Source organism: Salegentibacter haimaensis (assembly GCF_054121495.1).
This window is the reverse complement of record NZ_JBSYGH010000003.1, coordinates 1-114,632: the sequence shown is the minus strand read 5'-3', so window position 1 is coordinate 114,632 and position 114,632 is coordinate 1. Positions and strand designations below refer to the sequence as shown.

At 39.6% G+C, this 114,632-nt stretch carries 114 protein-coding genes and 1 tRNA gene (1 of these 115 running past the window's edge); 57 read left to right on the top strand and 58 right to left on the bottom strand.

What is annotated here, in order from left to right; translation table 11 throughout:
- Nucleotides 1–562 carry the end of a glycosyltransferase family 4 protein gene (locus ACW6QP_RS05045; RefSeq protein WP_457909762.1) on the top strand. 722 nt of this gene lie to the left of the window's left edge, so only the last 562 of its 1,284 coding nucleotides appear in the window; its start codon lies beyond the left edge, outside the window; it ends in the stop codon at nt 560–562.
- Nucleotides 563–2,026 (top strand): lipopolysaccharide biosynthesis protein, encoded by a 1,464-nt coding sequence (locus ACW6QP_RS05040; RefSeq protein ID WP_457909761.1) that lies wholly within the window; start codon nt 563–565, stop codon nt 2,024–2,026.
- Nucleotides 2,027–2,158: 132 nt separating this feature from the next.
- On the opposite strand, the gene ACW6QP_RS05035 is transcribed toward ACW6QP_RS05040, so the two are convergent.
- Complete coding sequence (locus tag ACW6QP_RS05035) at nt 2,159–3,379, bottom strand: hypothetical protein (RefSeq protein WP_457909760.1); 1,221 nt, start codon at nt 3,377–3,379, stop codon at nt 2,159–2,161.
- A 139-nt stretch (nt 3,380–3,518) separates the two neighbouring features.
- Entirely contained in the window at nt 3,519–6,305 is a 2,787-nt protein-coding gene (gene uvrA, locus ACW6QP_RS05030; RefSeq protein WP_457909839.1) for an excinuclease ABC subunit UvrA, read from the bottom strand.
- A 230-nt stretch (nt 6,306–6,535) separates the two neighbouring features.
- On the opposite strand from uvrA, the gene ACW6QP_RS05025 reads away from it, so the two are divergent.
- Nucleotides 6,536–7,120, top strand: a complete 585-nt coding sequence (locus ACW6QP_RS05025) for an RNA polymerase sigma factor (RefSeq protein ID WP_457909759.1) — start codon at nt 6,536–6,538, stop codon at nt 7,118–7,120.
- Between the two features lie 55 nt (nt 7,121–7,175).
- Nucleotides 7,176–7,328 (top strand): hypothetical protein, encoded by a 153-nt coding sequence (locus ACW6QP_RS05020; protein WP_457909758.1) that lies wholly within the window; start codon nt 7,176–7,178, stop codon nt 7,326–7,328.
- Nucleotides 7,329–7,367: 39 nt separating this feature from the next.
- On the opposite strand, the gene ACW6QP_RS05015 is transcribed toward ACW6QP_RS05020, so the two are convergent.
- Complete coding sequence (locus ACW6QP_RS05015) at nt 7,368–8,024, bottom strand: endonuclease III domain-containing protein (RefSeq protein WP_457909757.1); 657 nt, start codon at nt 8,022–8,024, stop codon at nt 7,368–7,370.
- Between the two features lie 31 nt (nt 8,025–8,055).
- On the opposite strand from ACW6QP_RS05015, the gene bcp reads away from it, so the two are divergent.
- The gene (gene bcp / locus ACW6QP_RS05010; RefSeq protein ID WP_457909756.1) at nt 8,056–8,505 is read left to right on the top strand and encodes a thioredoxin-dependent thiol peroxidase; all 450 of its coding nucleotides are present in this window, start codon (nt 8,056–8,058) and stop codon (nt 8,503–8,505) included.
- A gap of 133 nt (nt 8,506–8,638) precedes the next feature.
- Here bcp and ACW6QP_RS05005 read toward each other — a convergent pair whose 3' ends face one another.
- From ACW6QP_RS05005 to porX, 6 genes are all read right to left on the bottom strand, one after another.
- A complete protein-coding gene (locus ACW6QP_RS05005) occupies nt 8,639–9,013 on the bottom strand; it encodes a hypothetical protein (protein ID WP_457909755.1) in 375 nt (124 codons plus the stop codon).
- A gap of 18 nt (nt 9,014–9,031) precedes the next feature.
- Nucleotides 9,032–10,231: an alanine dehydrogenase gene (locus tag ACW6QP_RS05000; protein ID WP_457909754.1), complete on the bottom strand. Its 1,200-nt coding sequence runs from the start codon at nt 10,229–10,231 to the stop codon at nt 9,032–9,034.
- Between the two features lie 59 nt (nt 10,232–10,290).
- Nucleotides 10,291–10,827: a hypothetical protein gene (locus ACW6QP_RS04995; RefSeq protein ID WP_457909753.1), complete on the bottom strand. Its 537-nt coding sequence runs from the start codon at nt 10,825–10,827 to the stop codon at nt 10,291–10,293.
- Complete coding sequence (locus ACW6QP_RS04990; RefSeq protein ID WP_457909752.1) at nt 10,820–10,963, bottom strand: hypothetical protein; 144 nt, start codon at nt 10,961–10,963, stop codon at nt 10,820–10,822. Before ACW6QP_RS04990 ends, ACW6QP_RS04995 begins: the two co-directional genes overlap by 8 nt.
- A gap of 270 nt (nt 10,964–11,233) precedes the next feature.
- A complete protein-coding gene (gene tsaE, locus ACW6QP_RS04985) occupies nt 11,234–11,638 on the bottom strand; it encodes a tRNA (adenosine(37)-N6)-threonylcarbamoyltransferase complex ATPase subunit type 1 TsaE (RefSeq protein WP_457909751.1) in 405 nt (134 codons plus the stop codon).
- A gap of 82 nt (nt 11,639–11,720) precedes the next feature.
- The gene (gene porX, locus ACW6QP_RS04980) at nt 11,721–13,277 is read right to left on the bottom strand and encodes a T9SS response regulator signal transducer PorX (protein WP_457909750.1); all 1,557 of its coding nucleotides are present in this window, start codon (nt 13,275–13,277) and stop codon (nt 11,721–11,723) included.
- Between the two features lie 36 nt (nt 13,278–13,313).
- Here porX and ACW6QP_RS04975 point away from each other — a divergent pair, with 36 nt between their 5' ends.
- The 9 genes from ACW6QP_RS04975 (at nt 13,314) to fabG (ending at nt 21,745) form a co-directional block, all read left to right on the top strand.
- Complete coding sequence (locus ACW6QP_RS04975; RefSeq protein ID WP_457909749.1) at nt 13,314–14,543, top strand: HD domain-containing protein; 1,230 nt, start codon at nt 13,314–13,316, stop codon at nt 14,541–14,543.
- A 24-nt stretch (nt 14,544–14,567) separates the two neighbouring features.
- Complete coding sequence (gene lpxD, locus ACW6QP_RS04970) at nt 14,568–15,596, top strand: UDP-3-O-(3-hydroxymyristoyl)glucosamine N-acyltransferase (protein ID WP_457909748.1); 1,029 nt, start codon at nt 14,568–14,570, stop codon at nt 15,594–15,596.
- On the top strand, nt 15,589–16,989 hold the full coding sequence (locus ACW6QP_RS04965; RefSeq protein WP_457909747.1) for a bifunctional UDP-3-O-[3-hydroxymyristoyl] N-acetylglucosamine deacetylase/3-hydroxyacyl-ACP dehydratase: 1,401 nt from the start codon (nt 15,589–15,591) through the stop codon (nt 16,987–16,989). The genes lpxD and ACW6QP_RS04965 overlap by 8 nt, the downstream gene beginning before the upstream one ends.
- A 5-nt stretch (nt 16,990–16,994) precedes the next feature.
- Nucleotides 16,995–17,780: an acyl-ACP--UDP-N-acetylglucosamine O-acyltransferase gene (lpxA, locus tag ACW6QP_RS04960; RefSeq protein WP_457909746.1), complete on the top strand. Its 786-nt coding sequence runs from the start codon at nt 16,995–16,997 to the stop codon at nt 17,778–17,780.
- 12 nt (nt 17,781–17,792) lie between these two features.
- Nucleotides 17,793–18,359 (top strand): elongation factor P, encoded by a 567-nt coding sequence (gene efp / locus ACW6QP_RS04955; RefSeq protein WP_457909745.1) that lies wholly within the window; start codon nt 17,793–17,795, stop codon nt 18,357–18,359.
- Nucleotides 18,360–18,418: 59 nt separating this feature from the next.
- On the top strand, nt 18,419–19,348 hold the full coding sequence (locus ACW6QP_RS04950) for a UDP-3-O-(3-hydroxymyristoyl)glucosamine N-acyltransferase (RefSeq protein WP_457909744.1): 930 nt from the start codon (nt 18,419–18,421) through the stop codon (nt 19,346–19,348).
- A 6-nt stretch (nt 19,349–19,354) separates the two neighbouring features.
- Entirely contained in the window at nt 19,355–19,750 is a 396-nt protein-coding gene (locus ACW6QP_RS04945; protein WP_457909743.1) for a nuclear transport factor 2 family protein, read from the top strand.
- A 255-nt stretch (nt 19,751–20,005) separates the two neighbouring features.
- Nucleotides 20,006–20,887, top strand: coding sequence for a succinate--CoA ligase subunit alpha (sucD, locus tag ACW6QP_RS04940; protein ID WP_457909742.1), 882 nt, complete (start codon nt 20,006–20,008; stop codon nt 20,885–20,887).
- 111 nt (nt 20,888–20,998) lie between these two features.
- Nucleotides 20,999–21,745: a 3-oxoacyl-[acyl-carrier-protein] reductase gene (gene fabG / locus ACW6QP_RS04935; protein WP_457909741.1), complete on the top strand. Its 747-nt coding sequence runs from the start codon at nt 20,999–21,001 to the stop codon at nt 21,743–21,745.
- Nucleotides 21,746–21,857: 112 nt separating this feature from the next.
- Here fabG and ACW6QP_RS04930 read toward each other — a convergent pair.
- A tRNA-Met gene (locus ACW6QP_RS04930) sits at nt 21,858–21,931 on the bottom strand.
- A gap of 178 nt (nt 21,932–22,109) precedes the next feature.
- On the opposite strand from ACW6QP_RS04930, the gene ACW6QP_RS04925 reads away from it, so the two are divergent.
- Together ACW6QP_RS04925 and ACW6QP_RS04920 are read left to right on the top strand one after the other, a co-directional pair.
- Complete coding sequence (locus tag ACW6QP_RS04925; protein WP_457909740.1) at nt 22,110–22,496, top strand: START-like domain-containing protein; 387 nt, start codon at nt 22,110–22,112, stop codon at nt 22,494–22,496.
- A 78-nt stretch (nt 22,497–22,574) separates the two neighbouring features.
- Entirely contained in the window at nt 22,575–23,426 is an 852-nt protein-coding gene (locus ACW6QP_RS04920) for an aminotransferase class IV (RefSeq protein WP_457909739.1), read from the top strand.
- Here ACW6QP_RS04920 and ACW6QP_RS04915 read toward each other — a convergent pair.
- The 5 genes from ACW6QP_RS04915 to ACW6QP_RS04895 form a co-directional block, all read right to left on the bottom strand.
- Nucleotides 23,417–23,977 carry a YqgE/AlgH family protein gene (locus ACW6QP_RS04915; RefSeq protein WP_457909738.1) on the bottom strand — a complete coding sequence of 187 codons (561 nt, stop codon included), beginning with the start codon at nt 23,975–23,977 and terminating at the stop codon, nt 23,417–23,419. The two genes, ACW6QP_RS04920 and ACW6QP_RS04915, sit on opposite strands and share 10 nt — an antisense overlap.
- Nucleotides 23,978–24,098: 121 nt before the next feature.
- On the bottom strand, nt 24,099–24,371 hold the full coding sequence (locus ACW6QP_RS04910; RefSeq protein WP_029033717.1) for an HU family DNA-binding protein: 273 nt from the start codon (nt 24,369–24,371) through the stop codon (nt 24,099–24,101).
- Between the two features lie 185 nt (nt 24,372–24,556).
- Entirely contained in the window at nt 24,557–25,504 is a 948-nt protein-coding gene (gene fmt, locus ACW6QP_RS04905; protein ID WP_457909737.1) for a methionyl-tRNA formyltransferase, read from the bottom strand.
- 3 nt (nt 25,505–25,507) lie between these two features.
- On the bottom strand, nt 25,508–27,403 hold the full coding sequence (locus tag ACW6QP_RS04900) for a RecQ family ATP-dependent DNA helicase (protein ID WP_457909736.1): 1,896 nt from the start codon (nt 27,401–27,403) through the stop codon (nt 25,508–25,510).
- Between the two features lie 9 nt (nt 27,404–27,412).
- Nucleotides 27,413–27,946: an AAA family ATPase gene (locus ACW6QP_RS04895; protein WP_457909735.1), complete on the bottom strand. Its 534-nt coding sequence runs from the start codon at nt 27,944–27,946 to the stop codon at nt 27,413–27,415.
- A gap of 83 nt (nt 27,947–28,029) precedes the next feature.
- On the opposite strand from ACW6QP_RS04895, the gene ACW6QP_RS04890 reads away from it, so the two are divergent.
- The 3 genes from ACW6QP_RS04890 to murA all read left to right on the top strand — a co-directional run bounded on the left by ACW6QP_RS04890 (nt 28,030) and on the right by murA (nt 30,356).
- Entirely contained in the window at nt 28,030–28,323 is a 294-nt protein-coding gene (locus ACW6QP_RS04890) for a DUF493 family protein (protein WP_457909734.1), read from the top strand.
- An 80-nt stretch (nt 28,324–28,403) separates the two neighbouring features.
- Nucleotides 28,404–29,027 carry a DUF4290 domain-containing protein gene (locus tag ACW6QP_RS04885; RefSeq protein WP_457909733.1) on the top strand — a complete coding sequence of 208 codons (624 nt, stop codon included), beginning with the start codon at nt 28,404–28,406 and terminating at the stop codon, nt 29,025–29,027.
- Nucleotides 29,028–29,042: 15 nt separating this feature from the next.
- Nucleotides 29,043–30,356, top strand: coding sequence for a UDP-N-acetylglucosamine 1-carboxyvinyltransferase (gene murA / locus ACW6QP_RS04880; protein WP_457909732.1), 1,314 nt, complete (start codon nt 29,043–29,045; stop codon nt 30,354–30,356).
- A gap of 80 nt (nt 30,357–30,436) precedes the next feature.
- On the opposite strand, the gene ACW6QP_RS04875 is transcribed toward murA, so the two are convergent.
- Entirely contained in the window at nt 30,437–31,897 is a 1,461-nt protein-coding gene (locus tag ACW6QP_RS04875) for a TonB-dependent receptor (protein ID WP_457909731.1), read from the bottom strand.
- 104 nt (nt 31,898–32,001) lie between these two features.
- Here ACW6QP_RS04875 and ACW6QP_RS04870 point away from each other — a divergent pair, with 104 nt between their 5' ends.
- A complete protein-coding gene (locus ACW6QP_RS04870; protein WP_457909730.1) occupies nt 32,002–32,763 on the top strand; it encodes an MBL fold metallo-hydrolase in 762 nt (253 codons plus the stop codon).
- A gap of 3 nt (nt 32,764–32,766) precedes the next feature.
- The gene (locus ACW6QP_RS04865) at nt 32,767–33,264 is read left to right on the top strand and encodes a hypothetical protein (RefSeq protein WP_457909729.1); all 498 of its coding nucleotides are present in this window, start codon (nt 32,767–32,769) and stop codon (nt 33,262–33,264) included.
- On the opposite strand, the gene ACW6QP_RS04860 is transcribed toward ACW6QP_RS04865, so the two are convergent.
- From ACW6QP_RS04860 to ACW6QP_RS04820, 9 genes are all read right to left on the bottom strand, one after another.
- Nucleotides 33,261–33,920: an alpha/beta hydrolase gene (locus tag ACW6QP_RS04860; protein ID WP_457909728.1), complete on the bottom strand. Its 660-nt coding sequence runs from the start codon at nt 33,918–33,920 to the stop codon at nt 33,261–33,263. The two genes, ACW6QP_RS04865 and ACW6QP_RS04860, sit on opposite strands and share 4 nt — an antisense overlap.
- Nucleotides 33,920–34,246, bottom strand: a complete 327-nt coding sequence (locus tag ACW6QP_RS04855; protein ID WP_457909727.1) for a DUF4870 domain-containing protein — start codon at nt 34,244–34,246, stop codon at nt 33,920–33,922. Before ACW6QP_RS04855 ends, ACW6QP_RS04860 begins: the two co-directional genes overlap by 1 nt.
- 43 nt (nt 34,247–34,289) lie before the next feature.
- Complete coding sequence (locus tag ACW6QP_RS04850; protein WP_457909726.1) at nt 34,290–35,537, bottom strand: dihydroorotase; 1,248 nt, start codon at nt 35,535–35,537, stop codon at nt 34,290–34,292.
- Nucleotides 35,534–37,444 (bottom strand): BatA domain-containing protein, encoded by a 1,911-nt coding sequence (locus ACW6QP_RS04845; RefSeq protein WP_457909725.1) that lies wholly within the window; start codon nt 37,442–37,444, stop codon nt 35,534–35,536. The genes ACW6QP_RS04850 and ACW6QP_RS04845 overlap by 4 nt, the downstream gene beginning before the upstream one ends.
- Nucleotides 37,445–37,490: 46 nt before the next feature.
- A complete protein-coding gene (locus ACW6QP_RS04840) occupies nt 37,491–38,690 on the bottom strand; it encodes a GAF domain-containing sensor histidine kinase (protein ID WP_457909724.1) in 1,200 nt (399 codons plus the stop codon).
- A 51-nt stretch (nt 38,691–38,741) separates the two neighbouring features.
- Complete coding sequence (locus tag ACW6QP_RS04835; RefSeq protein WP_457909723.1) at nt 38,742–39,965, bottom strand: sensor histidine kinase; 1,224 nt, start codon at nt 39,963–39,965, stop codon at nt 38,742–38,744.
- 122 nt (nt 39,966–40,087) lie between these two features.
- The gene (locus tag ACW6QP_RS04830) at nt 40,088–40,852 is read right to left on the bottom strand and encodes a TIGR02757 family protein (protein WP_457909722.1); all 765 of its coding nucleotides are present in this window, start codon (nt 40,850–40,852) and stop codon (nt 40,088–40,090) included.
- Between the two features lie 12 nt (nt 40,853–40,864).
- Nucleotides 40,865–41,524: an ABC transporter ATP-binding protein gene (locus tag ACW6QP_RS04825; RefSeq protein WP_457909721.1), complete on the bottom strand. Its 660-nt coding sequence runs from the start codon at nt 41,522–41,524 to the stop codon at nt 40,865–40,867.
- A gap of 53 nt (nt 41,525–41,577) precedes the next feature.
- A complete protein-coding gene (locus ACW6QP_RS04820; protein WP_457909720.1) occupies nt 41,578–44,019 on the bottom strand; it encodes a DUF5916 domain-containing protein in 2,442 nt (813 codons plus the stop codon).
- A 146-nt stretch (nt 44,020–44,165) separates the two neighbouring features.
- Between ACW6QP_RS04820 and msrA the strand changes: the two genes are divergently transcribed.
- The 3 genes from msrA to ACW6QP_RS04805 are packed head-to-tail and all read left to right on the top strand — an operon-like array spanning nt 44,166 to nt 45,657.
- Nucleotides 44,166–44,711 (top strand): peptide-methionine (S)-S-oxide reductase MsrA, encoded by a 546-nt coding sequence (gene msrA / locus ACW6QP_RS04815; RefSeq protein ID WP_457909719.1) that lies wholly within the window; start codon nt 44,166–44,168, stop codon nt 44,709–44,711.
- Between the two features lie 3 nt (nt 44,712–44,714).
- A complete protein-coding gene (gene folE / locus ACW6QP_RS04810; RefSeq protein WP_457909718.1) occupies nt 44,715–45,311 on the top strand; it encodes a GTP cyclohydrolase I FolE in 597 nt (198 codons plus the stop codon).
- A 43-nt stretch (nt 45,312–45,354) separates the two neighbouring features.
- Nucleotides 45,355–45,657, top strand: coding sequence for a hypothetical protein (locus ACW6QP_RS04805; protein WP_457909717.1), 303 nt, complete (start codon nt 45,355–45,357; stop codon nt 45,655–45,657).
- 76 nt (nt 45,658–45,733) lie between these two features.
- On the opposite strand, the gene ACW6QP_RS04800 is transcribed toward ACW6QP_RS04805, so the two are convergent.
- The 6 genes from ACW6QP_RS04800 to ACW6QP_RS04775 all read right to left on the bottom strand — a co-directional run bounded on the left by ACW6QP_RS04800 (nt 45,734) and on the right by ACW6QP_RS04775 (nt 50,425).
- Nucleotides 45,734–46,039, bottom strand: a complete 306-nt coding sequence (locus ACW6QP_RS04800; RefSeq protein WP_457909716.1) for a DUF6787 family protein — start codon at nt 46,037–46,039, stop codon at nt 45,734–45,736.
- Between the two features lie 44 nt (nt 46,040–46,083).
- On the bottom strand, nt 46,084–46,512 hold the full coding sequence (locus ACW6QP_RS04795) for a DUF6146 family protein (RefSeq protein WP_457909715.1): 429 nt from the start codon (nt 46,510–46,512) through the stop codon (nt 46,084–46,086).
- A 20-nt stretch (nt 46,513–46,532) separates the two neighbouring features.
- Nucleotides 46,533–47,156: a DUF937 domain-containing protein gene (locus tag ACW6QP_RS04790; RefSeq protein ID WP_457909714.1), complete on the bottom strand. Its 624-nt coding sequence runs from the start codon at nt 47,154–47,156 to the stop codon at nt 46,533–46,535.
- Between the two features lie 67 nt (nt 47,157–47,223).
- Nucleotides 47,224–48,177: a D-2-hydroxyacid dehydrogenase gene (locus ACW6QP_RS04785; RefSeq protein ID WP_457909713.1), complete on the bottom strand. Its 954-nt coding sequence runs from the start codon at nt 48,175–48,177 to the stop codon at nt 47,224–47,226.
- A gap of 37 nt (nt 48,178–48,214) precedes the next feature.
- On the bottom strand, nt 48,215–49,279 hold the full coding sequence (serC, locus tag ACW6QP_RS04780; protein ID WP_457909712.1) for a 3-phosphoserine/phosphohydroxythreonine transaminase: 1,065 nt from the start codon (nt 49,277–49,279) through the stop codon (nt 48,215–48,217).
- Nucleotides 49,280–49,372: 93 nt separating this feature from the next.
- Complete coding sequence (locus ACW6QP_RS04775; protein ID WP_457909711.1) at nt 49,373–50,425, bottom strand: acyl-CoA reductase; 1,053 nt, start codon at nt 50,423–50,425, stop codon at nt 49,373–49,375.
- Nucleotides 50,426–50,545: 120 nt separating this feature from the next.
- Between ACW6QP_RS04775 and ACW6QP_RS04770 the strand changes: the two genes are divergently transcribed.
- The 3 genes from ACW6QP_RS04770 to ACW6QP_RS04760 all read left to right on the top strand — a co-directional run bounded on the left by ACW6QP_RS04770 (nt 50,546) and on the right by ACW6QP_RS04760 (nt 55,482).
- The gene (locus ACW6QP_RS04770; RefSeq protein ID WP_457909710.1) at nt 50,546–50,899 is read left to right on the top strand and encodes a 4Fe-4S dicluster domain-containing protein; all 354 of its coding nucleotides are present in this window, start codon (nt 50,546–50,548) and stop codon (nt 50,897–50,899) included.
- Between the two features lie 152 nt (nt 50,900–51,051).
- A complete protein-coding gene (locus ACW6QP_RS04765) occupies nt 51,052–55,017 on the top strand; it encodes a PAS domain-containing protein (protein ID WP_457909709.1) in 3,966 nt (1,321 codons plus the stop codon).
- Nucleotides 55,018–55,047: 30 nt separating this feature from the next.
- A complete protein-coding gene (locus ACW6QP_RS04760) occupies nt 55,048–55,482 on the top strand; it encodes a response regulator (RefSeq protein WP_457909708.1) in 435 nt (144 codons plus the stop codon).
- On the opposite strand, the gene ACW6QP_RS04755 is transcribed toward ACW6QP_RS04760, so the two are convergent.
- The 7 genes from ACW6QP_RS04755 to ACW6QP_RS04725 all read right to left on the bottom strand — a co-directional run bounded on the left by ACW6QP_RS04755 (nt 55,483) and on the right by ACW6QP_RS04725 (nt 60,921).
- A complete protein-coding gene (locus tag ACW6QP_RS04755; RefSeq protein ID WP_457909707.1) occupies nt 55,483–55,941 on the bottom strand; it encodes an SRPBCC family protein in 459 nt (152 codons plus the stop codon).
- A gap of 102 nt (nt 55,942–56,043) precedes the next feature.
- Nucleotides 56,044–56,970 carry an alpha/beta fold hydrolase gene (locus ACW6QP_RS04750; protein WP_457909706.1) on the bottom strand — a complete coding sequence of 309 codons (927 nt, stop codon included), beginning with the start codon at nt 56,968–56,970 and terminating at the stop codon, nt 56,044–56,046.
- A gap of 60 nt (nt 56,971–57,030) precedes the next feature.
- Nucleotides 57,031–57,549 (bottom strand): DUF4269 domain-containing protein, encoded by a 519-nt coding sequence (locus ACW6QP_RS04745; protein ID WP_457909705.1) that lies wholly within the window; start codon nt 57,547–57,549, stop codon nt 57,031–57,033.
- Nucleotides 57,550–57,759: 210 nt separating this feature from the next.
- Nucleotides 57,760–57,990 (bottom strand): hypothetical protein, encoded by a 231-nt coding sequence (locus ACW6QP_RS04740; protein ID WP_457909704.1) that lies wholly within the window; start codon nt 57,988–57,990, stop codon nt 57,760–57,762.
- A gap of 312 nt (nt 57,991–58,302) precedes the next feature.
- The gene (locus tag ACW6QP_RS04735; protein ID WP_457909703.1) at nt 58,303–60,054 is read right to left on the bottom strand and encodes a PspC domain-containing protein; all 1,752 of its coding nucleotides are present in this window, start codon (nt 60,052–60,054) and stop codon (nt 58,303–58,305) included.
- Entirely contained in the window at nt 60,047–60,391 is a 345-nt protein-coding gene (locus ACW6QP_RS04730; protein ID WP_457909702.1) for a PadR family transcriptional regulator, read from the bottom strand. Before ACW6QP_RS04730 ends, ACW6QP_RS04735 begins: the two co-directional genes overlap by 8 nt.
- Nucleotides 60,388–60,921, bottom strand: a complete 534-nt coding sequence (locus tag ACW6QP_RS04725) for a DUF4870 domain-containing protein (RefSeq protein WP_457909701.1) — start codon at nt 60,919–60,921, stop codon at nt 60,388–60,390. Before ACW6QP_RS04725 ends, ACW6QP_RS04730 begins: the two co-directional genes overlap by 4 nt.
- Before the next feature lie 141 nt (nt 60,922–61,062).
- Between ACW6QP_RS04725 and ACW6QP_RS04720 the strand changes: the two genes are divergently transcribed.
- From ACW6QP_RS04720 to ACW6QP_RS04710, 3 genes are all read left to right on the top strand, one after another.
- A complete protein-coding gene (locus tag ACW6QP_RS04720; protein WP_457909700.1) occupies nt 61,063–61,530 on the top strand; it encodes a DUF4442 domain-containing protein in 468 nt (155 codons plus the stop codon).
- Between the two features lie 10 nt (nt 61,531–61,540).
- Nucleotides 61,541–62,341, top strand: a complete 801-nt coding sequence (locus tag ACW6QP_RS04715; RefSeq protein WP_457909699.1) for a TIGR00266 family protein — start codon at nt 61,541–61,543, stop codon at nt 62,339–62,341.
- A 132-nt stretch (nt 62,342–62,473) separates the two neighbouring features.
- Entirely contained in the window at nt 62,474–62,671 is a 198-nt protein-coding gene (locus ACW6QP_RS04710; protein WP_457909698.1) for a hypothetical protein, read from the top strand.
- Between the two features lie 61 nt (nt 62,672–62,732).
- Here ACW6QP_RS04710 and ACW6QP_RS04705 read toward each other — a convergent pair whose 3' ends face one another.
- A complete protein-coding gene (locus ACW6QP_RS04705) occupies nt 62,733–63,689 on the bottom strand; it encodes a hydrogen peroxide-inducible genes activator (protein ID WP_457909697.1) in 957 nt (318 codons plus the stop codon).
- A gap of 86 nt (nt 63,690–63,775) precedes the next feature.
- A complete protein-coding gene (locus tag ACW6QP_RS04700; RefSeq protein ID WP_457909696.1) occupies nt 63,776–64,531 on the bottom strand; it encodes a peptidylprolyl isomerase in 756 nt (251 codons plus the stop codon).
- On the opposite strand from ACW6QP_RS04700, the gene ACW6QP_RS04695 reads away from it, so the two are divergent.
- From ACW6QP_RS04695 to truA, 3 genes are all read left to right on the top strand, one after another.
- Nucleotides 64,530–65,171: an NUDIX hydrolase gene (locus ACW6QP_RS04695; protein WP_457909695.1), complete on the top strand. Its 642-nt coding sequence runs from the start codon at nt 64,530–64,532 to the stop codon at nt 65,169–65,171. The genes ACW6QP_RS04700 and ACW6QP_RS04695 overlap by 2 nt on opposite strands.
- 68 nt (nt 65,172–65,239) lie before the next feature.
- Entirely contained in the window at nt 65,240–66,043 is an 804-nt protein-coding gene (locus ACW6QP_RS04690) for a lysophospholipid acyltransferase family protein (protein ID WP_457909694.1), read from the top strand.
- A gap of 23 nt (nt 66,044–66,066) precedes the next feature.
- Nucleotides 66,067–66,864, top strand: a complete 798-nt coding sequence (gene truA / locus ACW6QP_RS04685) for a tRNA pseudouridine(38-40) synthase TruA (RefSeq protein WP_457909693.1) — start codon at nt 66,067–66,069, stop codon at nt 66,862–66,864.
- Here the strand turns inward: truA and recQ are convergent.
- Nucleotides 66,861–68,972: a DNA helicase RecQ gene (recQ, locus tag ACW6QP_RS04680; RefSeq protein WP_457909692.1), complete on the bottom strand. Its 2,112-nt coding sequence runs from the start codon at nt 68,970–68,972 to the stop codon at nt 66,861–66,863. The genes truA and recQ overlap by 4 nt on opposite strands.
- A gap of 164 nt (nt 68,973–69,136) precedes the next feature.
- Between recQ and ychF the strand changes: the two genes are divergently transcribed.
- The 5 genes from ychF (at nt 69,137) to mscL (ending at nt 75,827) form a co-directional block, all read left to right on the top strand.
- Nucleotides 69,137–70,231 (top strand): redox-regulated ATPase YchF, encoded by a 1,095-nt coding sequence (gene ychF / locus ACW6QP_RS04675; RefSeq protein ID WP_457909691.1) that lies wholly within the window; start codon nt 69,137–69,139, stop codon nt 70,229–70,231.
- A 148-nt stretch (nt 70,232–70,379) separates the two neighbouring features.
- Complete coding sequence (locus ACW6QP_RS04670) at nt 70,380–72,242, top strand: DNA topoisomerase IV subunit B (RefSeq protein WP_457909690.1); 1,863 nt, start codon at nt 70,380–70,382, stop codon at nt 72,240–72,242.
- Nucleotides 72,239–72,721 (top strand): hypothetical protein, encoded by a 483-nt coding sequence (locus ACW6QP_RS04665; RefSeq protein WP_457909689.1) that lies wholly within the window; start codon nt 72,239–72,241, stop codon nt 72,719–72,721. Before ACW6QP_RS04670 ends, ACW6QP_RS04665 begins: the two co-directional genes overlap by 4 nt.
- On the top strand, nt 72,721–75,375 hold the full coding sequence (locus ACW6QP_RS04660) for a DNA gyrase/topoisomerase IV subunit A (protein ID WP_457909688.1): 2,655 nt from the start codon (nt 72,721–72,723) through the stop codon (nt 75,373–75,375). Before ACW6QP_RS04665 ends, ACW6QP_RS04660 begins: the two co-directional genes overlap by 1 nt.
- The gene (mscL, locus tag ACW6QP_RS04655; RefSeq protein ID WP_457909687.1) at nt 75,375–75,827 is read left to right on the top strand and encodes a large-conductance mechanosensitive channel protein MscL; all 453 of its coding nucleotides are present in this window, start codon (nt 75,375–75,377) and stop codon (nt 75,825–75,827) included. Before ACW6QP_RS04660 ends, mscL begins: the two co-directional genes overlap by 1 nt.
- On the opposite strand, the gene ACW6QP_RS04650 is transcribed toward mscL, so the two are convergent.
- Both ACW6QP_RS04650 and ACW6QP_RS04645 read right to left on the bottom strand, forming a co-directional pair.
- The gene (locus ACW6QP_RS04650; RefSeq protein ID WP_457909686.1) at nt 75,824–76,198 is read right to left on the bottom strand and encodes a DNA topoisomerase IV; all 375 of its coding nucleotides are present in this window, start codon (nt 76,196–76,198) and stop codon (nt 75,824–75,826) included. The genes mscL and ACW6QP_RS04650 overlap by 4 nt on opposite strands.
- 31 nt (nt 76,199–76,229) lie before the next feature.
- Entirely contained in the window at nt 76,230–76,634 is a 405-nt protein-coding gene (locus ACW6QP_RS04645) for a helix-turn-helix domain-containing protein (protein WP_457909685.1), read from the bottom strand.
- Between the two features lie 280 nt (nt 76,635–76,914).
- Between ACW6QP_RS04645 and ACW6QP_RS04640 the strand changes: the two genes are divergently transcribed.
- The 6 genes from ACW6QP_RS04640 to ACW6QP_RS04615 all read left to right on the top strand — a co-directional run bounded on the left by ACW6QP_RS04640 (nt 76,915) and on the right by ACW6QP_RS04615 (nt 83,505).
- Nucleotides 76,915–78,078: a M14 family metallopeptidase gene (locus tag ACW6QP_RS04640; RefSeq protein WP_457909684.1), complete on the top strand. Its 1,164-nt coding sequence runs from the start codon at nt 76,915–76,917 to the stop codon at nt 78,076–78,078.
- 74 nt (nt 78,079–78,152) lie between these two features.
- Nucleotides 78,153–78,632: an Lrp/AsnC family transcriptional regulator gene (locus ACW6QP_RS04635; RefSeq protein WP_457909683.1), complete on the top strand. Its 480-nt coding sequence runs from the start codon at nt 78,153–78,155 to the stop codon at nt 78,630–78,632.
- Between the two features lie 110 nt (nt 78,633–78,742).
- Entirely contained in the window at nt 78,743–81,316 is a 2,574-nt protein-coding gene (locus tag ACW6QP_RS04630; protein WP_457909682.1) for a phosphoenolpyruvate carboxylase, read from the top strand.
- Nucleotides 81,316–81,837, top strand: a complete 522-nt coding sequence (locus ACW6QP_RS04625) for a DinB family protein (protein WP_457909681.1) — start codon at nt 81,316–81,318, stop codon at nt 81,835–81,837. The genes ACW6QP_RS04630 and ACW6QP_RS04625 overlap by 1 nt, the downstream gene beginning before the upstream one ends.
- A complete protein-coding gene (locus ACW6QP_RS04620) occupies nt 81,834–82,859 on the top strand; it encodes a YihY/virulence factor BrkB family protein (RefSeq protein ID WP_457909680.1) in 1,026 nt (341 codons plus the stop codon). The genes ACW6QP_RS04625 and ACW6QP_RS04620 overlap by 4 nt, the downstream gene beginning before the upstream one ends.
- A gap of 97 nt (nt 82,860–82,956) precedes the next feature.
- On the top strand, nt 82,957–83,505 hold the full coding sequence (locus tag ACW6QP_RS04615) for a type 1 glutamine amidotransferase domain-containing protein (RefSeq protein ID WP_457909679.1): 549 nt from the start codon (nt 82,957–82,959) through the stop codon (nt 83,503–83,505).
- A 102-nt stretch (nt 83,506–83,607) separates the two neighbouring features.
- On the opposite strand, the gene ACW6QP_RS04610 is transcribed toward ACW6QP_RS04615, so the two are convergent.
- The gene (locus tag ACW6QP_RS04610) at nt 83,608–83,907 is read right to left on the bottom strand and encodes a hypothetical protein (RefSeq protein WP_457909678.1); all 300 of its coding nucleotides are present in this window, start codon (nt 83,905–83,907) and stop codon (nt 83,608–83,610) included.
- Between the two features lie 78 nt (nt 83,908–83,985).
- The gene (aroB, locus tag ACW6QP_RS04605) at nt 83,986–85,053 is read right to left on the bottom strand and encodes a 3-dehydroquinate synthase (RefSeq protein WP_457909677.1); all 1,068 of its coding nucleotides are present in this window, start codon (nt 85,051–85,053) and stop codon (nt 83,986–83,988) included.
- 101 nt (nt 85,054–85,154) lie between these two features.
- Here aroB and ACW6QP_RS04600 point away from each other — a divergent pair, with 101 nt between their 5' ends.
- Complete coding sequence (locus ACW6QP_RS04600) at nt 85,155–86,357, top strand: proline dehydrogenase family protein (RefSeq protein WP_457909676.1); 1,203 nt, start codon at nt 85,155–85,157, stop codon at nt 86,355–86,357.
- 66 nt (nt 86,358–86,423) lie between these two features.
- On the opposite strand, the gene ACW6QP_RS04595 is transcribed toward ACW6QP_RS04600, so the two are convergent.
- The 4 genes from ACW6QP_RS04595 to gcvT form a co-directional block, all read right to left on the bottom strand.
- On the bottom strand, nt 86,424–87,143 hold the full coding sequence (locus ACW6QP_RS04595) for a YebC/PmpR family DNA-binding transcriptional regulator (protein ID WP_457909675.1): 720 nt from the start codon (nt 87,141–87,143) through the stop codon (nt 86,424–86,426).
- Nucleotides 87,144–87,211: 68 nt separating this feature from the next.
- Complete coding sequence (locus ACW6QP_RS04590) at nt 87,212–87,502, bottom strand: 4a-hydroxytetrahydrobiopterin dehydratase (RefSeq protein WP_457909674.1); 291 nt, start codon at nt 87,500–87,502, stop codon at nt 87,212–87,214.
- A gap of 72 nt (nt 87,503–87,574) precedes the next feature.
- Nucleotides 87,575–88,390: a sugar nucleotide-binding protein gene (locus ACW6QP_RS04585; RefSeq protein ID WP_457909673.1), complete on the bottom strand. Its 816-nt coding sequence runs from the start codon at nt 88,388–88,390 to the stop codon at nt 87,575–87,577.
- Nucleotides 88,391–88,395: 5 nt separating this feature from the next.
- The gene (gcvT, locus tag ACW6QP_RS04580) at nt 88,396–89,478 is read right to left on the bottom strand and encodes a glycine cleavage system aminomethyltransferase GcvT (protein WP_457909672.1); all 1,083 of its coding nucleotides are present in this window, start codon (nt 89,476–89,478) and stop codon (nt 88,396–88,398) included.
- A gap of 118 nt (nt 89,479–89,596) precedes the next feature.
- On the opposite strand from gcvT, the gene ACW6QP_RS04575 reads away from it, so the two are divergent.
- Complete coding sequence (locus ACW6QP_RS04575) at nt 89,597–91,114, top strand: NAD(P)H-hydrate dehydratase (RefSeq protein ID WP_457909671.1); 1,518 nt, start codon at nt 89,597–89,599, stop codon at nt 91,112–91,114.
- A gap of 121 nt (nt 91,115–91,235) precedes the next feature.
- Nucleotides 91,236–92,747 (top strand): histidine ammonia-lyase, encoded by a 1,512-nt coding sequence (gene hutH / locus ACW6QP_RS04570; protein WP_457909670.1) that lies wholly within the window; start codon nt 91,236–91,238, stop codon nt 92,745–92,747.
- On the opposite strand, the gene ACW6QP_RS04565 is transcribed toward hutH, so the two are convergent.
- Both ACW6QP_RS04565 and ACW6QP_RS04560 read right to left on the bottom strand, forming a co-directional pair.
- Nucleotides 92,731–93,117, bottom strand: coding sequence for a hypothetical protein (locus tag ACW6QP_RS04565; RefSeq protein WP_457909669.1), 387 nt, complete (start codon nt 93,115–93,117; stop codon nt 92,731–92,733). The two genes, hutH and ACW6QP_RS04565, sit on opposite strands and share 17 nt — an antisense overlap.
- Nucleotides 93,118–93,214: 97 nt before the next feature.
- The gene (locus tag ACW6QP_RS04560) at nt 93,215–95,776 is read right to left on the bottom strand and encodes an ATP-dependent Clp protease ATP-binding subunit (protein WP_457909668.1); all 2,562 of its coding nucleotides are present in this window, start codon (nt 95,774–95,776) and stop codon (nt 93,215–93,217) included.
- A 247-nt stretch (nt 95,777–96,023) separates the two neighbouring features.
- Between ACW6QP_RS04560 and gyrA the strand changes: the two genes are divergently transcribed.
- The 3 genes from gyrA (at nt 96,024) to ACW6QP_RS04545 (ending at nt 101,452) form a co-directional block, all read left to right on the top strand.
- Nucleotides 96,024–98,555 carry a DNA gyrase subunit A gene (gyrA, locus tag ACW6QP_RS04555; protein ID WP_457909667.1) on the top strand — a complete coding sequence of 844 codons (2,532 nt, stop codon included), beginning with the start codon at nt 96,024–96,026 and terminating at the stop codon, nt 98,553–98,555.
- A 23-nt stretch (nt 98,556–98,578) separates the two neighbouring features.
- Nucleotides 98,579–99,823 (top strand): tetratricopeptide repeat protein, encoded by a 1,245-nt coding sequence (locus tag ACW6QP_RS04550; protein ID WP_457909666.1) that lies wholly within the window; start codon nt 98,579–98,581, stop codon nt 99,821–99,823.
- A gap of 93 nt (nt 99,824–99,916) precedes the next feature.
- Nucleotides 99,917–101,452, top strand: a complete 1,536-nt coding sequence (locus ACW6QP_RS04545; protein ID WP_457909665.1) for an IS1182 family transposase — start codon at nt 99,917–99,919, stop codon at nt 101,450–101,452.
- A 147-nt stretch (nt 101,453–101,599) separates the two neighbouring features.
- Here the strand turns inward: ACW6QP_RS04545 and ACW6QP_RS04540 are convergent, their stop codons facing one another.
- The gene (locus tag ACW6QP_RS04540) at nt 101,600–102,349 is read right to left on the bottom strand and encodes a C40 family peptidase (RefSeq protein WP_457909664.1); all 750 of its coding nucleotides are present in this window, start codon (nt 102,347–102,349) and stop codon (nt 101,600–101,602) included.
- A gap of 24 nt (nt 102,350–102,373) precedes the next feature.
- Nucleotides 102,374–103,555, bottom strand: coding sequence for an acetyl-CoA C-acyltransferase (locus ACW6QP_RS04535; protein WP_457909838.1), 1,182 nt, complete (start codon nt 103,553–103,555; stop codon nt 102,374–102,376).
- 105 nt (nt 103,556–103,660) lie between these two features.
- On the opposite strand from ACW6QP_RS04535, the gene ACW6QP_RS04530 reads away from it, so the two are divergent.
- Nucleotides 103,661–105,706, top strand: a complete 2,046-nt coding sequence (locus ACW6QP_RS04530; protein WP_457909663.1) for an HD family phosphohydrolase — start codon at nt 103,661–103,663, stop codon at nt 105,704–105,706.
- On the opposite strand, the gene ACW6QP_RS04525 is transcribed toward ACW6QP_RS04530, so the two are convergent.
- Nucleotides 105,707–106,156, bottom strand: coding sequence for a transcription elongation factor (locus tag ACW6QP_RS04525; RefSeq protein WP_457909662.1), 450 nt, complete (start codon nt 106,154–106,156; stop codon nt 105,707–105,709). It lies immediately after the preceding gene.
- Between the two features lie 193 nt (nt 106,157–106,349).
- Here ACW6QP_RS04525 and ACW6QP_RS04520 point away from each other — a divergent pair, with 193 nt between their 5' ends.
- Nucleotides 106,350–106,976 (top strand): hypothetical protein, encoded by a 627-nt coding sequence (locus ACW6QP_RS04520; RefSeq protein ID WP_457909661.1) that lies wholly within the window; start codon nt 106,350–106,352, stop codon nt 106,974–106,976.
- Entirely contained in the window at nt 106,969–107,703 is a 735-nt protein-coding gene (locus ACW6QP_RS04515; protein WP_457909660.1) for a DUF3307 domain-containing protein, read from the top strand. Before ACW6QP_RS04520 ends, ACW6QP_RS04515 begins: the two co-directional genes overlap by 8 nt.
- Here the strand turns inward: ACW6QP_RS04515 and ACW6QP_RS04510 are convergent.
- Nucleotides 107,665–108,084, bottom strand: coding sequence for a glyoxalase (locus ACW6QP_RS04510; RefSeq protein ID WP_457909659.1), 420 nt, complete (start codon nt 108,082–108,084; stop codon nt 107,665–107,667). The two genes, ACW6QP_RS04515 and ACW6QP_RS04510, sit on opposite strands and share 39 nt — an antisense overlap.
- Nucleotides 108,085–108,247: 163 nt before the next feature.
- On the opposite strand from ACW6QP_RS04510, the gene ACW6QP_RS04505 reads away from it, so the two are divergent.
- The 3 genes from ACW6QP_RS04505 (at nt 108,248) to ACW6QP_RS04495 (ending at nt 110,544) form a co-directional block, all read left to right on the top strand.
- Complete coding sequence (locus ACW6QP_RS04505) at nt 108,248–109,606, top strand: NAD-dependent succinate-semialdehyde dehydrogenase (RefSeq protein WP_457909658.1); 1,359 nt, start codon at nt 108,248–108,250, stop codon at nt 109,604–109,606.
- Nucleotides 109,607–109,616: 10 nt separating this feature from the next.
- Nucleotides 109,617–110,030, top strand: a complete 414-nt coding sequence (locus tag ACW6QP_RS04500) for an NUDIX domain-containing protein (RefSeq protein ID WP_457909657.1) — start codon at nt 109,617–109,619, stop codon at nt 110,028–110,030.
- Nucleotides 110,031–110,148: 118 nt separating this feature from the next.
- Nucleotides 110,149–110,544, top strand: coding sequence for an acyl-CoA thioesterase (locus ACW6QP_RS04495; protein ID WP_457909656.1), 396 nt, complete (start codon nt 110,149–110,151; stop codon nt 110,542–110,544).
- Here the strand turns inward: ACW6QP_RS04495 and ACW6QP_RS04490 are convergent.
- Genes ACW6QP_RS04490 through ACW6QP_RS04480 form a run of 3 tightly spaced genes read right to left on the bottom strand, consistent with a single transcriptional unit; the run spans nt 110,541 to nt 113,245 of the window.
- Complete coding sequence (locus ACW6QP_RS04490; protein WP_457909655.1) at nt 110,541–111,626, bottom strand: endonuclease/exonuclease/phosphatase family protein; 1,086 nt, start codon at nt 111,624–111,626, stop codon at nt 110,541–110,543. The two genes, ACW6QP_RS04495 and ACW6QP_RS04490, sit on opposite strands and share 4 nt — an antisense overlap.
- Nucleotides 111,627–111,664: 38 nt before the next feature.
- Nucleotides 111,665–112,954 (bottom strand): mechanosensitive ion channel family protein, encoded by a 1,290-nt coding sequence (locus tag ACW6QP_RS04485; protein ID WP_457909654.1) that lies wholly within the window; start codon nt 112,952–112,954, stop codon nt 111,665–111,667.
- A gap of 6 nt (nt 112,955–112,960) precedes the next feature.
- Nucleotides 112,961–113,245 (bottom strand): DUF3817 domain-containing protein, encoded by a 285-nt coding sequence (locus ACW6QP_RS04480; RefSeq protein ID WP_457909653.1) that lies wholly within the window; start codon nt 113,243–113,245, stop codon nt 112,961–112,963.
- 158 nt (nt 113,246–113,403) lie between these two features.
- On the opposite strand from ACW6QP_RS04480, the gene galE reads away from it, so the two are divergent.
- Nucleotides 113,404–114,450 (top strand): UDP-glucose 4-epimerase GalE, encoded by a 1,047-nt coding sequence (galE, locus tag ACW6QP_RS04475; protein ID WP_457909652.1) that lies wholly within the window; start codon nt 113,404–113,406, stop codon nt 114,448–114,450.
- Nucleotides 114,451–114,632: the final 182 nt, after the last annotated feature.

Genomic DNA, 114,632 nt, shown 5'->3' with positions numbered 1-114,632 from the left:
CTCTGAAGATTTTTTAATAAGTCACGTAGGCTCCTTGCTTTCAGGAAGAAACCCTGAAAATCTCTGGCGAAGTTTGGGAGATTTGGTGAAAGAAAATAAAGATTTTCGGGATCATTTAAAGTTGGAAATCACCGGGGCTATCAGTTCGCAGGTGAAACATAGCATCCTGGCTGCTGGTTTGGAGCCTTTTGTGAGCTTTAATGATTATGTAAGCCATAATGAAGCTTTAAAAATTCAAAGAAGAAGCAGGGTTTTACTTCTTTTGGAAATAGATAGTGAAGAGACCAGGGGAATTATTCCGGGAAAACTTTTCGAATACCTGGTAGCTAAAAGACCAATTTTGGCAGTAGGCCCTAAAGATTGGGATGCCGCAAGGATAATTTCAGAAACTTCAGCCGGGAAAAGTTTTAAGTATTATCAACAACCTGAAATTAAAAGCTATATCCTCGAGTTGTTTAATCTATTTAAGAACAATGCTGGCACTTTAGCTTCAGAAGATATAAATGAATATCATCGGCGCAGTTTAACCGAAAAGCTGGCTAAAATCATTCAGAAATACTAAATGGGATTAATCTTTAAACAATCGGCTAAAAATCTTGTGACCACCTATCTGGGGTTTGGGATTGGGGCGATTAATACCCTGTTTTTATTTACTTATTTCCTGGAACAGCAATATTACGGCTTGGTGAGTTTTTTATTATCGGCTGCAAATTTAATCTGGCCGCTTATGGCTTTTGGAGTGCATAGCACGCTGATTAAATTTTTTAGTTCGTATAAGTCCAGGCAGGAGCAGGATAAATTATTAAACCTGGTGCTGTTTTTACCTCTTTTGGTATCTGTTTTTTTAGGGATTGCAGGTTGGATTGGATATGACTTTTTACTCGATTATTTTAGCGAGGGCAATAGCCTTGTGCAAGCCTATATTTGGCTAATTTTTGTGATTGCTGTAGCTACAGCCTATTTCGAGATCTTTTTTGCCTGGTCTAAACTTTATTACAAGAGTGTTTTTGGCAATTTTATGAAAGAGATCTTTCACAGGTTTTGTATTTCAATTTTATTATTTGCCGTGTATTTTAAATGGCTTAGTGTAGAGAGTTTTATTTATGCCGTAGCCCTGGTTTTCATTTTGAGAATGCTTGCGATGAAAATCTATGCCTTTAGGCTTCACCGGCCCAATTTAAGTATTGAGTTTCCGGCGAATCTTTCGAGCGTTCTAAAATACAGCGCCCTTATTTTGATAGCAGCTTCGGTAGCAATGGTTTTGCTAGACCTGGATAAAGTAATGATTGAGCATTACCTGCCTATAGAAAATGTGGCGATTTATGGAATAGCAGTATACATAGCTACGGTAATTTCGGTGCCTCAAAAGGCGATGCACCAAATCACACACCCGCTAACTGCTAAAATGCTCAATGAGCGAGATAAAAAAGCTTTGGGCCAATTATATACCCGTAGTTCCCTAAATCTTTTAATTATAAGCGGACTCATATTTGTGCTGATTCTCTGCAACGTGAGGCAGCTTTATGAGATGATTCCCGATGAATACGAACTAAGCCTTTTGGTGATTTTTCTGCTTTCGCTGGTGAAACTCTATGATAATTTTTTGGGAAATAACAACAGCATCCTGTTTAATTCAGATTATTATCGGCTGGTGCTGGGAGTGGGGGTTATTTTGGCCTTGCTTGCTTTTGTTTTCAACCTTATTTTTATTCCTGAATTTGGAATAGAAGGTGCAGCAATTGCCAGCTTTCTGGCTTTTGTAGGTTATAATACTACTAAAATTTACCTGGTCTACGCAAAATTTAAGTTGGTGCCCTTTAGCTTTGAAACATTAAAAGTGTTGATTCTAATTGCCGCCAGCTGTTTGGTTTTCTTTTGGTGGGATTTTAATTTCCATCCCATTCTCAATATTGCGCTGAAGTCTGGAATAATTGTTTTGGGATATTTAATCGTTGTTTTTTGGTTTAAATTTTCTGAAGATACCACTCGTTTACTTCGAACACTCCTGAAATGGCCCAAGCTGTAAAAGGAGAAACCCCCGCGGCATCCTAAGACGCTTTGGGGGTTTCCAACTAACCAACCAAAAAATTAAATTATGAACTTACTTTTCTATTATTATACATATTCCGTGCCGAACTTTAAACCGGCCAAAAATTTATTAATTTCCACGACCTCTGCTACTGCGCTGAGTTCTGGTGTTTGCAGAACTTCTGCTTGAAGAAGAACTACTTCTTACAGCGGCAGGTTGGCGGGTAGGAGTACTGGTCCTGGCTTGTTGCCTTGTACTACTGCTTCTCTGGGTCCTCACTGAAGTATTGCTTCTGGTTTGCGACCTGGTTTGCACAGCAGTTTGTTTAGCCGGCGCACTGGTTCGCGCTGTAGAAGTTCGGGTGCTTCGGGGCGGGGTTGCCTGAGCTCTTTCAGGGCTACTTTGACGCTGGCTTTGAACGTTTCGACCCGAGGCAGCTTGAGATCTACGCGTATTGGTAGCCTGAACTCTATTTGTGCTATAACTACCTCTGGAAGTAGTAGCTTCCTGCCTGGTAGTAGTTCTACCGCGGGCATCGCTGCTTCTTTCCCTCGTAGCACTAATTCTCTTCTCATTAGAATTAGAGGTTCTCGCGTTATTCACTGCAGAATTTCTTCTGGTAGAACTTTGACTGGTCACCCTGCTATCACGAGTATTCACCTTCGTGATTTCACGTTGTTGCGAAGTGCGCCTTCCCTGATTGTATGATACTACCCGCTGATCTGGACGGTAAAAGTTGTTTCGTACCTTATTGATATAAGTGGTGTTGTAGACATTCACATATTGCACATACGACATACGGTGTGGTTGATAATATGCTCTATAAGGCTGGTGAAACACTATACTTACAGCTGCACGAGGTCTCATATAAAAGTCGTGCCAGGGGCGATAAACATAATGACGGTTAAACCTATTGATATAGCCGTTATAATGTGCAATTTGATTAAACCGATTGTAATGAACTCTTAAGTTACCTACACGATGCACGAAGCCTGCAGGGTTATACTGAATAAATACATCACCAGCCTGGATAATCCTTCCGTAGTAATCGTAATAGATAGGTACATTTTCTACCTGTATTACAGCCCCATAATCATCATACTGCACATAGGCACCATAATCATAACCTGAGTTGAAGCTAATATTCATTCTCGGGGTTGAAATGTTAACCACATTGGCTCTTCGAAAGTCGGGATTATAGTAGAAATCGAATTCACCATTAGGATAAACAGCAAATTCTACCCCATTCTCAATGAAGATAAATGATTCATTATATGCATTACGTGGCGCATCGGCTGATACACTGAATGCAGAAAAAATAAAACTGAGTATTAGTATGAGGTTTTTCATGATATATAGGTTAAGCTTGTGAGTAAATGTTTTTAAGGATAAACCTTAGACAGTCTATTAAAAACAAAGGTTATGCCAAAAACCTGCAATCCGGCCTAAGAGCCGGATTGCAGGTGGATATCTTCTTAAAATCAAAAGATTATAGTTTTTCTTTTAAGTATTTAGCGGTAAGAGAGTCTTTAGATCGTGAAACCTCTTCTGGTGTTCCCTGAGCCACAAGGTACCCGCCATTTTCACCACCATTAGGCCCCAGGTCGATTACATAATCGGCGCATTTTACAAGGTCCATATTGTGTTCAATTACAATTAGGCTATGTCCTTTCTTTAGAAGAGCGTTAAAGGATTTCAATAGTTTTTTAATATCGTGAAAATGCAGGCCTGTGGTGGGTTCATCGAAAATGAACAAGGCTTTTTCCCGCGTATTTCCTTTTACCAGGAAAGATGCCAGTTTAATACGTTGGGCTTCCCCGCCCGAAAGAGTAGAGGAGCTTTGACCTAATTGTACATAACCCAAACCAACATCTTTAAGAGGCTTTAATTTTTTTACAATTTTATCCTGTTTCTTTTCGCTGAAAAAATCGATTGCATCATCTATGGTAAGGCAGAGCACGTCATCGATATTCTTTCCTTCAAACTCCACCTCGAGCACCTCTCTTTTAAAGCGCTTTCCGTTACAGGTTTCGCATTCCAGATGCACATCGGCCATAAACTGCATTTCGATGGTAACTTCACCCTCTCCTTTACAAACATCACAGCGACCGCCATCTACATTAAAAGAGAAATGCTTTGGCTTAAAATCTCTTATTTTTGAAAGTTTTTGATCTGCAAAGAGGTTTCTTATATCATCGTAAGCCTTGATGTAAGTTACCGGGTTAGATCGGGAAGATCTTCCAATAGGATTCTGGTCTACATATTCAATGCTCCCAAGGTTGCTGAAACTACCTTCAATCCCGCTGTATTGGCCGGCTTTTTCACCATAGCCTCCCAATTCTTTTTGCATAGCGGGATATAGAATTCTTTTGACCAAAGTACTTTTCCCACTACCAGATACCCCGGTAATAGCGGTAAAAATACCTAAGGGAACTTTTACATCGATATTCTTCAGGTTATTCTCCCGGGCTCCAAGAATCTGAATGAAATTCTTGAATTTTCGTCTTTCGGCCGGGACTTCAATTTGATCGCTTCCGTTTAAATATTTGGCGGTAAGGGAAGAGGCCTTGAGAAAATCGGAATAATTCCCTGTGGCTACTACTTCTCCTCCGTGGGTGCCTGCTTCGGGGCCTATATCGATAATTTCATCGGCCGCCTTCATAATATCTTCATCGTGTTCCACTACGATCACCGTATTGCCTAAATCCCGAAGATGCTCCAGCACCCCGATTAGATTTTCGGTATCCCGCGGGTGCAAGCCAATTGAAGGTTCATCTAGAATATACATCGAACCTACCAGGCTACTACCAAGAGAAGTCGCGAGATTAATTCGCTGGGATTCCCCGCCAGAAAGCGTATTGGATTTCCGGTTTAGGGTGAGATAGTCCAGGCCAACCTGCGAGAGAAATTCTAATCGGTTGCGAATTTCGGTAAGCAGACGTTTAGCGATTTGGGAGTCGTACTCGTTTAATTCCAAATCAGTGAAAAAGTCGCGTACTTTATTGATTGGCAAATCTACCAGTTGGGTGATGCTTTTCCCCGCAATTTTCACGTATTCGGCTTCCGGCCTTAGTCGTTTTCCTTTACAAGCTGAACATCGGGTTTTCCCTCGATAGCGGGATAACATTACCCTGTTCTGAATTTTATAGGCTTTGCTCTCGAGGAATTCGAAGAATTCATTAATTCCTTCAAAGTATTGATTTCCGCTCCAAACCAAATCTTTTTGCTCATCAGAAAGCTCAAACCAGGGTTTATGAATTGGGAAATCGAATTTATGAGAATTATTAACCAGTTGGTCCCGGTACCAACTCATACTATCCCCGCGCCAGGGAAAGATCGCATTTTCATAAACTGAAAGTGCGGTATTTGGAATCACCAGGTCTTCATCTATACCAATTACATCGCCATAGCCTTCACATTTCGGGCAGGCTCCATAAGGATTATTGAAACTGAAAAGATGCACATTAGGTTCCAGGAAGTTCATTCCGTCCAACTCAAACTTATTGCTAAAATGCCTACGGTCTTCATCTTTCATCTTTTCGACGAATAATTCGCCTTTACCTTCAAAGAAAGCGGCTTCAGTAGCATCGGCAAGGCGGTTATAGAAATCTTCCTCATCGCGGGTAATGATCCTGTCTACCACCAAGAAAGTTTCAGAAAGCTTTGCTTCTTCAAAATTGGCTTCATCAATCCTTGTAACCTTATCTCCAAGCTTAATTCGGCTATAGCCCTGTTGAGCCAGTACTTTGATCTTTTCCTCCAGGCTTCTTCCGTTTTCCAAATGAATGGGGGAGAGCAGGAGTAATTTTTCGCCTTCAGCAAAAGACCTGATATAATTTATTACATCGCTAACCGTATCTTTTCTTACTTCATTGCCCGATACGGGAGAGTAGGTTTTACCTATCCTGGCAAAGAGCAATTTTAAATAGTCGTAGATTTCAGTAGAGGTACCTACCGTAGACCGCGGATTTGTTGAGTTAACTTTCTGCTCTATAGCGATGGCGGGTGCAATACCCTTTATATAATCAACTTTTGGCTTGTTAAGTCTTCCCAGGAATTGCCGGGCATATGATGAAAGACTTTCAACGTATCGCCGCTGTCCTTCGGCATAAAGAGTATCAAAGGCCAGACTGGATTTTCCTGAACCCGAGAGCCCGGTAATAACCACCAGCTTATTGCGGGGAATCACCAGATTTATGTCTTTTAAATTGTGCAGTTTTGCACCTTTTATTATTATGTTTTCTTTGGGATCAACTCCGGAAACGTCAATATTCATGCTCATTTATCAGAAATAGGAATTGCAAATGTACTCAAACTAAGGCGGCATAAAAAGCGGGTTATTTCTTATAGTAATGTTAAAAATTTAAGCTTTTATTTGTTATTGTCAAATTTACTTTGCTATATTTGATGCCAAACTAATTAGATCGCCTATTGCACAAAGTTACTTTTTTAAAGACTAAATAACCTAACCTCAGGTTTTCCTACCAGCCTGAAAAAGTAACTACTATGAAAAACCTTATAATTAGCGATGCTATACTCGTTAGGCAGTATATCGATGGCGATGAAAACGCCCTTTCCCATTTAATTAACAGGCATCAACAACGCATTTACAGCTTTATTTTTTCGAAGGTATTTGATAAGGATATCGCCGAAGATATTTTTCAGGATACCTTTATAAAGGTCATTAATACCTTAAAGCGGGGAAAATACAATGAAGAAGGCAAATTTTTACCTTGGGTGATGCGAATTGCGCATAACCTGGTGATCGATCATTTTAGAAAGAATAAGCGAATGCCACGCTTCGAAAACAAAGACGATTTCAATATCTTCTCGGTTTTAAGTGACTCTGAACTCAACGCCGAAACCCAAATCATCAAAGATCAAATAGAAACTGATGTACAGGAATTGATCAAGGAACTGCCCGAAGATCAATTAGAGGTTCTTATGATGCGTATTTATAAGGACATGAGTTTTAAAGAGATTTCTGAACGAACCGGGGTAAGTATTAATACTGCATTAGGCCGAATGCGATATGCTCTTATCAATCTTCGGAAAATCATTGAAAAGCACAACCTAATTTTAACAAATTAAGCTATAATATTCTTCTTTTGCGTGCGTTATCTTTTAAAACCAAAACAAAACGCAAATGGGGAAACTCTACACTAAAAAATCTTCTGAACAAAAAAGATTGAAAGAATTAAAACCTAAAGCGGGAACGGTAAAGTTTCTGCTCAATTACTCTAAAGCTTTAAGGGTTAGCGAATACGGCAATATGCAGTTTGAAACCTTTATTAACTAAATTCCACCAAAAAGACCTGTTGTTAGCCTACAGGTCTTTTTATTTTTTAGTTTTTAAATATTCCTTAATCACCGATTTTCGGCCAATTGTTTTGGTGATAATATCCTTTTCCAGATCCCAACCCCGGGCTGGTGAATATTGTCTGCCATACCAAATTATTTGAAGATGTAACTTGTTCCACAAATCTTTTGGAAATAGACGTTTCGCATCTTTTTCAGTTTGATTTACGTTTTTCCCGTTGCTTAAATTCCAGCGATACATTAGGCGGTGAATATGGGTGTCTACCGGAAATGCGGGAATATTAAATGCCTGGGCCATCACTACGCTGGCGGTTTTATGCCCCACAGCAGGTAGTGCTTCTAATGCTTCAAAATTAGCCGGAACCTGGCCGTCATACTTTTCAATAAGGATTTTAGACAGGCCATAAATTCCTTTCGATTTCATTGGCGAAAGGCCTACGGGTTTTATGATTTCTCTTATTTCTTCCACGCTAAGTTTTACCATATCGTAAGGATTATCGGCCACCTCGAATAGCAATGGGGTGATTTGATTCACTTTCACATCGGTACTTTGAGCAGAAAGCAAAACGGCGATTAAAAGCGTGTAAGGATCTTTATGATCTAAAGGAATGGGTACCTGCGGATAAATCTCGTTTAACGTATCAATAACGAACTGTACCTTTTCCTGTTTGGTCATAATGCTTATTTTTATAGCAAAAGTAAGAATTATGACAACATTGAAAGCGGGAGATAAAGCTCCCAATTTTAAAGCTGAAGATCAGGATGGAAATATTGTACAACTCTCAGATTTTAAAGGTAAAAAACTGGTAGTTTTCTTTTACCCCAAAGCCAGTACCCCGGGCTGCACCGCTGAAGCCTGTAACCTAAGAGACAACTGGGAAAAATTCAAAGAACAGGGCTATGCAATTTTAGGAGTTAGTGCCGATTCTAAAAAACGCCAGTCTAATTTTAAGGAAAAATATGACTTGCCTTATCCCTTGCTTGCCGATGAAGATAAGGAGGTGATCAATGCCTTTGGAGTATGGGGTCCTAAAAAGTTTATGGGGAAAAAGTATGACGGCATTCACCGAACCACTTTTGTAATCGATGAGAACGGAATTATAGAAGAGGTAATAAGTAAAGTAAAGACCAAAGCCCACGCTGAGCAAATTTTGTGATAAGATGCTGATTGCAAAATAGGCTGTTTGAAAATATATACTTTTAGCGCAATTGGCCACTGTTACCTTGAGTGCAGTCGAAAGGAGTCACCTTGAGCGCAGTGGAAAGGTCGATATTTTCAAGCAGCTCTTTTTATTGGCTCAAATTCACCTTTTGAATTGTAGCCAGGCTATCGCAATTTTCGATTTGTAGTTCAAGGGTTTTGCTGTCTAATTTATTCGTTATAAAATAGGTTTTGCAGGGTTTGGATTTGGTATTGCTTTTTCCAAAATCTACTCTACCGTTTTCCAGAAGGCTTGACACTTCAGCTGTATCAAGGTTATTTTGAGAGAAATAAGCCAGCGCTTCAGGAGAATAGTTTTTATCCTTCAGTCTTATATCCTTTAAAACCCTGGCATTGGGAGAATAATCGCAGGAGGTTTTTTTTCCGCCAAGAAAGAAAAACAGAAGAACTATCCCAAAGAAAAGACCAACCGAAAAATAGCCGATGCGGTGTATAAGCTTCATGAAAAATGAATTGAGGTTCTAGAAAATAAGCAAATTAATATCCCGATAGGAGAGATCAAACCAATCGGCAATAGATTTACTGGTTAAAATTCCGTGGTAAAAGTACAAACCATTTCGTAAACCCTTGTCAAATCTCAAGGTATTTTCCAGGCCACCTTCTTCAGCTATATGCAGTAAATAAGGGGTGAAAATATTGCTTAGCGACAGCGAAGAAGTACGGGCATAGCGTGAGGGAATATTGGGTACGCAATAATGAATAATATTATGTTTGGTGAAAATTGGCTTGTCGTGCGTGGTAATCTCACTGGTTTCCACGCAACCCCCCATATCTATACTAACATCTATAATTACCGCTCCGCGTTTCATCGAAGCAACCATAGTATCTGAGATCAAAACCGGTGACCTGTTTTTTCCTCTAACCGCCCCGATAAGCACATCACAGCGCTTTATGGCTTTAGATAAATTTTTTGGCTGAATGGTAGAAGTATAAAAGGTTCTTCCCAGGCTGGATTGAATGCTGCGCAATTTTGTAAGTGAACTGTCGAAAACCTTAATTCTTGCTCCCAGGCCCAGGGCCGATCGGGCTGCGAATTCACCCACGGTACCTGCCCCTAGAATTACCACTTCGATAGGAGGGACCCCGCTAATGTTTCCGAACATAAGGCCATTTCCCTCCATATTATTGCTCATAATTTCTGAAGCAATTAAAACCGAAGCCGTCCCGGCAATTTCGCTTAAGGCCCGAACTATTGGGTATGAGCCATCCTCATCGCGAATAAATTCAAAGCCTAAGGCGGTGATACGTTTGGCGGCAAGTTTCTGAAAATATTCCTTGCACTGGGTTTTTAATTGTAAAGCTGAAATAAGGGTAGTTTGCGGGTTGATCATATCCAACTCGGCAAACGATGGTGGTTCGATTTTTAAAATGGTTGGGCAGGAGAAAACCTTTCTGGTATCGCTGGTGATCTCGGCGCCTGCATTAGAGTAATCTTTATCGCTAAACCTGGCCCATTGCCCTGCACCCGATTCGATTAAAATTCGGTGGCCGTGAGCTGTGATAGCAGCAACAGCATCGGGGGAGAGGCAAACCCTTTTTTCCTGGTAGGAGGTCTCTTTTGGAATTCCAATAAATAACTGACCCTTATTTTTGTAAATTTCTAGGGTCTCCTCCTGCGGAATTAGTTGTTCTTTGGTGAAAGGCGATACCTGTTTGGCCATATTTGTCGGCAATTATCATTAACCGGTTAAATTACGACTATTTTCAGAAATATGGGAAATTACAATTTAGAGAAATATTCTTCGTCGGAAGCTTTTTGAAAATCCTGTTGCTGAAAATCTTTAATATCCTTACGATCTTTTTCACTTACCGAGGAGAAGATCGAGACATCGGTTTCTTCCAATTCGCTTAGATCGATCCCATAAATACGGTCAAAGATTTTAATTCGAATCAGGTAAACTATAGCCAGAATTCCGATAAAAAAAGGGGCCAGGAAAATAAGTTGGTTGGTATCCATAGGATTCACTTGCAAGAAAACATCTTCGTAAAATATTATAACAAGTTGATAGGAATACATGGCAATTGGAATAAGGATTGCATGATACCACCAATGCTTACAGGTGAAAAACCAAACTAATAGTAAAAGTAGAGGAACTAATTTTCCTAAATAAGTCCAGGCAGCTACCATAACGCTTTCATAGTAGAAGCTTTCGTATGTAAAAAAATAATTTTCCCAAACGGGACCGTCTGGGAAAATTTCATAGAGATAAAATAAATATGGTGAAAACGCTATAAATAGCGCTATGATACTACCCACCAGCAGGAATTTTGATGGCTGAGCGATCGATAGCTTGTTTCTTGAAGTCATCGTTATGGTTGTTATCAGAATTTGAAGTTACAAAAAATGATGCTCCAAAGATTGCGGCTCCGAATAATAATGCTTTTAGTTTCATAGTTATAGTGTTTAGGTTGTTATTTCGTTTTGTTTTCTAAAGCAAACCTATAACATTTTAAAACACTAAAAATTAATACATTAATCGTACTTTTGCGCGCTTTTTTGGAGATTTTTTGAGTAGTTTATATTGATTTAGTGATTTATATTTAATAGATGATAATAAGTCCTCTATCGGTAAATGAAAAAAAATGCCTGGTTCGGGCTTACACTTGATTAGTTTTAGTAGTAATTTACTTACAATAACTCTTCTATCGCGAACTTACACTCGTTAACAAAACTTTAACTTTCTGGTGTGTTCATCAACTATTTCAATTTTAATTTTACTCACCTCATCATCAAGTAAATTTTCAATTCTTTCCGGCCATTCTATCAATTTCCAGGCTTCGGTAGCCAGATAATCTTCAAGGCCCATATCCAAAGCTTCGATTTCATCTTCAATTCGGTAAAAATCAAAATGGAAAACGCGACCCCTGGCAGCCTCGTATTCATTTACCAAAGCAAAAGTGGGACTTTGAGCCACATCTTTAGCGCCTAATTTTCTAACTAATTCCCGAATTAAGGTAGTTTTCCCGGCTCCCATTTCTCCATAAAACAACAGCGTTTTGTGCGGGGCATTCTCCAGCAGAAAATCTACCGCACGGTCTATTTGGGATAAATTATAGGTAATGGCCATTCAGTTAAATTAATGCTACAAAGATAGGCAATAATTTAACAGTGCTTACTCATCCCTTTTCAGGCCCGGGTTTATAAAAAGTTTAGCCGGCTTTAGGACTCATAATTACAAATGGAATAATCATTTCTTCCAGGGAAACTCCCCCGTGTTGATAGGTATTGCGATAATAACTCACGTAATGATTATAGTTATTGGGGTAGGCAAAAAATAAATCTCCTTTGGCAAAGATGAACGAACTGCTCATATTTATACTGGGCAGGTGAATTGTTTTCGGGTCGGTTGCGGCGAGCACGTCTTTATCTTCATAGGTAAGACTTTTGCCTGTTTTATATCTTAAATTAAGACTGGTGTTTTTATCACCTATTACCTTAGAAGGGTGCTTTACATTAATTGTACCGTGGTCTGTAGTGAGAATTAGTTTGAAACCGAGACGCTGGGCCTGTTGAATGATTTCCAGAAGGGGTGAATTTCTAAACCAACTCTGGGTTAATGAGCGGTAAGATTTATCGTTAGAGGCAAGCTCTTTAATCACTTCCATTTCGGTTTTGGAGTGGGATAACATATCTACAAAATTGTACACGATGACAGTGAGGTCATTGTCCTTTTGAGATTTAAAATTATCTGCCAGTTTTTTTCCGGTTTTGAGGCTGGTGATTTTATGGTATTCATATTTAAGATCTAATCCCAGGCGTTTAAGTTGCTCTTCCAGGAATTCGGCTTCAAAATTGTTTTTTCCGCCTTCATCGGTGTCATTCTTCCAGTACTTCGGAAATAATTTTTCCATATCACTGGGCATAAGCCCCGAGAAAATTGCATTCCGCGCGTATTGAGTAGCAGTGGGCAGGATGCTGTAATAAGGTTCCTCTGAAGCCTTTTTGTAATAATTAGAGATTATAGGTTCAAAAGCCTTCCACTGGTCATAGCGTAAATTGTCTATCACCACAAAAAGGGTAGGTTGATCTTTACTGATTTCGGGAACCACCTTATTTTTAAAGAGGGTGTGGGACATTACGGGAGCATCAGCTTGTTTGCCAAACCAATCGGGATAATTCTTATCAATAAACTTACAGAATTGAGTATTGGCTTCCAGTTTCTGGGATTCCAGGATTTCGAACATTCCGGAGTCTTCAATATTTTCCAGTTGAAGCTCCCAATAGATCAGTTTTTGGTATAATTCTGCCCATTCTTCAAATGAATTCACCTGCGCCATATCCATCGCTATCTTGCGAAATTCCTGCTGATAGTTGGAAGTGGTTTTTTCAGAAATTAATCGGGAATGATCAAGATTTTTCTTCAGACTTAATAGAATCTGGTTGGGATTCACCGGTTTAATAAGGTAATCGGCTATTTTAGAGCCAATGGCCTCTTCCATGATGAATTCTTCCTCACTTTTAGTGATCATTACCACGGGAAGATTTTCCCTTTTTTCCTTAATTTCAGATAGGGTTTCAAGACCGGTTAATCCTGGCATATTTTCATCGAGAAAAACAATATCAAAATTTTCTTCTTCAACCTTGTCCAGGGCTTCGGTGCCGCTCTGGCAGGTAGTTACTTCATAATTCCTCGACTCCAGAAATAAAATATGGGGTTTAAGTAAATCTATCTCGTCATCTACCCATAATATTTTGATATTATTCATATATGTATCTTTGCTTTAAACTTTTAATTCTACGGCTTGGCTTCGCAACACAAACTCAAAATCCTAAACGACCCAATTTACGGATTTATTACCATCCCCAACCAGCAGATCTTTAATATAATTGAGCACCCTTACTTTCAACGCCTACGCCGGAATAGCCAGATGGGATTATCATATTTGGTGTATCCCGGGGCGCACCATACCAGATTTCATCACGCCATTGGCGGACTGCATTTAATGCAAAAATCAGTAAGAGTGCTTCAGCATAAAGGGATTAAGATTTCCAAAGCCGAAGAGGAGGCCCTTCTCATCGCCATACTTTTGCACGATATTGGTCACGGCCCTTTTTCTCACGCTATGGAACATAGCATTGTAGAAGGGGTTGATCACGAAAGTATATCATTGCTTTTTATGGAGGAAATGAACCGTGAATTTAACCAAAGTTTAACGCTGGCCATACAAATTTTCAAGGGGGCGCATCCGAGACGATTTTTAAACCAACTTATCTCGAGTCAGTTGGATATGGACAGGTTGGATTATTTGAAAAGAGATAGTTTTTACACCGGGGCGGTAGAAGGTAATATAAACAGCGAGCGGCTTATCACGATGCTTAATGTGGTGAAAGATGAGTTGGTAATCGAGGAAAAAGGAATTTATTCTGTAGAGAAATTCCTGGTAGCCCGAAGGCTTATGTATTGGCAGGTTTATTTGCATAAAACCAGCCTGGTGGCAGAGCAATTATTAATCAGGGTTTTGAAAAGAGCGAAAGAACTCATAGAACAGGGGAAAAAATTACCCGCCAGTACAGCCCTGTCTTATTTTTTAGAAAACCGAATTAGCCGTCAAAGTTTTGATGGTGAAACTTTAAAGTATTTTGCACGCCTTGATGATTACGATATTATTTCAGCGATGAAAGAATGGATGTATTGTGATGATTTTGTATTGTCTAATCTTTGCAAAATGATTATAAATAGAGATCTCTTAAAGGTTAAGATTAAAAATAAAAAGCCATCAAAAGCAAAGCTGGAGAAGCATAGAATCAAACTTCAGGAGAAATATAATATTACTGAGGCTGAAGCCGGTTATTTTGTTTTTGAAGGCGAAATAGCCAACCTGGCATATAAAAGCGAGAACGATAATATTAATATTCTGCATAAAAACGGAAAGATTAGCGATGTAGCCAGTATTTCAGATCAATTAAACTTAAAAGCCCTGTCACAAACCGTAACCAAACATTATATCTGCTTTCCCAAGTCTAAACATTAAGTCAAATTTTTTACTTTTGCCAGAATGAAGTTTACTGCAGCACAAATAGCCGAGATTTTAGAAGGTGAAGTTGAGGGGAATCCCGAGGTGGAGGTTTCTGAGTTATCTAAAATTGAAGAAGGCAGAGAAGGTTCGCTTACCTTTTTAAGCAACCCCAGGTATCAATCTTACATTTATTCTACTCAGGCCTCGGTTTGCATAGTTAATAAAAGTTTTGAGGCTGAACAACCTGTTTCCACAACATTAATAAAGGTAAAGGACGCTTATAAAGCCTTTTCTACATTGCTGGAATATTACAACCAGATAAAACTCAATAAAGCCGGCATCGAACACCCCAGTTTTATTGCAGATTCTGCCCGATATGGTGAAAATCTTTATTTAGGAGCTTTCGCCTATCTGGGAGAAAATGTAGAACTGGGAGAAAATGTAAAAGTGTATCCCAATGTATATATAGGAGAAAACGTAAAAATTGGCGATAATGTAATTTTATTCCCTGGCGTTAAAGTCTATTCTGAATGTATTATTGGTAATGATTGCGTGCTACACAGCGGCGCCATAATAGGTGCCGATGGCTTTGGTTATAGTCCTTCGGAAGATGGAGTCTACAGCCGTGTACCTCAAATTGGAAATGTGATTATTGAAGATAATGTAGATATTGGTGCCGGTACCACTATAGACCGTGCTACTCTTGGTTCTACAATTATTAGAAAGGGAGTGAAGCTGGATAATCAAATTCAGATCGCTCATAATGTTGAAATTGGCGAACATACAGCCATTGCCGCTCAAACCGGAATTGCAGGCTCGACCAAGATCGGGAAACACTGCTTAATTGGAGGCCAGGTGGGAATATCGGGGCACTTAACTATTGGCGACAGGGTGAAGATCCAGGCGCAATCGGGGATTGGCCGTGACCTTAAGAATGATGAAAAATTGCAGGGAAGTCCGGCCTTTGGATATAATGATTTTGCCAAATCTTTCGTTCACTTTAAAAACTTACCCAAATCTATAGACCTATTACATCAATTGGAAAAAAAAATAAAAGATAATGGCTGAAAATTCACCTAAACAAACCACCATTGAAAAGGAGGTTTCCTTAACCGGGGTAGGGCTGCACACAGGGAACAATGTGACCTTAAGCTTTAAACCTGCACCTGAAAATACCGGTTTTGTATTTAAGAGAACCGATCTTGAAGGCCAACCAGAAATCCCTGCCGATGTTTCTTTTGTGGTAGAAACCCAGCGCAGTACAAACTTGGAAAATAATGGAGTTAAGGTTCATACCTGCGAACATGTGCTAGCAGCCTGTGTGGGGATGGACCTAGACAACCTCATTATTGAAATTGATGCTCCCGAACCTCCCATTAGAGATGGGTCTTCCAAAGATTTTGTGGAAGCCCTTGAAAAGGCCGGAAGGGTAGAGCAGGAAGCCTGCAGAGATGAATTTGTGGTAGAAGAGGTGATAAGTTATCACGACGATGCAACCGGAAGTGAAATTATACTAATGCCTGCCGATGAGTACCAGGTAACCACTATGGTAGATTTCGGCACCAAGGTTTTAGGAACTCAAAACGCAAGCCTGAAGCATATTTCAGATTTTAAATCTGAGATCGCCAATGCCCGTACCTTTAGTTTTCTTCATGAGCTGGAAGCCTTACTGGATAATGGCCTTATAAAAGGTGGAGATCTAAATAATGCTATTGTTTATGTAGATAAGGAAATTAGCGAAGAAACCCTTCAGAAGCTAAGAAAGGCATTTAAAAAAGATGATATTTCGGTAAAGTCTAATGGAATTTTAGATAACCTAAGCTTGCATTATCCTAATGAAGCAGCCAGGCATAAATTACTTGATGTCATTGGAGATCTTGCCCTTGTTGGTACTCGAATAAGAGGTAAAGTAATTGCCAATAAACCCGGTCATTATGTAAACACCCAGTTTGCCAAAAAACTGTCTCAAATCATCAAAGCCGAAAAACGCAATAATGTTCCCAAAGTCGATCTGGATTCCAAACCTTTGATGGACGTGGTGGATATTATGAATACCTTACCGCACCGATCTCCATTCTTGTTGGTAGACAAAATATATGAACTTACCGACACCACGGTAATTGGGGTTAAAAACGTAACGATGAATGAACCTTTCTTTGTAGGTCATTTTCCTGGCAAACCTGTTATGCCTGGAGTCTTACAGGTAGAGGCAATGGCCCAAACCGGTGGAATTCTTGCGTTAAAATCGGTACCAGATCCTGAAAATTATCTTACTTATTTTATGAAAATCGATAATGTAAGATTTAAGCAACAGGTAGTGCCGGGCGACACTCTAATTTTTAAACTTGAATTATTAGCGCCAATTCGCAGGGGCATTTGCCAAATGCAGGCTTATGCTTATGTAAATGGAAAGCTTGCTACAGAAGCCTTTTTAATGGCTCAAATTGTAAAATCTAAATAAAACTTATGAATCAGCCGTTAGCCTATGTGCATCCCGGAGCCAAAATCGCCAAAAATGTGGTGATAGAACCCTTTACAACCATACATAATAATGTGGTAATTGGGGAGGGAACCTGGATAGGCTCGAATGTAACGATAATGGAAGGTGCCCGCATTGGTAAGAATTGCAGCATCTTTCCAGGTGCGGTAATTTCAGCGGTACCACAGGATAAAAAATTTAACGATGAAGATACTATTACCATAATAGGTGATAATACCACGATTCGGGAATGTGTGACCATTAACCGCGGAACTTCCGATAGGATGAAAACCGTGATTGGCAGCAATTGCTGGATTATGGCTTACTGTCATATCGCTCACGACTGCATAGTGGGTGATAATTGTATTTTCTCAAATAATTCTACCCTTGCGGGGCATATCAATGTAGGGAACTATGTAGTTCTTGCGGGGATGGCAGCCATACAACAATTTTGCAGTATAGGTAGCCACGCCTTTGTAACCGGGGGGTCTTTGGTGCGTAAAGATGTACCTCCATTTGTAAAGGCAGGAAGAGAGCCTTTGTCTTATGTAGGAATTAACTCAATAGGTCTTCGCAGGAGAGGTTTTAGCACAGAAAAAATTCGCGAAATACAGGATATTTACAGAATTCTATATCAGAAAAATTATAACAACTCCCAGGCCGTAACCATTATCGAAGCCGAAATGGAAGCCACCGCCGAGCGGGATGAGATACTTGAATTTATTAAAAACTCACAACGAGGTATTATGAAAGGATACTTCAGTTCAAACTAAAAAGCTAAAAAAATGGCAACTACAAGTGATATTAGAAATGGGTTGTGTATTCGTTACAACCACGATATTTTTAAAATTGTTGAATTTCTGCATGTTAAACCTGGAAAGGGACCTGCGTTTGTAAGAACAAAACTTAAAAGTGTGACCACCGGAAAGGTGATTGAAAATACCTTTTCCGCAGGGCATAAAATCGAAGATGTTCGGGTAGAAACTCACAAATTTCAGTTTTTGTATAATGACGGGGAGTTTTACCATTTTATGAATGTGGAAGATTATACCCAAATCAGGTTAACAGAATCGGCTTTAGACCAGCCTAAGCTTCTTAAAGAAGGTGAAGTGGTTACCGTAATTATCAATACTGAAGATAATATGCCACTTTCGGTTGAAATGCCGGCCAGTGTTATTCTTGAAGTAACACATACAGAGCCTGGGGTTAAAGGAAATACGGCAACCAATGCAACCAAACCGGCCACTGTAGAAACCGGGGCCGAAGTTAATGTGCCGCTTTTTATCAACGAAGGTGATAAAATTAAGATCGAAACCGAAAAAGGTACGTACAAAGAAAGAATAAAGGAGTAATTAAAACATTTTTGGGAGTATAAATTAGTAGTTTGTATTCCTTTTTTAATTTCTGAAAAATGAGATTTCCGCAAGAACATAGCCTGGAGCAAATTGCCGGTATTTTAGACTGTGAATACGTAGGTGCAGCCGATTTCCCTATACTGGGAATAAATGAAATTCATGTGGTAACGCCCGGGGATATTGTTTTTGTAGATCATCCCAAATATTACGACAAGGCTCTGAATTCAGCTGCCAGTGTGATCTTAATCAATAAAAAAGTTGAGGTTCCCGCCGGAAAAGCATTGTTGGTAAGCGATGATCCTTTTAGAGATTTTAATAAGCTTACCAAATACTTCAATGGTTTTAAAAAAGCCGATAAAAGCATTGCAGATTCTGCAGAAATCGGCGAAGGCACGCTAATTCAACCCAATAGTTTTATCGGAAATAATGTTAAAATAGGAAAGAATTGTTTGATCCATTCCAATGTTAGTATTTATGATAATTGTGTGATTGGAGACAACGTGACTATTCACGCCGGAAGTGTTTTGGGAGGCGATGCTTTTTATTACAAAAAACGTCCCGAAGGTTTTGATAAGTTAATTTCAGGGGGGCGGGTAGTGATAGAGAATAATGTTGATATTGGCGCGAACTGTACTATAGACCGCGGCGTTAGTGGAGATACAATTATTAAGGAAGGCACAAAGCTCGATAATCTTATCCAGATAGGACACGACACTGTAATTGGAAAAAATTGCCTAATTGCCTCGCAGGTTGGGATTGCTGGTGCGGTTGTTATCGAAGACGAAGTAACCGTATGGGGCCAGGTTGGATTTAGAAGCGGCATTACCGTAAAAAAAGGCGGCGTGATGATGGGACAGGCCGGGATCACTAAATCTACCAAAGAAAATACCATCTATACAGGAAATCCGGCTATGGAATCCAGGGCCAAATTAAAGGAGTTGGCACTTTTACGACAATTGCCTAAATTGATCCAAAATTTAAAATAACTATCTATGAGTTCTAAGGGGAAAGAAATAGTTGAAAAGTTTTATAATTCAGATTTTTACAGGGATAAAGATGTTTTAGCCGATTTTCTTCATCCTGAAGTAGAACTTTCCTGGTACGGCACTACTGGCCTGAGGATTTTAAACTTCGCTGAAATCTCTGAAATTAGTTTACAGCTTGCCCAGTCTTTCGAATCGCTTAGAGCCGATATTGAAGAAATAATCGAGGAGGCCTCAAAGGTAGCCTTACATTTTACCTACCACGTGAAAACCATTGAAAATCCTGATGAAGAGATGCCCCTGGCACATTTTGCAGCAATCTGGGAATTAAAAGATGGTAAGCTTTACAGAGGTATCCAAATTAGCCAGTTAGGCGAAGAAGTAGAGCAGACGCCCTGGTCTTAGTAGTTGATTTTTTAAATTTTAATGATCAAGGGTTCTAATTTTGATTTATCCTAAAAAAGGACTTTGTATTTAAGCACAATTTCAATTAAAATACTATTAGCTAATTATTAGTCGTTTGAGAAAGAATAATTAGACTATATCACATAATATTATTAAAATGCCCTAAGTTAGGCCCAATTCCCCCAATATTATTCTAAAAAACTTTAGGTTTTATTTTTAAAAACCTACTTTTGTGATCGCAAAAAATTAAAATTTATGAGCGTTTTAGTTAATAAGAATTCAAAGATAATCGTGCAGGGATTTACCGGAAGTGAAGGTACTTTCCACGCCGAACAAATGATAGAATACGGAACCAACGTGGTTGGAGGGGTTACTCCCGGAAAAGGGGGGCAAAAACACCTGGATAAGCCTGTTTTTAATACCGTATCTGATGCGGTTAAAGAAACCGGAGCCGATGTTTCTATAATTTTCGTACCGCCGGCATTCGCCGCCGATGCAATTATGGAAGCTGCCGATGCCGGGATAAAAGTGATTATCACCATCACCGAAGGAATTCCTGTTGCCGATATGGTAAAGGCCTATGATTATATTCAGGGGAAAGATTGCCGTCTGGTTGGTCCTAACTGCCCGGGTGTTATCACTCCGGGAGAAGCCAAAGTTGGAATTATGCCCGGCTTTGTTTTCAAAAAAGGGAATATTGGGATTGTTTCAAAATCGGGAACCCTTACCTATGAAGCTGCCGACCAGGTAGTAAAACAAGGTCTTGGGATTACTACAGCGATTGGTATTGGGGGAGACCCAATTATTGGGACTACCACCAAGGAAGCGGTTGAGCTTTTGATGAACGATGATGAAACCGAAGCTATCGTAATGATTGGTGAAATTGGAGGTCAATTAGAAGCCGACGCTGCTAAATGGATCAAGGAAAACGGTAACCGCAAACCTGTGATTGGCTTTATCGCCGGAGAAACTGCCCCTGCAGGTCGTACTATGGGTCACGCAGGAGCTATAGTGGGCGGAAGTGAAGATACTGCTCAGGCTAAGAAAGCTATTCTTAAAGAGAATGGAATTCACGTGGTAGATTCTCCAGCCGAAATTGGAAAAAAAGTTGCTGAAGTTCTTAAGGTAAAAGCTTAAGGATTTCCTGAAATAATAAAAATCCTCCTGGATTTCCTGAAACGGAATATTCAGGAGGATTTTTTGATTTTGTTATATTTGAACTCAATAGACAATCCAATCTAATAAAATATGAAATTACTGGAAGGAAAAAATGCGATCATCACCGGTGGAAGCCGGGGTATTGGAAAAGGCATCGCCACGGTTTTTGCCAATCACGGCGCCAATGTCGCTTTTACTTATAATTCATCGGCTCAATCGGCTAACGAACTGGCCGATGAACTTAGTAAATTGGGAGTTAAGGCTAAAGCCTATCAATCTAATGCCGCCAGTTTTCAGGAGGCTGAGCAATTAATAAAGGATGTTGCTGAAGATTTTGGAAGTATCGATATTCTTGTCAATAATGCCGGAATCACCAAGGATAACCTTCTTATGAGAATGAGCGAGGAAGACTTTGATAAGGTAATAGAAGTGAACCTGAAGTCTATCTTCAATATGACCAAAGCCGTACAGCGCACTATGCTAAAGCAGAGAAACGGAAGTATTATTAATATGAGTTCTGTAGTTGGGGTGAAAGGAAATGCGGGACAGGCGAATTACGCGGCTTCCAAAGCAGGAATTATAGGCTTCTCTAAATCTATGGCTTTGGAGTTAGGATCCCGAAACATACGCACCAATGTAATCGCTCCCGGCTTTATCGAAACCGAAATGACCGGGAAACTTGACGAAAAAGTAGTGGAGGGCTGGAGAGAGTCCATTCCGCTTAAAAGAGGAGGTAGTCCTGAAGATATAGCCAATGCCTGTGTATTTTTAGGAAGTGACCTAAGCAGTTACATCACCGGCCAGGTTTTACACGTAGATGGGGGTATGTATACTTAAAATTATAAATTTGAGAAATACTTTAAGGGAGGCAGTTTGCTTCCCTTTTTTTATCTGAAATTTTAAAATTGAGCATAAAAAAATCCCTTCAGCAATTGAAGGGATTACTTTGTAGCGAGAACGAGATTTGAACTCGTGACCTCCGGGTTATGAATCCGACGCTCTAACCAACTGAGCTACCTCGCCTTATAAATGAAATCGGCCGCAGGGCCTGCTATTACAAGCCTTCGGCTTTTCTGTAATGCGGGTGCAAATATAGAAACTATTTGCTTTGGCACAAACATTATTTTCCAAAATATTTAATTTGTTTTCTTTTAATCTTTATAAAGAATATCTATATTGCCCGTAACTAATAAATCTAAATATGGAAGAAAAGATTAAGTACGAAATGGAGTTTCCTATTCATGCTTCTCCTTCATTGTTATATCAATATATTTCAACTCCCTCTGGTTTAAGCGAATGGTATGCCGATAATGTGAATTCACGCGGGGAGATTTTCACTTTTATTTGGGAAGGGAGCGAAGAAAAAGCCAAGCTCATTAGTAAGAAAAATGAAGAGCGGGTGAAGTTTAAATGGCTTGCCGACGAAGATTCTCCCTACTATTTCGAAATTCGTATTCAGGTAGATGATATTACCAAAGATGTTTCGATAATGATTACCGATTTTGCCGAAGAAGATGAGGTAGATGAGGGTAAGATGTTATGGGAAAATATGATTTCAGACCTGAAACAGGTTCTTGGTTCGGTTTAAAAATCAAAGCATAAATACTACCTTTGCCCCTGCTAAAAACAGGGGCTTTTTTATGCCTTCATTTAAATTCAGTAACTAGTGATCAATCAAAACGGAACTTTAATCGAAAATGACGAATCAAAACTATCCATCTTCAATAGGGGGTTCGCCTATGGAGATATGGTTTTTGAAACTATTAGGGTGATTAATGGGAAAATAATGTTCTGGGAAGATCATTACTTCAGGCTAATGGCTTCTATGCGTATTATGCGAATGGAAATCCCCGCTTCTTTTTCTCCTGAATTTCTTGAGGAACAAATTCTTGATCTGATTACGGCCAATGGCCTGGAAAAATCCCCGGTAAGACTGAAGTTTTCTGTTTTTAGAAAGGAAGGCGGATTATACATCCCGGCAACGCGCGAAATAGATTACCTGATGAGTTGTTCTGAACTGGAAGATGCTTTTTATCTCTTTAATGAGGAGACTTACGAAGTTGAACTTTTCAAAGATCACTATATCACCAGTGGTCTGTTATCGAGCATTAAATCGAATAACCGCGCTGTAAATGTGTTAGGAAGCATTTTTGCGCAAGAAAATGACTATGACAACTGTTTTCTAATCAACGAAAAGAAAAGCGTGGTAGAAGCTTTAAATGCTAATATTTTTCTGGTAAGCGGAAAAACTATTAAAACCCCACCAATTTCTGAAGGTGCTTTAAACGGCATTACCCGAAAGCAAATTATAGAAATTTTAAAGAAATCTGATGAGTATAAGCTCGAAGAAACAGGCATTTCTCCATTTGAGCTTCAAAAAGCCGATGAAATCTTTTTAACCAATGTAATTGTGGGAATTCAACCGGTAAGTAAATACCGCAAAAAGCAATTCGAAAATAAGGTAGCTAAAGACCTTCTGGGAAAACTAAATACCCGGGCAAGGCTTGGTCAATTATGAGTAGGATTTTCGGGCGCATTGCACCATAGCAGGTAATCCCCGCCCAATTCTTTCATCTTGTCTTTCCAGAAAGAATTATAAGGCCGTTCGATGAGGTTATTTTGATCTTCATTTGAAGTAATCACCCAGGAGTGGGAGTGTAGCTCCTCTTCCAACTGGTGAGCATCCCAACCCGAATAACCCAAAAAGAAACGAATTTGTTTTTCGGTGATTAAACTCTGAGAGATGAGTTCCATCACTACCTCGAAATTACCGCCCCAGTAAATACCGTCGGCAATTTCTATGCTATCTGGAATAAGGTCTGGCACCCGATGAATAAAATACAGGTTGTCCTGTTCTACAGGGCCACCATTGTATACCTTAAACTTCACATCGAGCTCGGGAATAAGATCTCTTAGCGTGAAATCCAGTAATTTGTTCATAATAAAGCCAACCGAACCTTTATCGGAGTGATCGGCTAACAAAACTACCGATCGGTTAAAGGTAACGTCTCCAATTATAGATGGCTCTGCTACGAGAAGATGGCCTTTGGTTGGTTTTAAAGCGATCATAACAGGTTAGTTTTTATCTAATCTAAGCTTAATTTGAAAAGAATTCAAAAATTTAAAAAAAATTTCACAAAAAAAGGCTTCTCACAGGAGAAGCCTTTAGATTTTTTACTAATACAAATTATTAGTTCACAGCTTTCTGTAGGTCAGCTCCGGCTTTAAACTTTACAACGTTTTTAGCACCAATTTTAATGGTCTTACCGGTTTGTGGGTTTCTTCCTTCACGGGCAGCTCTTTTAGAAACTGACCATGATCCAAATCCTACTAGAGATACACGGTCACCTTTTTTAAGAGACTTCTCTACGTTTTCAAGGAAAGACTCTAAAGCTTTTTTAGCAGCTGCTTTTGAGATACCGGCGTTTTCTGCCATTGCATCGATTAAATCTGTTTTGTTCATAATTTGAATTTTAAATCAATTGTTGGTTAAACATTCTGTTAAATTGCTTTACAAATTTATATGGAAATCTTTGCCACGCAAGTAATACCAAGGGAAATGGCCTGGATTGTTAATAACTTTAACGTTTTGTTAATAAACAAGGCTGGTTTTTGTCATTTTTTTCTAATTTCAGCACTGGTAAGGCTTTAGAAGAACCTGGCTGCATTTTCAAACTCATATCCGTTTAAAAGTGCTTTTACCGGCATTTTTCTTTTCCCGGGAATTTGAATTTCATCGATAATCACAAACCCGTCTTTGGCAGCTACCTTAATCTGCTTTTCCTCGATTTTTATCGAGCCGGGTAATTCCTGGTGCGTATCTTCTTTGGCCTTGGCAGAAAATAATTTTACCTGTACCACTTTTTCTTTATTCTCAAGTTGTGTCCAGGCTGCCGGGTAGGGGTCCAGCCCCCTAATATGGTTCACAATTTCATCTACCGACCTGCTCCAGTCTATTTTTGTATTATCCCGGTTTAATTTTGGAGCTTCTTTAAGCTCTTCTGAATGTGATTGAATTTTTGCCTTTACCTCTCCCCGTTCTATTTGCTCAATTGTCTCGAGAATTAACCGGGCTCCAAGCTGCATAAGTTTATCGTGTAGAATTCCGGCGGAATCCTCCTTTTCGATTGCAATTTGTTTCTGAAGAATGATAGCCCCTGTGTCTATCTTTTCATCTAAAAAGAAGGTGGTTACTCCGGTGAATTCTTCGCCCTTAATCAAAGCCCAATTTATAGGAGCCGCTCCTCTGTATTGGGGCAGGAGAGAAGCATGTAGATTAAAAGTGCCGTATTTTGGCATATCCCACACCTGTTTTGGTAACATTCTAAAGGCTACCACCACCTGCAAATTGGCATTTAAGTCCTGTAATTCCTTTAAAAAGCCTTCATCTTTAAGATTGGTAGGCTGTAAAACTTTTAATCCTTTTTCCAGGGCGAATTGTTTTACTGCACTTTGCTGAAGTTTCCTTCCTCGTCCTGCAGGTCTGTCGGGGGCGGTTATTACCCCTGCCACTTCATACCCGGCCGCTAAAATTTCTTTTAACCCGGCCACAGCAAAATCGGGCGTGCCCATATATACTATTCGTAATTTTTCCATAGCTTATTTTAATTTATAGTGGTTGTCGTCGCCTCGTATCACAATATCCTTATCGAGCAATAACTGAAGCACTCTTATAATATGCGCTTCGGGATAAGCCAAGCTTCCGGTTAAATCCCTTAATTCAACCGATTCCTTTAAGTAAGGCCGCATTTTCAGATAAATCGCATTCATTTGCTCCCGGGTTAAGCTGGGGGTCGCCTGCTGGCAAACTGAACATATTCTGCAGTTTTCCTTTAGATTTTCACCAAAATAGGCCAGGAGTTGTTTGCTTCGGCAAAGCTTATCGTTTTCCAGGTAATTTAGTACGGCTTCAATTTTTTCAGATTTTAAGGCATTTTGCCGCTTGATATATTTAGCAAACGGATTTATGCTTTGGTCATCTTCCCGGGGTTGTAAAAAAACTATAGTGGTGTCGTGGCTCGCATATTCAAATTCGATAATTTCTTTTTTAGCCAGGTCTTCCAGCAAGGCCAATGCATTTTCTTCGCTCACCCCCGATTTTTTACAAACAACAGGAAGATTTATTCGCACCAAATCTTCAAAAACACCCCCATAAGTTCTTAGAATACCCTGAAGCAGGGGAGCGTATTTTGGATTCTCACCCAGATAATAATTAAAATTCTGCCCCGGAATTAAAATTTTTATAGCGGTTCTTTTTTTGAATTCTTCTGAAAGTTTAATTATCCCGCAACGGTCTAAGGTTAATAAGGCATTATACACCTTTTGAGACCTTAATTTATAGACCTCGCAAAATTCAGCAAAATTAAAATTATGCTCACTGAGTTCTCCCTCGCCCCAGGCAATTTGAAAATAGGAATTCAACTTTTTGTAAATAAATTTCACCTCGCCAACATCGGGCAGATTGACCAAAAACTGATTTTTTAAAACGGGGATATCGCTTTTATTGGTAATGATCGTGGCAGAAGCCCTTAGCCCGTCTCTTCCGGCCCGGCCGGCCTCCTGGAAATAGCTTTCCAGGCTTTCGGGTAAATTGATGTGAATTACCTGCCTTACATCGGGTTTGTCTATTCCCATTCCAAAGGCTGTGGTAGCCACCATTATCTTATGCTTATTTTGAAGCCAGGCCTGCAGTAATTTCGATTTTTTTCCTGTAGGAAGCCCACCGTGAAAAGCTTCAGCTGAGAGATTTTTTGATTTTAAAAAATTAGTAATTTCAATCGCCGCTTTTCTGCTTCTTACATAAACGATAGCGGTTTCAGTTTTTTCCTTCAGCAGTGAGGTTAATTGGTGAAATTTGTCTTCGGTGGTAATTACATTATAAGCGAGATTAGCTCTAAAGTAACTTTGCTGCACCAGCTCAAAATGTTCTCTGCCCAGCTCCTTTAGAATATCTTCAACCACTTTTGGCGTCGCCGTAGCGGTTAACGCCATAACAGGGACTGAAGCTTGTGAATCGGTAAAGGCCTTAATGTTTCGGTAAGCCGGTCTAAAATCGTGACCCCATTGTGAGATACAATGCGCCTCATCTACAGCGATAAGGTTTACCTGCATTTGCATTAAACGTTCCTGTACCAATTCCTGCTGTAATCTTTCGGGAGAGAGGTATAAGAATTTATAATTTCCGAAGATGCAATTATCCAGGGCCCGGCTTATATCTTCAAAGCTCATTCCGCCTAAAAGGGCCATAGCTTTGATGTTTTTTTGCTTTAGGCTGTTTACCTGGTCTTCCATCAATGCAATTAACGGAGAAATCACCACGCAAATCCCATCCTGCATAAGTGCCGGTACCTGATAGCAAATAGATTTGCCACCACCGGTGGGGAGTAAGGCCAATACATTATTTTGATCTAATGCTTGCTGAATCACAGAAAGCTGGCTGGGCCTGAAATCATCAAAACCCCAGTATTTTTTTAATATGTGTTGTGCCTCCTGCAAAGTTCGCAATTACAAGTAGTCTAAAATAAACTCAACGCGCTGCTCAATGCTGCCAAATGGTACAAGCCTTGGTTTATAACCAAAATCTGTATAGATCTTTTCAAGGTGTTTAGAGATCTTTTTAGCCTGGTCGAAACTTTCGTATCGTTCGTTGTCGCTTTCATAAATCTCTTCCCAGGGCGGAAGCAAAAAAACCTCATGATAGGTGTGAGTTTTACAAACCTCGGTGAATTCTTCAGGAATCTGGGTGTCAAAATAATTCATATAGGCCAAAACATCGGGCAGGCCTCTGTCTAAGAATACGGTTTGGGCCGCCAGCATATCGGCTTCCTTAAATTGAACAATTCTACCTTCAAGTAATTTTTCGCTGAATAATAATGGCTTTTCAAGAAAGAGCTGGTCTATTCCCTGTTTTTGGGCTTCAAGGGTGATTTGTCTTGAAATCTCGTGCAGGCACTCGTGCCCCTGGGCTTCTAATCGCCTAATTATTGAAGATTTTCCGGTACCGGGTCCGCCGGTTAAAACTATTTTTCTGGTTTTCACCCGGCAAATTTCGACATTTGCATCCGATTATAAAAATGCGGTCAAACTTGTATCTTTGTTTTCTAATTGAAGAAGAAAATACAATGTCTAAGGAAAACAATTCAGAAGAATTTTACGATAAATTAAAAGCTCAACTCCAGGATACATCCTTGTGGCCCAGTGAATATCTTTATAAATTCATTGTTCCCAGCAACAAGGAAAAAATTAGGGAGATAGAGGATATTTTCGATAATATGGGCGCGGTAATCAACACCCGTAAATCGAAGAACGGAAAATATACCAGCGTAAGCATAAATGTGAGAATGAAATCACCAGATGCTGTAATCGAAAAATATAAAGAAGTTGCCCAAAAGGTAGATGGGGTTATCTCTCTGTAAAATATTATGATTGTAGAGAATATTTAGTATTTTGCAGTCGTTAAGCTTCTACAATAAGTATTACCCTTTAAATTTCAATTTTGACAAACGCATTAGAATATAACTCTGAAAGGAGTCAACTTATAATTCCCGAATACGGCAGGCACATTCAAAAAATGGTAGAACACGCCGTGGAAATTGAAGATGAGAAAGAACGAAACCAGGTAGCGAAATCTATCATTGCCGTGATGGGAAATATGAATCCGCATCTACGTGATGTGGCCGATTTTCAGCATAAGCTTTGGGACCAATTATTCATCATTAGCGACTTTAAACTCGATGTTGAATCTCCTTTCCCCAGGCCTACCCGTGAAATGCTGGAAGAGCGTCCCGACCCTTTAAGGTATCCGCAAAACTTTCCAAAATATCGTTTCTACGGAAATAATATTAAACGTATGATCGATGTTGCGAAAAGTTGGGAAGAAGGCCCAATGAAAGAGGCGCTTATTTACACCATCGCGAATCACATGAAAAAGTCTTATCTGTCCTGGAACCGGGATTCGGTAGATGATGAAGTGATTTTTGGTCATTTAAGAGAGCTTAGTAATGGAGAGCTTAACCTTAAAAGTCTGGATGAAGACCTTACCCAGGCTTCAGATCTCTTAAGAAGCAAGAAAAAGCCGGCAAAAAAGTCAAATCGAAAAGGTGGCCGTAAGCGCTATTAAATCACTTTAATTTCTATGGGAACATTTAAGATTGAAGGAGGTCACGCGCTTAAAGGAAGTGTTCAGCCTCAGGGAGCAAAGAATGAAGCCCTGCAGATTCTTTGTGCGGTTTTATTGACTTCAGAAGAAGTGAAAATTCACAATATCCCCGATATACTCGATGTAAACAAACTTATTGGCTTGCTCGAAAACCTTGGGGTACGTATTAAAAAACTGGGGAAGGGAAGTTACAGTTTTAAAAGTGATGACCTTGATCTTGATTATCTAAGCAGCGAACAATTTAAAAAAGACGGAAGCGGTTTAAGAGGCTCGATTATGATCGTGGGCCCATTATTAGCCCGCTTCGGAAAAGGATATATTCCACGCCCAGGTGGTGATAAAATTGGGCGTAGACGCCTTGATACCCACTTTGAAGGTTTTATAAAACTGGGTGCAAAGTTCAGGTATAATAAAGAAGAACGTTTTTATGGCGTGGAGGCTCCCAACGGACTAAAAGGGGAGTTTATGTTGCTGGAAGAAGCCTCGGTTACAGGTACAGCAAACATCGTTATGGCTGCGGTAATGGCTAAAGGCAAAACCACTATCTACAATGCGGCCTGCGAACCCTATTTGCAGCAGCTTTGCAATATGCTGAATTCTATGGGCGCCAGGATTAAAGGTGTGGGTTCTAACCTGTTGGAAATTGAAGGAGTAGAAAAATTGGGAGGTTGTGAGCATACCATCCTGCCCGATATGATTGAGATAGGATCCTGGATTGGATTGGCAGCGATGACCAAAAGCGAGATTACGATTAAGAACGTGCGCTGGGATATGCTGGGATTAATTCCTGTTACCTTTCGAAAATTAGGAATTCAACTGGAGCAAAGAGGGGATGATATTTACATTCCTCCACATACCAATGGCTACGAGGTACAAAGTTTTATAGATGGCTCTATAATGAATATTAGCGATGCCCCCTGGCCGGGATTCACCCCCGATCTTTTGAGCATCGTACTGGTTGTGGCAACACAGGCCAGAGGCAGCGTGCTCATTCATCAAAAGATGTTTGAAAGCAGGTTGTTTTTCGTAGATAAACTTATCGATATGGGAGCCAAGATTATTCTTTGTGACCCGCACCGGGCAACGGTTATTGGCCACGATTTCCAATCTACCTTAAAAGCAACCACCATGTCTTCACCCGATATAAGGGCAGGGATATCTCTTCTTATTGCTGCGCTTTCGGCTAAGGGAACTTCGGTGATTCACAATATCGAGCAAATTGACCGCGGATATGAAAATATAGACGGTAGATTAAGAGACTTAGGAGCTAAGATTGAACGTATAGCTTAAGCAGAAATTACTAAATAAAAAGGCCAGGCCCCGGAATTTTCAAAATTCCGGGGCCTTTTTTGCATTTATGAAGCTAAGTTTTAAGCTTCGGTTTCAGCTTTTTTCTTGTTTTCTTTATAATGGAAAAGATTGTGTTCCTTAATCATTTGAGTGGTTTTTTCAGGTAGCATATCTTCCCAACCTTCTTTCCCATCACTTATCATTTGCAGTACTTCTCTTGAGAAAATATCCAGGATTTCAGGATTGTAGTTTTTAATGTCTTCAACCCTTCCGTTGTATTTAAAGAACTTATACAATTCTTTCATACGCGGGTGTACTTTTAAGGTGTCGCTGTTGATAATCTCACCGGTTTCAGGATCTTTAAGTGGGTATAAGTAAACTTTGAGATCTTTAAAGAATAATTTTCCGAAGGCTTCCAAAATTCCACCACTTAGATGACGGTAATACTTTTCGTCGAATACATCGATTAAATTATTCACTCCCATAGCCAGCCCCATACGTTGTTTCGAATAGCGGGAGAAATATTCAACTACCTTATAATATTCCTGGAAATTTGAGATCATTACAGTTTGGCCAAGGGAGCATAAAAGCTTTGCCCGGTCCATAAAATCCCGTTCGTCAATTTCGCCTTCAGCTCTAAGGTTTGAGAGGGTTATTTCAAAGATTACTTCGGTATTATCCTTATCTACCTTATTTTCTTTTAAAAAGAGTTCCAGAGACTTTTCATACATATCCATATTCACCCGGGTAACTGGGCGAAAGCTTCCTCTAAGTGCCAGGATATTCTTTTTATAAAGGATTTTTGCCGGCAGAACATTATTCCCATCTGGGGCAAACATAACGGCTTCTGTCATTCCGTTTTTCACGAGTTGAAGGCTCATTAGCCTGTTATCTACATTTTCAAAACGGGGACCGCTAAAGTTTATCGTATCGATTTCTATCTGATCTTTGTCGATATGATCATATAAATATCGAAGCAGTTTTTTGGGGTTATCATATTTATAATAGGCGCCATAAATAAGATTCACTCCCAAGATTCCCAGAGTGTTTTGTTGATGTCTTGCATCGTTCTCGTGAAATCTAACGTGAAGAATTATTTCATTATAATCTTCATCGGGCTGCACCTGGTATTTTATTCCAATCCAGCCGTGGCCTTTATATTTTTTTGCAAAATCTATGGTAGCTACGGTATTGGCATAGCTGAAAAATAATTTATTCGGATGTTTTTCTCTGGAAATTCGCTCTTCGATCAAATTGATTTCGTGCGACAACATTTTCTTTAAACGGGCTTCGGTTACATAGCGGCGATCTTCTTCGATACCATAAATTGCGTCACTAAAATCCTTATCGTAGGCACTCATCGCCTTTGCAATGGTTCCTGAAGCACCTCCTGCCCGAAAGAAATTACGAACAGTTTCCTGTCCGGCACCGATTTCAGAAAAAGTTCCGTATATATTTTGATTTAAATTTATGCGCAGGGCTTTGCTTTTTATGGAAGGAACATTTTCAAATTCCTTGTCGCCCATTATAGTAATTGGCATATTTTTTCTTTTAGATAGATTCCTTTTTTGTGTTAACCAAAGGTACTAAAACGGCAGGCTATTCAAAAAAATAATAATTACTTTTGTGACCAAAATCAGGTTTTTTGGAAGTAATATTCTTAGGTACTGGCACCTCACAGGGTATTCCCGTTATTGGGAGTGACCATCCGGTTTGTTTTAGTGAAGACCCGCGTGATAAACGCCTGCGGGTTTCAATTATGGTGCAGTGGGATGGACTAAATATTCTGGTAGATTGCGGCCCCGATTTTAGAATCCAGATGCTGGAGAATAAAATCGAAAAACTTGATGCGATTTTATATACTCACGAGCATAACGATCATACCGCCGGGCTTGACGATATAAGGCCATTCTTTTTCAGGCAGGGCGATATTCCTGTTTTTGCTCATAAAAGAGTGATGGATTCCCTAAGACGCCGGTTTGATTACATTTTATCAAACGAAAACAAATATCCTGGTGCTCCGGGAGTGATCGAAAATCAAATTGAAAACAAACCTTTCAAAGTTTTCGGAAAAGAAGTAATTCCCATCGATTTTCGACATAACAGACTGCAGGTTTTTGGCTTTAGATTTAAGGATTTTGCTTATTTGACCGATCTTAAAAGCATTGAAGACGAAGAAGTAGAAAAACTGAAAGATCTTAAAGTTCTGGTGGTAAATGCCCTTAGAATTAAACCACATCACTCACACCTTAACCTGGAGGAAGCCCTTGAGTTTGTTTCCCGGGTTAATCCTGAAAGAGCCTACCTTACTCATATTAGCCATATGTTGGGATTTCACGAAGAAGTGCAGGCCAAACTGCCTGAAAATGTTTTCCTGGCTTATGATAAATTAAAAATTGAAATCTAAATAATGCGCAATAAACTCCTTGTTTACCTTTTTATTTTCGCTACCATAATAGGTATTTTTATCTATGTAAACGATAAACGTATTCTTGATGCCAAAGAGCAAAAGATCGAATCTTTAAGAGCTCAGCTAGAAGCTTCTGAAGCCAGAAATGACTCTCTGGGTAATACTCAATCTTCAGAAGTATATTTTCAACTTAAAGGTAATGAGGATGCGATAACTTATTTTGAAGAGCAGGGGATTGAGGTTAGTGATCTTACTGAAAAAATTGAGAACGAGTTACTGAGTCGTAATTCGGCCGATGCCGATAACGAATTTGTGCCTTTGGCGGGAATGAATGGACCTATGCGCATCAATAAAATAGCGGTGCTCAACCACAAATGGTTAATCGCCGATTTCACCGACGGCACCTATTGGGGAGAAGTCTTTATGACCTATGAAGTGGCAGAAGATGGAAGTATAAGCTTCCAAAGAGTTAGGTCCTTTTTATATCCGCAGTATTAAATTCGCTCTTTAAGCCAGGTTCTGAATTCATAAAAATTCTGAGGTGCCACCCCGTGTCCCACAGGAAATTCTGAATAGGTGTTTTCAATCTTTAATTTGTCAAGAAAAGGTTTGTTTAACCTCGCCCATTGTACTGGAATCACCTGATCCTGTGAGCCGTGAGAACAATAAAAGGCCAGTTTTGAGAAATCGTTTTTCTCAAATCCTTCCTTCAAAATCCCCTGATTTACATATCCGCTTAATGCGATCACATTTTTAACTTTCTCAGGATAAGATAAGGCCACGGCATAACTCAAAATACTACCCTGGCTAAATCCGAGTAAAGTAACATTATCAGCATCTACGGAGTAAGCCGAAATTACTTCATCGATGAAATTTGCGATTTTATCACGGCTTTCGATAGCCTGTTTATCATCGCTAAATTTTCCGTCGTTATTATCCCAGTGTATAGCATACCAGGCATTGCCATAAGGTTGCATAGGGTAGGGGGCTTTGGCCGAAACTATAAAAAGCTCCTCAGGCAATTCCTGTGCAAACGAAAAAAGGTCGTTTTCGTCACTGCCATAGCCGTGCAGCATTATTAATAGCGGGGCCTTATCTGATTTTACGAGTGGTTCTCTTACTATATATTCTAAATTCAAATTTTCTTTCATCATTATTTTACTGTACTAAACCATTTTTGAAAATAGGCTCCCAGAAGCGGTACTTCCTTTTCCTCACCCTGAATTGCCGTTACAAGCCCGTAAATACCGAGAACTGCGATAAATATGTAGAATGCAGAGGAAACCAGCCAGCTGTCAAAAAGCCCTACCAGAACCCCTAAAACATAAAACGTGATATGAATTCCAAAGGCCTGCCGAATATGAAATGCAGCAAAGGTATTTCGGGAATCCATATTCATAAAATAAGCAATTATGTTTCCAATAATGGTGAGGTAGGCCACGATAGCAGCTGTACGCCCCTCTTCAACTCGTGTATTCATCGCTTGTTATTTTCTATCGGCAAAGGTATTAATCTACCCAGATTCAGGAAAGGATAAAACCGTTTTTGGTGATAATTCCCAGGGCTTTTCCACTTAGTCTTTCACCAAGAAATATACTATTTTGTGAACTGGAGGAAATATGCTTCTTTTCAAATTGATACTCCTCTTCAATAAATAAGCTAAGGTTTACCTCACTTCCTTCAGCAATACTTACTTTCTTAAGACCAAATCGTTCTCTACCTCGTGCGAGAATACCGGCTGCTTCTTCTGCTGAAAATATCCTGCAAAGCGCCCCGAAAATGGACTCTAAACCAATACTTCCAAAAGCAGCATTGTCGAATTCTACTTTTTTATGCTCTTCATCCATTGGGTTGTGGTCGCTGGTTACCATATCTATAGTGCCATCCTTAAGAGCTTTTCTAAGCGCTTTGATATCTTCTGAAGTTCTCAAAGGAGGCAGCACCTTGGCATTGCTGTCGAATTCCAGTAGTTTTTCGTCGGTGTAAAAAAGATTATGAATAGCCACACTACAACTCACATCCAGACCCTGTTTTTTAGCCTTTTTAATGAGCTCAACAGATTTTGATGTGGAAATGGTTGGAATATGCAATTTTCCGCCCGTGTATTCCAACAGAAACAAATCGCGGGACACCTGAAGTTCTTCAGCTAAATTCGGCATTCCTTTTAAACCCAGCAGCGTGCTATTATGATGTTCGTTCACTTCAGCCTTTCCGGAAATCTTTTTTTCCAGAGGGAAAGATTGTATCAACGCATCAAAATTTTGAGTGTATTGCAACGCAATTTTAAGCAGATTGGGATTCGCAATCGGATTTTTATAATCATAGAAAGAGATGGCTCCCCCTTCTTTCATATCGAGCATTTCAGAGAGATCTACTCCTTTGTTGCCCAGGCTCACATTTCCAACAGGGTAGAGGCTCACCGGGTGGCCACTAGCCTTTGCTTTTACCGAATTTACCGCAGCATTATTATCTAAAACAGGAAAAGTATTGGGATTTAGGGCTACGGCTGTAAATCCGCTTTTTGCGGCAGTTTCGAGGCCATTGGCAATGGTTTCTCTTTCTTCAAATCCCGGCTCACCAAAACAAACACTGCTGTCAAACCACCCCGGGCTAACCGATAAATCGGGATGTTCTATCACCTCATCTGCTTTCTCATTTAATTTTTCACCGATTTTTTTTATTATCCCATTTTCTATAAAAATGTCGGCTACCTTCCCGTGAAAAGCAGAATTTGAATCGAAGATTTTGGCAGATTTTAGCAGTATTTTCATTTAAGATATTTTAAAAGGAGCATTTCAAGGATTACAAAAAACAAGGCAAAAATAACAAACCAAAGCCAAAACGACTTAATTTGAGTAGAGGCTTTTAGCTCATTAAAATATTCTTTGATGCCTTCGTTTGATTTTAGTATATCAGAATTTTCCGGGGAATTATAACTTAACCGGCTTTCAGCCCGATGGTAATTGAACGACAAATACATAAGACTTTCGTCTTTTCGGGAGACCTTGAAATTCCCGGCAGTTTCGGGTAAGTCATCTGTGGTAATCAAAACACGATCAGAAAATTTGCGTTGCAGAGGAATAAAAGTGCCTGATTTTTCATTTTCTAAATTCAGCACCTCGTCTCCAAATAGTTCAACGGGAATTTCAATTTCATTGTAGGCTTTAACCTCGTAATACAATCGGGATTGGCCCAGCGCGCTCATTCCCATATTATAAAAAACGGGTACGATTAAAGGTGAGTCTTTAAAATTGGAATTTTCCCGGTTTATTGCTGTGCTAAAGCTAAAAATGCGATTTCCCGAAGCCAGGAATGCACTATTATCCTGAAAATTTAATATTGGTCTCCCGCCATTAAGTCTGAAACTTCCCTTTACCCTGGGATAATCAAAATTCTCAATACGGGTTTCAAATACGTCCTTTAAGATGGAATGTTCAAAATTTATTTGAGTAAGCAGCAATTCGGACTCCTGCCAGTTTCCAAAATTTAAATTCTCTGAGGCACCCAGAATGCCTCGGTAATCGCCTACATTTCCATTCTGAGCCGGAATCAGAATAATCGTAGCTCCATTTTCCCTGGCATTTCTTAAGTTGTTTTGAAGTGCAGAACTAAGCGAGGATAGTTCGTTTAGAATTATCAAATTCGCTGCAGAAAGACGGTTGAAATCTATTGCCTCTGGTGAAAAAGTTTCCAGGCTAAATTCAGGTGCTGTATAAATTCGTTCCAGGAATGAATTATTTTCTCCTATCGCAATGGCTTTCACAGGATTTTTTGAATTAAGGCTGAAGTAGAGGCTATTGTCATATTGCAAATGTTCATCTTCAATTTCTATCCTTCCTTCTGTTATTTCTGAAGTTCCTAAATTGAAAAGCAGTTCTGCATTCTTTTCTGCCTCAAAGCGCGCCGTGGAACGGGCTAACAATTCATTTGCATTATACACCGCAACAGGGAGATTTACAGCCTGTTCATTATTGGTAGATAGCCAGACTTTCAGTTCAATTTCTCCTGAAGTATTTCTGCCAGAACTTGCAGAATCTATACTAAAATTAGTAGTGTTGACCGGGTTTAAGGCAATGCTTTGTAACTCTAAATTGGTTATGCTATCGGATTCAGAAAAAGCAAAACTTTCCTGAAAGTCGCTAATCAGTAGGAGTTGTTTTTTTTCGCTACCGGCATCATGAATTTTTAACAGCAGAGATTCGAAATTCAGATTATCGGGGCTGTATTCGACGGACTGCAGTTTTTCTCTTAGCTCATCGCCGGGCAAATCTTTAAATTCATCAGAGTTGGTGAGAAGGCTAAAACTTTCTTCAGCAGGTAAATTTTCGAGTAATTCCTGGATGGCCCCTTTGAGCAATTCTCCTCGTTCTCCGGGAGCCTGCATACTAAAAGAATTATCCAGATAAATTATTTTTTCTGAAGTTTCCTGCGCCTGCCGGGCCGGAAGGTAAGGCTGGCTAAAAGCCAGAATTAAACAGGCCAATGCGAGCATTCGCGTGAATAGAACAAGAAATTTTTTGAGCCGGGAGCTTTTGCGGGTTTCCCGGGTGATTTTTTTAAGAAATTTTACGTTGGTGAAATCTTCCCTTTGAAACTTCCGTAATCTGAATAAATGCACCAACAAAGGAATAAGCAGAAGAAATAAAGCAAAAAGCAATTCGGGATTTCTGAATGCCATACTGGTGCGTAGTGTTTATCAAATATAGCAAATAGGATGCGTTTGATTAGCTGCGTTTAATTTTAAATTTAAAAGTACTGCCCTGCCCGGGTTGGGAAATTACCTCAATATCTCCCTTCATATTTTCTACGTGTTTTTTCACGGTGGCCAGGCCAATTCCGCTTCCCGGGACGCCATCCCGGTCGTGGCTTTCCAGAGTGGTAAATAGATTAAAGATTTTGTCGGCCTTTTCCGGTTTTATCCCGTTGCCGTTATCTTTTACCTGGAAATGATAGTACTCATCACTCTCCCTGAAAAGAATTTCTACTCTACGCCTGTCTTTTTTATTATACTTTAAAGCATTGCTAACCAGGTTCATAAATACCTGTGTGAGCGCGGCCTTGTTTACATGTTCCAATTTACCGTGGGAGGGATATTCGATTTCTACATCTTCAGCCACATTATACAGATCTGAAATTTTCTTTAAAAGATCGGGAAGGTGAACATCTTCAAAATCTTTCTCCAGCACGTGATCGCTTCGGTAGAAGCTTAAAATTCCGTCTACATAATTCCGAAGAGAGTAAGAAGATTCAACCAAAAATTCGAGATACTGCAAACTTTCATCTGAGAGTTTACCCTCATTTTCTTCCTTTAGAAGTTCGGTAAGGGAAATGATATTGGCCAGCGGGGATTTAATATCGTGAGATACAAGGCTGGAAAAGCGTTCCAGGTCTTTGTATTTTTGTTTTAGCTTACGTTGAACGTGTTGCAGCTTGTTTTTTTGTTTTCGTGACTCGAGCAGGTTCATACATTGATTGGCCAAAACCTCAAGCCATTTCAATTCGTCTTTTGAAAAACTCCGCGCATTTTCATCAAAAATGGCAAAGACTCCAATTTTATGATTTTGGGGTGTACAGAGACTCACGCCGGCGAAAAATTCATAATGCCCTTCATAGTCGCGGGCTTTTTCGAAAATTTCAGGCTGGTCGGCTTTATGTAACACCAGGCTGTCGCAACCCGATCGAATACAAATTTCTGAAAAGGAATGCTGCCTGGGAATCCTGGTCTTTTCGGCGCCAAATACCGATTTATTCCAGACTACATTTTTGTCTACCAGACAAATCTTGGCCACAGGTACATTGAAAATACTGGCAGCCAAAAAAGTAAGTTGATCATAATCTTTATCGGGACCGCTATCGAAAATAGCATATTCGGCCAGGGCTGCCCTGCGTAGTTTTTCGTTGTGTGTAATCCCTTTTTGCTGCATAAAGTCAAAATATTATTCAACTTAATTTAAGAACGGCAGGGTAGTAGGGCATTAAGAAATAGCCTGGCGTTTTACTGAAAATAAAAATGAAGTACCTTTTCCAACTTCTGAATTCACCTGGATAGTACCTCCAAGATTCTCCACAAGTCTTTTTACCGTAGAAAGGCCAATCCCGTTTCCTCGATTGCCGTGCCTATCGGTTACTGCTAAGGTAGTGAAAAGTTTAAAGATTTTTTGCTGTTTATCGGCCGGAATCCCGATGCCGTTATCGCTTAAGGTAAAATAATAGGCGCCGGCATCTTCTCTGAAACTAATGCTGATTTTTATCTTTTTTGAATCGTTGTATTTTAAACTGTTGCTCAGCAAATTCAGAAAAATTTGTTCCAGAGCCGACCGGTTCGAAAAAATTATATGATTGCTCTCGGGAAAATCGATCTCACAATCTTCTGAAATGCTAAGCATATCAATAATGTCTTCCAGCATATCGTGCAGGTCAAACTCCTCGAATGCCGAAGTGGCCAGGCTGTCACTTTCATAGTGCTCTAAAATGCCACTTATATAATGACTCAGGTTTAAACCAGCGTTTTTAAGGTTGGCGATATATTTTTTACCTTCTTCGCCCAGTTTATCTCCATATTTTGCCTTTAAAATATCGGCAGTGATAATCATATTGGCCAGAGGCATTTTCATATCATGGGAAACCACACCAGCGAAATCCTTAAGTTTTGCATTATGTGAATCCAGTTCTTTCTTGATTTTTTCCAGGATTAAATTTTTTCTTCTAAGGTCAAGAAGGTTCTCTACCTGCCGGGCTAAAATTCCAAGGGCTTCTTCCTGCTCCTGGCTTAATTCATTGGGTTTATGATCTATGACACAAAGGGTACCCAGGGCCATTCCATCGGGATCTAAAAGAGGAATGCCCGCATAATATATTATACTGTCTTTAGGTGCGGTGACAAAAGGATTTTCTTTAAATCGATCATCCAGCCTTGCATCTTTGACCTCCATTAATTTATTGGGTTCTAAAATAGCATGACTACAAAAGGAAATTTCACGATCAGATTCGCACATTTCACTTCCAAACCGGGATTTCATGAATTGTTTATCCTTTCCCACCAGCGAGACAAAAGCGATAGGAGTTTTACAGATAAAAGAAGCTAAGCGGGTTATATTATCAAATTCGGCCTCTGGTGGAGTATTTAAAATATTCAATTCTTCCAGCGATTGTAATCGCTGCAATTCATTCATAGGAATAGCCGGTTTGAGCATAATCATAGGAACAGATATTTGAAGAATTAGTAGCCTTTTGAATTCCCTAATTTAACAAATTTTCTGAAACTTTGTTAAACTTCACTTAAATTTAATTTGAGGTAGTCTAATTAAAGATGACTCGATTTTTAGTATTTCTCAAATACACCAAGGCCAAATAGAGCAAAATCATATTTTACAGGATCGCCGGGATCGAGTCGGCGTAAGGAAGTATCGAGTTCCATAAGGGCTTTGGCGTCGTTTTGCTTTCGTTTTAAAAGTTTTAATTTTCGGGCTACGTTGCCCGAATGCACATCGAGCGGGCAGGAGAGTTGAGATGGGGAGAGTTCTTTCCATATTCCGAAATCGACGCCCTTCGCGTCATTTCTAACCATCCATCTTAAAAACATATTGATTCTTTTGGCAGCCGAATTTTTCAGCGGATCGCTAACGTGCTTCTGGGTTCTTGGGGGATGAGGCAACTCAAAAAAAATTCTCTTGAATTGGTGAATCGCAGGTTGCAGTGATTTTTCTTCAGCATAACGCGAAAAAATTCTCTCCAAACCACCGTGTTCCCGATAAATATTCTGAAGGGATTTGATAAAGTATCTTAAATCTGTCCCGTTGAAAGTTCTATGAACAAAAGGCTCCAATTTTTCCAGATCTTCTTCAGAATGATTCAGAATAAAATCATACGGGCTGCGATCCAGCAATTGCATTAGATTATCGGCATTTTTCAAGATGCTTTTGCGATTTCCCCAGGCAATAGTTGCCGTTAGAAATCCTGAAATTTCAATATCTTCTTTTTTGCTGAATTCGTGTGGAATCTGGATAGGATCGGTTTCAATAAAACGCGGCTGGTTATATTGTTCGGTCTTGAAATCCAGAAAAGATTTTAATTCGCTTATTTTCAAAGAAAGATAGTTTTAGACAATTTCGCCATCTATCATCGTGAGCTTGCGGTCGGCCATATTTGCGAGTTCCTCATTGTGCGTAACGATGACAAAGGTTTGCTGAAATTCTTCTCTTAAACTGAAGAACAGTTTGTGCAAATTTTCGGCCGATTCGCTATCGAGATTCCCTGAGGGTTCATCGGCAAAAATTACATCGGGATTATTTACCAGCGCACGGGCTACGGCTATTCGTTGCTGCTCTCCACCACTTAGTTCGGCGGGTTTATGATGTGCACGGTGTTCCAGCCCCAAAAATCCCAATAATTCCATTGCACGGGCCTCAGCCTTTGATTTGGAAACATTTTGAATATAGGCAGGAATACAAATATTTTCAAGTGCGCTGAATTCGGGTAAAAGCTGATGAAATTGAAATATAAAGCCAATATGCTTATTTCTGAACCTGGCCAGCTCTTTTCCAGAAAGGCCATAAATATCTATATCGTTTATAAGCAATTCGCTTCCCTGTTTTTTATCGGGGGTATCCAGGGTTCCTAAAATTTGTAAGAGGGTGGTTTTTCCGGCGCCCGAGGCTCCTACAATCGAGACTATTTCACTTTTTTTAATATGCAGATGCACTCCCTTTAAAACGTGTAGATCGCCGTAGAACTTATGAATATTGGTGGCTTTTATCATTCCTGAAATTATGTAAGTTGAAAATTAGCCAAATTCGGGCTATTCTAAAAGTATTAACTGCTTAATCTATTCTTAAGATCGTTGTAGTCCATAAAGTAAACTATTCGAAGGCTTATAACCTGGTCTATGGGTTGACTGAACAAATTGCCCAAACTTCGCCGGTAATCCAGTAAACTCTGGTCATCCTGATTAAAAATTGAATTTCGGTAAAGCAAAATTGCTTCACTTCCAGGCGCGAATTGCCAGTTGTAGCTTAAATCGAGATTCCAGATATTAAAGTTGGTATTTGGGGTATTGTTTCCATTTATAAGATAATCGCGGGAGACCAAACGCCCATCAGGCTGTAGGTCGCTGTATCCTTCATCGTAAAAATGTGCGGTAGACCAAAAATTTCTGAAACTTAAATTAATAGCCTGTTTTGTATTAAAGTTATAACTCGCCTGCAAGCCGTTTTCAAGACTTTTCATATCCCGGTCTCCAAATACAACCTTAGCCGGCTGTAAGGCCACAAAGCTATTGCGATTATGTTCCATCGCGTAAGCGAAGGAATAAATAAGCGTAAACCTGTCACTAAATCTTACTCTCGGGCTTATGGAAAGCCTGTAATTGTTTTGAGGAGAATCAAAAAAACTGCCATAGGTAAACCTTATATCATAGGCGAAGGTTTTTCGGTAATCTGATGAAACCCAGGCCTGGCTTGTGATGCTGGGATTGTAGAGCACATAACTGCCTTCACGCCGGGGTTCAAAGAAATCTTTAAATTCTGAATTTACCTCTAAAAATCCACCAAAGGCAAACCGATCTACCGTCATCGCAAAGAAGCTGCCGCCAACCCCGGTGCCAACTGAAACATCGGGTTTATAACGTCTTTGATGATTTCCATAAACCTGTATATTATATCGGTTAAAATTTCCGCGGGGTTCAAAGATCTGGTAAGAGGTGCGCCAGTAAAAATTATTGTAATTATTGAAAAAATTAATCCCTAAATCATTAATGTCGTAGGTTTCGTTAGCCAACTCGTGAGAAAAACCATAACGAAAATTGCCCTTGGTACGATCGGCAGAAAAGAAGGAAGCAAAGCCCAGTTCACTTTTGGGTTCTTTATTTACATAACTCATCTTGGCCTCACCCTTAAAATTATAGGAGTTTTCTTTATTGAAAACATCGAAAAGAAAACCGGTTACATTGCCATCTCTAAAATTCCCGTTTCGGGTTACATTCGTATTAATAAGGCTGATAGAGGAATTCTTATTGAACTGCTGGTCGAAGACCAGAATATTGTAATTAGAAAGCGGTTCGGTGAGCATATTTCTTTCTTCGCCAGAAACAGTATCTCTAAAAACCGCATTAGCTTCATTGGTAATTGCATTAAAAAAGCCTATCCCCAGATTCCCATCGGTACGACCAGAGATTTTAAAAGCATTTAATAAATCGGCCCGTTCCGGATTTTCAACAATTACTTCGTTAGGAGCTCTTTCAGTAGACACCAAATTTCTCCTAGTTGGACTATCGCCTACACGACGCGAATAAAAAAGATCTCCTTTGGTAAAAAGCTCAACACCTTCAGTAAAAAAAGCACGGTTTTCTCCAAATTGTTGCTCAAAGGGGGTGAGGTTTAGTTCGACATCATCGAAGGCTACCTGGCCAAAATCGGGCACCAGCGTGGCATCAAGGGTAAAAGCATCGTTGATCCCATATTTGATATCCATCCCTGCGCTAAAAGCCGATTCAGTAAAATTTTCAGAATGTTTTACTTCAGCCGAAGCATAAGGATACAGCATCAACCTCACCGGAGGGGCAATTCCCTGTATTCCATTTAGCAGACCGGTGTGCTGGCTCGCTTTTCCTACCGCCCTATTTACATAATTCCAGGTATATTGTTCATTTCTGTGGGTGATATTTCGGGCGAACTGGATGGCCCATTGCTGTACCTCACTTTTTGGAAATCTTAGAGCAGAGTAGGGGATTTTAAGTTCGGCATACCATCCCTGTTCATCGTGTGAAATCGCCGATTCCCATACAGCATTGAAGGTGTAATCTTCATTTTCCCCAATTACTTTACCGTCTATCTGGGTGCCTGCAGCCGTAACTATAAACCGGGTTTGATTTTCCCCGTCATCGTAGGGATTGATATCGATTAAAAAATATTCAGCAATTCCAATATTATCCCTTTGAGTAAAAAGTTTCACCGTTTTCCCGGGATCTGAAGTTTTCATTCTGGCCCCAATAAAAATGGCCTCATCGTTATAAATTATTTTAACCTGGGTATCATATTCTGAAGGAATGGGGTTTCCATCGCCTGGTTCTAACATAACAAAATTACCGGCAATAGGTACGTCCTTCCAAACCTCTTCATCAAGATCTCCATCGATATCTGGGCTATTTTCTATACGTTGGGCGGTGTAGGATTTTCTTTGAGAGAGAGCTGGATTCTGAGCAAAAACAAGATTAGCGAATAAGAGGAAAAAAGCGCTAAAAAAAATGCGGTTAATCATTGATCGATGTGGGTTAATAGTGGCAGGAATAATTTTGAAAATCGATGAATCCCGACGCCTTGCAATATTAGCTAATTTCTAGTTAAACCAGGGGTTATTGTTGAGTATTTATATACATTTGATAAACAAAATTGAAAACTTTTTATATGAAACCAGCTCAAAGAGAAATTGCGGTTTTTGCAGGAGGATGTTTTTGGTGTACCGAAGCGGTTTTTCAAAGGCTACAGGGAGTAGAGGAGGTTATCCCGGGCTTTACCGGAGGTTTTATAAAAAATCCGCCGTATCGCGAGGTAATTACCGGGAGAACCGGCCACGCTGAAGCAGTTCAAATCTGGTTTGACCCTGAAATTATCAGCTATAAAGAATTGATGCTTGTTTTTTTTGCTACTCACGATCCCACTACTCTAAACCGGCAGCAAAATGACGTAGGCACCCAGTATAGAAGCGCGGTTTTTTACAAAAATGAAGCCCAGAAGGAAGCCGCCCTGGAAATTGTACAGGAATTGGAAAAACAAAAGGTCTTTGAAGATAAAATCGTAACCGAAATTACTGAAGCTTCCGATTTTTACGGGGCCGAAGAGGAGCATAAAGATTATTATAATCTACACAGGCAGCAGCCTTATTGCCAGTATATCATTGACCCGAAAATTCAGAAGCTTCAGAAACATTTTTCCGAAAAATTAAAGATTTAAGCTATGAGTTATAAATTTTATGAGGAATATGAAGATTCAACCACAGGGAATTTAAAGCAAAATTATTCTGAAATCCTCTCCCGAATTGGTGAAGATGTAAGCAGAGAAGGTATTGAAAAAACTCCCGAGCGTGCGGCAAAGGCAATGCAGTTTCTCACCCAGGGCTATACCTTAGATCCAGAAAAGATTTTGAAAGAGGCAATGTTCCAGGAGGCCTATGATGAAATGGTGGTGGTAAAGGATATCGAATTATATTCACTTTGTGAGCATCATATTTTGCCATTCTTTGGGAAAGCACATATCGCCTATATACCCGATGGATATATAGTAGGCTTAAGTAAACTACCCAGGTTGGTAGATGTTTTTGCCCGCAGGTTGCAGGTGCAGGAAAGGCTAACCCACGACATCCTGGAATGTATTAATAAAACCCTTCGGCCTAAAGGTGTGGCGGTGGTTATAGAAGCAGTACATATGTGTATGATGATGCGGGGAGTTCAAAAGCAAAATAGTGCAACCACCACCTCGGGGTTTAGGGGTCAATTTGAGAAAATTGAAACCCGTAATGAATTTCTGAAATTAATTAGCTCTGAATTACGTTAATAATACTGGCACCTTATTTGTGTTAATTAGTAAAAAAAAACCAATGACTATATCAAAAAATAAACTCTTAGTAAAAGGTCTTGTTTATGATGCATTGGGTATGGCTACAATGGCGGTACCGGTGGTTGGACCTTTTCTCGATTTGTTGTGGGCCCCTTACGCCGCAAAAAGAATGCAGGAAATGTACCCCGGAAAAAAAGGTAAACTGGCTTCGGTACTTGTGTTTCTGGAAGAGATTTTGCCGGGTACCGATATTATTCCAACCTTTACGCTAATGTGGCTTTATACCTTCGTTTGGAAGAAACAGGACGAACCACAGTTGCGTACAATTAAAGTGAAGAGCTAAACCTCAATAGTACACTCCAACAATTTTTAAAAGCTGCTTTAAAAAGGCAGCTTTTTTATTTGTAATAAGGTAAGTTTTAGTTGTTGAAAATTCTGGCCAAACCCATTCGGCTCAGCATTTTCTTTTCGAAAGCCCAAAAGAATTCAAATTGACCAAACAGCCAGCCAAAGGAAACAAGAAGTACCTGGTAAATAGGGAAAATAAGTAGAAGCCTGGCCGTCCAATATACAAACCAGGGAGTGGTACTTTCATAAATTCCTAAAAAATCACAAAGAGGCCCGGCCAATTTGGCCGAAGAAGAGCCTGTTATTGCAAAAACCAGGAGAATAACAAGAATTTGCCAGTTTGATTCAATGCCCCAACGTTGTTTCAATCTATTCATACTGCAAATATATTAAAAGCAGTCTAGAAAAAAAGTGAGGAGTATTAAATACGAGTAGGCACCGGGAAACTTTGTCCGTATTGGCGACTAAAATAAACAAAGTAGTTGTACAGCAAATAGTTCACCTCGTACCCATAATCAATATTAAACTCATAATTGATTTCCTGCAGATACAAATTGGGATCATACCTAAGAGGTTGTCTCACCCGGTTATTGTATTCATTTACCAAAATTCGGTTTTTGTTTTCCAGGTAAGTTTGATTGTAATATCCCCGGGGTCTGGCAATAGAATTGATAAATAAATTAAAGCCGGGTTCTATGATGATGATTTCATATTCCAAACTATCGTTGGCTATTCTAACCGTATCATTCTCGGCATTGGCTATGCGATCTGATCGCATTTTTCTATCGCCTGCAGAACCACAGGAGTAGAGGCAAAGGAGCAATCCTAATATTATAAGAAGATTTTTCATTTTTTAAATTTAGAAAAAAATCATTTTCCTCCCAGCATTCCCCCAAGCAATCCGCCACCTTTTTTCTTTCCAGATCGGGAACCGAATACCATTCCGGCAACATCATCTATTATACTGCCATCGCCATCGGCATCCAACAAGCTGGTTATTAAGGAAGAATCGTGCTTAGACTGTTTTCCCAGCACAGAACCCAGTAATGATTCCAGGCCACCAGCGCCTACATTATCTTTTCTTTTTTGATTTCCCAGTAAGCTCATAATTACAGGAGCTGCCATTTTTAAAATTTTGTCTACCGAGGCGCCATCCATATTTAAAGCGGTTCCCAAGCTGTTACTTATACCGTCTTTTTTTCCGCCTAAAATATGGCTTAAAATTTTATCACCTTCATTTATCATTTCAGAAGCAGGAACCTCCCTTAGATTATTCAATAGCTCTCCGTTATGTTTTTCACTTCGTAGTGCTTTATTCAAATTCTCTGCACCTTCTTTAGCCTGCACATTTCTTTTCATCGAGGCTAAAATTAGCGGCATTGCCATAGCCAGGACCGAAGAAATTTTCTCGGGACTTTCAGAAGTGGTTTCACTGGCTTTATTCACCAGATCTTTTCCTGTTTGCGTATTGAGTAAATCTAAAATTGAAGCCATAATGTTCTTTTTCTTGAAATTACGACTTTCCTTTTAGGCTCATAGTTAAAGCTTTGCTATTTAAAACTTAAGATTTAAAATGTGAGATAATTTTATCGGCGAGTTCTACTCCAATTCGTTCCTGGGCTTCCAGGGTTGCTGCGCCAATATGTGGGCTCAGGGATAGCTTTTCATTCATTAGTAACCTTACCGGTGGGTTGGGTTCATCCTGGTAGGTGTCCAGCCCGGCAAAAGCAACCTTACCGCTTTCTATAGCTTCGAGAAGAGCTTCTTCATCGATCACACCACCCCTGGCAGCATTGATGATACCCACGCCTTCTTTCATAGCTTCAAATTCTTTTTGACCTAAAACTGGTTTTTTCTGAGCAGGAACGTGAAGACTTATAAAGTCTGAATGTTTTATTAGCTCTTCAACCGGCTCGGTTTTGATAGGAATTTTAATGCTTTGGTGATTATAGAATTCCAGTTCTATACTGCGTTCACCTTCTTCCTTATCTGAAGCGATTACTTTCATTCCTACGCCCAGGGCTATTTTGGCTACTTCCCGGCCAATTCGACCGAAACCAATTATTCCCAGCGTTTTTCCGCGAAGTTCTCTGCCGCCAGCATAAGATTTTTTCAAACTTTTAAACCGGGATTCACCTTCCAGGGGCATATTTCTATTAGCATCGTGCAGGAAACGAACCGCGCCAAATAAATGGGCAAATACCAGCTCTGCCACCGAAGCCGATGAAGCTGCTGGAGTATTTACTACTTTAAGTCCTTTTTCACGGGCATAGGCCACATCGATATTATCCATCCCAACGCCGCCACGGCCAATAAACTTAAGATCGGGACAGGCATCGATAAGCCGCTTGTCTACTTTAGTTGCGCTGCGAACCAGAAGAGCTGAAATTTGGTTTTTATTTATATAATCGGCTAATTGCTCCCCGGCAACTTTAGTAGTAAAAACTTCGAAATTGGCCTGTTCGAGTTTAGAGATACCGCTTTGGGAAATTCCGTCGTTGGCTAAAATCTTCATTGGCTTTATAAAATTTGTGTGGTTTTGTTGTTTTTGACTAAGCTTTACTTTCCAGATCTTTCATCACGTCAACCAGTACCTGCACACTTTCTAAAGGAAGTGCGTTGTACATTGAGGCGCGGTAGCCACCTACACTTCGGTGTCCATTAAGCCCATTAATACCCGCTTCTTTCCAAAGTTTATCAAAGCTTTCCTTTTGAGTTTCGTCTGCCAGGTTAAAGGTGGCGTTCATTGGAGATCGATCTTCGGTGGCTGCGAAACCTTTAAATAGAGGATTGCGATCTATCTCGTCATATAAAAGTCTTGCTTTTTGATCATTTCTTTGTTCCATAGCCTTTACACCGCCTTTTTCCTTGATCCATCTCAGGGTAAGCATAGATACATATACCGCATAAACGGCAGGGGTGTTAAACATAGAGTCTTTTTCAAGGTGAACCTTGTAATTAAGCATAGACGGAATTGCTCTATCGATTTCCTTTAAAATATCCTCCTTTATCACCACCAAAGTAGTTCCTGCAGGTCCCATATTTTTTTGAGCCCCGGCATAGATAAGGTCGAATTTGTTGAAGTTTAAGGTTCTTGAAAAAATATCACTGCTCATATCACATACAAGCGGCAATTTAAGATCTGGGAATTTTTTTATTTGAGTTCCGAAAATAGTGTTGTTGCTGGTACAATGAAAATAGTCGGCATCTTGTGGAACTTCATATTCTTTTGGAATGTAACAGAAATTGCGGTCTTTTGACGAACCTACTTCTACTACCTCTCCAAAGATCTTAGCTTCTTTAATCGCCTTGCTGGCCCAGGTTCCGGTATTGAGATAGGCTGCCTTTTTCTGCAGAAGATTGTAGGCGACCATCAAAAATTGCATACTTGCTCCTCCCTGGAGAAATAAGGCTTTATAGCCCTTGCCATTTAAATTCAGTAATTCCAGGGCCAGTTCGCGGGCTTCTTCCATTACCGATACAAATGCGGGGCTGCGATGAGAAATTTCAAGAATCGAAAGCCCTGAATCATTAAAGTCTAAAACTGCCCTGGAGGCCTCCTGAAATACTTCCTGGGGTAATATACAGGGACCTGCGCTATAGTTATGTATTTTCATAATTTAAATTGGTTTGTACAAATATGCTAAAATTGAAACCTAAAGCCTGTTAGTAAAATGATAATATCAGGTTTAAATGAAAGGCTCAGGGATTTACAATTGCTGTAAAAAGGCTATAGGATCTACTCCATCGGCATAATCCCAGAGTTTGGGTTGCTGGGTTTTTCCAAATGGAATTTGATTTTTGTCTTTGCCCACAATACACTGGAGTTTATCCCGGTTATCTTTTAATTTTTGCCCTAATTCTTTTTCATCGGAATAAAATTCATAAAACAATCCGCCGATAGGGGAAGCAAAGTTTTGATCTTCTTTTAGGATTAGAAAACTGTTTTCCAACAATTTAAACTCGCTCATTAGGTACACGGCCTTATTATAATCGTAATTATTAGCATATTTATTCTGCTGAATAATATCTCTCCATTCATATATAGCCTTGAAAAATGCATCGAAATCATATCCCTGCGGCACATATAATTTTGAAACATTGCGACAGCCTAATCCGTAATATCTGAAAATGTCTTCTCCCAGTGCCTTTAAATCTTCGTGACTTTCGTTCCCGCTTAGAACTGCAACCGAATTTCTGTTTTTTCGAATAATATTTGGCTTGTTTCCAAAATAATATTCAAAATACCTGGCGGTATTATCACTGCCTGTGGCTATAACGGCATCGAAATCCTGCAACTGATTTTCGGTGAATTCGATTTTGTCTTTATAAGCAGGGTTTAGTAATATCAAATATTGCGCTATAAGAGGGAGCATTAATTTATCCTGTGAAGATAATTTTACAAGTACACTGTGCCCTGTGAGCAATACAGAAATGAAATCGTGAAAACCAACCAGGGGAATATTTCCGGCCATCACTATTCCCACCTTTTTTCCTCCTGAATTTTCCAAATCATAAGCCTGAAGCCAGGATTGCAGATTTTTGCGTTTGAGAGCATTATGCCATTGCTGAAGTGAAAAAACGATGTTCTCCCGGGTAAACCAACCATTATAGTGAATAGAACTATTTATGGCCTCATCAAATTTTTCAAAGACTTCCTGATTAAATGGTAAATTATCCTGCTTTTTATTTGAATTTACTCCAAATTGTCCCAGAAATTGCCCCAGGATTTCAAAATCTGCTATTCTTTCATCTATCCCCATATCCTATTTGGTTATGAATGCTATTGGCTTTAAATTTGTGTTTGCGAAATTAAAGCTTAAGGTGGCATATTCCTAAAATATGGATTGGAACCTTTGGTTTGACCCTAAATAAAAATTGTTATGGCCATTATAATAACCGATGAATGTATAAACTGCGGAGCCTGTGAACCCGAATGCCCTAATACGGCGATTTATGAAGGTGCCGACGACTGGCGCTATGCCGATGGCACCGATCTTGAAGGTGATATTGTGCTTCCTAATGGAAAAGCAGCGAATGCCGAAGAGCCGCAGGAACCTATTAGCGATGAAATTTATTATATAGTTCCCGATAAATGTACCGAATGTAAAGGTTTTCACGAAGAACCTCAATGCGCCGCTGTGTGCCCGGTAGACTGCTGTGTTCCAGATGATGATAATGTGGAAACCGAGGAAGAATTGCTGGCAAAACAGCGCTTTATGCACGAGGATGCTTAGAAAAAAATATTATTCTTTTTAGAATCCCACCCAATGCAGTGGGATTTTTTTTTGAAATCAACTTAAGTAGTCACAATTAGCTTTAACAATTTTTTTAGATTTTTATATATTTACTGGGTAGCCGCATAAAGGTTTCAGAAAAAATAGCTTTTATGATTCAGTCGTTTCAACTCAGGGAAATTTTTGATGCATTTCCTGAAAACTGCCTTTTATTAGATGCAAAAGTACCGGGATATCCCATCTTAAGGGTAAATAAGAAGTATCAAAAAACTACAGGCATTTCAAAAGAAGACCTTTTAGGAAAGAAAATTTTTGAAGCTTTCCCCGGAAACCCAGGCAAAGAAGAGAAGTTTCAGCAGCTTTTAAGCAATTCCATTCTTTCGGCAATTTCGAATCTGGAATCTCATAAAATCGAAAAATTGCGTTACGATTTACCCGATAATGAAACCGGAGAATTAAAGAAGCGTTTTTGGGAGGTTAATAATATTGCCATAAAAGATGAGGCCGGTACCCTTAGCTATATACTACACCTGGTAAAGGATATTACAACAAAAGTCATTTTAAGGCAAAAAGAGAAGAAGTCTATAAAAAAGCTTCAGGTGAGCAAAATCAGGTTAAAAGAATCTCAGGAGGTTGCTTTGATTGGAAGTTGGGAATTAAATCTCATAGAGGAAAAATTATACTGGAGTGATATGGTTCGTAAAATTCACGAAGTAGCTGAAGATTTTGAACCAGATTTGAATTCAGCAATTAATTTTTATAAAACCGATGAAGATAAGAAAACAGTAGCCAATGCGGTCAATAATGCCATTGAACTGGAGCAGCCATTCGATATTGAATTACAAATTATAACTGCTAAAAACAAAGAAAAATGGGTTCGGGCTACCGGCCGCTCCGAATTTAAAAATGGAGTTTGCCACAGAGTTTTTGGCGCTACACAGGATATTACTTCCAGAAAACTTGCTGAAGAGCGACTCGAGAATGTAAATAATAATATTCCCGGGGTGGTTTTCAGATATAAAAAATATCCCGATGGCAGCGATAAACTTATGTACCTAAGCAATGGCAGTCTAGAAATGTGGGGCATAAGCGCTGAAGAAGCCTCCCGGGACAATAGTAAAATCTGGGACCTTTACCATCCCGAAGATCTGGAAGATCACAAGAAAAGTATCGATAAATCTTTCCGGACGTTAAGCATTTGGAAACATGAATGGCGAATATTTCATCCTACTAAGGACTTACGCTGGAACCGCGGAAGTGGGACACCTCATCGAATGGTTGATGGCAGCGTGATTTGGGACTCTATCATTACCGATGTTACCGAGGAAAAATTAAAGCAGCAGGAAAAGGAAGAGATAGAAAGAGCCCTAATGTCAAGTAGGGAACAATACGAAAATTTGGTAGAAAGTATTGATGGAATTTTTTGGGAAGCAAAGGCCGATACTGTTCAATTTACTTTTGTAAGCCCGCAGAGTATAGATATTTTAGGTTATACCCCCGATGAGTGGTATTCTTCTCCTAAATTCTGGCCAGATCATATTCACCCTGAGGATAAAGATTTCGCGATTGGATTTTGTTCCAATGAAGTTAAAATGGGGCGCAATCACCAGTTCGAATATCGCATGATAAGTAAAGAGGGACGAAGCGTTTGGTTGAATGACATTGTGAGTGTGGTAAAAAGAGAAGGAAAACCGCCTTTGTTAAGAGGTTTTATGACCGATATTACCCGAAGAAAGGAAGCTGAAATTGATTTGCAAAAAAGCCGCGGCAGGCTGGAAAATATTATGGAACAATCATTAGATGTGATTTCCATAATTGATGCAGAAGGTAAATTCCTGGAAATTGGAGCTTCCTCTAAAAGATTGTTTGGCTATACTCCTGAAGAATTAAAGGGTCGTCAGTTTATCGATTTTGTTTTTAAAGAAGACGCGCAGATCACCCTTGAGGTTGCAGCATCTATTATGAATGGTAAACCTGTAACAAACTTTGAAAACAGGTATGTAACCAAATGTGGTGAAGTTGTATCCGTGATATGGTCTGCACGCTGGGTAGAAGAAGATCAGCTAATGTATGCTATTGCAAGGGATGCCCGGGAAATCAAGGAGGCTAAAAAGCAACTGCAGCTCAGCGAAATGCGGTTTAAGGGTCTTGTACAGGAAGGAGCCGATCTTATTGCGCTTTTGGATAAAAATGGGGATTATATTTACGCCAGCCCATCGTCTATTACCCAACTTGGTTTTGACCCCCAGGATTTAAAAGGAAATAATGCTTTTGATTTTATTCATCCCGACGATACCCCTAAGGCTACCAAAGCTTTAACCCAAATTTTTGAGGAAAAGCGAGTTGAAATAGAGGCTTTTCGGTTTAGACATAAAGCAGGTGGATGGCGCTGGTTGGAAACTATTTTAACCAACCGGCTTGATGATCCTGCAATAAACGGGATTGTGGCTAATTCGAGAGATATAACCGAGAAAAAATACTTCAGAGATCTTGAAAAACTTGAAAAGCAAATCTTTGAACTTCATTTTCAGAAATCCAGGGATTTAAAGAGTATAATTAAATTTTATCTGGAAGAAATTGAGAAGATAATGCCGGGAATGCATTGTTCTCTGCAGAATTTTAAAAATGCTGCTTTATTTTCCTGGGTAAATACCCAGGAAAGTAATTATTTGAAATTTCTGGAGAATGGACTTAAACCCGGGAAATCTCTAGCCAGTTTTGACAGGGCAGTAGAAGAGAAAAAAGAGGTAATTATTGAAGATCTTTCAAAACTGCCCGCTTCCTGTATTAAGGAACAACTTCTCAAACAGGGATTTTTCTCAGGCTGGTCATATCCTGTGATGAATGCTTCGGGTGAAATGCTCGCTGTTTTTACGGTGAATCATAAGTCGGCCCGAAAACCTTCTTATTTTGAAGAAAATATAGTAATAAGAGCTGTTAAAATTCTTCAGGTTATCATTGAATCTCATTTGAAGGAGAGGGAATTAAAACTACATAATGAACGATTTAATTACGTTACCAAAGCAACTTCAGATGCGATCTGGGACTGGGATCTGGTTAAAATGAAAATATACTGGGGCCAGGGCTTTGAGGAGCTTTTTGGATACCCTATTCAAAGCTTAAGTACCGATATTAGCAGCTGGACCGATCATATTCATCCGGAAGATACAGAGAGAGCTTATCAAAGCATACTTGAATGTATTGATGGAAACAAGCTGAACTGGGAAGAGGAATATAGGTATCTCCACGCCAATGGGAATTACAGGTATGTAAAAGACCGCGGATTTGTTGTGCGTGATGAAAATGGCAAGGCTTTGAGAATGGTAGGTGCAATGCTTGATGTTACCGAAAGTAAGATCTATGAGGTATCCCTTAAAAAATTAAATGATCATTTGGTGAAGCAGGCAAAGGAACTTGCAGTATCAAATGCCGAACTGGAACAGTTTGCCTATGTGGCCTCCCACGACCTTCAGGAACCTTTACGAATGGTGACCAGTTTTTTAACTCAACTTGAAAATAAATATTCTGAAAAACTCGATGACAAAGGTCGCCGCTATATTCATTTTGCAGTAGATGGCGCCAAACGAATGCGGGAAATAATCCTTGATCTTCTTGATTACTCACGGGTTGGGAGAGAGGAAGATAAATTGGAAACAATTAACCTCGAAGAACTAATAGGAGAAATTAAACACTTATACTATAAACAAATTCAGGAGAAATCAGCAAGAATCAGTACCCGGAATTTGCCAGAGATCAAAGCTCCCAGGGCTTCGACCCGACAAATATTTCAGAATTTAATTGGAAATGCACTTAAGTATAGTAAAGAGGAGGCACCCCCAAAAATAACCATTGAATGTGAAGACCAGGAAGATATGTGGGTTTTCAAGATAAAAGATAATGGGATAGGCATTTCGCAGGATTATTTTGAGAGAATATTTGTTATCTTTCAAAGGTTACACAATCGCGAACAATATTCAGGTACCGGAATGGGGCTGGCTATCACCAAAAAGATAATCGAAAATCTTGGCGGGAAAATCTGGCTCACTTCCAAAGAAGGAAAAGGCAGTACTTTTTACTTTAGTCTGCCGATAAGTCGGGTTGAAGAACAGAAAATTTAAACCTCAAAACCTAATAAAAACTAACCAGTTATGCATTCAGTTCATATTTTACTCGTAGAGGATAATGAAGGGGATATCTTACTTACTACTGCAGCCCTGGAAGAGGGTAAAATCTTAAATAAACTAAGTATCGCCAGGGATGGACGGGAGGCTCTGGATTTTTTAAACAAAACCGGGAAGTTTGAGGATGCCCAAAGTCCAGACTTAATTTTACTGGATGTAAACCTGCCACGTTATAATGGTCATGAAGTTTTGAGATATATCAAAGGCCATGACAGTTTTAAACATATCCCGGTAATAATGCTTACGACCTCATCTTCTCAAAAAGATATCAATGAATCTTATTCAAATCACGCAAACTGCTATATCACCAAACCTATAGAAGTGAATGATTTTATGGAAGCGGTATCAAAAATTAAAGATTTCTGGATAAATCTGGCTAAGCTGCATAGCCCGGTGGTATAATTACCAGGCTTTAGGTTTTTCTCCTACCAGGTCTTTTATGGCCTGTAAGGCCCTGTCCCAACCTTTCCCTGCCGAGGTATAATACTCATCGGCCTCAGGACCACGCGGAAAACCTGAATGTGTTACCACCAATACACAATAAGAGTTGTAGCATTCAATTTTAAAATCGATTTCAAATTTTGCCTTAAACGGCAGGTATTCATTCAGCCTTAAATAAGTGAAATCTTTAAGTTTTAACCGGGTATGGGGCTCAAAATGACTAATTTTTGCCGTTGAAGTATACTCAGGTTTATCTATATCTTCACCCCAGGTTGCGGCAAAAGTTCCATTTTCATCGGCAACGACAATGACCTGGCTGGCGCCCCACCATTTTTGAATAGAGGTGGGGGTTATAAGTGCTTTAAAAACTTTACCCCCACCATTATTGATTCTAATCTCTTTTTTAATATTTAAGGACATATAATTTTTTTAGAAAAAAAATAAAATATCCTTAAATATAGGCATTTTAAGTGCCAAAAGCTTGTTTTTTTAATGATTTACTAATTTGCAACACATTTAAATTTAAAAATGGTATTTTAATTTAAAAGTCTCTATGGCCCTGGCAAGTTCTGCTTTATCCTCCAAAAATGGAATATGTCCACCATCACTTTTCCATAATATCATTTCGGGAAAATCGATGATTTCATAGTGGTGGGGACCAACCATCCAATCCTGAGTGCCGTAAAAGAATAAAACCGGGATTGTTATTTTAGGAGTATCAAGGCTAAAATCTTTCCAGTAATCATCTATGTTAAGGGCTCTTGAACTAAACGAAGAATTCCAGTTGGGAATGTCGTTATAAGTAGCATTCAAAATTGAATCATTCTCCTGGTATTTATAAGCCATTTTCCAGAACAGGTCTTTTTCTCTTAATTTCTCAATATGTTGGCCCATTCTTCCCATTAGTGGCAAGGTATCATTCTCACAGCCCGGTATATTTTCGTCTAAAAATTCTGCGGCTTTGGGACTCCAGCTCTCACAAAAACTTTTATTTAGATTCAGGGTGCAGTTAATCATAAGCAGGCCCAGGTTGGCTTTAGGATATTGGGTGGCGTAAGCTGATTGTAAAATTCCACCAAAACTATGACCTAAGCTTAACCAGTTTTCGATGCCTAACTCCATTCGAATTTCTTCAAAATCCAATAGCATTCTTTCGAGGGAATAATCTTCAGTTTGAGGGCTGGAAGAACGGCCAACTCCACGTTGGTCCAGATAGATCACCTGAAAATTTTGCTCCATAAAATCACCGAAAAACTGCTCGAACCAGTAACTCCCAGAACCCGGGCCGCCGTGAATGTAGAGCAGGGGAGTGCCCTGGCCGGCTATCTTTACATAAAGTTTTACCCCGTCTGAAGTTGTAATAAAACGTTCATTCGCTTGAAGTATAGCTGAAAATAGAAAAAGCAGGCCAAACAGGCAGGCTTTAAAAAAGTGGGTAGTAGTTTTCATCTTTAGGTCTTTTTTCTATTGACCTATAAAAGATGAGTTTGTTACATTAAAATTGAAATTTTATAGACGGTATTCCAAAACCTGTAAATAGGGATCCCCATTAAGGTTGAGCAGGTAAGCAAAAGCAGGCTCGGTTTCCAGACCAATTTTTTTAAGTTCAATTATTTCCTGTTTAAAGTCTTCGCCTTTTTTTTCAAGTATTAGGGCTTCTTTGAGCAAATGCAAGTAAGATTCCTGCTGCTCAACCGGAAAGTTTTGTCCCATGAGCCTCACCTTAAATTCGCCAAGGTCAAAACAGCAATAAATGGTGTCAATCCCTCTTAGGTCTATATCCCGGATTTCAAAATTTTCCTCTTCTTGGAACTGGTTAAGTGTTTTAAAAAATTCAGCTTTATTTTCCCAACAGCAGTTAATTCTTATGCTATTTTGAGTATCGATATCTAAAGGAAGACTACCGGTGAGTACAGGCGTAAATTTACCGAGTATTTCCAGGGTTCGGGTTTGGGTGAGCAGTCGATATGCCTTCTTTTGTTTTTCGGTTCCTTTTTTAAGATAGGAAGGGTCCTGAAATTTCAGCATAAAGCAATTGACTCAAGAATTTTTATTCAGTTTCTTTGTTTGGCAGCGAATATAAGATGCCTAAGCCCCACAGCAAAAAAAAACCGGGAAACAGGGAAGACTTTAACGCCAGGTTTATACTTTAAGGATTTCTTTAACTTTTGAATAAAAAAAAGCCGCCCGGAAAACAATTTCCAGGCAGCTTCAACATAAAGACAAAAAGTATAAAATTTAATCGTCTATTTTTACTTTCTTCTTCACTTCTCCATCATCGTCGGTTTTGATTTTTACCTTTTTATCATCAGTTTTTACTTTAATCTTACCTTCTTTCGATTTTACTTTGGCATCTTCTTCTTCCATCATTTCCTGAAGTTCAGATTTTTCTTCCCTTTCTTCGCGGCAGGAAGTAAAACTAAGACTGAAAGCCAGTAATAATAAACTAAGTTTTACATAGAATTTCATAAAGTGTTGGTTTAGTGATTAGCAAATTAAAATTACTAAATTTTCTTTTGAAGAAATGGGCCACCCTATCATTTAATTGAATTTTAATCTGAAATGGCTTCGGTAGTACTGCCCCTTAAGAAAAAACAAAACCTCCCATTTTTTGGAAGGTTTTGAATAATCAACAATTCGGTTTTAAAATTATTTCAGGACAAGTAACAATTTCCAGATCATTAAAGCTTTCCATAGCTGTTTTCCTATCAACCTCTTCAGAAGCAGTACCGAAAATTGCCAGGAGAAGATGTATAAAAATATTCAGCAAAATCTTCATAATTAAACTTTTATAAAGTGGCCTAAACTATAATTTACAATTAATCGGTTTCGGGGCGCAGGCCCGGGGATGAACTCCCCGGTGCTGTTAAAACTTTCATTCAAGCTGTCCTGTACCGGTCTTTGGTAATCGTCTTCTTCATCCCAATTATCGGTTGGCTCCTCGTCCCAGGAATCTTCAGAAGATTCGTAGGTTGGGCAATTAAGACATTCGGCTCCATCTTGCGTGATGCTGAAATATTTCTCCTCATCACCCGATTTTAGAATGTTTCCGTTATAATTCGAATATCCCAGAAAGGAAGAGGTGTTGGCATCGGCAAAGACGCTGCTTCCCGCAGGTAGAAAAATGCTGATCTCCACTTCCTGATTTCGGAATTTATACTGTGGTTCTGCAGTTAAATAACTATCTACCAGCAAGGTATTATTGCTAAACTCGGTGCTGAAGTTAATATTTGCGGCCCTTTCTCTGGCATCCTGGTAATCTTTGCCGTCGGCCTGTTTTCTAATTTCCATACGTGCCACAGAATCGTTGGTATTTTTCACCAAAAGCCTGATGTTATTTCCATAGATCACCTTATTGCCAGCTTCATCATATTTAATTCTGAATTCACTATTGCGATAATCCCTTCCGGAAAAATTATTATTGCTGCGCATTCTTAGGTAAAGCGTGTCGCCCTGCTTAATCGGAAGCGTTTGAGAGCTGCTAACATCTTCAGTAAAAGCACGGCTGGTGCCTTGCTGGATTCCAAAAATGGATAAACCTATAACCGAAAGCAACCAGATTCCCAACAAAACCAGGCGGGCAGTAGTACCCACGGTTTTTACCTTTTTCATCAGTATTTTTAAACCCAGAATGAAAAGGAAGAAAAACGGAATTCCCACAGCGAAAAAAGCCAGAAGGCTTATTAGCCAAAGTGGTGCGCCTCCTGTGGCCAGGTCTACATAGTCTGCCCAGGGTGCTTCAATGATGCCAAAGGTGCCCACGGTAATTAAACCGATAAACAAGCTAATTAAAGTAGCCCCGGCAACCAGTAGCAAGAGAACTCCTACCAGTTTCACAAAAACATTTACGATGAATTTAATCACATCGGCCAGGCCTTTTGCAGCTGAATCGGCACCACTACGGGCTTTATTCCCGTATTTCTGGTAGTCTACATCCTTTACCTTTTCAGCCACATTATCAAAACCCTCACGAATTTTCTTTTCAATATTTGTGATTGTGACCTCCTCACCACGCATTGAAAGTTTATCGGCTGTAGTTTTGGCTTCTGGAACAAAAATCCATAAAGCGATATAAATCAAAATAAAGGCGCCACTCGAGAAAATGGTGAGCAAAATCCATAAGATTCTAATCCAGATAGCATCGATGTTCAAATAATGCCCAAGTCCCGAAGATACACCACCTATATAAGAGTTATCGGTATCTCTAAAAAGTTGTTTTTGGCTTTTACGGCTTTCGGTTCTTGTGGGTTCATCTTCAAAAATTTCATCATCCAGCACATAATCTTCGGGCTGGCCCATAATGGCGATTACCTCTTCTACCTCTTTAATGCGAATTACCTGACGCTCGTTTTTGAGCTTCTCATTGAATAATTCAGCTATACGGGCTTCGATATCGGCTATAATCTCATCTCTTCCCTGAGAATCGGAAAAAGAGCGCTTTATAGTATCCAGATAGTGTTGCAACCTGGAATAAGCATCTTCATCTATATGAAAGAAAATACCGGCTAGGTTTATATTTACTGTCTTATTCATGATTTTTCTTTTTTTGAGTGGTTACGATGTTTACAGCGGTTTGTAACTCTTCCCAGGTGGAAGTAAGTTCTTTAAGGAAAATCTTACCGGTTTCGGTAAGTCCGTAATATTTGCGGGGTGGCCCACTACTGGATTCTTCCCAGCGGTAACTTAGTAGGCCCGCATTTTTAAGTCGGGTAAGCAGGGGGTAAATGGTACCCTCTACCACCAGGAGTTTAGCGTCTTTTAGAGTTTCCAGAATTTCTGCTACATAGGCATCTTCATCGCGAAGTACCGAAAGTATGCAGTATTCCAGCACCCCTTTACGCATTTGTGCTTTGGTGTTTTCAATCTTCATAGCGTAGAGTTTTGAGTGTTGTTTGACTGTTCATTTTTTGATTGATGATTAGATGAATTAACTGGATTTTCCGGTTTTAAAAACGGAATGCTAAGCGGATATTTATAATATTTACCTTCCCCGGCCTTGATACTTGCGCTTATTACAGCAAAGAGTTCCAGAATAAGCAAGGCCAGTAGTAATACCGCAAAGATTATAATATAGGTAAGCAGTGGTAATGCCTTACTCAGTTCTTCGAAAGGATGATGCTGTGGTCCTATATACAATTCATCCAGCATTCCTATTCCCGAAGCTATAAAAACCAGCCCGGCAATACCACCAACTACCAGTACCACGAAATAGAGAAACAGGCTGATTTGAAAATTAAGCGCACTTCGCCCGTGATGGTCTATAAACCTGTCTTCTTTTTTCGTAAGCCATAATATTAATGGCAGAATAAAATTTCCGAAGGGAATGAAATACTTCGAAAAGGTTGATAAATGGATTAATACTCCCAGAGTAGTATCCTGTTTTTTGATTGATGAGTCCATAACATATTAGATTTGAATACAAATATATATCTAAAAGAAGGTATTTTGCAAAACATAGTACCTAAATTTAACATTTTATTAATTATTTGAAGTATTCGATAAGTAAATAATTTTGAATAATTTGTAGCAAAACCAAACAACATGAACTTTACAGCATCCAGGCTAAATAAATATTTAATGTTCAAACTCCCGGCCGCATATATGTGTGGGGTAAGGGTAAAAGAAGTTTCAGAAACCAGTTGCGTTACCACGGTAAAGCATTCTTGGATCAATCAAAATCCGTTCAAGTCTATGTATTTTGCCGTGCAGGCTATGGCGGCCGAATTAAGTACGGGCGCCCTGGTGATGAATGCACTTCAACAATCACCCCATAAAATTTCTATGCTGGTGGCTCAAAACAAGGCTGTTTTTAAAAAGAAAGCTACGGGGAAGATAAGCTTTGCCTGTACCGAAGGAGGGAAAATTCCGTTACTTCTAGAGAAAGCAATAGAGACAGGTGAAGGCCAGACTTTTTGGTTGAAGTCTACAGGCCTTAACCAGGCCGGGGAAGTGGTTGCCGAATTTGATTTTGAATGGACCATAAAATTAAAACCTGCGATAAAAGCATAATTCTATAATTATGAATGCACACGAGATAGATTACCAGATCTTCGGGGAAGAAATGCAGTATGTCGAGCTGGAACTCGATCCCCAGGAAGCCGTAGTTGCTGAAGCCGGAAACTTTATGATGATGGATAACGGCATTCGAATGAATACGATTTTTGGAGATGGCTCCTCCAAAAATGAGGGCGTTTTAGGTAAAATTTTAGGTGCAGGCAAGCGATTGTTAACCGGTGAAAGTTTATTTATGACGCTTTTTAGCAATGAAGAGCAGGGAAAAAAGCGAATAAGCTTTGCATCTCCTTATCCCGGTAAAATCATTCCAATAGATCTTACCCGCTATGAAGGGAAATTTATTTGTCAAAAAGACGCCTTTCTTTGTGCTGCAAAGGGGGTGGCCATTGGTATTGAATTTAGCCGAAAACTGGGCCGTGGATTTTTTGGAGGCGAAGGTTTCATAATGCAAAAATTAGAAGGCGACGGTATGGCCTTTGTTCACGCCGGGGGTACGATGGCCAGAAAAGAACTAGCAGCCGGTGAAAAATTAAAAGTTGATACAGGTTGTATCATTGGATTTACCAGAAATATTAACTACGATATTGAATTTGTTGGCGGAATTAAAAACACCCTGTTTGGCGGAGAAGGTTTGTTTTTCGCCACACTTACGGGACCCGGGGTGGTTTACGTACAATCTTTACCATTTAGCAGATTAGCCAGTAGAGTTTGGCAGGCAGCACCTCAGGGAGGTGGCAAAGATAAGGGAGAAGGCAGCGTACTTGGAGGCCTGGGAGATATTATGCGCGGGGATAACAGATTATAATCCCGTTAAATTAAAGTTTTTGATTTTAAATGTTAAAAAGTTTTAATATATTTAGACATCAAAATTTCACGCCTATAGACCAATTCTACTTTTTCAGAAAATCTAACTAATAACTTAATCTTTAATGCAACTATGGCGAGAGCAATGTTTGAGTACACCAAAACAGTCCTGAATAAGGTGAGTTTTGATGCTACTTTGTTCTGCAAGGAGGTGAAAAAAGCCCTGCAAAGGTTATTACCTCACGAAATTGAAGAACTTAAAATCTGGATTTTAGCCCTTACCCGGCAAAATCCGCAATTGAACCAATGTCTAATTTATCTTAATAACTGAAAAAGCGGCGAAAGCCGCTTTTTTGTTTTTAGGTAATCCTAACTTGCTTTCGTGACAGGGATTAGGTTTGAAATTCTTTCTTTTTATTTAATGGGCTAATAATTTTCACATCCTGAAAAGCTATGGCGCCTTTTACTACCCCTGCAATTGTGCTTCTTAAGGCTTCGATAATCTGCATTTTTAATTCGCTGCGATTGTAGATTAAGCTCACCTCACGGGCTGGCACCGGATCCTGGAACATCCGAATATTTTGTTTTTCCGACTCTTTTACATCCAGACTGTGCAAATAGGGGAGCAGGGTCATTCCAAGCCCTTCGTTTGAAAGTTTAATCAGGGTTTCAAAACTTCCGCTTTCCAATTGAAAATGATCGTCTCTAAAGTTGCGATTGCTTTTACAAAGATTGATCACCCCATCTTTAAAACAGTGGCCATCTTCCAGAAGCAAAATATCTTCAATTTCCAGGTCGTCGATTCCAATTTTATCTTTTCCGTGCATTCTATGTGCTGCAGGTATATAAGCTACAAATGGTTCGTAGTATAACGGGTTTTCCTTAATTCCCGGCAATTCCAGCGGAGTGGCCGCTATGGCTGCGTCTAAATGTCCTTCCTTTAGGCGTTCAATTATAGCGTCGGTATTGAGTTCTTCTATCTTAAGCTTAACCTTAGGGTATTTTTTGATAAAATTCCCAATAAACATTGGCAAAAGTGTAGGCATAACGGTAGGAATCACTCCCAGTCTAAAAATTCCACCTACAAAACCTTTTTGTTGATCTACGATATCCTGAATACGGTCACTTTCATTCACTATATTTCGGGCTTGCTGCACAATTTTTTTCCCGGTTTCGGTTAGCTGTATAGGCTTTTTGCTACGATCAAAGATCAAAACGTCAAGCTCTTCTTCCAGCTTTTGAATTTGCATGCTTAGGGTAGGTTGAGTAACGAAAACCTTTTGAGCTGCTTTGGTGAAATTCTTATGCTCTGCTACTGCAAGTACATAATGAAGTTGAGTTATGGTCATAGATTTGTAGATCTTGTTTCCGGCAAAGGTATTGGTTTTTTCTATTCTAAATTAATCAAATCAAAGATTTGACTATACTTTAAAACTTAATCCAGAATTTCAATTTTCATCTCTAGATTATCTACCGGCCATTCTGAATTTCCGGTTTCTACTTCTGCGATTTTCTCGGCTACTTCCATTCCTCTGGTTACCCGGCCAAATACCGTATGATCGTTATCTAAATGCGGGGTTCCCTGCTTATCCATCACGATAAAAAACTCAAAGGGAGAGGAAGCTTTACTCACGTTTTGTTCATTGTATTTAGCTGCTGAAAATGCCCCGTAATGATGTTTATGACCAGCCTTAAATTCACTGGGAATCAAATAAGAACCTATGCGATTGCGATTATAATTGGTTGCCCTGTTATCGGCATTTCCTCCCTGGATCACAAATCCTGGTGCCACCCTGTGAAAATAAGTGTCATCAAAATATCCCTCTTTCACCAGTAAAATAAAATTCGCTCTATGCAATGGGGTATCCCGGTAGAGGCTTACTTCTATCTCTCCAAATTCAGTGGTGATCAACACCCGGGTTTCAGGATTTTGGCGGCCGTATTCCCTTAAAAAGGGCATAAGCCTTTCCTGCGGAATCGGTAAAATACTATCTAAAGGATTCTCTTCTGAAGCAGTATCATTTGCATCTTTGAGGTAGGCGGTTTTTATGGAATCCAGGCGTCGTTTTTCTGCATCAGCAGTGCTTTTTGAGGGGGTTTCCGAAGTATTTTTCCGGGAAGATTGCTTATCTTCACAACTTGCAAAAATCAGAATAGCAAAAAGACTAAAGATCGAAATTTGAATGCGCATGGAGTTTCAGAAGTTTTTAAATATTATTCCAAAATTAAAAAATTTAGACCTTCCCGGCTTAGCTGCGCACAAAAAACTGGTGCCGCAACGCAGAATTAAGGAGTTGGAAGGTTTAGATATTGAAGCCCGTAACCCCAATAGTGCCGGGGTAATGGCGCTTTTTTACCCATCTGAAAGCCAGCTTACCCGTATGGTTCTTATACTTCGAAAAACTTATAAAGGCGTTCATTCCAATCAAATTGGCTTCCCCGGCGGAAAGCTGGAAAGCAGTGACAGGGATCTGGAGCATACAGCTCTTAGAGAAACCGAGGAAGAGGTGGGAATCCCACAGAATGAGATACAAGTGATAAAAGCATTAACCCGGTTATATATTCCGCCGAGTAATTTTTGGGTACACCCATATATGGGGTTTATGGAAAAAACTCCCTTAATGGTGGCCCAGGAAGATGAAGTCGAAAAAATTATTGAGGTGGAACTTGCAGATTTTCTCGATGAAAACTGTTTGGTGAAAGAGCGTTTAAGTACCCGCTATGCCAGTAATATCCTGGTGCCGGCCTTTAAATTAAAAGGACATATAGTATGGGGTGCAACGGCTATGATGTTAAGTGAGATAAGAGAAATGATGTGCAAAAGTTATTAAGCTTGCTTTTAGTATATTTGCCCGCCCTGCGAATTCGTTGGGAAAAATCCAGTTATAAGTAATAAAATATGGGCTTATTGAAGAGAAATCCGTTTGGTCATATCCTTTTTTTTAAAAAATGGCTAATCCGTATTTTCGGCGTTTTAACCCATAGACGCTATCGCGGATTTAATGAGCTAAAAATTGAAGGTTCAGAAATCATCAAAGATTTGCCCGATACCAATGTCTTATTCGTTTCTAACCACCAAACCTACTTTGCCGACGTTACGGCAATGTTTCACGTATTCAATGCCAGTTTAAGCGGGCGCGTAGATTCCATTAAAAATATTGGTTATATATGGCAGCCCAAGCTAAATATCTATTATGTGGCTGCTAAAGAGACAATGAGATCTGGCCTGTTAACCCGAATTATGGCTTATGCCGGGGCGGTTAGTGTAGAGCGCACCTGGAGGGAGAAAGGGAAGGAAGTAGAACGGCAGGTAAATCCTAACGATACCGAAAATATTGGAAAAGCGCTTAAAGATGGCTGGGTAATCACTTTTCCCCAGGGTACTACCAAGCCCTTCAAACCCATTCGCAAAGGTACTGCTCATATTATAAAAAATCACAAGCCTATTGTTATTCCCATAGTTATAGACGGGTTTAGAAGGAGTTTTGACAAGAAAGGCCTACGCATTAAAAAACGCGGAATTCTACAATCTTTTCAAATAAAACCGCCTCTTGAAATCGATTATGAAAATGAAAGTATAGAGGAGATCGTTAGTAAACTGGAATATGCCATCGAGCAACACCCCAGCTTTTTAAAGGTGATTCCCAGGGAGGAAATTGAAGATATGGAAAAACTTAACGAAACCCGGCGCTGGGAATATTAAATCCCTTCCGAAAAATCATTCTGTTGCAACGCATTCGCTATTATTACCTTATTAAATTTCAATATCTGGGCTATCGGCTTCACGGCTGGCAGAAGCAGCCCGATATGAAAACCGTAGAGGGTTTTATCACCAAAACCCTCAATTATGTGCTTCCGGATAAGAAATTTAAAATTCTGGGTAGCAGTCGAACAGATGCCAAGGTATCTGCTCAGGAATCGGCCTTTGAGCTTTTTGTCGATAATGAACCACTTGAAGACCTCGGGGCTTTTTTTGAAAGTTTCAATGAAAATCTTCCGCAGGATATTCGGGCTACAGCAATTAAAGAAGTAGATAAGAATTTTAATATCATTCAGCATCCAAAGATTAAAGAGTATATGTATCTCTTTAGTTTCGGAAAGAAAAATCATCCATTTTGCGCTCCTTTTATGGCTACCCTTCAGGAAGACCTGGATATCGAGTTAATGAAAAAGGCGGCCAAACTCTTTCAGGGTACTCATAATTTCAGGAATTACTGCGTTCGGGTTTCAGAAAACAGCAAATTTATTAGAGAGATCACCAAAGCCGAAATTGTTGAAAATACCGAATTAACTGCCAGCTTTTTTCCTGAAAAAAGCTATGTTTTTCACGTGCACGGCCAGGGCTTTTTACGCCATCAGGTAAGATTGATGATGGGTGCCCTCATCCTGCTTGGCAGGGGAGACCTTAGTTTTGCTGAATTTGAACAAAGCCTCGACCCCGAAAGCGGATTGCAAATGAATTACCTCGCCGCAGCTTCAGGGCTTATTTTGAATAAAATGAATTTTGAGGGAATTGAAATTTAACCGGCTTCAGTCGTTTCTTTTTCCAAAATCGCCAGGGCACACCTTATTTTCCAATAGTCAATCGCCTGTTCAAAGTGTTCAAAATAAGGTTTTAATCCTTCGGGTTCGCCAAGCTCCTGTTTCGCCTTTTCAACAGCTTTAATTTCGGCCTTATCTACGAATTGACTTAAATCTATAGCTTCGCCCTGGCCATATAATTTGGCCAGATGCGAATATACCGTGGTAATTGCCAGTTTTCGCTCTTTTGAAATCTCTTCAGCAGTAAGTCCCTGTTTATAAAGCTCCAATGTTATTTTGTAGGTATTGCCTTTTTTGGCAGATTTCTTCTCGCGTTTTTCTTTGCTGAAGGCGATAATCTCTTTCATAAAACTGAAACCATAATCTTCCATTTTCTTGCGTCCCACACCACTAATCTCAAGAAATTCTTCGTCGGTTACAGGTCGAATTCGTTCCATTTCTTTTAAACTGGCGTCGCTAAAGATAAGGTAGGCGGGAATGCCCTCTTCTTTAGCGATATTAAGACGCAGTTGTCGCAGCCTTTCAAATAAATCTGAAGCCGATTTTTGCGTTTTTTGGGCTGTGTCTTTTAAACTGCCTTTTAATCGCGGTCTGGCCAGCTGTACCTTATGATTTTCGAATAAAACTTTTTTGGATAATTCGGTTAAACCCAAACTATTGTTTTTATGAAAGGCAATTTCCAAATAGCCCTGGTTGATTAGCTGAATGATATAATCCTGCCAGTCTAACCAGGAAATCTCTTTTCCAACACCATAGGTTTTAAGCTCCTGGTAATTTTTGCTGAAAACAGCTTCATTTTGTGCGCCTCTTAAAACATCGGTCACAAGGCCCAGGGGCTCTTTTTCTTTAAGCCGAAAAACGCAGGAAAGGGCTTTCTGAGCTATAATCGTCCCATCAATAAAGGCCGGCGGATTTTTACAAATATCACAGTTGCCGCAATCTTTAGCTTTGATTTCCCCAAAGTAACTCAGTAAAATTTTACGCCGGCAGGTTTGTGCTTCGGCATATTGTTTCATACGTTCGAGTTTGGCGATCTGCAATTCTTCATTTGCAGAATTCTGTGCAAATCTTTGCAGCTGTACCACATCGGCATAACTGTGAAAGAGAATGGTATCAGACGGTAGGCCGTCGCGCCCGGCACGACCAATTTCCTGATAGTAACCTTCAAGATTTTTAGGTAAATTGTAATGTATAACCCATCGAATATTCGATTTATCGATACCCATTCCAAAAGCGATGGTGGCACAAATAATTTGGTGCTCATCATTTATAAAACCTTCCTGCACCTTAATTCTGTCTTGGTGAGACAGCCCGGCATGATAGGCAAGGGCATTATAGTTTTTGGCCTGCAATTTTGAAGCGAGCTCTTCGGTGGTTTTGCGGCTCAGACAGTAAATAATTCCGCTTTGATTTTCCCGGCCTTCCAGAAAGTCGAGAATTTGTTCCAGGCGTTTATTTCCGGGTCTAACCTTCAGACTTAAATTTTTTCTGTCAAATGAAGCTACGTGACGATTTGCATTTGGAATATTGAGTTGCTGGCAAATATCCTCGCGGGTGGCTTTATCGGCAGTGGCTGTAAGCGCAATCACAGGAGTAGAAGGGAAGCGGTTTTTTAGATAGCCCAATTGGGTGTAGGCCGGTCTAAAATCGTGCCCCCAGCTGGAAATACAATGTGCCTCATCTATAGCAATAAGACCCGGAGTGAGCTGCTGAAGCACCCTTTCGGCCTGGGCTAAACTCTCGGGAGCCACGTAAAGCAATTTTACTTCTCCAGAAGTAGCTTTTTTATAAATTTCCTGCTGTTCTGCTTCGCTTTGGCTGCTGTTTAAAAATGCCGCCGAAACCCCATTGGCCACCAACCCATCTACCTGATCTTTCATTAGGGCTATTAATGGAGAAATCACCAAACTTAGGCCGGGCATCAAAATAGCAGGTAATTGGTAGCAAATAGACTTTCCGCCGCCGGTAGGCATAATCACTAAATTATCTTCAGCTTTTAAGACCGAATCGATAATAGTTTTCTGCAAGGGCCTGAAACTATCGTAACCAAAATACTCCTTTAAATTTTTAAGAATTACTGCTTCTTCCATCGGGACAAAGTTAGAAAGTTTTGGCAGGGAGCAGCCTGGGGAAAGTCTGTATTTTTTCCGAAGAAAATTTAAGCTGGGCAGAATTCGGGAAAATTGACATGGCTGAAATTTCAGTTCTAATGTGTACATTTGCAGCCGCAAAAACATAGCTTAAAAACAATTATATGAAAGCCGGAATCGTAGGATTACCAAATGTTGGAAAATCGACCTTATTTAACTGTCTCTCCAATGCCAAAGCGCAAAGTGCCAATTTTCCATTTTGTACCATAGAACCTAATGTAGGTGTGGTAAACGTACCCGATTCCAGACTGGAAAAGCTCGAGAGCCTGGTGAAACCTGAAAGAGTAATTCCCGCTACCGTTGAAATAGTAGATATTGCAGGTCTTGTTAAAGGTGCCAGTAAAGGAGAGGGGCTTGGAAACCAGTTTTTGGGAAATATTCGTGAAACCGACGCTATTCTGCACGTGTTAAGATGTTTTGAAAATGACAATATCGTGCATGTTGACGGGTCTATAGATCCCATTCGCGATAAAGAAACCATCGATATCGAACTTCAGCTAAAAGATCTCGAAACCACCGATAAAAAGCTTGAAAAAGTAAAGCGTGCCGCTCGCACCGGGAATAAAGAGGCTCAAAAAGAAGAAGCTGCGCTTCAAAAAGTAAAGGCAGGTTTGGAAGCCGGAATTTCGGTTAGAGCCATAGAGCTGGAAAAAGATGAACGACAGGAGTTCATCAAACCGCTTCAGTTTATTACCGATAAGCCGGTGATGTATGTTTGTAATGTTGATGAAGGATCTGCTTCCAGCGGAAATGCGCACGTAGAAAGAGTTAGAGAAGCTGTAAAAGACGAAAATGCAGAAGTATTAGTGCTGGCCGTGGCTACTGAAGCCGATATCAACGAATTGGATGATTATGAAGAGAGACAAATGTTTCTTCAGGATATAGGATTAGATGAGCCGGGATCGGCGAAGTTGATTCGTGGTGCCTACAGGCTGCTTGATCTTCAAACTTATTTCACTGCCGGGGTTAAGGAAGTAAGGGCCTGGACTATTCCAATAGGTTCTACGGCGCCACAAGCTGCCGGGGTAATTCATACCGATTTTGAAAAAGGTTTTATTCGCGCCGAGGTAATCGCTTACGATGATTACGTATCTTACGGAAGTGAAGCCAAAGTAAAAGACGCCGGAAAAATGCGGGTTGAAGGTAAAGACTATATCGTAAAAGACGGCGATGTTATGCACTTTAGATTTAACGTGTAGCTGCGTTTTTCTAAAAATATCGAATTGACTGAAGCATTTTTCAGGCAATCAACAATTACCCTTAAAGCTTTGTTAATTACTTTGTGCTTTAAGGGTTTTAACTTTTTATGGTATATGTTATATTAGCCACAAAGTCCGCAATCTACTTATGAGTGAAAATTCAAACTATACCGAAGATAATATACGGTCGTTAGACTGGAAGGAACATATACGAATGCGTCCCGGGATGTACATTGGGAAGCTGGGTGATGGTTCCAGTGCCGATGACGGGATATATATTCTTCTGAAAGAAGTTATAGACAACAGTATAGATGAATTCGTGATGGGTTCTGGAAAGACCATCGAAATTTCTGTTCAGAATCAACGGGTGATCGTGAGGGATTACGGGCGTGGAATTCCGCTGGGGAAAGTAGTAGACGTGGTTTCCAAAATGAATACCGGAGGAAAGTACGATACCCGGGCCTTTAAAAAATCGGTTGGATTAAACGGGGTGGGTACCAAAGCGGTGAATGCTTTGTCTTCGTATTTTAGAGTAGAATCTACCCGGGATGGCAAATCCCATTCAGCCGAATTCGAACAGGGAAATCTTACCAACGAAGAATCTTTGGAGGAAACTTCCCGCCGCCGCGGAACCAAGGTTAGCTTCACCCCCGATGAGCTTATTTTTAAAAACTATAAATTCAGAAATGAATATATAGAGAAAATGCTCAAAAACTATGTGTATCTCAATCCCGGGTTGACCATAGTTTATAATGGAGAGAAATTTTATTCAGAAAACGGCTTAAAAGATCTTTTAAGCGACAGCATACATGAAGATGATCGTCTTTACGACATCATACATCTTCGTGGTAATGATATTGAAGTGGCGATGACTCATAGCCGCTCGCAGTATAGCGAAGAATATCATTCGTTCGTAAACGGGCAGAATACCTCACAGGGAGGTACGCATTTAGCAGCTTTTAGAGAAGCTGTAGTTAAAACCATTAGAGAATTCTACGGAAAAAATTATGAAGCCAGCGATATTCGAAAATCTATAGTTTCAGCGATAAGCATAAAGGTAATGGAACCGGTTTTTGAAAGCCAAACCAAAACCAAGCTGGGAAGTACCGATATGGGCGGGAAATTGCCAACGGTAAGAACTTATATCAACGATTTTGTAAAGACTCAACTCGATAATTACCTGCATAAAAATCAGGAAACCGCCGATAAACTTCAGCGTAAAATTTTGCAGGCAGAAAGAGAGCGAAAAGATCTTTCAGGCATTAGAAAACTCGCCAAGGAAAGAGCTAAAAAGGCGAGTTTACACAATAAAAAATTAAGGGATTGCCGTATTCACCTGGGAGATAGTAAAAAAGAACGCTACCTGGAAACCACGCTGTTTATTACCGAGGGAGATTCGGCCAGTGGTTCGATCACCAAATCTAGAGATGTAGAGACCCAGGCAGTTTTTAGCTTGAAAGGAAAACCTTTAAACAGCTACGGTCTCAGCAAAAAAATTGTATACGAAAACGAGGAATTTAACCTGCTGCAGGCTGCCCTGAATATTGAGGAGTCGATGGAAGATTTGCGATATAACAACATTGTAATCGCTACCGATGCCGATGTTGATGGAATGCACATAAGGTTATTGCTTATAACTTTCTTCCTGCAGTTTTTCCCTGAGCTTATCAAGGAAAATCATTTGTACATTTTACAAACTCCATTATTCAGAGTTAGAAATAAGAAAGAAACCATTTATTGTTACAGCGAAAAGGAACGTAGAGACGCGGTAGAAAAATTAAAAGGAAAGGTAGAGATCACCCGCTTTAAGGGACTTGGGGAAATCTCACCCGATGAGTTCAGGCACTTTATAGGAGAAGACATTAGGCTTGATCCTGTAATGCTCGACAAGGAAAAGTCTATAGAGGAGATGCTGAGTTTTTATATGGGTAAAAACACGCCAGACAGGCAGGAATTCATAATTGATAACCTTAAAGTAGAACTGGACCTGGTGGAAGAACTCGGGATATGAGATGCAATAATAGAAATGAAGTAAAAATTATTCCTCCCATTTACATAGTATTGGTAGCGATATTTGTCACCAATTTATTTGTAAATATTGAATTAATGGGCTCTGATGAACCCATAAATATCAGCCATTTTTATCCGAATATCGTGGTGCTTTTGGCCGCGATTTATATGCACCGGGTAGGGCAGAGTTTTGATTTTGACAGCGATGGGGAAACTCTTATTTTCAAAAATAACGGGGTGTTGTTTTCCAAATTTATGGAATATCGCGTGCAAAAGGCTGAATTTCCTAAACGCAAACTGGGAAAATTTAAATTCAGGGATTTTGGAATTTATTCTTCTTTGACTATTTATATCTCTTCGCGTAGAAGGCGCGGATTTAAAAAATATACCTTCAACACCACATTTTTGAATAAGAAGAAGAAAAAAGCGATGGTAGAGTCGCTTCATAAAATATTAGAGAAAGCTAAAGCTACGGCCTAATGGAAGAAAACCAGGAAGGATTTTCACAGGAAGAATTTAACGATAAGCCTAAGGAAGAATTAATAAGAGTAACCGGGATGTATAAAGACTGGTTCCTGGATTACGCTTCATACGTAATTCTTGAACGCGCCGTTCCCGCTATTGAAGATGGGTTTAAGCCCGTGCAAAGGCGAATTATGCATTCTATGAAAGACCTTGACGATGGCCGCTACAATAAGGTAGCCAATATCGTGGGGCATACCATGCAGTATCATCCTCACGGCGATGCCAGTATAGGTGATGCGATGGTACAAATGGGTCAAAAAGATATTCTTATCGATACCCAGGGAAACTGGGGGAATATTCTCACTGGAGACCGTGCTGCAGCGCCGCGTTATATTGAGGCCCGTTTATCTAAATTTGCCCTGGAGGTACTGTTTAATCCCAAGCTAACAGAATGGCAGCTCTCTTATGATGGAAGAAAAAATGAACCTGTAAATCTTCCGGTAAAATTCCCGATGCTCTTGGCGCAGGGAGCCGAAGGGATTGCCGTGGGTTTGAGCACGAGAATACTTCCGCATAACTTTAATGAACTCATAGATGCCAGCATTAAGCATCTACAGGGAAAGAAGTTCATCATTTTTCCTGATTTCCCAACCGGCGGAATTGCAGATATCTCGAACTACAATGATGGCAAGCGCGGCGGAAGGGTTCGCGTGAGAGCAAAAATTGGCCAGCGCGATAAAAATACCTTGGTGATCAATGAAATTCCTTATGGAACCACGACCTCAAGTCTGATAGACTCGGTGTTAAAGGCCAATGAAAAAGGGAAAATAAAAATAAAGCGAATTGAAGATAATACTGCGGCCGAGGTTGAAATTTTAATTCACCTTCCCGGTAATATTTCTCCAGATAAAACCATAGATGCCTTATACGCCTTTACGCAATGCGAAAATTCACTGGCTCCTCTGGGTTGTGTAATCATCGATAACAAACCCGAATTTTTAGGTGTTTCTGAAATTTTAAAAAGATCTACAGATCATACCCTGCATTTGCTGAAGCGGGAGCTGGAAATAAAACTCGATGAATTCGAAGAACAATGGCATTTTGCCTCGCTGGAACGAATCTTTATCGAAAACCGAATTTATCGCGAAATTGAAGAAGAAGAAACCTGGGAAGGAGTGATTTCTGCCATAGATGAAGGCCTGAAACCGCATATTAAACATTTAAAACGAGCCGTAACCGAAGAGGATATTGTTAGGCTAACCGAAATTCGCATAAAAAGAATTTCAAAGTTTGATATAGATAAAGCTCAACAAAAAATCGATGCCCTGGAAGGGGAGATCGCCAGGATTAAACATCACCTGGATAATCTTATAGAATTTGCGATAGATTATTTCAAAAAGCTAAAAACCGATTACGGGAAAGACAAAACCCGAAAAACCGAATTGCGATTATTCGATGATATCGAAGCCACCAAGGTGGTTATTCGAAATACCAAGCTTTATGTAAACCGAAGGGAAGGATTTGTAGGGACCTCACTTAAAAAGGATGAATATGTTACCGACTGTTCTGATATCGATGATGTGATTTGCTTCACGGCCGATGGCAAGATGATGGTGACCAAGGTTGATTCCAAAACATTTATCGGTAAAGATATTATACACGTGGCGATTTTCAAGAAAAAAGATAAGCGCACTATTTATAATATGATTTACCGGGATGGTAAAAATGGAGCTTCTTACATAAAACGATTTGCGGTAACCTCAGTCACCCGTGACAGGGAATACGATCTAAGCCAGGGTAAAAAAGAGTCGAAAGTGCTTTATTTTACCGCCAATCCCAATGGAGAGGCCGAAGTGGTCACCGTATTTTTACGGCAGGTAGGCAGTATCAAAAAGCTAAAATTCGATGTAGACTTCGCCGATATGCTTATTAAAGGCCGAAATGTAAAAGGAAATCTGGTTACAAAATATTCGGTGAAGCGAATAGAACTAAAGGAAGAAGGAGTTTCTACCTTAAAACCCCGCCGAATCTGGTTTGACGATACGGTAAAACGCCTTAACGTAGATGAAAGAGGAGAGCTGTTGGGAGAATTTAAAGGCGATGACCGTATTTTAATCGTGACCCAGGATGGGATCGCCAAAACCATAAAACCCGAACTTACCACCCGCTTCGATGAAGAAATTGTAGTGCTGGAAAAATGGTCTCCGAAAAAACCGGTTTCAGCAATTTATTGGGAGCCGGAAAAGGAACGTTTTTATGTGAAGCGTTTTCTTATTGAAAATCCAGATAAGGAAGAGAAATTCATAAGTGAACACGCCAACTCTTACCTGGAATTTATTTCTACCGATTATTACCCAATGGCCGAGTTGGTATTTAATAAAGTTAGAGGAAAAGATCAAAGGCCCAACGAAGAAGTAAACATAGCTGAGTTTATAAGCGTTAAAGGTATAAAGGCTTTAGGAAACCAGTTAACTACCGATAAGGTAAAGCAAATAAATCGCCTTGATCCCTTGCCTTACGACGAACCTGAAGAAACTCCTGCTGAAGAAATTGAAGTGGTAGAAGAAGAATCGGTTTCAGAAGATCGAAATACTTCTAACAAAGGTGTGGCCTATAAAGAATCTGAAGCAGCTTCAGAAGAGAGTCAAACCCGCTTATTTGAAGATTAATGGGTATAATTAAAGAGTTTAAAGAATTTGCCATAAAAGGCAATATGGTAGATATGGCCGTGGGTATCATAATTGGTACCGCCTTCAATGCCGTAGTGAACAGTATTGTGAAGCAGGTCGTAATGCCGCCGCTTAGTTTGCTAACCGATGGGATTAACTTCGCACACAGAAAAATCGTACTTCGGGAAGGGGTTGCGGCCGGGGATGGGTCGCCCGAAGCTATCGAGGAAGTAGCAATAGGTTACGGTGCTTTAATTGAAAGCTTTCTCGATTTTATAGTTATTGGGTTTACCATCTTCCTGGTGATTAAACTAATGAACAGGTTCAGGTCAAAAGCTCAGGATCCAAAAGATAAAACTGTGGTAACTCCTAAAGATATAGAATTGCTCTCGCGGCTTAACGACCTGATGGAAGAACAAAACGAGTTATTGAAAAGGCAGCAAAAACCCTAATTTTTAGAACGGGTTACTTCGCCGCGCTCTTTACGACTTTGCCCCACTACGCCATATTCGAAAACATAACCATCTTTGCTGGTGGTTAAAATTTTTATATGAATAGGTTGGCGTTCAGCTCTGTTTTTAGGATTTAAATTTTTAAGTATATACTCGCAATCATTGAGCCATCTCACGCTTGAAGTATCGCTTTTCCCCTGAAAATAATCGATCTCGATACTATCGTTTCTTACAAATTTTGATGTTACCAATTCACCGTTAAGGTAGGTTTGAAATTCAAAACTCCCGGTTTTATATGCTGAGCAATCTCTATCGGGTTGGAAGCAGGCCGTAAACGCAAAAAAAAGGGGGATAAGCAGCAATTTTTTCATACTGCAAAATAAAGCTTTTTAAGGCTTAAAATCAATTCGCGAAAGCCTCAAAACTTCCATCTTCATAAAATATCACAATTTTACTGATTGATTTTGTAGCTGAGTGATTCTTCGGAAGATTTTGAATTGAAGAAACCGGCTCAGAATCTTTTTCATTTTTTTTAATTTCTTCTGAAGGATTTTGAGAAGTAGTGGAAGCGCTAGCCTCAGTTTTTGGAAAACTACCTTTTCCGTTTAATAACCAATATAATTCTACTTCAGGAAAACTTTTCACCACCTTCATCACAAAATCCAGGCTGGGTTTATTTCTGCCCGACAAAATATGAGAGATCGAAGACCGGCCTACATCAATTTTATCGGCAAAAGAAGCAGCCGATATTTCATAAAATTCGAGGATCTTATTAAGACGTTCAGCAAATTCAGCAGTGTTTACCATTGTAAATTGTTATTCCTAAATTGAATGTTTACAAATGTAACAAAATTAGATTAACCAGTCGATTTACATTTGTAACAAGGTTGACTGTCATTAAACTTAAAGATTATTTAAATGAAACTAAATTGCTTATTTCCAATAGAACAAAATATTATAAATTATTAATTGGAGTAATTCCAAGACCTTGTGGGTACTGCACTGTATTGTTGTTTACATCTGTAATGAACTAAAGACAAAAGCACTGTTTACAATTGTGAAATTTGTATTTTTTACTTTTGTAAACATGAAAGAATTTACAAATCTGAAGTCCTTAATTAAAAGATACCCTGAGTTTAAAATTGATGATTTAAACCACCGGTATTTAAACCGTGATCACATTAAAAATTACCTGGACAGATTTTCCTCCAAATTTGAAATCAGGGAAATTGGTCGTTCGGTTTTCGGAGAGCCCATTGAATTTATAAAAATTGGAAGCGGCAAAAAGAGAATCTTAGCCTGGTCTCAAATGCACGGAAATGAAGCTACCACTACCAGGGCTATTTTCGATCTTTTAAATTTGTTTTATACTGAAAAAGGTAATTCGTTACTAGACGATATTCTAAATAAGTGTGAAATATTGATAATTCCTATTTTAAATCCCGATGGGGCCAGGGCCTATACCAGGGTTAATGCCAATGATGTAGATCTAAACAGGGATTTGCAGGCGCTTAGTCAGCCTGAGAGCAAGCTCCTAAACCAGGTATTTAAAGATTTTAAACCGCATTTCTGTCTTAATCTCCACGACCAGCGTACTATTTTTAGTGCAGGAGATACGGCTAAGCCTGCAAGCCTATCTTTTCTCACCCCGGCTTCAGATGCCGAAAGAAGCATTACAGGGGCCAGAAAGAAAAGTATGCGACTCATCACTTATATGAACGACTATCTCCAAACCGAAATTCCAGGCGGGGTAGGTAGGTATGACGATGCCTTTAATATTAATTGTGCGGGAGACAGTTTCCAAAGCCTTGACGTACCTACCATTTTATTTGAAGCGGGGCACTATCCGGGAGATTATAATCGGGAAACAACCCGAAGGCTGATTTTTGAAGCTTTGCTGGTGGTTTTGTCTGGGATAAATGAATCTGTTTATTTGGGTTATGATCACAAAAAGTACTTCAAAATACCTGAAAACCGTAAAAATTTGCGGGATATCATCCTGCGCCGGGTTAGCCTGAAAAATGAAGAAGTAGATATCTCTATTCAATTTTCTGAAGAATTGGAGAAAAATCACATTCAGTTTATCCCAAAAATTAACAAAATCGCAAAAAATATTCAGGAAAAAGGTCTGAAGGAAATCGATGCCGGGGGTAAAAAAGTAGATTTTCCAGAGGTAACCGAACTCACCGAAAACGTTATAGTTAATAAAATAGTCTTAAACGAGGTTATATTGGAGCTAAAATGTGAATAAAAGCCAAAATGTTTGGTAATAATTCAATGTTTTTATATTAATTTTGAATTTCACATAAAACAGAAATTTAAAAAATGGCCAAGTTTAAATTAGACGAAACAGATCACCAGATTCTTGATATGTTAATCGAGAATACCAGGACTCCATTTACCGATATCGCTAAAAAATTATTGATTTCGGCAGGAACAGTTCACGTTAGGGTTAAAAAAATGGAAGAGGCCGGGATTATCACCGGTTCAACCTTAACTCTGGATTATAAAAAATTAGGTTACGCCTTTATCGCTTATGTAGGTGTATTTTTGAAAAATACTTCTCAAACCAAATTCGTTTTAGAACGTATTAACGAAATTCCTTTTGTTACCGTTGCTCATGTTACCACCGGAAAATTTAATGTTTTCTGTAAAATCAGAGCCCGTAACACCCAGCACGCCAAAGAAATCATCTTTCAATTAGATGATATTGAAGGGGTTTACCGTACCGAAACTATGATCTCGTTAGAGGAGAGCTTAAACGATAAAAAACGCTTAATGCATTCTATTTTTCAGAACCTCTAGGCGAGTCCTAAACTTTTACTAAAAGCCCTTTAGACTCTTGAGTTTAAAGGGTTTTTTTATAATTTTAAAATCAACTTCAACTAGAAATTATCAACTTCAACCAGAAATTTATGCATAGAGAACCAAGATTAGAACGATTCAATGAAAGTGTACTTGCAAGATATCAGGTTTATAACAGCATTTTCTTAACCCTGCCTTTTGACGATATTCGTCAAACCGGGGCTTTACTTCCTTTATTCCAACAAATTTGCGAAGAGGGCTTTGCAGAAAATAAAAACCCCTCTCAAATTGTAGAGGATTTCTTTCAGCGATATTATACCAACCCAACTGAGCAGGAGAAAAACGATCTTTTGTTTCGGTTTATTCAGTATATAGAGCGGCAGGTAGTGTTGTTTGATGCGATAGAAGATGCGGCTTTTCCTATTGTGAATAATATGGACGGTCGCGGAACCCTGCGGAATGTAAAAGAAGAAGCGGAAGCGAAGAATAAGGTTGCCGAATTGCGGGAATACCTTAGAAGATTTAAGGTAAGGCCTACTTTAACGGCGCATCCCACTCAATTCTATCCGGGCGCAGTTCTTGGAATTATTACCGATCTCGATAAGGCTATCCAAAAGAACGATTTAAGCAGTATAAATAAATTACTGGCGCAACTGGGGAAAACTCCGTTTTTCAAAAAGGAAAAACCCACTCCTTATGATGAGGCGGTTAGCTTAATATGGTACTTTGAAAATGTATTTTATCACAGCGTAAGCCAGATTTACAATTACCTGCAACAAAACATATTCGACGGCGACGATGTTGGCAATCAAATTATAAACCTAGGTTTCTGGCCTGGTGGAGACCGGGATGGAAACCCTTTTGTAACTACCGAAATCACTTTAAAAGTAGCCGAGAGGTTGCGCAATACAATACTTCTTAATTACTATAGAGATATCCGAAAATTGAAGCGTAGAATTACTTTCGACGGGGTAGATCAAATTATGGGAGAGTTGGAAAAAGCGCTTTACGACGGGGCGGTTTCTCAAAACACCAAACTTAAACTTTCACTTGAAGATTTTATGTCTAAACTTCAAAAAGTGAGAAGTATAGTGGTTAAAAAACATCAGTCACTTTATTTGGATGACATCGATGATCTTATCAACAAAGTAAAGCTTTTCGGTTATCATTTTGCCACTCTCGACATTCGTCAGGATTCAGGCATTCACGACGAAGTACTTGAAGAATTAAGCAAAAAATATCCTGAAGTTTTTCCAAAGAATTTCTTCAAACTTTCTGATGAGGAACAAATTGAAATTTTAACTTCAGTAAGCTCCAAAATCGATCCTGAAGACCTGGGCGAAGGGATGGCTAAGGCAACTTTGTCTTCGATTAATGCGATGAAACAAATTCAGAAGACCAATGGAGAAGAAGGTGCAAACAGGTACATAATTAGTAATTGTGGAGATGTGCAGGGCGTTTTAAAGCCTTATGCCTATATGAGTGCTACGGGATGGAAAAACCCAAGTGTAGATATTGTGCCTTTGTTTGAAACCGTGCCCGATCTGCAATCGGCTCATAAGGTTATGGAGATTCTTTATACCAATCCGGTTTATAAAAAGCACCTGAAGCGTCGCGGCAACAGACAAACCATTATGCTTGGCTTTAGTGATGGAACCAAAGATGGGGGTTATTTAATGGCCAACTGGAGTATTTATAAGGCAAAAGAAGCACTTACGGAAGTTTCGAGGGAGTACGGAATCAAGGTGATTTTCTTCGATGGTCGGGGAGGACCGCCGGCAAGAGGTGGCGGGAAAACCCACCAATTCTACGCATCTTTAGGACCCGGGATTGAAAATGAAGAAATTCAGCTTACCATTCAGGGGCAAACCATTAGTTCTAACTTTGGGACTAAAGATTCCTGTACCTATAACCTGGAACAGCTTCTTAGTTCGGGGGTTTCTAATGAGATCTTTAGTGAAGGACGCAACATACTTTCCGATGAGGACAGGAAAACGATGAACGACCTGGCTGAGATTAGTTATAACACCTATACCGATTTTAAAGGCCACCCGAAATTCCTGGATTACCTCGAAAAAATGAGCACCCTTAAATATTATGCTAAAACCAATATTGGAAGTCGTCCATCTAAGCGAAATAAATCGGCGAAGTTGAACTTATCAGATTTGAGAGCGATTCCTTTTGTGGGTAGCTGGAGTCAGTTAAAGCAAAATGTGCCCGGTTTTTATGGCGTGGGAACCGCGCTTGAAAAATTCGAAAAAGAAGGTGATTTTAAAAAGGTGAAACATTTGTATGAGAACTCTGTATTTTTCAAAACCCTATTGGAAAACAGCATGATGAGTCTTACCAAGTCATTCTTTCCTTTAACTGCTTACATGAAAAACGATGAGGAGTTTGGAGAGTTCTGGCAAATCATTTTCGAGGAATTTGAGCGTACTCATAAGATGCTTTTAAAGTTAACCGGTTATAAAGAATTAATGCAAAATCAGCCGGCGGGTAAGGCCTCAATTCAAGCCCGGGAACGCATAGTTTTGCCGTTATTGACGATTCAGCAACACGCTTTGAAGAAAGTTCAGGAATTGCAAAAGGATGGAAAGAGCGCCCAGAAAATGCTGGATACTTACGAGAAAATGGTTACCCGATCTTTATACGGAAATATTAACGCCAGTAGAAATTCAGCCTAATGAAAGTAACCGACATTTCATCAAGCGATTATCACGAGTTCTACGGAAATTATATTTCCAAAATTCCGAACGACAAGGATTTGCTTCAGTTAATGGAACTCAACAGAAAAGAAATGTTGAATTTTCTGAAGAATTTGCCGGAAGAAAAACTCTTGCATCGCTATAAACCCGAAAAGTGGAGTATAGCTGAACTGATTCAACATCTCATTGATGTAGAGCGAATTTTTCAATACAGAGCTTTAAGCATAGCCAGGGAGGATAAGATATCTCTCCCTGGTTTTGATCACGATGCCTATGTACCGGCATCGAAAGCCAACCGGAGAAAGCTTGCCGATTTTATTGGTGAGTTTGAATTGGTGCGTGATTCTGGCATTGCTCTCTTTAATAGTTTTGATGAAAGTATGTTAAAAGAAAGAGGTAATATGAATAACGCACCGGCCACTACAGCAGCTATTGGATTTATTATAGTGGGTCATTGTATGCATCATTTGCAGGTGATTAAAGATCGTTACTTAAAATGATAAGTAAATTCAAGACCTTTTTTAAACTCCTGAAGCAGGCCTATTTTAGCTGGAACCGAAATGAACCTTATGCCCGCAGTGCGACCATAGCTTATTACGCCCTGTTTTCATTGCCCTCTTTGCTCATTATAGTGGTGACTATAGCAAGTTATTTCTTTGAAAGAAAAGCAGTGCAGGGGAGGCTTACAACAGAAATTGGAGAATTTATAGGAATGGATTCTGCCAGGGCTATCGAATCTATGATTACCAATGTGGCGCTTTCGCCCGATTCTACTTTCGCAATTATATTTGGTGTGGCGATGCTGATTTTTGGTGCTACCGGGGTATTTTTTCAGCTGAAGATCGCAATGAATAACATCTGGAACGTAGCCGCGAAAAAATCAAATTTCGTTCAAATGCTTATCGACAGGATGATTTCTTTTGGAATGGTACTGGTGATTGGGCTGTTATTGTTGATTTCTATGGTGTTATCTACCCTGCTAAACGTTTTCAGTGAAAAAATAGAAGAATATGCGCCAGATATTACGGCAACTATGGTGAAAATCGCAAACTTCAGTTTATCATTTATAATCATTACCACTTTATTTGCAGCAGTTTTCAGGCTGTTGCCCGATATTAAACTGCGATGGCGTATTACCTATCTGGGATCGGCATTAACCACTGCTTTATTCTTAATTGGAGAAGCTATTATTAGTTTTTACTTTGGCCAAAGTGAGCCGGCCTCGGTGTATGGAGGGGCTTCTTCAGTAGTTTTAATTCTGCTGTGGGTTTATTATACCTGTCTTATCTTATTTTTTGGTGCCGAATTTACCGTACAATATGCGCTTCATAAAAATGAGCGTGTAGAACCTAACCGGTATGGTGAACCGGCCATTTACCAGGAAATGGAAAAACTGGAAAAGAAACGGGTGCAGCTCAAAGAAGAGAAAGAGGTCATTGATCGTCTACGCGGAAGTCTGGGGTTAAGAGAAGAGGAGGAGAAGACCGAAGAACAAAATGATAAGCAAAATCAAAACTCTTAATAAAGTTTAACGGCAGACGCCGAAGTTTTATATTCTCCTTAATAGCCGTTCAGGCACCTGATTTTTATCTTTGAGTAACCAAAAAAAGTTAAAAATTATGGAAAAGAAAATTGCAATATTAGCAACCAATGGATTTGAAGAAAGTGAATTAAAATCTCCAAAAGAGGCACTTGAAAAAGAAGGTTTTCAGGTTCATGTGGTGAGTCCTGAAAAAGGAAAAATCAAAGGTTGGGCCGATGGGAATTGGTCTGGCGAGGTAAATGTAGATAAGCAGCTGGGAGAAGTTTCTGCTAAAGATTACAACGCGCTGGTATTACCTGGTGGGGTTATGAACCCCGATAATTTAAGGGTGAATGAAGATGCGCTGGTTTTTGTACGCGATTTCTTCAAACAGGGAAAACCGGTAGGAGCGATTTGCCACGCCGCCTGGACGCTGATTTCTGCAGATGTTGTTGAGGGTCGTACAATGACTTCTTACCATACTATTAAAAAAGATCTTGAAAATGCAAAAGCACTTTGGGTTGATAAGGAAGTAGTGGTAGACGAAGCCTTGGTTACCAGTAGGAATCCCGATGATTTACCTGCATTTAATGCCAAAATGATCGAAGAGATCAAAGAAGGCAAGCACGACTTGCAACACGCATAAAATTTGGGAAAATAATTGCTATGAAAAAGAAAAAGGAACCTTTAATTGGGTTCCTTTTTTTATAGAATCGTAGCTGAAGTCAATTTCCAGCTTCAATAAATTTTATTTTGTATCATCTTCACCGTCCTCATCCTTTTCAGGGATCTCCACGATAGGCTCATTATAGTCGGCTTCATCGTAATCGTCTTCATCATAGTTGGCCATAGTAGTTTCTAGTCTGGTACTTACTTTTACCAGGTAGATAGTATCATCGGTACGAACTTCTACCGCATCTACAGTTTCATTTTTTGCATTTTTAAATGAAATTACCTGATCATCATCGTACCCATCGGGATATTTCTCAACCAGAAGGCCTAAGATTTCCGGAGTAAGCTTTTTGTAGTCAACAATTATTCTTTTCATATTCAGAACGGTTTATGCAATAATAATAAAAAAAATCTTCGAAAAAAGTTTATTCAATATTGTTTAAAAAATCATCAATCAGGCATTCCCATAATATTCAAAAGCCTTATATATAAGTTCGTTTGGTACTTCGCAGTCTACTACCGGCCGGCCAATATCTTCTAAAAGCACAAAATTAACCTTGCCGTATTCATTCTTTTTATCGTGTTTCAGCAAATCAATAATCTTGTCAATATCTTCTTTTTTGAATTGCTGGCGACCATATTGTTCGGTAATTTTTTCAGTGATTTCCTGTAATTTTTTCTTCGGAAATGCTTTCAATTCGGCCGAAAGATATGCTGCCAGGATCATTCCTACCGCTATGGCCTCCCCGTGCAGTAAACGAGCTTTCTCCATATGTTCCAGGAAATAAGATTCTATGGCGTGTCCCAGGGTATGCCCAAAATTTAAGGTTTTACGCTCATTTTTTTCTTCAGGATCCTTAATAACCACCTGAGATTTAATTTCTACCGATTCCCGAATGAGATCATCGAGATCTTCCAGGCTAAGGTTTTGAAGGTTAGTGGCTTTCTTCCAGTAATTCTCACTGGCAATGAGCCCGTGTTTCAAAATTTCAGCCAGGCCACTGCGCATTTCATTGGCCGGCAGGCTATGTAAATATTCAGAATCTATGAGTACCATTTCTGGAAGCCTTATTATACCTATCTGATTTTTCAACTTTCCGAGATCAACCCCATTTTTCCCGCCAACCGAGGCATCTACCATTGCCAGGAGGCTGGTAGGCACATTGATAAAAGGAATTCCTCTTTTAAAAGCCGAGGCTACAAAACCTCCTAAATCGGTTACCACTCCGCCGCCCAGGTTAATCATCAGGCTTTTTCGATCACCGCCCAGTTCGCTAAGGCTTTCCCAAACTCCCATACAGGTATGCAAATGCTTATGCTCTTCACCGGCTTCGATTTCTATAATTTCGATTTCGGTTAAGTTTGAAAGCTGCTGAAGAAACCTAGCCAAACAATTTTGATTGGTATTGGCGTCGACCAAAATAAAGGTTTTCGAAGCCTTATAGTTTAGCAAAAAATCGTCGAGTTGGGCATAGCCTTTTTCCCCATAAAATACTGCTCCCCGGGGGCTTGTAAAAATCATTGGTACGGCTTTTAAATTTTGAAACTAAGGGCCGAAAATAAGCAGAAATATTGAAATTATTCTAACTTCAAGTTTTATCTTTGCTATAAGAATTTACCCCCATGATTAGAAGAAAAATTTTCAATGATACCAAGACAGCTTTTCAATTAAAATCTGATTTGGAACTCGATCGTGCCATTTTTCTATTCGGAATGATGAGCCGACGTCGCCTGGTACAGGCCGGTATATTTTTAACAAATTTATCGCTTAAGCTTCATTTGCCGGTAGAAGGCCTGATTAAAAAGACCATCTTCGAACAATTTTGTGGAGGGATAACCGAAGAAGATTGTAAACCGGTAACCAATAAGATGTATTCCAAAAAACTGCATAGTATTCTAGATTATTCGGTTGAAGGAAAAGAGACCGAAGCCCAGTTCGATGCGGCTTTACAGAAGAAAAAGGAACTTATTAAATTCGCAGCCGAACGGGATGAACTTCCTTTTGCGGTTTTTAAACCTACGGGTATCGGAAGATTTTCTATCTGGGAAAAGACCAGCGAGCGAATCAACCTGAGTGAAGAAGAAGAGAAAGAGTGGGAGAGGGTTAAAGAACGGGTAGACGAACTCTGCAAAACCGCTTATGACCATAATGTAAGGCTTTATGCCGATGGTGAGGAAACCTGGATGCAAACCTCGGCCGATGAGCTTATGGAAGAAATGATGGCTAAATACAATCGTGATAAATTATTGATTTATAACACCCTGCAATGTTATAGATGGGACCGTTTAGAATACATCAAAAAACTTCACGAAAAGGCTAAAAGGGAGGGTTTCAAAATTGGAGCAAAAATAGTGCGGGGAGCCTATATGGAGAAGGAGAATGCCCGGGCTAAAAAATTAGGATATCCATCGCCAATTTGTGAAAACAAAGAAGCTACCGATGTGAACTTTAACTCGGTGATGTCTTATTGTTTAGCCAACCTGGATGATATTCATGTTTTTATTGGAACTCATAATGAGGTAAGTAATTACCTGGCGCTTCAAATTATGGAGGATAAAAACCTGGCACTTGACGATCAGCGCATTTGGTTTAGCCAGTTATATGGAATGAGTGATCATATTAGTTTTAACCTTGCCAGAAAGGGTTATAACTCGGCTAAATTATTACCGTTTGGGCCAATTCGCGATGTGGTGCCTTACCTAATGCGTAGAGCTCAGGAAAATACTTCGGTTTCAGGACAAACCGGAAGGGAGCTTTCTTTATTGCGGGAAGAAAAGAAACGCCGAAAAGGAGAGCCTACAAAAAGCGACCGAAAGGAATTTTAATATAAAATTTCACCTCATAAAAAAAGCTGCCCTAAGAGCAGCTTTTTTTATGATTTTGCTGAAGCTTTATTCGGAAGTTTCAGCCATTGTATGATAGACGTTTTGAACATCATCGTCTTCTTCAAGCCTTTCCAAAAGTTTTTCAACATCGGCAGCCTGTTCTTCAGTAAGACTTTTAGTAACCTGCGGAATTCTTTCAAAACCAGATGACAAAATTTCTATATCGCGGCGCTCCAATTCTTTTTGAATAGCACCAAAATTTTCAAATGGGGCATATATATGAATTCCGTCTTCATCCTGGAAAACTTCTTCAGCACCAAAATCTATAAACTCCAGTTCAAGTTCCTCAACATCCAAACCTTCAGGATTAATTCGGAAATTACAGGTATGATCAAACATAAATTCTACTGAACCTGAGGTACCAAGGTTGCCGTCGCATTTATTAAAATGAGCTCTCACATTGGCAACGGTTCGATTATTATTATCGGTAGCAGTTTCAACCAGTACAGCGATCCCATGAGGAGCATAACCTTCAAAAAGAACAATTTTATAATCTCCCTGGCTTTTATCGCTGGCACGTTTAATAGCCCTCTCGATATTGTCTTTAGGCATATTAACGCTTTTGGCGTTTTGAATTACGGCTCGAAGACGGGCATTGGTTTCAGGATCGGGGCCACCTTCCTTAACCGCCATAACTATATCTTTTCCTATGCGAGTAAAGGCTTTGGCCATTGCCGACCAGCGTTTCATTTTACGCGCTTTTCTAAATTCGAATGCTCTTCCCATTATTTTTTAAATGCTGTGAAAAAATTGATCGCAAAAATAGCAAAATACTGCTATTTTGGTCATTAATTTTATGCCGAAGCTTCCACTATATCTTCAATAGCCCGGGCAAGTCTAAAATCTTTTTCTGTAACGCCCCCGGCATCGTGGGTAGATAGTGAGATTTCCAGTTCATTATACACATTGGTCCAATTGGGATGATGATTCAAAGCTTCGGCTTCAAAAGCAATACGGGCCATCACTGTAAAGGCATCCTTAAAATCCTCAAATTGAAAACTGGTATGAATGGCATTATCTTTAAATGTCCATCCCTGAAAATCTTCTAATTTTTGTTCGATTTCAGATTCGGTGAATTTTTTCATAAGTCTTTATTTTTTCAGAAATAAAGTTACTTAAGTTTTTCCAGACTAAGAGACTTTGAAGAAGCTTTACTTTTAAAGCTTTATGCTGGCTTTCACAACATCCTGAACTTCAAATTGTAAATTTTTAGGCAGGAGGTTGTCTTTTGGTAATACTGCGATGAATCTGTCAAAATTAGAGTCGTAAACGTTTTTAAATAAAGGATTGTCGATCTCCAGGGCTTTGCAGACATCCTGAATAAAATCTTTTTGGTGAATTAAATCATTGCTCCCCAAGTGAAAAACTCCCTGGCGTTTGCGGTTTATTATATAATGGACCTGCTGGGTGAGTTTAGAGATTTCGGTAACATTAATTACCACATTGGGAAAAACTTCAATCGGCTCTCCCAACTCGCAGATTAGTCTTAATTCTTTAATTCTTGGAGATTCACTTCCAAAGACCATGGGCAGCCTTAAAATATTGTACTTTTCGTTGGGCAGTCGCAGAAGTGTATTTTCAATTTTTATTTTAAACCTTCCATAAATGCTTTGAGATAGCGTCTTATCGTACTCATAAGAAGGATAATTGGTAAAAGCATCGAACACATTAGAAGAGGAAAGAAATATCAACTTGCATTCCTGGCGTAAAATATAGTTGATGATTGAATTATGGGTATGAAGCTGGGCTTCAAAATTACCGTGCAGGGCCGAAATAATAAGCCCGGGTTTTAGATTTTCGAGAAGAATATCAACATTCTCGGTTTCCATATCAAATTGATGGAAATGCTGATTTTTCTCATACTCCCTCGAAGGGGTGCGATAGGTGCCGTGAGTATCAAAATAGGAGCATAGCTCTTTATATAAGGCGTTGCCTATAAAGCCGCTAGCTCCTAATATTAAAATTCTTTCCAAATAAATTATCCTTTATAAAAGGGCAATTTCACCTGGGTAGCAGAAACGGCTTTTTTTCTAATTTGAATATTAATTTTATTACCTACACCTGCAATTTCGGCCGGTACATATCCCAAACCGATTCCCTTTTCTAAAGATGGTGACATCGTCCCTGAAGTAACCCGGCCAATAACCTTGCCATTTTCATCTACAATATCGTAACCCTGGCGCGGGATACCACGTTCATCTAATTCGAAAGCTATAAGTTTTCTCTTTGGCCCGTTTTCCTTTTCCTTCTTAAGGGCTTCACTGTTTACGAAGTCTTTGGTGAACTTTGTGATCCAACCCAAACCGGCTTCTATAGGAGAGGTGGTATCATCTATATCGTTTCCATAAAGGCAATAACCCATTTCAAGTCGTAAAGTATCACGGGCAGCCAGGCCAATAGGTTTGATACCAAAGTCTTTCCCGGCTTCCATCACGCGGTCCCAGATTTGTTCAGCATCTTCATTCTTGAAATAAATTTCGAATCCGCCGCTACCGGTATAACCTGTGGCAGAAACAATCACTTTATCAACCCCGGCAAATTCGCCAACTTCAAAAGTGTAAAATTTCATGTTTTTCAGGTCAATATCAGTAAGGGATTGCATAGCTTCTGCTGCTTTTGGTCCCTGAATGGCCAGTAGCGAATATTCATCGCTCATATCGCGCATAGTGGCATCCATCGAATTGTGTTGAGCAATCCAATTCCAGTCTTTTTCGATATTTGAAGCATTGACCACCAAAAGGTATTTTTCCTCATTCATTCGGTAAATGATGAGATCGTCTACAATGCCTCCTTCGTGATTTGGCATACAGCTGTACTGTGCTTTACCATCGCTAAGTTTTGAGGCGTCGTTGCTGCTTATTTTCTGGATAAGTTCCAGAGAGTGCTCCCCGGTGATTAAAAATTCACCCATATGGGATACGTCAAAAACACCTAAATTCTCACGAACATTTTGATGTTCAATATTTACCCCTTCATAGGAAACCGGCATATTAAACCCGGCAAAAGGAATCATTTTGGCGTTTAAGGCTTTATGTCTGGCAGACAGGGCAATTTCTTTCATTATTTTCAAAATTTGAGCAAATTTATCGATTTCACCGTGAATACAATATTTTAATCCCAGTTTTATCTTTAAATATTGAGATTCATTGCATAGCTTTATAAAGCTAAAACCAATTGAAATGAAAATTTTAAGCGCCGAAAAACTTCAGGAAGCCGATAAATACAGCATCGAGCAGCAGGGAATTCAATCTCTTGAATTGATGGAGCGAGCAGCAACCAGGGTTTTTAATGAAATTCACAGCAGGTTGCAGAATGCCGATATCCCTATTAAAATTTTTTGTGGCCCCGGGAATAATGGGGGCGATGGCCTGGTAATAGCGCGCTTGCTTTTAAAACAAAATTACAGGCCTGAAGTATTTATTGTCAATTTTACTCAAAACCGAAGTGAAGATTTTACTACTAATCTCACTCGACTCGAAAAAATAAAAAATGCAAAGATTGCTGAAATTGATGAAGCTAACGACATCCCCGAAATTTCAAAAGGGGATTTTGTGGTCGATGCCATATTTGGAATAGGTTTATCGAGAAAAGTTAGCGGGATCGCCCGGGAGGTAATTAATAAAGTCAATGAAAGCAAAGCCTTTGTGCTCGCTATAGATATGCCTTCAGGCTTGTTTTCTGATAAAATTCCGGAAGCAGATGAAGCGGTAATTAACGCCGAATTTACGCTAAGCTTTCAATGTCCCAAAATGGTGTTTTATTTGCCTCAAACTATGAATTATATAGGCCAGGTAAAAATTCTCGATATAGGTTTAGACCGCAAATTTATTGCCGGGGCAGAGGCCCAGGCGCAGCTTATTGGAATTAAAGAAGCGGCCTGCCTTTATAAGGAACGTCAAAAAAATTCGCATAAAGGCGATTTTGGCCATAGCCTGGTGATAGGCGGGAGTTACGGGAAAATGGGAAGTGTGGTTTTAAGTGCCCGTGCCGTATTAAGAACGGGATCGGGGCTTTGCACCGTATTTTCACCCTCTTGCGGATATGAAATTCTGCAGATAGGCATTCCTGAGGTGATGACTTTAAGCGATAAAAACGAAAAAGTTTTAAGCCATATAAAATTCGATCTAGATCCAGATGCGATTTGCTTCGGAATGGGGGCAGGGACCAAGCCAGCCGTTCAAACTGCATTCGAAGAATTTTTAGCTTCAGCAAAATCACCGCTCCTCATCGATGCAGATGGGATTAATATTTTATCGAAAAAATCAGAATTGCTGAAGTTGCTTCCTGAAAATTCCATCCTCACACCGCATCCCGGAGAATTGAAAAGGCTTTTAGGGAAATGGGAAGATGATTTTGATAAAATTCATAAAGTACAGGCTTTTGTAAAGAAACATAAACTCATACTTGTTTTGAAGGGGGCGCATACTTTTATATTTAATAAAGACCGGATCTATATCAATAATTCAGGAAACGCGGGAATGGCGACTGCTGGCAGCGGTGATGTCTTATCGGGAGTAATCACGGGGCTTTTATCTCAAAAATATGAGCCATTACAGGCTGCCATTTTTGGAGTATTTCTACACGGGCTGTCAGGCGATCTTGCCACAGCAAAAATTTCTGAAGAATCCCTTATCGCGAGCGATATAATTGAACATTTAGGGGATGCTTATAACAAGATTAGAAATGTGGAATCTTAGATTATGAAATATTCAACAACAAACATTTTTATCGAGAATTTTATAAAATGTTTAAGTCTCATTTGGAATACAGCAATCTAAATCGGATTTTTGAGCTCCCATTTCTAAATCATTTAATTGCATGCAAACTCATCATTATATAAGTTCAGATATTCTTAGTCTTGACATAATTCAGGATATACTTGAAAATAATAAGAAACTGGAGCTAAGTGATGAGGCCCGCCTGAATATTGAAAAATCCCGTGCTTATCTCAATAAAAAGATAGGATCAAGCGATCGTCCCGTTTATGGCATTAATACAGGTTTTGGAGCGCTGTGCAACGTAAAAATTAGTCCTGAAAAACTTACCGAACTTCAGGAAAACCTTGTGAAGTCTCACGCCTGTGGGACCGGCGACCTGGTATCCAGGCCGGTGATCAGGTTAATGCTGTTGCTAAAAATCCAGTCTCTTAGTTACGGCAATTCGGGAGTGGCTACCGCTACTGTTAACCGACTAATTGATTTTTATAATGAAGATATTTTGCCTGTTATTTATGAACAGGGCTCTTTAGGAGCTTCAGGAGATCTGGCGCCCCTGGCTCATCTTGCACTTCCGTTAATTGGGGAAGGAGAGGTTTATTATAAAGAATCAATTTTAAGTGGAAGTGAAATCCTTGAAAAAATGGGTTGGGAACCGCTTAAACTCCAATCTAAAGAGGGTCTTGCCCTTTTAAACGGAACCCAGTTTATGAGCGCCCACGGTATCTACGCCTTATTAATGGCTTATAAACATTCATATTTTGCCGATTTGATCGGAGCAATTTCTATTGATGCTTTTGATTGTAATATGAGCCCGTTTGATGAGTTGGTACATTTGGTAAGACCTCACCGCGGACAAATAAAAACTGCCGAGCGAATAAGGAAGTTTCTCGAAGGCAGTGAAATTGCCATAAAAGAGAAAGAAAGTGTCCAGGATCCCTATTCGTTTCGCTGTATTCCACAGGTGCATGGTGCCAGTAAAGACAGCCTGGCTTTTGTACACAAAACGCTCAAGACTGAAATTAATTCGGTAACCGATAATCCCAACATTTTTATTGAGGACGATAAGATTATTAGCGGAGGGAATTTTCACGGGCAACCGCTGGCACTCGCTCTCGATTATCTTGCCATCGCGATGGCAGAACTTGCCAATATTTCTGAAAGAAGGGTTTATCAGTTGGTTTCAGGTCTTCGGGGCTTGCCTGCATTTTTGGTAGAAAACCCGGGACTAAACAGCGGATTTATGATTCCGCAATATACTGCGGCCAGTATTGTAAGTCAGAATAAACAATTGGCGGTGCCGGCATCTGTCGATTCGATCGTATCTTCAAACGGGCAGGAAGATCACGTTAGTATGGGAGCAAATTCGGCTACGAAATTGTTAAAGGTTATGGAGAATTTGAATTCGGTTTTAGCTATCGAACTATTTAACGCTTCACAGGCCCTTCATTTTAGAGAACCTGCCAAAACTTCAGCATTTTTAAATGATTTTCTGAAGCAATTCAGAAAAGAAGTACCGGTACTACCCGAAGATGTTACTATGGCACCTTACATTAAAAAAGCAAAAGCCTTTCTCAAAAACTATAAAACCAGCGAGACTATTTTATGCGATTAAGCCTGTTTTGAGCCCAGATTATAGCATCTTCCAGCAATTCAAAAACCTCAAAGGCTGCATTGTCTTTATAAAATTTCTTTTCTACCTCAAAGGCATTTAACCTGGTTAATGGATTCAGGGACACCACGGCAATGGCTTCCAGGTTGTCTACGGCGGCAGAATCTCTGTAAACCATAGGATCTACGGCATAAGAATAAGTGCGGTTTGAAATATAGACATAGGTTTTTTTGCCAAAATATTCTCTTCCTATTTCAAGTAACTTTTGGTTATTTTCCACACTGAATAACACGCCCTCGTTTAATTCGGCAATAAGGATCTGGTCCAGGATTTTAACCTGACCAAATTCCAGTTTAATTATATTATTGGCCATTGAGGCATTTTTGAATTATATATAATAGTAGGGTAGAATATAAGAAAGCCGCTATAATGACAAGCGGCTTCTTTAAATTCAAAATTTCAATTTTATTTTATGATTCGGTTTCTTCAACCTTTTTATCAATTTTTATAGTCAACTCATTTTTCTTTTCATCGAGATCCATAAAAATCTTGTCGCCTTCCTTCAATTTTGAAGTTATAATTTCTTCGGCCAGTGCATCTTCAATATACTTTTGAATAGCCCTGTTAAGAGGTCGGGCACCATATTGCTTGTCCCATCCTTTCTCGGCGATGAAATCTTTGGCCTTTTCGCTAAGTTTAAGGTCATAGCCAAGAGCTCCAATTCTTCCGAAGAGTTTTCCGAGCTCTATATCAATGATCTTATGAATATCTTCTTTTTCCAGAGAATTAAAAATTACTACATCGTCAATTCTATTGAGGAATTCTGGAGCGAAAGCTTTTTTAAGCGCATTTTCAATTACGCTGCGGGCATTCTCATCGGCCTGAGAGCGAATACTACTGGTGCCAAATCCAACCCCCTGCCCGAAATCTTTCAATTTTCTGGCTCCGATATTCGAAGTCATAATTATGATAGTATTTCTGAAGTCAATTTTTCTCCCCAAACTATCGGTTAAATAACCGTCATCAAGCACCTGAAGCATCATGTTGAATACATCGGGATGAGCTTTTTCAATTTCATCAAGTAAGATCACAGCATAAGGTTTACGGCGCACCTTTTCGGTAAGCTGACCACCTTCTTCGTAACCCACATATCCCGGAGGTGCTCCAATCAATCTGGAAACGGCAAATTTCTCCATATACTCGCTCATATCTATCCTGATAAGAGCATCGTCATTGTCGAATAATTCTCGTGCCAGAACCTTAGCCAACTGGGTTTTACCCACACCGGTTTGTCCCAGGAAGATAAATGAACCAATAGGCTTGTTGGGATCTTTTAGACCGGCACGGTTTCTTTGAATAGCTTTTACCACTTTTCCTACAGCTTCATCCTGGCCAATTACTTTACCTTTAATTCGCTTAGGTAATTCAACCAACTTGTTGCTTTCGGTTTGGGCAATTCTATTAACAGGAATGCCTGTCATCATAGAAACCACATCGGCAACGCTGTCTTCGTTAACTATTTCTTTATGTTTTTTAGATTCCTCTTCCCAGCGTTCCTGAGCTACCTGTAGTTCTTTTTCTAGATTCTTTTCATCATCCCGAAGTTTGGCAGCTTCTTCGTATTTCTGCTTTTTAACCACTGTATTTTTAAGCTCTCTAACCTCTTCCAATTTGCGTTCAAGGTCTAGAATTTGCTTGGGCACATCAATATTGGTAATATGAACACGGCTTCCAGCCTCATCTAAAGCATCGATAGCTTTATCTGGTAGAAATCTATCGGTCATATACCTATTGGTAAGTTTTACACAGGCTTCGATCGCTTCAGGAGTATAGGTTACATTATGATGATCTTCGTACTTATCTTTAATATTGTTTAGAATCTCAATGGTTTCTTCTACCGAAGTAGGTTCTACGATAACCTTCTGAAATCTTCGTTCCAGGGCTCCGTCTTTTTCGATATACTGCCTGTATTCATCTAGGGTAGTGGCTCCAATACATTGAATTTCACCCCTGGCCAGTGCCGGTTTAAACATATTACTGGCATCAAGACTCCCTGTGGCGCCTCCTGCACCTACTATAGTATGAATCTCATCAATAAAGAGAATGATATCATCGTTCTTTTCAAGTTCATTCATCACCGCTTTCATTCGCTCTTCAAACTGGCCCCTGTATTTGGTTCCGGCCACAAGGCTGGCCAAATCGAGGGTAACCACGCGTTTATCAAAGAGAATACGGGAAACTTTTCGTTTGATGATTCTAAGGGCAAGACCCTCGGCTATAGCCGATTTTCCCACACCCGGTTCTCCGATTAAAAGAGGGTTGTTTTTCTTTCTTCGGCTAAGAATTTGAGAAACCCTTTCAATTTCTTTTTCCCGGCCCACTACCGGGTCGAGTTTATCGGCTTCGGCCATCGCGGTAAGGTCTCTTCCGAAGTTATCCAAAACCGGAGTTTTAGACTTTTTATTAGCTTTCCCGGCAGTGCTTCCTCCACCGCTAAAGGGGTTTTCCCTGGTAGACTCACCAGCACCGCCATCATCATCAGAAAATGATTCGGCTCGCGGAGAATCGGGAAAATCGTTTTCATCGCTGGCCATCATGTATTTAAACTGATCTTTCACTCCATCGTAATCTATCTTAAGTTTATTAAGAAGTTTAGTGGTAGGATCGTTTTCATTTCTCAGGATACAAAGCAGTAAATGCGCTGTATTGATTGAAGGGCTTTGAAATAACTTAGCCTCCAAAAACGTGGTTTTTAAGGCGCGTTCGGCCTGTCGGGTTAGGTGCAGGTTGCGTTTTTCATTAGCGACTGCATTTATATTAGAACTGGCAGGATTAAGGATTTCGACCTTTCTTCTAAGGTGATCCAAATCCACTTCCATTGCGTTGAGTATATCTATAGCTTTGCCATCGCCGTCGCGCAGCAGACCTAACATTAAATGCTCTGTACCAATAAAATCGTGGCCCAGTCTTAATGCTTCTTCTTTGCTGTAGGCGATTACATCTTTAACTCGTGGGGAAAAATTATCATCCATCTTTTCTACCTTTCTCTCTTTAATTACTGATAGGCTAATTTCAAAAATTATACCTAATCCAGCTAGTATAGCTAATTGACAAATTTAGTTTTGATATTCAAAGTGGAAAATAAGGAACTTATCAACGATAACCCAATAATTTTTTGTTAATAAAATATGGGAATATGAGTGAGCCAAAGGCTTTAAACATATATAAAATATGTAAATTGCTCCGTTAGATTAATAGACCTTAATTAAACTTTATAATATGGCTGAAGGAGAAAAATTAATTCCTATCAACATTGAAGATGAAATGAAATCGGCCTACATTGATTATTCAATGTCGGTCATTGTGTCACGTGCCTTACCCGATGTGCGTGATGGTTTAAAGCCGGTTCACCGAAGAGTACTCTATGGAATGTATGAATTGGGAGTGCTTTCTAATCGAGCCTATAAAAAGTCTGCCAGAATTGTAGGAGAAGTTCTGGGTAAGTATCACCCTCATGGTGATTCCTCAGTTTATGATACTATGGTTAGGATGGCCCAGGAATGGAGTATGCGTTATATGCTCGTTGATGGACAGGGTAACTTTGGATCGGTAGATGGGGATAGTCCTGCAGCAATGCGATATACTGAAGCCAGAATGCGCAAGATTAGCGAAGATATGCTGGCCGATATCGATAAAGAAACTGTTGATACCCAGTTAAACTTCGACGATTCTCTTAGCGAACCCGTAGTTTTACCTACCCGAATTCCCAACTTATTGGTTAATGGTACCAGTGGTATCGCGGTGGGAATGGCTACCAATATGCCCCCTCATAATCTTTCTGAAGTTATAGACGGTACGGTGGCTTATATCGATAATAACGATATAGAAATCGACGAACTTATGGAGCATATTAAAGCTCCAGATTTCCCTACCGGCGGGACTATTTACGGTTACGATGGCGTTCGGGAAGCCTTTAAAACCGGAAAAGGCAGAGTGGTGTTAAGAGCTAAATCTCACCTTGAAGAAATCAATGGCCGGGAGTTTATCGTTGTGACCGAGATTCCCTATCAGGTGAATAAAGCCGATATGATCAAGAAAACGGCCGACCTGGTAAATGAAAAGAAAATCGACGGGATAAGCTTAATAAGAGATGAATCTGATAGAAACGGAATGCGTATCGTTTACCAGCTTAAACGTGATGCTATTCCAAATATCGTTTTAAATACCTTATATAAGCATACAGCACTTCAAAATAGTTTTAGTGTTAACAATATTGCCCTGGTAAAGGGTAGACCAGAACTTTTAAACCTAAAGGAAATTATTCATCATTTCGTAGAGCATCGTCACGAAGTGGTGGTGAGACGTACAGAATATGAATTAAGGAAAGCTGAAGAAAGAGCTCATATTCTAGAAGGTTTGATCATAGCTTCAGATAATATTGATGAAGTTATAGCTCTCATTCGTGCTTCCGGGAACGCCGAAGAAGCAAGGGAGAAACTTATCGAAAGGTTCGAGTTAACCGAAATTCAAGCCCGGGCAATCGTAGAGATGCGCCTAAGACAGTTAACCGGACTGGAGCAGGATAAACTTCGTGCAGAATACGAAGAAATTTTAAAGACCATTGAAGACCTTAAAGATATCCTGGCTCGTAAAGAGCGACGTATGCAGGTAATAAAAGATGAGCTAGAGGAAGTTAAAGAGAAATACGGTGACAAACGCCGTTCTGAAATTGAGTATTCTGGAGGTGATCTTAGTATAGAAGATATGATTCCAGATGAAAGAGTGGTAATCACCATTTCACATGCTGGTTATATTAAAAGAACTTCGCTTAATGAATATAAAACTCAAAACAGGGGTGGAGTAGGACAAAAAGGAAGCAACACCCGAAATGAAGATTTTCTTGAATATTTATTTTCGGGAACCAATCACCAGTATATGCTTTTCTTTACTCAAAAAGGAAAATGTTTCTGGATGCGGGTATATGAAATTCCTGAAGGAAGTAAAGCCTCTAAAGGTAGAGCTATTCAGAACCTAATCAACATCGAGCCCGATGATAAGGTGAAGGCCTTTATTTGTACCCAGGACCTCAAAGATGAGGAATATGTAAACAATCACTTTGTGATTATGGCCACCAAAAAAGGGCAGGTTAAAAAAACTTCGCTTGAGCAATATTCCCGTCCACGAACCAATGGAATCAACGCGATCACCATTAAGGAGGATGACGAATTACTGGAAGCTAAACTTACCAATGGAAACAGCCAGGTAATGCTTGCTGTTAAGAGCGGCAAAGCCATTAGGTTTGAGGAAAGTAAAACCAGGCCTATGGGACGAAATGCTTCAGGAGTACGAGGAATCACCCTGGCCAGTGAAGAGGATGAAGTGGTAGGAATGGTTGCAGTTGAAGAAATGGATTCTGATATCCTTGTAGTTTCAGAAAAAGGATATGGAAAACGTTCCAGCCTGGAGGATTACCGAATTACAAACCGTGGGGGTAAAGGGGTGAAGACCATTTCGATTACCGAAAAAACCGGAGAATTGGTAGCTATTAAAAATGTTAGCGACCAGGATGATATTATGATTATCAATAAATCTGGAATTGTAATTCGTATGGAAGTTTCCAGCCTACGAGTTATGGGACGTGCCACCCAGGGAGTTCGTTTAATCAATTTAAAAGGGAAAGACGCCATTGCTGCAGTAGCAAAAGTATTGCACGATGAAGATGACGTGGATGCTATGGATGATGCCGAAACCCCCGACAAACCTGCCGAACCTGGAACTGGCACAACAATTGCAGAAGATAGTACCGAATAAATAGTAAACCAAAACCAAATAGAATGAAAACTAATATTTTAAGCATTGCGCTGGCTTTTTCTACTCTAACGGCTCTGGCTCAAAAAGATGAGATTAAGAATGCCGGTGACGCTGTAGAAGACGGTAATTTTACACAAGCTCAGGCTGAAATTCAAAAAGCCGAGCCTAAATTAAGTGAGGCTAATAATCGCTGGACCGAGAGATTCTACCTTTATAAAGGTCAGGCTTACTGGCAAAATGGGCAGGCTACCAATGTAGATGACATTATTACTGCTGCTAAAGCTTTTGAACAGGCTGCAGAAATGGGGAATACAGACGCTTCTGAAACCCTGGTTCGGTTAAAAGATGAACTTATCAATAAAGCAGTAGCCGATCAAAATTCTCAGGAGTTTGGAAAATCTGCCGAGAAACTGTATGCTGCTTATAACATTAGCCCTCAGGATACCATTTACCTTTATTATGCTGCCAATTCTGCAGTTCAGGGTCAGGATTATGAGGTTGCTATCGATTATTTGAACCAGTTAAAAGCAATGGATTATGATGGTTCAGGTGTAGAATATTATGCAGTTAATACTGAATCTGGTGAAAAAGAACGTATGGGGTCTAAAGAACAAATGGACCTAATGGTTAAAACCGGACAGTATGAAAACCCTGAAGAAACCAAAGTTCCTTCTAAAAAAGGAGAAATAGCAGGACTTATTGCCAGAATTTATATTGCTGAAGAAGATTACGAGAAAGCAATCGCTGCTATGGATGATGCTAAAGCTACCAATCCCGATGATGCTTCTTTGCTTCAAGCTGAAGCCGATATGTATTATAGAATGGGAGAAAAGGATAAATACCAGGAGCTTATGAACGAGCTTGCTGAAAAATATCCAGATGACGCATCAATTCAGTATAATCTTGGTGTAACTTCAGCTGAATTGGGTGATAATGAAAAGGCTGTGGAATATTATAAAAGAGCTCTTGAAATCGATCCTGAAATGAATCAGGCCCGAATGAATATTATCGCTGCAATTCTTGCTAAAGAAAGAGCGCTTATCGATGAGATGAACAATCTTGGAATGAGTAAAGAAGACAGCAAGCGTTACGAGGAGTTGGAAGAGGAGAGAAAAGAGGTTTATAAAGAATCACTTCCTTATCTTGAAGCCGCTATTAAAGCTGAGCCGAACAACTTAGATGCCATTAGAACTGCAAGAAATATCTATACTCAATTGGATATGGAAGATAAAGCAGAAGAAATGAATGCTAAATTGGAGAATCAATAATAAATTCTTCAACACCAAATAATAAAGGAGGCTGTCTGAAAAGGCAGTCTCTTTTTTATTGGAAATAATTCAGGATAGTATTATTTTCATGGTATGAAAGCTAAAGTTGTATTTAAGACCTACGACCAATCCCAGTTAAGTCTTTTACCTCCCAGTTATGATGATTTGGTTCCTGCCCATCATCCCGTTAGAATCGTCAATACGATTATTGATCAAATCGACATTTCAGCTTTGGAGCGAAGCTACAAAGGTGGCGGTACTTCCAGTTACCATCCCCGGATGTTGCTCAAGGTTATAATCTATGCCTACCTGCGTAATATGTATTCCTCCCGGAAAATTGAACAGGCCTTGCAGGAGAACATTCATTTTATGTGGCTCAGCGGGCAATGTAAACCAGACCATAATACCATTAATGATTTTAGAGGCAAACGCTTAAAAGGGAAGTTTAAAAACATTTTTAACCAGGTAGTTCTTTTGTTAGCAGATCAGGGCGTATTATCCTTAAAGGAGCTTTTTGTAGATGGTACTAAGATAGAGGCCAATGCCAACCGATTTACTTTTGTATGGGGTAAATCGATTAAGAACAGTAAGGAGCGTATCAAGAAACAGCTGCGTGAACTCTGGTCGTATGTAGAAAAGGTTTATGACCAGGAGCAAATGCTTCCCAACACTCCAGATTTTGATGCTATCGATCCTGCTGAAGTTGCCAAAACCATCGATGCTATTAACGATGCATTAAAGGATAAAAAGATCGATCAAAAAGTAAAACAAAAGCTTCACTACGCTAAAAAGAACTGGCCGGCAAACCTAAAGAAATATCAGCAGCAGAAAGCCATTCTAGGCAAGCGCAACAGCTATAGTAAAACAGACCCTGATGCTACTTTTATGCGAATGAAAGATGATTATATGCAAAACGGGCAATTAAAACCCGGGTATAATCTTCAGGCCTCTTCCAATAATCAATTCATCACCAATTACACCTTAGCTCAAACCACGGCTGATACCACTACGCTAAAAAATCACTTACAGGATCATATCGATTCTTTTAACCAAACTCCTGAAACCCTCACTGCCGATGCGGGTTATGGCAGCGAAGAAAATTACAGCGATTTAGAACAAAAAGGAGTGACCGCCTTTGTTAAATATAACTACTTCCATAAAGAACAACGCGATAAAAAGCATCAGGAAAATCCCTTTCATCCTGATCATTTATTTTATAATAAGGAAACTGATACGTATTACTGCCCTATGGGCCAGGCGATGCAGAAAGTAAAATCCTATAAATCAAAAACCAAAAACGGTTTTATTCAAAAGGTTGATCGCTACCAGGCTCAAAACTGCCAGGGATGTCCTTTGCGGGGTAGCTGCCATAAATCAAAAGGGAATAGGATCATAGAGCGCAACCACAACCTGATTCGTCTCAAACAAAAAGCTAAAACCCTACTCCTAAGCGAAGCTGGTATAGCCCATCGCAAGCGTAGATGTTGGGACGTAGAAGCTATCTTCGGAAATATCAAACAAAATATGGGCTTCAAGCGATTTATGTTACGAGGGAAGGATAAAGTCACTACCGAAATAGGACTAATAGCGATGGCACATAACCTCAAAAAGTTCACTCTAGTACAGTGAGTAGGAACATCCTATTAACTTTTAACCCATAACGAATAACGAAAACAATAACATTGTAAAACTGCCTAAAGCAAGAATAAAAAAAGACCGTCTAAAAATAGCTTTTTAGACGGCCTCTTTTTATTCAAATTCAATTAGAGTGGAAACTTAAATAATCTTTTTAATAACTCTTAGTTGATGGGTATGGCGTCGCAATTCTGAATTGAATATACCTGAATGATCTATGCGATCTATTCTCACTTTTCCGTCTACGTGAATTATATGATTATCTTTCATCATAATCCCCACGTGATTAATTACCCCATCTTTATCATCAAAAAATGCCAAATCACCTGGCTCACTTTCTTCGATAAAACTTAAGGCTTCCCCTTGTTTGGCCTGTTGAGCTGCATCTCTTTTGAGTTTATAGCCATTTAGCTTATAAACCAATTGCGTGAAGCCGCTGGCATCAATTCCCAGGGCCGACCTTCCGGCCCAGGAATGTGGTGCATTTAATAACAATAAGGAAGTTTGAATCAAATTAATCTTCGGCTGAATACCCGAGATAGACTCCCCATCATAAGAATGCTTGAAAAATTCAAGGCTATTGAGTTGAGATCCCAGGGGAACAGGCATTATAAACTCATCAGCATCGATGATATACTCCAGAATTTCATTGCTTAATACAGGGTTCTGCTGCTGAAGCTGTAAAAAATGATCTTCCTCGATCTTGATAAATTGCTTGTTTGATATCCAGCCTTCAAAATCATCGAATGCAATACGGATTTTGCTCCAGGTTGCACGTTCTTCAAGTACTTTAAAATGTTCTCCATATAGAACCTGGGATAGCATCCCGCTTTCATAGCTCGCTGCCTCTCGCAGCGGTACTATCCCCAAATGGCAAATTCCGTATTGCATTAAATCTAAAGATCTAAAAAAAGTTTAGCTATTTCTTTCAATTACCATCGCCGATGCACCTCCGCCACCGTTACAGATTGCAGCAGCTCCAATTTTCGCATTTTGCTGTTCCAACACATTTAGCAGGGTAATTAAAATACGAACTCCACTACATCCCAGGGGATGGCCTAAAGAAACTGCACCACCATTAATATTTACTTTGGCAGGATCAAGATCCATCAATTTTGTATTAGCTAAACCAACTACGGCAAAAGCCTCATTGAATTCAAAGAAATCAACCTCTTCTTTAGAAACCCCGGCTTTTGCAAGTGCTTTAGGAAGGGCCTTGGCGGGAGCAGTTGTAAACCATTTAGGTTCCTGAGCTGCATCGGCAAAGCCTTTGATAGTAGCCAGAATTTTAAGTCCAAGTTCTTCAGCTTTCTCCCGGCTCATCAATATCATTGCACCCGCACCATCATTAATCGTAGAAGCATTTGCTGCGGTTACGGTTCCATCTTTGCTAAAGGCAGGTCGAAGAGAAGAAATTTTGTCCATACGAACATTTTTAAATTCCTCATCCTGGTTTACGATAATGGGATCACCCTTTCGCTGTGGTACTTCAACAGGTACAACTTCATTATCAAACTTACCTTCTTCCCAGGCTTTAGCCGATTTTTTATAAGAATCGATCGCGAAATTATCCTGGTCTTCCCGTGAAAAATTATATTCTGTGGCGCATAAATCGGCACAGGTGCCCATTGCATTCTGATCGTAGGCATCTACAAGCCCATCTTTTTGCATCCCATCGATCATTTGAGCAGGCCCAAATTTTTGACCATTCCGAAGATGTAAATAATGCGGGATCAAACTCATATTTTCCATTCCGCCGGCTACAACGATACTGGTATCGCCCAGGGCAATAGACTGTGCTGCCTGCATCACGGCTTTCATTCCGCTGGCACAAACTTTATTTACTGTGGTACAGGGAACCGTATCGGGGATTCCTGCTCCAAGAGCGGCCTGTCTGGCAGGAGCCTGGCCCACACCGGCCTGCACTACATTTCCCATTAATACTTCCCCAACCATTTCGGGCTTAAGATTGATTTTATCCAGAGCTCCTTTAATCGCTATTGAACCCAATTTGGTTGCGGGTACACTTGCCAGGCTTCCCAAAAAACTTCCAATAGGAGTTCGGGCCGCGCTAACTATTACTACTTCTTTCATGATTTATGTTTTGATTGTGTTGCGAATTTAGTGATTTTATAAGGAACTTAACAAGACTGCGAATTGCACGTCTATTTTTTAGTACATTTGAATTATAGCTTCGCTTCTATGATCAAATTCGTAAATAAACTTTATAAAAATCAGGCGCTTTTTTATAAGATTTTTCTGTTTGTAATTTCGGCGGTTTTAATTGTTTATATGTTGCCCAAAGGCGGGAAATTCAAATATGAAATTCCTAAAGGAAAGCCCTGGCAACACGAAAATTTATATGCACCCTTTGATTTTGCTATTCAAAAAACCGAGGAAGAACTAAACAGCGAGAGAGAAGCGATTAAACGGGATCATATCCCATATTTTCAATATAACCAGGCGATTCCGCCAACCGTGAAAACCGCTGCTACCAGCGAATTAAACGAGGTTTTTGCAGACAGCATTCTTTCAGTTTACCAGAACCAATTCAGCAGTTTTATTCAAAGTACTCTTGATGAAATCTATGAAAACGGACTCCTGCAGGAGAATATTCAGTTAGAGCCATCTCAACTGGTATACCTGCGAAAAGGGAATGAAGCCTATGAAATTTCGTATAGACGAATCCTGAAGCAATCAGACATCAGAGAATTTTTAAATGGTAAAATTTACGATAATGAATTGCTGGACTTTAATAACGAGCTGCTGGAGCTGTTTTTCAATATTATAGAACCCAATGTAGTTTACGATAGTGAGCTCACCGAAAAAGAATTGCAAAGTAAATTAAACAATATTTCCTATACCCGCGGAAATATTGAGCAGGGCAGCAGGGTGATCGCCAGAGGAGAAGTGGTAGAGGGCGATAAATACAATGCTCTTATGTCTTTAAAAGCTGAATATGAATCGCAACTTTGGAGCAAATCAAATCAAAGCTGGATTCTTTTCGGGTATATTGCCCTGGTAGCTTTGGCCTTGCTAATGTTGTTACTTTTTATTAGAAAATACAGGCCTCAAATTTTTGAAAATAATGTAAAGGTCACCTTTATCTTCTTCAATATCCTGTTTATGGTATTGCTCACCAGTGTGGTGGTTAGATTTGATGTAGATTTTGTGTATATGGTCCCCCTGTGTATTTTGCCTTTAACCCTTAAAGCATTTTTCGATGCCCGCCTGGGCCTGTTCACACACGTTATTACTGTATTACTGCTTGGATTTATAGTGCCTAATAGTTATGAATATATGTTTTTGCAAATTATAGCGGGAATTGTTACTATACTCACCATTTCCGAGCTTTATAAGCGAGCTAATTTATTTATCTCGGTGGGTCAGATTACCCTGGTTTATATCATTTCCTATTTTGCTTTTACCATTATTCAGGAAGGGAATATTGCCGATGTGGAAGCAGCAGTGTTTTTAACCTTTTTGCTGGGTGGATTGGCCACGCTCTTTGTGCAGCCTTTAATCTATATCTATGAAAAAATCTTCGGAATGGTTTCCGATATGTCCCTGCTGGAATTATCTGATACCAATTCGAAACTATTGAAAGAACTTTCAGAAAAAGCACCCGGTACCTTTCACCATTCCCTAAACGTAGCTAACCTGGCTGAAGCAGCGGCCAACGAAATCAATGCGAACGCTATGTTGGTTAGGGTAGGAGCCTTATATCACGATGTGGGGAAAATGCACAATCCAACCTATTTTACCGAAAATCAAACCACTTCGGTCAATACTCATGATGAACTCGATCCCCGGGAAAGTGCGAGAATTATTATTGAACACGTGATTAAAGGAATTGAAATTGCCAAGAAGAATAATCTGCCAGATAGGGTGATTGATTTTATTAGAACCCATCACGGCACCACCCTGGTTTATTACTTTTATATGAAAGAAAAGGAGATGAATCAGGCCGTCGATGAAGATTATTTTAGATATCCCGGGCCCATTCCTTTTAGTAAGGAGACTGCAATTTTAATGATGTGTGATAGTGTAGAGGCGGCAAGTAAGAGTTTAAAAGAGCCCACAGCCGGACTCATTGATAACTTCGTTGAAAAAATTATCAATAAACAAATGGAAGAAGGTCAATTTTTGAATTCCAATATCACCTTTAAGGAAATTCAACAGGTGAAAAAAATTCTAAAGCGTAAGCTTAAAAATATCTTTCACCTGCGTATTGAATATCCTGAATAATCAATGGATGTTTAATATTTCGTGCTCCTCACCATTAATGGTAAATTTCTCTCCAACATCCTTACCTTTCATCGCCTGGTAAATGGGTGCTTCGGTTGAAATGGCATATACGGTACTCCCGTCTTCCATAACGATTTTTCCGAGGGGTATAGAAATGAAATAGTAATTTCGGTCTGTCTCAACGATACTTCCAAAATTTATTTTCTGGCTGTAATGTTCCTGGTCTATTTCCTGAAGTTTTTCTTTCATTTCTCTCGAATCGCTAAGGTAACCGGCATATTGTTCAAATTCGCCTAATAACTGGCCCTTATTATCTTCATCGTAATCGGTCTTAATATCATTAGCTTCCATAGATTCCTTGATGTTATCCATTTCGCTTTGATACTTTTCGATGCGTTTATTTACCGCCTCCAGGCATTTGAAGTATAATTCTTTTTTATTGATGTCCATATTTAATTGGTTTAAATGCTTTTTTTAAAATTACATATCGCCTAAGAGCTTAAAGAATTTTTAGCATAAATTTAGTATCCCGGGGACGAGAGTCTCGCCTTGCCTTTCATAAGTATATAGACTTATATTTTAAAATTATAAGGTTTTTAGCTTATTTTATATAATTATAAGTTTTTTGACTTATATTTGAAGTATGAAAGCCGTAATCACAGCAGATTTAATTGACTCGACTCAATACAGGAAAAGCCTGCTTGAGAAGGTAATCACTGCACTAAATCAAGAGTTTATAAACCTTGGGTTGAAACCAAATGAAGAGTATCAGTTCTACAGGGGTGATAGTTTTCAGCTCATCACCACGGAATCAAAGGCTCTGAATATTGCCTTAAGACTCAAATCCCTGGTAATTAAAACCGGAACTCCTGCAAATCTACGCCTGGCAATAGGCGTTGGGAAGATAGAACATCCTGCTAAAAATATCGCTGAGGCCAATGGCGAGGCTTTTAGATTTTCAGGCTTAAGTTTGGATGAAATGAAATATGAACTGGCTTCCATACGTTTAAAAACTCCCGGCATTGATATTAATGCCGAGTTTAGGGTACACTTTTTATTGCTGGAAGAAATCATGCAACGCTGGAGCACGGCGTCGGCCGAGGTTATTTATTACCTGCTTCAGTCAAAAAAAGAAGCTGAAATTGCCGAAATTTTAGGCATAAGCCAATCGGCGGTGAACCAAAGAAAAAAGACGGCGGCCTGGCATTCCCTTCAGGCATTATTGATACATTATGAAAATCTAATTCCGAAAAAACTCAAGAATGGATAATCTTTACCTGGTTTTACTGCAATTGCTCGCGGCACATCTAATTACAGATTTTGTATTGCAACCGGGTTCCTGGATAGTTCACAAAAGAAAATTTAAGGCCAAATCGCTTTACCTTTATCTACATGCTTTTTTAGCCGGCTTCTTGAGCCTGGTTTTCCTTTTGAATTTTAATTTATGGCAAGTAGGCTTAGCTATTGCAGTTACTCACTTCTTTATAGACCTTTGGAAATTAAACCAACCCAAAGATGATCTAAAAACATTTTTGCTTGATCAACTTTTGCATCTTATCATTATAGGACTCGCCTGGCTATATATAATTTCAGGTTTTCAAGAAGTAGGGGGCTGGATAAGCCAGGCATTGAATTCCACCAAATTTTTGGCCATAACGCTGGCTTATCTTTTCGTGATTTTCCCAGCGGGCTATCTTATTGGAAAAGCCACCAGGCGCTGGCAGGATGAAGTGGAAAGCACACAAAAACAGAATAGCCTGGAAGCCGCAGGCAGGTATATAGGAATCTTTGAACGCATTCTAATCCTGAGTTTTATACTAACTCAAAACCTCCCGGCCATCGGATTTTTAATCGCAGCCAAATCAATTCTGCGGTTCAGCGATAAGAGCGATACAGGCGCCCGTAAACAAACCGAATATGTATTAATTGGAACTCTTATGAGTTTTGCAATTACAATTCTAGCCGGTTTGCTGGTAAATTACATCGCGTTCCAGTAATTGAACGTTGCTTTGTAATTGTTGAATTACAATATTCATCATCCTCTTATTAAGAGCCGAAGAATTTTTAATGTATTCCCGGTATTCCTCAATACTAAATTGACCAATCACCATTCCCTTCAGGCTATTTCTAAATTTAATATCCTTTTGTATGGCATTGGCGATATATATTAAACGGCGATCGGGGTTTAGCTCATAAAATGCATTTTTGTGTTTATTGATGTAATTTCTGAAGGCTTCCAGCAACAAATCTCTTTGTAGCTTAATAACGGGGCGTAGAGTACGGTTTTGGAATTGTTCATCGGTACTCATTTTTTCTGAAACCCTTGCCGAAGGAATCTCGGGCCGGATCTCGAGCAAACGAAGGTCTCTTGAGTCCATAAGTATGAAAGTTTCTTAAATGTAATCAATTTAAAGTTGCATTTTACGACAGTACCAACTACTTGTAAACCATTTATAAACAATTCTTTCAAGTTAAAATCCTCTTAATCGTTCCGGGTAGGCGCAGGCTAATTTTTATCTTTAAAAGAAAGCCTGAAAAATTATGATTAAATCCTATAATCCCTACACCGGGGAACTGCTTAAAGAATTTAAAGAACTCACCAAAAGCCAAATCGATACAAAGCTGGAGAATGCTCAAAAAAGCTTTCTTTCCTGGAAAAAAAATTCACTGGAAGAGCGTTCCAAAAAAATGAAAGCTGCGGCCCGGGAGCTTAAAAAGAATAGCCGGGAATATGCAGAAGATATAACCAGAGAAATGGGGAAACCCATTCAGCAGGCTATTGCAGAAATCGAAAAGTGCGCCTGGGTTTGCGAATATTATGCTGAAAATGCCAAAAATCACCTGGCCGATGAAAAAATTGAAACCGACGCCCATACTTCCTATATTAGTTACGAACCTCTTGGGGTGGTGCTCGCCGTAATGCCATGGAATTATCCGTTCTGGCAGGTTTTTAGGTTTGCAGCCCCTGCACTTATGGCAGGAAATATAGCGGTATTAAAACACGCCAGCAATGTGATGATTTCTGCTAATAATATTCAAAAAGTATTTGAACGGGCCGGATTTCCCGAAAACTGTTTTCAAAACCTGGTAATTGGAAGCGCTAAAGTTGAAGATATCATTAGAGATTCCCGAATAAAAGCAGTTACTCTAACCGGAAGCACCCCGGCAGGAAAATCTGTCGCTGCCATAGCGGGTGATGAGATAAAAAAATCGGTGCTTGAGCTAGGTGGAAGCAATGCCCTGGTGGTTTTAAAAGATGCCGATATTGAAAAAAGCGTGGAGAAATGCGTGATGGCCAGGTACCAAAATACAGGGCAGAGCTGTATCGCCGGGAAACGATTACTTCTGCAGGAAGATATTGCCGAAGATTTTCTCGAAAAATTCACTAAACAGGTGAGAGAACTCAAAAGCGGCGACCCAATGAACGAGGATACTTTTATTGGAGTTTTAGCCCGGGAAGATCTTGCTGAAGAACTTTATGAGCAGGTTCAAAATTCGGTGAAGAAGGGAGCAAAAATTCTACTGGGAGGAAAAAAGGATAAGGCTTATTTCGAGCCTACTATAATAGATGAAGTAAAACCGGGTATGCCGGTTTTTGATGAAGAAACCTTTGGGCCTGCAATCTCGGTTACCCGTTTTAAAGATGAATCTGAAGCCATAGACCTGGTGAACCAATCTAAATTTGGGCTGGGAGTTTCAGTCTTTACTGAAGATTTGGATAGGGCGGCAAAATTAATCCCTGAATTTGAGGATGGGGCGGTATTTATTAATGAATTGGTGAAAAGTGACCCGCGACTGGCCTTTGGAGGTACAAAAATTTCAGGTTATGGCCGCGAACTTTCACGCCACGGAATACAGGAGTTTGTAAATAAAAAAACCGTGTATTTCAATAAATTTTAAAATTTGAATTATGGAAAAACAACAAATAGCAGTAACTGTAGACTCGGTAATTTTTTGCAATTTGAATAATCACTATAAGGTGTTATTGATTCAGCGTAAAAATGAACCCTTTAAACAACAATGGGCCTTACCCGGCGGATTTGTAGAAGAGACCGAAGACCTGGAAGAAGCGGCGCGTCGTGAACTCGCCGAAGAAACCGGGGTAGAAGTCAAATCTATGCAACAGGTAAGTGCTTTTGGCAAACCGGGACGCGATCCCAGGGGTAGAACCATTTCTATTGCCTTTCTAAGCAGAATTTATTGTGAGGAAGATTTAAAACCCGGAACCGATGCAGGAGACGCGCGCTGGTTCGATATGAACAAATTACCCGAGTTGGCCTTCGATCACAAGGAGATCATCAAAACCGCCTGGGAATATCTCTAAAAATCACCGCTTATTTTTCTGAATTTTTAAACAGCAAACCGGTCAAATTTGGATTTTCGAAAAAGCGAACCTCCTATTTTAATGCCAGTTTTTTATTCTTTATTTTTAAAAGAAAAAGATGAGATTTCATACCCGAAAATGGATAAAACCGCAGGACCTAAATCCCAACCAAACTTTATTTGGAGGGAGATTGCTGGAGTGGATAGATGAAGAATGTGCGCTTTACAGCATAGTTCAACTCGAAAACCCACGTACGGTTACCAAGTATATGAGCGAAATTAATTTTCAGAATTCGGCGCGTCAGGGTGACATTGTAGAAATTGGAATTGAAGTGCTTAAGTTTGGCAGCACTTCTCTTACACTTAGATGCGAAGTTAGAAATAAAATGACCCGCTCTACTATAATAAGCATCGATAAGATCATTATGGTTACCTTAGATGAAAATGGAAATCCAAGCCCGCACGGAAAAACCCAGATAGAATACGTTAAAGACAGGTTGGAGAATCGGGCTTAATTGTTAGCTTCTTTTTTCTCCTTTTCCTCCTGGTCTTCAATGATTTGGTTGGCCTCTTTTAATTCTTCAAGAGTAGGTGGTTCGGGATCCTGTTCCAGGGCTCTTTCAGGCTCCAGGCTAAGGGAGGCATAAATAGGAAAATGATCAGATTTGATGTCTTTTCCCAGTTCGAGGTCGATTAGCCTGAATTCAGAAGTTGTAAATATATGATCCAACGGCCAGCGCAGTAATAAATTCTTAGCGTTGAAGGTATTATAGAAACCGCGGCCTGCCCGAACGTCCAATAATTTTCCTGTTTTTTGAAATAATCCCGTTGTAGCCGACCAGGAAACATCATTAAAATCTCCAATTACAACCACCGGAATTTCAGATTCCCTGGATAGTTTAGCAACTTTCATCATCTCTGCATCCCTGTCGGTGGAAGAAGGATTGTGTTGGGGCATTGGGGGAGTTGGGTGTATGGCGTAGAGTTGAATTTCATCACCCGACTTCAGTTTTACCTTTGCGTGAATGGACGGAATACTATCGTCTACTAAATATCTTACTTCAGGATCTATAAGTTCAAGCCTGGAATAAAGCAGCATTCCGTAGGTATTATCAAGTGGAACTTCAACCCGGTAGGGATAATTACCCGGAAGATTTTCTTTGATGAAATTCATCCATCGGGTATTGGTTTCGGTAAAAACCATAACATCGGCATTGAGTCTTTTTATTTCATCTCTCAGCGGAAGCATCTCTTCATTTTTCTGCAACACATTGGCCGTCATAATGCTAAAGCCCGAATCGCCAACCTGTTCTTCTGCATCACCAATTTCAAAGGGATATAACGGTGTATAAGCTGAAATTTTTGCAAACTGGTATAGGAAGCAGGTTAAAAGCACCCCCATAAAAATATAATCCCGAATTTCTTTAATTTCAAACCGAATGAAATATGCAGCCAGTGCCGCGAGACTTAAAAGGGTTAACTGAATATGCGGAAAATCAAATACTCTAATCCACCAAAAATCGGCAGCAATTAAAGGAATAAGCGTAAGCAGTACCGCTACAAGTCCAAAAGCCTGTAAAAATCGTTTTAAATCCATAAAAGATGTTTGATAGGTAAGGCTAATGTAGCTGAATATTAATCGGTGGGTTTATGCTTTTCTAAATATTTAACAATATCGTCACCCGAGGGGCTCTCAAAAAGCTGCAAATCAAAGTAGGGGAGAGCGGCAATTACATGATCGAAAATATCGGCGGTGATATATTCAAAATTTTCCCAGCGTTTATCACGGCTAAAGCATAAAATTTCCAGCGGTATACCGTGCGAAGTAGGCGCTAAATGCCTTACTATGATATACATTTCTTTATGTATCGCCGAATGATTTCTAAGATAACTATCTACGTATTTTCTAAAAATCCCGAGGTTGGTTTGATTTCTACCATTTATGGGAAGACTTTTATCTACTTCGCTTTTAAAATTATAGTCATCGATTTCTTTCTGGCGGGTTTCAAGATAGGGTTTGATGAGTTGAATTTTCTTAAATTTTTCAAGCTCTTCAGAAGTGACAAATCTCACTGAATTTTGTTTGACATATACTGCCCGTTTTATTCTACGTCCTGGCGATTCCTGCATCCCCCGCCAGTTATGAAAAGAATCTGAAATAAGACTATAGGTAGGAATCGTGGTATAGGTATTATCCCAGTTTTGCACTCTAACCGTGGCCAGGTTAATTTCGGTTACGGTACCATCGGCTCCATACTTACTAAATGTAATCCAGTCGCCAATGCGTACAATGTCATTAACTGTTACCTGGATTGATGCTACAAAGCCGAGGATGGTGTCTTTGAAAATAAGCAAAAGCACTGCAGAAGCAGCTCCCAGGGAAATCAGAAATTTAATGACCGACTCACCCGTTATTTCAGCAAAAATAAAGAGGAAGCCTATGAGCCAAATCACAATCATTACTACTTGTGTGTAACTTTCTACAGGCTTGTCTTTAAATGACTCGCGGGTTTTTAAATAAACTTTAGAGGTGCGTAAAAAACTGCGTAGTACCCAAACCGTTAAGATGATGAGATAGATATGAAATAAAAACTCAAATGCCCGAACCACCGGTGGAAAGTCTACCAGGATCATTGGGACCAGGTAGTGGAGTAAAATAAGCGTGGGTACCTGGCTTATGTACTTCGGAAAATTGGTTTGAATTAAATAATCATCAAAGGTAGTTTTGGTCTTGTTGGTGAAGTTTTTAAATGCTTCAACTACAAAATTACGGGTAAGGTAATTAATGCCCATAATTAGTAGTATGAGCAAAAATATGTTGATGAGTAAATTGAGGTACTGGGCGGCCTCAGGATACATCCCCTGGCTTATGAACAGCTCTTCCAGATAGCAAATCGCAGATTTAATCCAATCCCTTACTTCCATAGACTTTTATAGGTAACGTTTTTCCATATAAAATGGTCCAAAAGGCACGAGCGAACAGGCCATTACGATAAACAATTCGCGGGTGCTCCATCCCATTTTTTGCTGAATAAAGATCGCGCCCATAATATAGGCTATAAATAATACGCCGTGGGCCATACCAACCTGGCGCACCATTTCGGGGGAATCAAAAAGATATTTTAGCGGCATGGCTAAAAAGAGCAGGATTAAAAATGACCAGCCTTCCAGGATACTTATCCATTTAAAAACCTGTTTTTGTCGGGTGATTTCCATACTATTAGAATTTGGTGGCAAAGATAAATTTTCTACCTCACTTCACCCAGTAGATTCTATTATTTCAAATCACCTTAGATTGCTGCAATTAGCGTTTTATTAACTGGCCAAAGCCTTATTAATTCCTTAATTTGTGCCTCTAAATGAAAATTGAAAAAATGAAACCAAAAATATTGGTAACCGGAGGCCTTGGGTTTATAGGTTCTCATACTGTAGTTGCCTTGCTGGAAGATGGTTACGACGTCGTAATTATAGATGATCTTTCAAATTCCTCGATTGATGTTTTGGGAGGTATAACCAAGATCACGCAAAAAACCCCCGAGTTCGAAAATATTGATTTGAGAGATAAAGGTCGTGTAAAGGAATTTTTTAATGACTATCCCGATATTGAAGGAGTAATACATTTTGCTGCTTCAAAGGCGGTGGGCGAAAGTGTTGAAAACCCGCTTTTATATTATGAAAATAATTTATCCAGCCTCATTTATCTTTTAAAAGAACTAAATCGCAAAGATGAACCTAAATTTATTTTTAGCTCTTCCTGTACGGTTTATGGGCAGGCCGATAAACTGCCTATAGATGAGAATGCTCCCGTAAAAAAAGCCGAATCTCCTTATGGAAATACCAAGCAGGTAGGCGAGGAAATCATAGCCGATACCTGTAAAACCAGGGATTCTTTTAAAGCGATTGCGCTAAGATATTTTAATCCCATAGGAGCACACCCCAGTGGGGAGATTGGAGAACTACCGATAGGAACTCCCCAAAACCTGGTTCCTTTTATTACGCAAACCGCGATTGGAAAAAGGGAGAAGTTAAGTGTTTTTGGAGATGATTATCCCACGGCCGATGGGACTTGTATTCGGGATTATATTCACGTGATGGATTTAGCCAGGGCTCACGTTGTTGCTTTAAACCGTTTGATGGAGGGTAAAGAAAAGCAAAATTACGAGGTGTTTAATCTGGGAACCGGTAAAGGAAACTCGGTATTGGAAGTGATAGAATCTTTTGAAAAATCTACCGGAGAAAAATTGCCGTATCAAATCGCTACAAGGAGAGAGGGAGATATTATTTCTGCCTTTGCCGATACAACTAAAGCTAATGAAATTTTGGGCTGGAAAGCAGTTCACAATCTCGATGAAGCCCTGGCCAGTGCCTGGAAATGGGAAAAAGTTGTAAAAGAACGGGAAGAAAAATCTTCCGAAGAGTAAAAAGAAGAGGCTGTCTGAAAAGGCAGTCTCTTTTTTATTGGAAATAATTCAGGATAGTATTATTTTCATTGTATGAAAGCTAAAGTTGTATTTAAGACTTACGATCAATCCCAGTTAAGTCTTTTACCTCCCAGTTATGATGATTTGGTTCCTGCCCATCATCCCGTTAGAATCGTCAATAC

Bases quoted from the DNA above. Each gene is read 5' to 3' on its own strand.
- ACW6QP_RS04820 (WP_457909720.1), bottom strand. From the start codon at position 44,019: ATGATTAACCGCATTTTTTTTAGCGCTTTTTTCCTCTTATTCGCTAAT.
- ACW6QP_RS05015 (WP_457909757.1), bottom strand. From the start codon at position 8,024: ATGACCAAACAGGAAAAGGTACAGTTCGTTATTGATACGTTAAACGAG.
- ACW6QP_RS04730 (WP_457909702.1), bottom strand. From the start codon at position 60,391: ATGAAGATTGAAAACACCAAAGCACAAATGCGTAAAGGGGTGCTGGAA.
- ACW6QP_RS04645 (WP_457909685.1), bottom strand. From the start codon at position 76,634: ATGGTAAACACTGCTGAATTTGCTGAACGTCTTAATAAGATCCTCGAA.
- ychF (WP_457909691.1), top strand. From the start codon at position 69,137: ATGAAAGCCGGAATCGTAGGATTACCAAATGTTGGAAAATCGACCTTA.
- ACW6QP_RS04700 (WP_457909696.1), bottom strand. From the start codon at position 64,531: ATGCGCATTCAAATTTCGATCTTTAGTCTTTTTGCTATTCTGATTTTT.
- ACW6QP_RS04800 (WP_457909716.1), bottom strand. From the start codon at position 46,039: ATGAATAGATTGAAACAACGTTGGGGCATTGAATCAAACTGGCAAATT.
- ACW6QP_RS04615 (WP_457909679.1), top strand. From the start codon at position 82,957: ATGGAAAAGAAAATTGCAATATTAGCAACCAATGGATTTGAAGAAAGT.
- gyrA (WP_457909667.1), top strand. From the start codon at position 96,024: ATGGCTGAAGGAGAAAAATTAATTCCTATCAACATTGAAGATGAAATG.
- ACW6QP_RS04965 (WP_457909747.1), top strand. From the start codon at position 15,589: ATGGCTGAAAATTCACCTAAACAAACCACCATTGAAAAGGAGGTTTCC.
- galE (WP_457909652.1), top strand. From the start codon at position 113,404: ATGAAACCAAAAATATTGGTAACCGGAGGCCTTGGGTTTATAGGTTCT.
- ACW6QP_RS04665 (WP_457909689.1), top strand. From the start codon at position 72,239: ATGAGATGCAATAATAGAAATGAAGTAAAAATTATTCCTCCCATTTAC.
- ACW6QP_RS04915 (WP_457909738.1), bottom strand. From the start codon at position 23,977: ATGATCGCTTTAAAACCAACCAAAGGCCATCTTCTCGTAGCAGAGCCA.
- ACW6QP_RS04495 (WP_457909656.1), top strand. From the start codon at position 110,149: ATGAGATTTCATACCCGAAAATGGATAAAACCGCAGGACCTAAATCCC.
- serC (WP_457909712.1), bottom strand. From the start codon at position 49,279: ATGAAAATACATAACTATAGCGCAGGTCCCTGTATATTACCCCAGGAA.
- ACW6QP_RS04775 (WP_457909711.1), bottom strand. From the start codon at position 50,425: ATGGGGATAGATGAAAGAATAGCAGATTTTGAAATCCTGGGGCAATTT.
- ACW6QP_RS04565 (WP_457909669.1), bottom strand. From the start codon at position 93,117: ATGGCCAATAATATAATTAAACTGGAATTTGGTCAGGTTAAAATCCTG.
- ACW6QP_RS04660 (WP_457909688.1), top strand. From the start codon at position 72,721: ATGGAAGAAAACCAGGAAGGATTTTCACAGGAAGAATTTAACGATAAG.
- ACW6QP_RS04760 (WP_457909708.1), top strand. From the start codon at position 55,048: ATGCATTCAGTTCATATTTTACTCGTAGAGGATAATGAAGGGGATATC.
- ACW6QP_RS04520 (WP_457909661.1), top strand. From the start codon at position 106,350: ATGAAAGCCGTAATCACAGCAGATTTAATTGACTCGACTCAATACAGG.
- ACW6QP_RS04825 (WP_457909721.1), bottom strand. From the start codon at position 41,524: ATGATAAAAGCCACCAATATTCATAAGTTCTACGGCGATCTACACGTT.
- ACW6QP_RS04755 (WP_457909707.1), bottom strand. From the start codon at position 55,941: ATGTCCTTAAATATTAAAAAAGAGATTAGAATCAATAATGGTGGGGGT.
- bcp (WP_457909756.1), top strand. From the start codon at position 8,056: ATGACAACATTGAAAGCGGGAGATAAAGCTCCCAATTTTAAAGCTGAA.
- ACW6QP_RS04785 (WP_457909713.1), bottom strand. From the start codon at position 48,177: ATGAAGATTTTAGCCAACGACGGAATTTCCCAAAGCGGTATCTCTAAA.
- ACW6QP_RS05040 (WP_457909761.1), top strand. From the start codon at position 563: ATGGGATTAATCTTTAAACAATCGGCTAAAAATCTTGTGACCACCTAT.
- ACW6QP_RS04635 (WP_457909683.1), top strand. From the start codon at position 78,153: ATGGCCAAGTTTAAATTAGACGAAACAGATCACCAGATTCTTGATATG.
- lpxD (WP_457909748.1), top strand. From the start codon at position 14,568: ATGAAGTTTACTGCAGCACAAATAGCCGAGATTTTAGAAGGTGAAGTT.
- ACW6QP_RS04945 (WP_457909743.1), top strand. From the start codon at position 19,355: ATGAGTTCTAAGGGGAAAGAAATAGTTGAAAAGTTTTATAATTCAGAT.
- ACW6QP_RS04865 (WP_457909729.1), top strand. From the start codon at position 32,767: ATGCGCAATAAACTCCTTGTTTACCTTTTTATTTTCGCTACCATAATA.
- ACW6QP_RS04805 (WP_457909717.1), top strand. From the start codon at position 45,355: ATGACTATATCAAAAAATAAACTCTTAGTAAAAGGTCTTGTTTATGAT.
- ACW6QP_RS04620 (WP_457909680.1), top strand. From the start codon at position 81,834: ATGATAAGTAAATTCAAGACCTTTTTTAAACTCCTGAAGCAGGCCTAT.
- ACW6QP_RS04925 (WP_457909740.1), top strand. From the start codon at position 22,110: ATGGAAGAAAAGATTAAGTACGAAATGGAGTTTCCTATTCATGCTTCT.
- tsaE (WP_457909751.1), bottom strand. From the start codon at position 11,638: ATGGCCATTACCTATAATTTATCCCAAATAGACCGTGCGGTAGATTTT.
- ACW6QP_RS04640 (WP_457909684.1), top strand. From the start codon at position 76,915: ATGAAAGAATTTACAAATCTGAAGTCCTTAATTAAAAGATACCCTGAG.
- ACW6QP_RS04910 (WP_029033717.1), bottom strand. From the start codon at position 24,371: ATGAACAAAACAGATTTAATCGATGCAATGGCAGAAAACGCCGGTATC.
- sucD (WP_457909742.1), top strand. From the start codon at position 20,006: ATGAGCGTTTTAGTTAATAAGAATTCAAAGATAATCGTGCAGGGATTT.
- ACW6QP_RS04485 (WP_457909654.1), bottom strand. From the start codon at position 112,954: ATGGAAGTAAGGGATTGGATTAAATCTGCGATTTGCTATCTGGAAGAG.
- ACW6QP_RS04715 (WP_457909699.1), top strand. From the start codon at position 61,541: ATGAATGCACACGAGATAGATTACCAGATCTTCGGGGAAGAAATGCAG.
- ACW6QP_RS04630 (WP_457909682.1), top strand. From the start codon at position 78,743: ATGCATAGAGAACCAAGATTAGAACGATTCAATGAAAGTGTACTTGCA.
- porX (WP_457909750.1), bottom strand. From the start codon at position 13,277: ATGAATAATATCAAAATATTATGGGTAGATGACGAGATAGATTTACTT.
- fabG (WP_457909741.1), top strand. From the start codon at position 20,999: ATGAAATTACTGGAAGGAAAAAATGCGATCATCACCGGTGGAAGCCGG.
- hutH (WP_457909670.1), top strand. From the start codon at position 91,236: ATGCAAACTCATCATTATATAAGTTCAGATATTCTTAGTCTTGACATA.
- ACW6QP_RS05005 (WP_457909755.1), bottom strand. From the start codon at position 9,013: ATGAAGCTTATACACCGCATCGGCTATTTTTCGGTTGGTCTTTTCTTT.
- ACW6QP_RS04600 (WP_457909676.1), top strand. From the start codon at position 85,155: ATGATTAGAAGAAAAATTTTCAATGATACCAAGACAGCTTTTCAATTA.
- ACW6QP_RS04480 (WP_457909653.1), bottom strand. From the start codon at position 113,245: ATGGAAATCACCCGACAAAAACAGGTTTTTAAATGGATAAGTATCCTG.
- ACW6QP_RS04505 (WP_457909658.1), top strand. From the start codon at position 108,248: ATGATTAAATCCTATAATCCCTACACCGGGGAACTGCTTAAAGAATTT.
- ACW6QP_RS04770 (WP_457909710.1), top strand. From the start codon at position 50,546: ATGGCCATTATAATAACCGATGAATGTATAAACTGCGGAGCCTGTGAA.
- ACW6QP_RS04835 (WP_457909723.1), bottom strand. From the start codon at position 39,965: ATGATTATGCTCAAACCGGCTATTCCTATGAATGAATTGCAGCGATTA.
- ACW6QP_RS05025 (WP_457909759.1), top strand. From the start codon at position 6,536: ATGAAAAACCTTATAATTAGCGATGCTATACTCGTTAGGCAGTATATC.
- fmt (WP_457909737.1), bottom strand. From the start codon at position 25,504: ATGGAAAAATTACGAATAGTATATATGGGCACGCCCGATTTTGCTGTG.
- ACW6QP_RS04860 (WP_457909728.1), bottom strand. From the start codon at position 33,920: ATGATGAAAGAAAATTTGAATTTAGAATATATAGTAAGAGAACCACTC.
- ACW6QP_RS04765 (WP_457909709.1), top strand. From the start codon at position 51,052: ATGATTCAGTCGTTTCAACTCAGGGAAATTTTTGATGCATTTCCTGAA.
- uvrA (WP_457909839.1), bottom strand. From the start codon at position 6,305: ATGAATATTGACGTTTCCGGAGTTGATCCCAAAGAAAACATAATAATA.
- ACW6QP_RS04725 (WP_457909701.1), bottom strand. From the start codon at position 60,921: ATGGACTCATCAATCAAAAAACAGGATACTACTCTGGGAGTATTAATC.
- ACW6QP_RS05035 (WP_457909760.1), bottom strand. From the start codon at position 3,379: ATGAAAAACCTCATACTAATACTCAGTTTTATTTTTTCTGCATTCAGT.
- ACW6QP_RS04690 (WP_457909694.1), top strand. From the start codon at position 65,240: ATGGGCTTATTGAAGAGAAATCCGTTTGGTCATATCCTTTTTTTTAAA.
- ACW6QP_RS04740 (WP_457909704.1), bottom strand. From the start codon at position 57,990: ATGAAATTCTATGTAAAACTTAGTTTATTATTACTGGCTTTCAGTCTT.
- ACW6QP_RS04990 (WP_457909752.1), bottom strand. From the start codon at position 10,963: ATGAAACTAAAAGCATTATTATTCGGAGCCGCAATCTTTGGAGCATCA.
- ACW6QP_RS04745 (WP_457909705.1), bottom strand. From the start codon at position 57,549: ATGCTGAAATTTCAGGACCCTTCCTATCTTAAAAAAGGAACCGAAAAA.
- ACW6QP_RS04525 (WP_457909662.1), bottom strand. From the start codon at position 106,156: ATGGACATCAATAAAAAAGAATTATACTTCAAATGCCTGGAGGCGGTA.
- ACW6QP_RS04790 (WP_457909714.1), bottom strand. From the start codon at position 47,156: ATGGCTTCAATTTTAGATTTACTCAATACGCAAACAGGAAAAGATCTG.
- ACW6QP_RS04710 (WP_457909698.1), top strand. From the start codon at position 62,474: ATGGCGAGAGCAATGTTTGAGTACACCAAAACAGTCCTGAATAAGGTG.
- murA (WP_457909732.1), top strand. From the start codon at position 29,043: ATGGGAACATTTAAGATTGAAGGAGGTCACGCGCTTAAAGGAAGTGTT.
- ACW6QP_RS04845 (WP_457909725.1), bottom strand. From the start codon at position 37,444: ATGGCATTCAGAAATCCCGAATTGCTTTTTGCTTTATTTCTTCTGCTT.
- ACW6QP_RS04850 (WP_457909726.1), bottom strand. From the start codon at position 35,537: ATGAAAATACTGCTAAAATCTGCCAAAATCTTCGATTCAAATTCTGCT.
- msrA (WP_457909719.1), top strand. From the start codon at position 44,166: ATGAAACCAGCTCAAAGAGAAATTGCGGTTTTTGCAGGAGGATGTTTT.
- ACW6QP_RS04490 (WP_457909655.1), bottom strand. From the start codon at position 111,626: ATGGATTTAAAACGATTTTTACAGGCTTTTGGACTTGTAGCGGTACTG.
- ACW6QP_RS04670 (WP_457909690.1), top strand. From the start codon at position 70,380: ATGAGTGAAAATTCAAACTATACCGAAGATAATATACGGTCGTTAGAC.
- ACW6QP_RS04500 (WP_457909657.1), top strand. From the start codon at position 109,617: ATGGAAAAACAACAAATAGCAGTAACTGTAGACTCGGTAATTTTTTGC.
- lpxA (WP_457909746.1), top strand. From the start codon at position 16,995: ATGAATCAGCCGTTAGCCTATGTGCATCCCGGAGCCAAAATCGCCAAA.
- ACW6QP_RS04610 (WP_457909678.1), bottom strand. From the start codon at position 83,907: ATGAAAAGAATAATTGTTGACTACAAAAAGCTTACTCCGGAAATCTTA.
- ACW6QP_RS04575 (WP_457909671.1), top strand. From the start codon at position 89,597: ATGAAAATTTTAAGCGCCGAAAAACTTCAGGAAGCCGATAAATACAGC.
- ACW6QP_RS04695 (WP_457909695.1), top strand. From the start codon at position 64,530: ATGGAGTTTCAGAAGTTTTTAAATATTATTCCAAAATTAAAAAATTTA.
- ACW6QP_RS04540 (WP_457909664.1), bottom strand. From the start codon at position 102,349: ATGCAATACGGAATTTGCCATTTGGGGATAGTACCGCTGCGAGAGGCA.
- ACW6QP_RS04560 (WP_457909668.1), bottom strand. From the start codon at position 95,776: ATGGATGATAATTTTTCCCCACGAGTTAAAGATGTAATCGCCTACAGC.
- ACW6QP_RS05020 (WP_457909758.1), top strand. From the start codon at position 7,176: ATGGGGAAACTCTACACTAAAAAATCTTCTGAACAAAAAAGATTGAAA.
- ACW6QP_RS04515 (WP_457909660.1), top strand. From the start codon at position 106,969: ATGGATAATCTTTACCTGGTTTTACTGCAATTGCTCGCGGCACATCTA.
- gcvT (WP_457909672.1), bottom strand. From the start codon at position 89,478: ATGAAAGAAATTGCCCTGTCTGCCAGACATAAAGCCTTAAACGCCAAA.
- ACW6QP_RS04795 (WP_457909715.1), bottom strand. From the start codon at position 46,512: ATGAAAAATCTTCTTATAATATTAGGATTGCTCCTTTGCCTCTACTCC.
- ACW6QP_RS04950 (WP_457909744.1), top strand. From the start codon at position 18,419: ATGAGATTTCCGCAAGAACATAGCCTGGAGCAAATTGCCGGTATTTTA.
- ACW6QP_RS04890 (WP_457909734.1), top strand. From the start codon at position 28,030: ATGTCTAAGGAAAACAATTCAGAAGAATTTTACGATAAATTAAAAGCT.
- ACW6QP_RS04590 (WP_457909674.1), bottom strand. From the start codon at position 87,502: ATGAAAAAATTCACCGAATCTGAAATCGAACAAAAATTAGAAGATTTT.
- ACW6QP_RS04855 (WP_457909727.1), bottom strand. From the start codon at position 34,246: ATGAATACACGAGTTGAAGAGGGGCGTACAGCTGCTATCGTGGCCTAC.
- ACW6QP_RS04650 (WP_457909686.1), bottom strand. From the start codon at position 76,198: ATGAAAAAATTGCTGCTTATCCCCCTTTTTTTTGCGTTTACGGCCTGC.
- ACW6QP_RS04595 (WP_457909675.1), bottom strand. From the start codon at position 87,143: ATGGGAAGAGCATTCGAATTTAGAAAAGCGCGTAAAATGAAACGCTGG.
- ACW6QP_RS04625 (WP_457909681.1), top strand. From the start codon at position 81,316: ATGAAAGTAACCGACATTTCATCAAGCGATTATCACGAGTTCTACGGA.
- ACW6QP_RS04510 (WP_457909659.1), bottom strand. From the start codon at position 108,084: ATGGACTCAAGAGACCTTCGTTTGCTCGAGATCCGGCCCGAGATTCCT.
- ACW6QP_RS04735 (WP_457909703.1), bottom strand. From the start codon at position 60,054: ATGAATAAGACAGTAAATATAAACCTAGCCGGTATTTTCTTTCATATA.
- mscL (WP_457909687.1), top strand. From the start codon at position 75,375: ATGGGTATAATTAAAGAGTTTAAAGAATTTGCCATAAAAGGCAATATG.
- folE (WP_457909718.1), top strand. From the start codon at position 44,715: ATGAGTTATAAATTTTATGAGGAATATGAAGATTCAACCACAGGGAAT.
- ACW6QP_RS04545 (WP_457909665.1), top strand. From the start codon at position 99,917: ATGAAAGCTAAAGTTGTATTTAAGACCTACGACCAATCCCAGTTAAGT.
- recQ (WP_457909692.1), bottom strand. From the start codon at position 68,972: ATGGAAGAAGCAGTAATTCTTAAAAATTTAAAGGAGTATTTTGGTTAC.
- aroB (WP_457909677.1), bottom strand. From the start codon at position 85,053: ATGATTTTTACAAGCCCCCGGGGAGCAGTATTTTATGGGGAAAAAGGC.
- ACW6QP_RS04875 (WP_457909731.1), bottom strand. From the start codon at position 31,897: ATGCCAATTACTATAATGGGCGACAAGGAATTTGAAAATGTTCCTTCC.
- ACW6QP_RS04840 (WP_457909724.1), bottom strand. From the start codon at position 38,690: ATGCAGCAAAAAGGGATTACACACAACGAAAAACTACGCAGGGCAGCC.
- ACW6QP_RS04530 (WP_457909663.1), top strand. From the start codon at position 103,661: ATGATCAAATTCGTAAATAAACTTTATAAAAATCAGGCGCTTTTTTAT.
- ACW6QP_RS04550 (WP_457909666.1), top strand. From the start codon at position 98,579: ATGAAAACTAATATTTTAAGCATTGCGCTGGCTTTTTCTACTCTAACG.
- ACW6QP_RS04750 (WP_457909706.1), bottom strand. From the start codon at position 56,970: ATGAAAACTACTACCCACTTTTTTAAAGCCTGCCTGTTTGGCCTGCTT.
- ACW6QP_RS04705 (WP_457909697.1), bottom strand. From the start codon at position 63,689: ATGACCATAACTCAACTTCATTATGTACTTGCAGTAGCAGAGCATAAG.
- efp (WP_457909745.1), top strand. From the start codon at position 17,793: ATGGCAACTACAAGTGATATTAGAAATGGGTTGTGTATTCGTTACAAC.
- ACW6QP_RS05000 (WP_457909754.1), bottom strand. From the start codon at position 10,231: ATGGCCAAACAGGTATCGCCTTTCACCAAAGAACAACTAATTCCGCAG.
- ACW6QP_RS04720 (WP_457909700.1), top strand. From the start codon at position 61,063: ATGAACTTTACAGCATCCAGGCTAAATAAATATTTAATGTTCAAACTC.